Here is a 106,735-nt window from a genome sequence, read left to right as displayed (position 1 = left end):
GAGCCCGCCGGCGTGGTCGAGATCGAGGTGGGTGAGGACGATGTCGCGGACGTCGGCCGGATCGAAGCCCAGCGCACGGATGCGGCTCAGCGCGGTTTCGCTTTCGTCGGTCATCGGGTTCGACGTCCGCAAGAAGCGCGGGCCGAGCCAACGTGCGGCATCGGTGACGGTGGGCGAACCCATTCCGGTCTCGATGAGGGTCAATCCGGTGCCGGTTTCGACCAGCATGCAGTGGCACACAAGGGTGGCGCGGCGCAGTAGGCCGGGCTTTCCGTCGACGAGCTTTCCGCCGATCGGACGCATGGTGCCGCAGTTGAAGTGGTGTACGCGCATTAGGCGAACTCCCGTTCGACAGTGGTGTGCAGGTGGGCGGCGACGGCTTGCAGCGGCGCGGTGTCCCGTCGGGTGCGTGCGAGCAGCAACGCGCCTTCGATCGCGGAAAGCACAATGGTCGCCAGGGAATCAGCGCGATCCTCGGCGAGGCCGCGCTCGGTGAAGTAAGCGGAAATACCGCGCAGCCAGCCTTCGTAACCCTGGTCGCAAGCGGCGCGGATTGGCTCGCTGTCGGCGGCTTCCAGTGCGACTGTCGCGATTGGACAGCCGCAGCGAAAGTCTGATTCGGACAGTGAGGCGGCCAGGGCGGCCACGATGAGGTCGATGGCGGTAGCCGGATCCGGTGCGGCAGCGGTGATTTCGCGGAACTGCCCGGCCAATCGCTCCCCGGAAAGCTGTACCGCCTCGGCAGCCAGCTGTTCCTTGCCGCCGGGGAAGTGGAAGTACAGCGAACCCTTCGGGGCCCGGCTTTCGGACACGAGCTGCGTCATCCCGGTGGCGTGGTAGCCCTGGGTGCGAAACAGCTCAGCCGCCGATTCGAGCATCCGGCGGCGCGTGTCGGTGCGGTTGACCATGCGCCCACCGTAGCTCAAACTATGACGACCGGTCTAGTTAGTTTCGAGCTCGGTTAGTTTCGAGCGCTGCCCGCCTGGCGCGGCCGATCGGTAACCTCAGCGCCATGGCGAACCCCACCGGAGAGCAGTTCGAGATCACCCGCGGCAACGCGCGCGCAGTCATCACCGAGATCGGTGCCGGCCTGCGCGCGTTCGAGATCAGCGGAGTGCCGTACGTCGAGACGTTCGCCGAGGACGAGAAGCCGCCGAAGGGGCTCGGGCAGGTGCTGCTGCCGTGGCCGAACCGGACCAAGGGCGGCAAGTGGGAGTTCGAGGGCGAAGAGCAGCAGCTGGAGATCACCGAGGAAGCGCGCGGCAACGCCATCCACGGCCTGACCCGGCACCTGGAATGGGAACTGCTGGAGCACGCCGAAACGTCGATCACGCTCGCTATCGACGTCGAGGTGCAGCCCGGTTGGCCGGTCCCGCTGCGCGCGACGATCACCTACGACCTGCAGCCGCGCGAGCTCGTCATCACGCACGAGATCCGCAACGAGGGGGAGAAGCCGATCGGCGTCGGCCTCGGGACCCACCCGTACTTCCGGATCGGCGACGCGCCCACCGACGAGCTGACCCTCACGCTGCCCGCCACGCGCGTCCGGCCGTACGAGGGCGATCAGCAGATGCCGTACGCGGATGAGCAAGACGTCGAGGGCACCGAATACGACTTCCGCCAGGGTCGCGTGCTGGAGAGCGTCGACCTGGATACCGCGTTCGGCGGGCTGGAGCTGGCGGCTGACGGCACCCACCACCACGTGCTGTCTCACGGCGACCGCCAGCTGGTGGTCTGGACCGGCCCGGACTTCCGCTGGGTGCAGGTGTTCACGCCAGACGACCTGACCGGCCGCGGCCGCGCGGTGGCGATCGAGCCGATGACCTGTCCGGCGGACGCGCTCAACACCCGCACCGACCTGATCGAACTGGAACCGGCCACGTCGTGGACGGGCAGCTGGGGGATCCGGGTCCCGTGAAACTCGAGCTGCTGACCGACGCCGATGCGGGCGAACTCCTGACCCTGCAGCAGGCGGCGTACGTCACCGAGGCGCGGGCGCACCAGAACTTCGACCTGCCGCCGTTGCTGGACACCCTCGACCACGTGCGCGCGGCCATCGCCGACCCGTCGATCACGGTCTGGGGTTTCCGCGACGGCGGCAGGCTGGTGGCGAGCGTGCGGATGCGAGTGGACGGTCGCGTCGGCGAGGTCGGCAGGCTCGTGGTGGCACCGGATCGGCAAGGCGAGGGACTCGGTACCGCGCTACTGGCGGCCGCGGAGGAGGCGACCCCGGCGGAGGTGACGGTGTTCCGGCTGTTCACCGGCGAGCGTTCGGCCGGGCCGCTCTATTTGTACCGAAAGCTCGGTTACCGCGAGACGCATCGCTCGCCGGAAGCGGACTATCAGTTGGTGCACCTGGAAAAACCCCGGATGCGCGAACCCGGGTGAGTTCGTTAGCGTGTCAAACTATGGCTTACAAGGCGATTGTCGGGGGCTATGTGGTCCCGGTCGGCGCCGCTCCGATCGAGGGCGGCACTGTGCTCATCGAAGACGGCCGGATCACCCAAGTCGGAGCTGAGGCCGACGTCGAGGTGCCGGAGGACGCGGAGCTGGTGGACGCGTCCGGCAGCTGGGTCCTGCCGGGATTCATCGACGCGCACGCGCACCTCGGCGTCCACGAGGACGGCGAAGGCTGGGCGGGCAACGACACCAACGAAATGACCGACCCGAACGGCGCGCGCTTCCGTGCGGTCGACGGGATCGACCCGTACGAACCGGGTTTCGACGACGCGCTGGCCGGCGGCGTCACGAGCGTGGTGATCAAGCCGGGGTCGGGCAACCCGATCGGCGGGCAGACCATCGGCGTCAAGACGTGGGGCCGGTCCATTCTGGACATGACGTTCGCCGAGCAGGTGAGCGTGAAGAGCGCGCTGGGCGAGAACCCGAAACGGGTGTACGGCGAGAAAAAGGTCACGCCGTCCACGAGGCTCGGCGTGGCCGCGATCCTGCGCGAGGCGTTCACGAAGGCGCGCAACTACCAGGCGAAGCGCGACCACACGCTGGCCGAGGGCAAGCCGTTCGAAACGGACCTGACGAACGAAACGCTGGCGAAGGTCCTGGACGGCGAGCTGTACTGGGACCAGCACGTGCACCGCGCCGACGACATGGTGACCGCGATCCGGCTCGCCGACGAATTCGGCTACAAACTGGTGATCAACCACGGCACCGAAGGCCACCTGATCGCGGACCTGCTGGCCGAACGCGACGTCCCGGTGATCCTCGGCCCGCTGTTCACCACGAAGTCCAAGGTGGAACTGCGCAACCGCACGCTGCGCTCGGCGGGGATCCTCGCGCGGGCCGGGGTGAAGATCGCGATCACCACGGACCACCCGGTGATCCCGATCAATTTCCTGGTGTACCAAGCCGCTTTGGCGGTGAAGGACGGCCTGGACCCGGAGACCGCTTTGAAGGCCCTGACGCTGCACCCGGCGCAGATGCTCGGCCTGGACGACCGGATCGGCACCTTGACGCCCGGTTTGGACGCGGACGTGGTCGTGTGGTCGGGCGACCCGCTGGACGTGATGAACCGCGCGATGCGCGTGTTCGTGCGGGGCCAGGAGGTCTATCACTTCGACGAGGCGACCGGCGAGGGCGTGTCGAAGGATCGGCGGTACCGGGAAACTCGCTGATGCCTTGGTTGAGGCGGCCCGGGCGGCCGCCTCAATCGAGCAGCGCGGCGAGGTCGATTTCCGCGGGGAATGGCTCTGTGGTGCGGAATTTCCCGGTGACGGCGGGGGCGTCCTGGTAGCCGAGGTCTCCGGCTTGGTGGCAGGCGACGAGGGAGATCGGGTCGTCGAGGTCGAGGATCCAGTAGAACGGGATTCCGGCGTCGGAGTACTCCCTGTGCTTCGTGACGTAGTCGGTGCGCTTCGAATCCGGCGTCGCGACCTCGACCACCAGGACGAGATCTTCGGCCCGCAGGATGTCTTCTTCGGGAGTCCGGGCGATCACGTCGGCCGTGGTGACCAGGAGATCGGGGCATCGGGAGAAACCCGGTGCCCCGTCCGGCGCGAGACCGAGATCGATATCGACGCGCGGCACCAAGCAGAACTCGTCCGAAAGCTGATCGTGCAGTTGAAAGGCAAGCTCGTACGTCGCGCGGTTGTGGCATGCGCCCGGTGACGGTGAGAAGACCAGACGGCCTTCGACGAGTTCGGTAAAACCCGGCTCGACCTCGCCGAGCGCGAGGTAGTCCTTGATCGAGAGCAGTTGCCGCGGCAGTGTCCTGGTGTCCATGCCGCTCACGGTAAGCGAGGGGTACGACACTTTCCGCCAACACAGTCCGCCAAGAACGCCCGCAACCCCCGCGCCACCCGACCGGTGACCGCCGCGAAATCCTCCGACAGCCAAGCCCCGTCCCCCTGCGCGAGCAGTTCGAAAACCTGCGCGTTCGACCCCGCCTCAGGCACCCCGTTCGACTCCATCGCCGCGCGATGCTCCTCGGTCGAGATCTGCCGGTACTCCACCGGGCGGCCGGTCACCGAAGCCCATTCCCGAGCCACATCCGCGAACGTGACCAACTCCGGTCCAGTCAGCAGATACGTCCGCCCGGCATGCGCCGCCGGATCAGTCGCGATCGCCGCAGCCGCCGCGGCGACGTCGCGGGCGTCGATCATCCCGATCCGGCCGTCGCCCGCGGAGCTCGAAAAGCCGCCGGTCGCAGCGATCTCCGGCGCGAGAGCCAGCAGATTCTGCATGAAGAAGTTCGGTGCGAGCAGCGTGTACGCCATCCCCGACGCCTTGAGGTGCGCGTCGATCCGCGCGTGCTCCCGCCGCCGCGCGACGGGTGAATCGGCGACAGCCTTGTGGTTGGTGACCCGCACGACGTATCGCACCCCGTTCGCGACCGCGCGATCGAGCAACGTGATCTGCGAAGCCACCGCAGGCCCGATCAACAACACAGTGTCGACCCCGCGCAGGGCCGCGTCGAGGGTGTCCGGGCGGTCGAAGTCTCCGACCACCTCGTCGGCACCGCCCGACGGGGTGCGGACGAGCGTCCGGGCCTCTCCGAGCAGCCGAACCGCCTCACTGCCGATTTTGCCAGTAGCACCAGTCACCAAGATCATGCGAAAGAGACTGCTCGCCACCGGTATCGTTTGTGAAGAAGGCACCTCGACGATCTATAGGTACCCAATGGATACCAAGTATGCGAAAGACTGCCCCTCGCGCACGGTGATGGACGTGCTGGCCAACAAGTGGACGCTCTACGCCCTCGGCCTGCTCCGCCAGCACGAACGCCCGCTGCGGTTCACCGAGCTGCGCCGCGGCGTCGAGGGAGTGACACAGAAATCGCTCACCCAGGTGCTGCGCAACCTCGAACGCGACGGGCTGGTCAGCCGCACGATCTACCCGACGATTCCACCGCGCGTGGAGTACGCGCTCACCGACCTCGGCAGGGACGTCGGCGCGTTGACCGGCGCGATCGCCGACTGGTCGAAAGCCAACGCGGGCCGCGTCCAAGCGGCCCGCGCGGCTTACGACGGCAGAAAAGACTAGGCGTTCTTCAGCGAACGCGCGATCACCATCCGCTGAATCTGGTTCGTCCCCTCGAAGATCTGCGGCACCTTCGCCTCCCGCATGTACCGCTCCACCGGGAAGTCCTTCGTGTACCCGGCACCGCCGAGCACCTGGACGGCGTCCGTCGTCACCTTCATCGCGCCGTCCGTCGCCACCAGCTTCGCGATCGACGACTGCCGCTGGAAGTCCAGGCCGCGGTCGCGTCGACGGGCGGCGTCCAGGTAGGTCGCACGAGCCGATTCGACCGTTGCCGCCATGTCCGCCAGCAGGAACTCCAAGCCCTGGAAGTCCGCGATCGGGCGTCCGAACTGCGTGCGCCCCTTCGCGTACTCCACGGCCTCGTCCAGCGCCGCCTGCGCCAGGCCCACCGCGCACGCGGCGATCCCGAGCCGACCCGAACTGAGCGACGACAAGGCGATCTTCAGGCCCGCGCCCTCGCCGCCAATAAGACGGTCAGCGGGGATCCGGGCGTCCTCGAACAGCATCTGCGCGGTGGGCGAGCCGGTGAGGCCCATCTTCCGTTCGCGTGGAGCTGCCGAGAGGCCGGGGGTCGACGAGTCGACCAGGAGACACGAGATGCCGTGTCCGCCGTCGTCGCTCGTGCGGACCATCGTCGTGTAGAAGTCCGCGACTCCGGCGTGGGTGATCCACGCTTTCGTGCCATTGACGACGTACTCGTCCTCGGAAAGCCGCGCGCGGGTGGACAGCGCGGCCGCGTCCGAGCCGGCCTGTGTTTCCGACAGGGCGTACGCGCCGAGCAGCGAGCCGCCCAGCATGTCCGGCAGCCAGCGGTCCTGCTGTTCTTCCGTGCCGTAATGCGCGAGCGCGTAGCAGGACATCGTGTGCACCGACAGCCCGACGCCGACGCTCATCCACGCGCCGGCGATCTCCTCCAGCGCCTGCAGGTAGACCTCGTACGGCTGCTCAGCCCCGCCCCAGCGCTCCGAGTACGGCAGGCCCAGCAGGCCGGACTTGCCCATCAGCGTGAACAGATCGCGCGGGAACTTCTCGGCCTCCTCGTCGGCCGAAGCGCGCGGTTTCAGCTCGTCACGGGCGATTTCCGTGACGAGCGCGAGCAGGTCTTCGGACTCCGGCGTCGGCAGCAGACGGTCGACCGGCATGGCTTCCTCCCAGAACGCGGCGGTACTGAAAACAGTACTAACGGCTGATTGAGAGTACCGTATGCGGAGCGGGACTGTCCCTGATCGGTAGGAGATAGTGACGTGATGTCCACCCCTGAAGCCCGTCGCCGTCCCACCGCGCGGCAGCAAGCCCTGCTGCGCGAGCTCGAGGCGTTGTTCCTGGCGGAGGGCTTCGCCGGCTTCACGCTCGACGATCTGGCCGCCCGGCTCCGCTGCTCGAAGTCGACGCTGTACGCGCTCGCGCCGAGCAAGGAGCAGCTCGCGGTCAAGGTCGTCGCGCACTTCTTCCGCGACGCCGCCGAACGCCTCGAGAAGCGGATCGCGGGCATCGACGACGCGCGCGAGCTGATCGGCGAGTACCTCTCCGGCGTCTCCGAGCACCTCAACCGGGCGTCGCCGGAGTTCATGGCCGACATCGCCGCGTTCGCGCCCGCCCGCGACACCTATCAGCTCAACAGCCGCGCCGCCGCGCGCCGGATCCGCGCGTTCATCGACAAGGGCGTCGCCGACGGAGTGTTCCGCGACGTGCACGCGCGGCTCGTGGCCGAAATGACCGGACTGATCATCGAGGGCATTCAGACCGGCGTACTCGGCCGCCGCACCGACGTGTCCGACGCGGAAGCGTTCACCGCGCTCGGCGAACTTCTGCTCGGCGGACTCGACAAGAACTGATTTGTCCGCATCGGGACAGGAATTGTCAGCATGAGTTCCTCTACACTCGCCGCTTGTGATCGTGGTGGGTGGAGAGGCGCTGGTCGACCTCGTTCCGGGTGAACCGCTGGATTCCACTGTGGACGGTGGGCTGCGCGCGCTGCTGCCGAGACTCGGCGGCGGACCGTACAACGTCGCGCTGGCCGCGGCCCGGCTCGGCGTGCCCGCGTCGTTCCTGTCCCGGGTTTCCACTGACCGGTTCGGCGTCGCGTTGGTGGATCGCCTTTCCGCGTCGAACGTCGACACTTCGTTGCTGCAGCGCGGCAACGAGCCGACGACGCTCGCCGTCGTCGCGCTCGACGAACGCGGCGCCGCGCAATACACGTTCTACGTCGAGGGAACCGCCGATCGGCTGGTCTCCGATCCTGGTGCGCTGCCGGAAGAAACCACCGCGCTGTCGCTCGGAACGCTCGGCATGGTGCTGGAACCCGGCGCCAGCGCCTACGAACAAATTCTGCGCCGGGAATCCGCGCGTGGGACGCTGACCGCGCTCGACCCGAACATCCGGGAGGCGCTCATCGCCGACCCGGCGGCTTATCGCGCGCGCTTCGCGTCGTGGCTGCCCGACGTCCGCCTGCTGAAAATCTCCGACGACGACGCCGCGTGGCTCACCGACGGAGCCGATCCGGTGGCCGCGGCGAAATCGTGGGTGGAGTCCGGTGTGGACGCCGTCGTGCTCACCCGGGGCGCGGACGGCTTGTCTGTGATCACTTCGGCTGGTGAGCTGGCCCACGTCGCGTCCCGCAAGGTCGCGGTGGCGGACACGATCGGCGCCGGCGACACCGTGCAAGGCGCGTTGCTGGCCTGGCTGCACCAGCGCACCGTGCGCGACCTGGCCGCACTCGACGCCGGCGCGTGGAACGAAGCGCTTGCTTATGCGGCGAAAGCGGCCTCGATCACGGTTTCCCGCAGCGGAGCGGAGCCGCCGACCGCGGCGGATATGGCGGCCACCGTGTGAACCTGGTCCCAATGGGGCCTTTTGGGGCAACGCAGCGAGTGCGGACTGACCCACCCTTCGACTAGCGTAGTGGTGAATTCATACCCAGCGGGTCGGTGTGCAGCGAGGCGCGTGTTTCCTCGCGTGAACACGTGGCTACTGCGGAACCCGCAGACGCCGCCGTCCCGTGCCCAACGTGAGAGGGACCTGCATGTCCGACGCGACGAATGCGGGGCAGTCCGGCGGCGAAACCGCGACGCTGCGCCTGCCGAACGGCGAGCACGAGTTCAAGGTCGTCAATCCGGTCGAGGGCGCGCCGGGTATCGAGCTGGGAAAGCTGCTGGCGCAGACCGGGTACATCACTTACGACCCCGGGTTCGTCAACACCGGCGCCGCGTCGTCGGCCATCACCTACATCGACGGTGATGCGGGCATCCTGCGCTACCGCGGCTACCCGATCGAGCAGCTGGCGGAGAAGTCCACCTTCATCGAGGTGTCCTACCTGCTCATCTACGGCGAGCTGCCGACCGAGGCCCAGCTGGCCGACTTCACCGAGAAGATCCAGCGGCACACCCTGCTGCACGAGGACCTCAAGGCGTTCTTCTCCGGCTTCCCGCGCGACGCGCACCCGATGCCGGTGCTGTCCAGCGCCGTGTCCGCGCTGTCGACCTTCTACCAGGACTCGCTGAACCCGTTCGACGAGCCCAACGTCGAGCTGTCCACCATCCGCCTGCTGGCGAAGGTGCCGACGCTCGCGGCGTACGCGTACAAGAAGTCCGTCGGCCAGCCGCTGCTGTACCCGGACAACTCGCTGGGCCTGGTCGAGAACTTCCTGCGGATGACCTTCGGCTTCCCGGCCGAGCCGTACGAGGTCGACCCGGACGTCGCGAAGGCGCTCGACCTGCTGTTCATCCTGCACGCCGACCACGAGCAGAACTGCTCGACCTCGACCGTGCGGCTCGTCGGCTCGTCCGAGGCGAACCTGTTCGCCAGCATCTCGGCGGGCATCAACGCGCTGTTCGGCCCGCTGCACGGCGGCGCGAACGCGGCGGTGCTGGAGATGCTCGAGGGCATCCGCGACGACGGCGGCGATGTCGCGACGTTCGTCAACCGCGTGAAGAACAAAGAAAAAGGTGTCAAGCTCATGGGCTTCGGGCACCGGGTCTACAAGAACTACGACCCGCGCGCGAAGATCATCAAGAACACCGCGGACGAGATCCTCGGCAAGCTCAAGGGCGGCGACCAGCTGCTCGACATCGCCAAGAAGCTCGAGGAAACCGCGCTTTCCGACGACTACTTCGTCGAGCGCAAGCTGTACCCGAACGTGGACTTCTACACCGGTCTGATCTACCGCGCGCTCGGGTTCCCGACGAAGTTCTTCACCGTGCTGTTCGCGCTCGGCCGGCTCCCCGGCTGGATCGCGCACTGGCGCGAGATGATCAACGACCCGCAGACGAAGATCGGCCGCCCGCGCCAGATCTACACCGGCTACGAGTCCCGGGACTACACCCCGATGTCGGAGCGCTGAGTCCCTGCTTGGTGAAACGCCCCGCCGTGCCTTCGCGCGGCGGGGCGTTTATCGTTGTGCGGCATGACGATGGAAGCGCCGGTCGTGCTGTGGTTCCGCCGGGATCTGCGATTGGCCGACCATGCCGCGCTCTTTGAGGCGGCCAAGCACAGCAAACACATCCTGGCGCTGTACGTGCTGGACGACCGGCTGCTCAAACCCGCCGGTTCGCCGCGGGTCGCGTTTCTGCTGAATTCCTTGCGGGAGCTGGACAAAGCGTTGTCCGGCCGATTGCTGGTGCGGTACGGCGATCCGGTGGCCGAGGTGGTCGCCGCCGCACGGGAGATCCGGGCGGCCGCGGTGCACGTCTCTGCGGATACCGCACCATATGGGCGTGAGCGCGACGAAGCTGTGGCTGCCGCGTTGGCAGAGCATCGGATTCAGTGGGTTGAGACGGGCTCTCCGTACGCCGTGACGCCAGGGCGGGTCACGAAGCCGGACGGTACCCCGTATCGGGTCTTCACTCCGTTCTATCGCGCTTGGGCACAGCACGGCTGGCCTCGTCCAGCGGACACCAACGTGTCTATTGTGGACTGGGTTAAGCCTTCTTCTTCGGCCTCGTTGCCGGAAGCTCCTGAGGTGGGCTGCTCGCTGCCGCCAGCCGGCGAGGAAGCCGCGCTGTCCGTGTGGCGTGACTTCCTCTCTGACGGTCTCGCTGATTATGCAGCTGAACGCGATCGGCCGGATCATGCTGGCACCACAAGGCTTTCTCCCTATCTGCGCTGGGGTGCGATTCATCCGCGGACGATGCTGGCCGACCTGGCGGGGAAGCGGTCCGAGGGAGCGCAGGCGTTGCGGTCCGAGCTGTGCTGGCGCGAGTTTCACGCTGACGTCCTGTGGAACCGGCCGGAAACCGCGCGGCAGAACTACGACCGCCGGTTTGACGGAATGCGTTACGACACCGGAAAAACCGCGCAGGAGATGTTCGCGCAGTGGCGCGAGGGGCGGACCGGTTACCCGATCGTCGACGCCGGAATGCGGCAGTTGCTGGCCGAGGGCTGGATGCACAACCGGGTCCGGATGATCGTGGCGAGTTTCCTGGTGAAAGACCTGCATTTGCCGTGGTGGTGGGGCGCGCGGCACTTCATGCGGCATCTGGTGGACGGCGATCTGGCGTCGAATCAGCTGAACTGGCAATGGGTCGCCGGCTCCGGGACTGATGCCGCGCCGTACTTCCGGATCTTCAACCCGACCACGCAGGGGCAGAAGTTCGACCCGGCGGGCGATTACGTGCGCCAGTATGTGCCGGAATTGCGTGGGGTGGAAGGGAAAGCGGTGCATGTGCTGAAGGAGCGTCCGGAGGGGTACCCGGAGCCGATCGTCGACCACGCGGAGGAACGGCAGGTCGCGTTGCAGCGGTACGGGGCGATCACGGGGTCTTAGGGTGGTGCGCCCGTTCGTGGCTTTCGGCGAGCGATAGGCCGCGTTGCCGTACCTCGATGATGGACCAGAATCGGGGGCACTTCAAGGGATCGCTGGCCGGGCACTGCCGCCCGTGTTCGAGTGCTTCGCGGGCTATCTCGATGCGGCGCTGTTGCTCGGTCAGTTCGGCGAGTTTGGCGTCGATCATTCCCTGGCGACCGGTTTGTTCGCCGGTCAGGAAACGGCCGATTTCGGACAGCGTGAAGCCGATTTCTTGAAAGAAGAGGAGCACGCCGACGTCTTTGACCGCGGACTCGGCGTAGCGCCGTCGGCCCGCTTCCCGTTCCGCCGGACGGACGAGACCGAGTTGGTCGTAGTAGCGGAGCGCACTCGTCGGCACGCCGGTGCGCTCGGCGAGTTCGCCAATGGACAACGTTGCAGTCATTTGACTTCAAGCGTACTCGAAGTGGTTCGCTCGCCCCATGAACGTTATGGAACGGGCACTGCGATGGTGGGGCCCGCGGGGCGGGATCGCGCAGTTTCACCGGCCAACCGGGGTTCCGGGACACATTGCCGGGTTGATCATGGGATGGCGTTCGTCGAACGTGACCCGCAATCGGTGGGCCGTGCGGGTGCTCGATATCCAGCCGTCCGAACGAGTCCTCGAACTCGGCTGCGGGCCGGGCGTGGCCGTCGCGGCGCTGGCTGACCGGGCGGCGCTCGTGGTCGGCGTCGACCACTCGTCGGTGGTGATTCGCCAAGCACAGCACCGAAATCGGGCAGCCATCCGGGCCGGGCGAGTGCGGCTGGTGTGCTCGTCGGTCGAGAATCTTTCGCTCGATGGGCCATTCGACGCCGCGCTGGCTGTCAACACGGTGGGCATGTGGCCGGAACCGGTTGCCCGGCTGCGGGAGCTCACCCGGTTGCTGCGGCCTGGCGGCCGCGTTGCCCTGGTATCTCAACCACGGCAGCCTGGTGTCACTTCGGCTGCGGTGGTCAAGGAGTTGACCGGATTGCTTACGGAGGCTGGCTTTTCCCGGCCCCGCACCGAAATACTCGACTTGGATCCGCCAGTCGTGTGTGTCCTGGCGTTCTCCGGCGATGACTGACTGACCTCACAGTACGGTGCGCACATACCGGCGTGCCTCGGGGATCGAGGTGAACAGGTACCGTGCCCTAACGACGTAACGCGTCCACCAGGCGCACCCGGCTGCCGACCCGCAGCACGCCATTCCGGTAGACCCGCGCACCCGCCCAGGTGACCACTGCGATCAGCGCGACTGTCAGCACCAGCGACAAAGCCACTTCCCAAGGTTCCACGGCACCCAGCGCGATCCGTGCGGGCATCAGGATCGGCGACAGCAACGGAATCAGCGAAACAACCCGCGTAGCCGTCCCATGCGGTGCTTGCGTCAGCAGGTTGATCCCCGCGACGAACCCGATCACCAGCGCGATATTCACCGGCCCGACGACCGCCTGCGTGTCCTCCTGTCGCGACACCAGCGCGCCAGCCGCGCCGTACAGCATGGCGTACAGGAGGAACCCCAGCAGGTACCAGACGAGACCCCAGCCCAGTGTCCCCAAAGCGACACTCGAGATCGAGAAGACGCCCGACACGCCACCGGCTACCAAACCCGCCACGGCGAGGATCGCGAGCTGCGCCAATCCGACCAGGCCGAGCCCGATGACCTTGCCCAGCAGCAAGTGCACCGGCCGGACAGTGGCGAGCAGGATCTCCACCACGCGGCTGGATTTCTCCTCGACCACGCCCTGTGCGACGAACATCCCGTACGTCATGATGCTGATATACAACAGAATCGCGACCACAATCCCGGTCACCAGCTTTGTCCCGGCTTGCGGATCTACCGGTTCGAGAGCTTGTACGTCGGCGTGGGTGGCGGATACTGCCTGGTGGACAGCGGCGGGGTCGAGATTCGCGGAGTACAGTTGAGCGTCCAAAACCTGTTGCTGCGCGATGTTATCCAGCACGGTCCGCAGCTGCGTGTCTAAAGTGGACTTAACGATCACGCGAGGCCGGGAAGCGCTGCCGGACACGAATGCGTCGACATCGCCGTCGCGGACCTGGGTCAGTCCGTCCGATTCGGACTGTACGAGGACGATCTTGAGATGCCGATCGTTGTTCTCCAGCTGCGTGGCGATGCCCTGCGCTTGCCCGGCCAGCGCGACGCGCGTCGTCTCCCGGTCTCCGGCGAGGAAAGCCTGCAGGGCGACGTACCCCAGCAGCAGCAACAGCATCACCGCGGTGCTGACCACAAAGGACCGGGTGCGCAGCCGTGCGTTGATCTCCCGTTTGGCCACCAGGCGCACGGCGCGGGTGGCGCGGATCCGGCTCATCGAGGTGCTCCCGGGGTGGCGACCGAATCGCGGAACAGGTCGGCGAGCGTACGGCGGCGGTGGCTGAATTCCGTCACCGGGCCAGTGGCCAAGGCAGCGGCGAGTACGGCCTGGTCGTCGGCGCCCGGCGACAGTTCCAGGACTGTTGTGGGGCCGTGGTCTTCGAGCACCCGCGCGCCGGGAACCGTTGCTGCCCAACCGGGATTCGCGCTGGGGGCGGTGACGACCAGGCGGCGTGCGGCGTCGCGGGTCAGCTCGTCGACGGTGCCGACGGCGACCATCCGTCCGTCGCGGATGATGCCGACTCGGTCGCACAGCCGTTCCACGAGGTCGAGCTGGTGGCTGGAAAACACCACCGGCACGCCCGTCGCCGCCTTCTCGCGCAGGACGCCGCTCAGCACGTCCACCGCGAGCGGGTCGAGGCCGGAGAACGGTTCGTCGAGCACCAGCAACGCCGGATCGTGCACGAGCGCGGCGGCGAGTTGGACGCGTTGCTGGTTGCCGAGGCTGAGTTTCTGGATGTCGTCCTTGCGCCTCGGCCCGAGGCCGAGCCGTGCGATCCACAATTCGGCGGCGCGATGTGCGTCGTTGGTGCTGAGGCCGTGCAGTTCGGCGAGGTAAACCAGCTGGTCGACGACCCGCATTTTCGGGTACAGCCCGCGTTCCTCGGGCAGGTACCCGATCTGCGCGCGCGTGTCGTGCGTGACCGGCTGCCCGGCGAATCGCACCTCGCCGGAGTCCGCGGCCAGCACGCCCAGCGCGATCCGCATCGTGGTGGTCTTGCCCGCCCCGTTGCTGCCGACGAATCCGAACAGTTCGCCCGGCGCCGCGGTGAAACTCACGCCGTCGAGCGCGGTTTTCGTGCCGAACCGCTTGCTGATCCGGTCGATCTCCAGCGTCACGCGTCCCCCTCCAGCGGCGCACGGCTGAACACGGCCTCCACCGGAAGCTCGAACACCGCGCAAATGCGCAACGCCAGGTCGAGGCTCGGGTAATGATCCCCGCGCTCCAGCGCCCCGATCGTCTGCGGATTGACCTCGACCGCCTCGGCGAGCTCCGCGCGGCTCATCCCGCGCTCCGCGCGCAGCACCGGCAGCCGGTTGTGGATCGGCAGCTCCTTGCCACGCCGCACCGGGCTCATGGACCGCACTGTTGCAAAAACCCAACGAAGCGTCAAGCTGCCTTGCCGGGAGTTGCCCGCCCCAATGCGACATTGGGCGCATGCGACGCACCCAATGTGGCGATCGGTGCATCTGACGCACCCAATGCCGCATTGGGGCGGTCGTTGATCAGGCCGCGCGATGGCGGATTACGGATGGACGAGGTCGGCGTGCCGCGGCTTCGTGCGCGGCACGAAGCTCCGCCGCTACCTGGCCTGGCTCGGTACGCAACCTGATCGGAAGCGTCTGGAGAACGACGATGCCCGCTGCTGCGTAGCGAGCGTTCCGCTGGAGTGTGGCTGAGTAGCCGTCCCACTTCTCGTGCCAGGCTCGTGAGTCGATCTCCCAGGCTAAAGCGACATCGTCCCACCATGCATCGGGTCTGGCCACGAACTCGCCCGTGCCTGTAGTGACTACGACGTTCCACTCGGCTTCAGGCAGACCTGTTGTTTTCCAGACTTCCCAAGCATCGGCCTCCGCGACAGACTGCGTACCGGCCAGAAGCGCGGTCAGTGCACGGCGCGGCAGCGCAGACCCACGCTGGCTTCCGCGGCTTAGTTCGCGAGTCAGCTGTTCCAAAGTGCAACGCCGTCGTTGGACAGACTCGGCCAAGAGCGCCCGGACCGCATCGAAATCGCGGATTCGCCTTACTGCGTCCAGTACCGCGCGGTAGGCGGGTGCTACCGGAATCCCGTTCCTGACGACAGGCTGGGGAAGCCGAGTCGTGCGTTCCACGAGCGTGAAGCCCACGCTGCTTACTCCCCGTCGGTCCGGAACCAGTAGGTGAATCTGGTCGGGTTCCGGGACCTGGCTGAGCCCGTGCAGTCGCGCCGCCCAAAGACCGGTCACCATCGAGTCAGGGCCGCCTCGCAACAACGCTGCTTCGATCTGCTGTGCCGGATCTGGCTCGCATGGGAGAAGCAGCACGACGCCAGGCAAGAGCCGTCGCCACGGGCCGCCGGGAAGGCAGCGGCGGTAAATGCTGCTCCTGGACATGCCCAGTTCTTCGAGTTCGGCGGTTCTGACAACCTTCCCGGCGGCTTCGTGCAGCACCGGGTGCCGCTCCCAGTTTCCTTTACGCATCTGTCCAGGTTGTGCGGTCACTGAGAAATACGCGAGTAAAACGTGCGCGAGCGGTCCCGTCGTGCGCGGATCAGGCGATAACCACCCGTTCGTGGTGCCGTCCCCAATGTGGCATTGGGTGCGTGCGACGTCCCCAATGTGGCGTTCGGTGCATCTGACGCACCCAATGCCACATTGGGGCTGCGCGGGCCGGGCCGGGCCGGGGCAAGTTTCAGGACAGTCCGGCCAGCGTTTTCTCCACCAGTTCGGCCACCCGGTCCCGGGCGGCTTCGGCGTCGGCGGGCACCAGGGCCAGCCGGGTGCGGCGTTCGAGGACGTCTTCGGCAGTCGTCGCGCCCTCGTGCCGGACCGCCCACACCACCTCGGCCGCGGTGATTTCCGTCGCCGCGCACAGCGGGGCCGCGAATTCCGGTTCCAGTTCGCCGAGCGCCGCCACGCGTGGTGCTTCGGTGCCGTACTTGGCCACCAATCGCGCCGGAGCGTCCACAAGAGACAGTCGGGAGCGTGGTGCGGCACCGATCAGCGGCAGCTTCGCCGTACGCGAAGGGCCAGCGGGCAATCCGGCGTGCGTCAACGCGGCGTCGACGGCGTCCTCGGCCATCCGCCGGTACGTCGTCAGCTTTCCGCCGACCACAGTCAGTACGCCATCGGAACCGGTGACCACGGCGTGTTTCCGAGACAGATCGGCACTGCGTCCAGCGGAACCGGAGACCAGCGGTCGCAATCCGGCGTAGGAGCCGATCACGTCCGCGGCGGTCAACGGGCGGTCCAGGACCGAAGAAGCGGTCGAAAGCAGGAAGTCCACATCGGACTCGGGTACCGCAGGGACATCGGGTACGTCACCGGAGATTGGCTCGTCGGTGAGTCCTAAGTAGACCCGGCCGTCGAGCTGCGGCAGCAGGAACACGAACCGGTTGGTCTCGCCGGGAACCGGAATGTTGACCGACGTGGCTCCGACCCGCACGGAGTCCGGCGCGAGCACCAGATGGGATCCGCGCGAAGGACGCAGCTGGACAGAGTCAGTCAGCGTGTCCGCCCAGACACCAGTCGCGTTGATGACCTGACGCGCGCGAAGGGTGTACGAAGAAGTCCCGTCACTCACCTGAGCTTCGTTGCCAGACAAGGAAACCGCCGACAACCGCGGGAGAATCCGAGCCCCGAGCAAGGCTGCGGTACGGGCGATGCTGACCACCAAACGCGCATCGTCAACCAAAGCACCGTCGTACGCCAGCAGCGCGCCACGGAGCCCAGCAGGAGCGAGCCCGGGGGATAAGGCCAGCGCCTCGGCGGCGGGAATCCGGCGCGGTCCAGGCAACACCGACGACGGCGTCCGCGCGGCCCGGCGCAACCCGTCACCAGCCCGCAGGCCAGTGGCGATCAGCGCCTGCTGTGCGGCGGAAGTGCCGGGGTAGAGCGGGAAAAGCTGCGGCATCGCACGCGTGAGGTGCGGCGCGGTGCGGGTCATGAGAATCCCGCGCTCCACCGCGCTCTCATGTGCGAGTCCGAGTTCGCCCTTGGCCAGGTACCGCAGTCCGCCGTGCACGAGCTTGCTCGACCAGCGCGACGTGCCGAACGCGAGATCGTGCGCCTCCACCAACGCGACGGAAAGCCCCCGCGCGGCCGCGTCGAGCGCGATGCCCGCGCCGGTGACCCCGCCGCCGACCACGAGCACGTCGACCTGTTCGCCGTCGACCAGCCGGGACAGTTCGCGTTCGCGGCGGCGCGCGTTGAGGGATCCGGTGCTCATGGTTTCAACCCCGCTTCGACCAGGTGCCGGAATTCGGCGAGCAGCGCGGCCTCGTCGACATCCGCGGTCGCCGGGCGCAGCGAGAACGCGAACGACTGCACGACCAGCAGCACCGAGCGTGCCTGCGCGGCCACCTCGGCGGTGCGCACCGAACCGTCTCGGTGCCCCTCCTCCAGCAGGCTTCGGAGCACGTGTTCGGCGAAGTGCTGCGTCGCACCGAGCCGTTCCACGATGTACGGCAGCACCAGTTCGGCATCGACGTCCAGCAACGTCCGGAACAGCGGATCAGCCGACAGCGCGCCGACGCTGGCCGCGGCCAGGTGCACGATGCGGTCGCGCGCGTGCGCCGCGTGGTCGCCGGACTCGCTCACCCTCTGCAGCAGACCGCTGAACTCGCGCGTCATCAGCGCGGCGAGGACACTGCGCACATCGGGGAACCGCCGGTACACCGTCATGCGGCTGACCTGCGCGGTTCGGGCGATCTCGGCGAGCGTCGTGCGCCGGACGCCGACCGCGAGCACGCACTGGCGCGCGGCGTCGAGGAGCTCGTCGTCGGCGACGCGAGCCGAGGTCGGGCGGCTGCGAGCGTCCGCGAGCGCGGAGGGGGCCGCTCCCGGGCGGGAGTGACGTTTGACGTCCATGTGTCACACTGTAGTCGTGAGCGATCTCATCAACCACCGCATCCGGCGTTCGTGGACCGAAGAGGGCGCGGCCTCGGCCGGTCTGCCCGATCGCGCGGTCCGGTGGCTTGGCCAGCGTATCGGCCAGGTCGGCCTGGATCGAGGCGGGAAAACCGGCGCGGCCAGCCCGGTCTCCGAGTCCGCGCTGACTGTGCCCGTCCGTACCGAATTCGAGGAACTTCTCGGCGCGGACCACGTGCTTCTCGATCCTCCGGAGCGGCTCGGCCGCGCCGGTGGTCTGTCCTATCTGGACCTCCTGCACGCCCGGGCGGGCGACGAGGTGCCGGTGCCGGACGCGGTGCTGCTGCCCGCGGACCCGGACCAGGTGCAGGCCGTGCTGGACATCTGCGTGCGGCACGACATCGGCGTGGTCCCGTTCGGCGGTGGCACGTCGGTGGTCGGCGGGGTCGCGGCGCTGCGCGGCGACAAGACCGCGGTGATCGTGCTGGACCTGGTGCGGCTCGACGAGCTGGTGTCGGTGGACCCGATTTCGCGGATCGCGGTGCTGCAGGCCGGCGTGCGCGGTCCGGAGGCGGAACGGCTGCTCGCGGCGCACGGGTACACGCTCGGTCACGTGCCGCAGTCGTTCGAGCGCGCCACCATCGGCGGGTTCGCGGCCACGCGTTCGGCCGGGCAGGCGTCGTCCGGTTACGGCCGGTTCGAGGACATGGTCGCCGGGGTCCGGCTGGCCACGCCCAAGGGCGAGTGGCGGCTGGGCGTCGCGCCGGCGTCCGCGGCCGGGCCGGATCTGCGGCAGCTCGCGGTCGGCAGCGAAGGCACCCTCGGCGTGATCACCGAGGTCGCGCTGCGCGTCCGGCCGTTGCCGGAGCAGCGGCATTACGAGGGCTGGATCGTCGACGGCTGGGAGGCCGGTGCGGCGGCGGTGCGGAAGCTCGCGCAGGACCACGGTCTGGCCGACGTCACCCGGCTGTCTGATGTGGACGAGACGAATGTGTCGTTCTCGCTCAACGCCGGGTTGAAGACGACTGCGTTGAAGGCTTATCTCAAGGCGCGCGGGGTAAAGAACCCGTGCCTGCTGATCGTCGGCTGGGAAGGCGACGTGGTCCGGCGCAGGCGGACGTCGGCGATGCTGCGTTGTTCAGGCGCATTGCGGATCGGCAAGGTGCTCGGCGAATCCTGGCGGCACGGCCGGTTCAACGGACCGCGGCAGCGCGACGCGTTGCTGGATCTGGGCGTGTGCGTGGAAACCCTGGAGACCGCGGCTTATTGGTCTAATTTGGACGAACTGCACGACGCCGTACGCGCGGCTTTGGTGGCCTCGCTGGGCCGCGCGATCGTGATGTGCCACGTTTCGCACGCCTACGAAACCGGTGCGTCGCTGTACTTCACGGTGCTGACTTCGCGGGACGACACCGATCCCGTCGGACAGTGGCAGCGCGCGAAAGCGGCGGCGTGCGAGGCGATCACCGGCATCGGGACGATCAGCCATCACCACGCGGTCGGCGTCGACCACGCGCCGTACCTGGAGTCGGAGATCGGCCGGATCGGGCTGGACGTGCTGCGCGCGGCCAAGTCCGCGGTGGACCCGACCGGGATCCTGAACCCCGGAAAACTGCTCGGCTGAACGCGCCCGCGCGGGCAGACTGGCGCGGGTGAGCGATGCAGTGGGTTCCTTTCCGCAATACGAAGTGTTCGCCGACGAATTCCTCGACCACGCGCAAAACGGGTTCTACAACGCGCACTACGACCGCCCGGCCTGCCTGGAATTACTGGGCGACGTCGCCGGGCAGCACGTCCTCGACGCCGCGTGCGGCCCCGGCCTCTACGCCGAAGAACTGACCGCACGCGGCGCGCGGGTGACCGGGTTCGACCTCAGCCCGCGAATGGTCGAACTGAGCCGCGAGCGAGTACCGGCGGGCGAGTTCCGCGTCCAGGACCTAGCCGAACCGCTGTCCTGGCTGCCGGACGAATCGGTGGATCAGGTGCTGTTCGCCCTCGCGCTGGAGTACGTGGACGACCGGGTCGGCGCGCTGCGCGAGTTCCGCCGGGTGCTGCGGCCCGGCGGGGCGCTGGTGTTGTCGCGGCAGCATCCGACCGGCGATTGGCTCCGGCACGGCGGCAGCTACTTCGACGTCCGGGTGATCGAGGAGGTCTGGAGCCGCGGCTGGAAGGTGCGGTACTGGCTCGCCCCGCTGGAACGCACCTGCGAAGAGTTGCGCGAGGCCGGGTTCCTGATCGAGCAGCTGCGCGAGGGACGCCCTCCTGAGGCCTCAGCTGCCGTTGATCCCGAACGCCACGCGCGGTTGGCCCAGGAACCGCTGGGCTTCCTGACCGTGCGCGCGATTCCGGACCCGCGGGTCAGTTGAAGGCCTGCTCCGGCGGCAGGACGGTGCAGGCGAGGCCGTGCCCTGCCGCCGGTTCACCGATGAGCGACGCCGCGTCCGCCTGGGCCACGTCCGCGACGCGGACCGGGGAACCGTTGACCAGCAACGGAAACCGGACCGGTGCGGCCCCGACGTACGCGTGCACTCCGGAAAGCAGCACGCCGTCCAGCCGGATGTCGGCGTTGTCCAGCATCGCCAGGTCGTACCGATTCCCGCGACCCTCGCAGACATCCAGCACAGCCAACTGTTCCGGCGTCGCGAACCAGACGAAGTGGTCCTCCGTCACGCCCGGCAGCGCGGTGAGCGTCGCCGGACGCTGGCCGTCGCGTTCGCGCAGCCCGGCGGCCCACACCGCGGCGAGCCCGGTGCACTGGACACGAGCCGCGACGACCGGTCCGGCCAGGCCGAGTTCGGTGCGCAGCCAGGTGATCTTCGACGGGCACGCGTTCGACCCGTACGCGAGCACCGGCGTGCGCGAACGCCACCCCGACGGCGCGGTGTCCAAGGCATGGCCCGCGCCGTCGAGGTGGACGTACGAGCAGTCCGGCCGCGTGCCCGGGTACGGGTCGGCCGGATAGTCCGCGTCGGCGAAGAGAATCAGAACTCCACCACGCTGCGCAGCACGTCGCCGTGGTGCATTCGCTCGAAAGCCTGCTCCACGCCGTCGACGCCGATCCGCTCCGTGACGAACTTGTCCAGCGGCAGCCTGCCCTGCAGGTACAGGTCCACGAGCATCGGGAAGTCCCGCGACGGCAGGCAATCGCCGTACCACGACGACTTCAGCGAACCGCCGCGCGAGAAGAAGTCGATCAGCGGCAGGTCGTTCAGCTTCATTTCCGGCGTCGGCACGCCGACGAGCACGACGGTGCCGGCGAGGTCGCGTCCGTAGAACGCTTGCCGCCAGGTCTCCGGACGGCCGACCGCGTCGATCACGACGTCCGGGCCGAACGAGTTCGTCGCGTCCTGCATCGCGGCGACCACGTCGTCCTCGCTCAAGCCGCGGCTGTTGACCGTGTGCGTGGCCCCGAAGTCCTTGGCCCACTGGAGTTTCCGGTCGTCGGTGTCGATCGCGACGATCGTGGTCGCCCCGGCCAGCTGCGCACCCGCGATGGCCGCGTCGCCGACGCCGCCGCAGCCGATCACCGCGACCGAATCGCCGCGTCCGACCGCACCGGTGTTGATCGCCGCGCCCAGCCCGGCCATCACGCCACAGCCCAGCAACCCGGCGACGGCGGGTTCCGCGCGCTCGTCGACCTTGGTGCACTGTCCACTGTGGACGAGCGTCTTCTCCAGGAAAGCCCCGACGCCCAGCGCGGGCGACAACTTCGTGCCGTCGGTGAGCGTCATCGGCTGCTCGGCGTTGAAAGTCGAGAAGCAGTACCAGGGCTTGCCGCGCTTGCATGCCCGGCAGGTGCCGCAGACCGCGCGCCAGTTGAGGATCACGTAGTCGCCGGGCGCGAGATCGGTGACGCCCGCGCCGACCTTGTCCACCCGACCCGCGGCTTCGTGCCCGAGCAGGAACGGGAACTCGTCGTTGATCCCGCCCTCGCGATAGTGCAGGTCGGTGTGGCAGACCCCGCACGCCTGCACCGACACGACGGCCTCGCCCGGTCCGGGATCAGGCACCACCACCGTCTCGAGCGTGACCGGCTCACCCTTGGCCCGCGACACGACTCCCTGGACCTCGTACGGCATATGCACAACCCTTCGACGGCGTTTCAGGGGCAGCTAATCACGGATCATGCGCATGTCGCCATAGCCCGGATCGGTCGCTACTCGCCGGTCGCCCCGTCCGCCAGCTCGCGCACCACATCCAGCTGCCCCACATGCCGCGCGTACTCCTGCAGCACATGAAACAGAATCCAGCTCAACGCGGGCGGCTGCGCCGGAGGCGTGAAGCGGCCGGTGCCGCGGGCGATGTCCTCAAGCCGCGCGCCGGACACGATCGCACGAGAGGACTCGCACTCTTCCCGGAAGAGCGCCCGAACCGACTCCGCCGATTCGTCCGCGCCGACCGTCCACTTCCTGGTCTCGGGGTCCTCGTCGCCCCAGACCGGATCCACGTCCTCGCCAAGGAATCCCCAGCGCAGCCACCGCCGTTCCACGAACGCGAGGTGCTTGAGCAGCTCGAGCGGGGTCCAGCCCGACGGGAGCCTGCTGGTGCGCAGCTCGGCCTCGGCCAAGCCGTCCAGCTTGCGCAGCAGCGTGTCGCGGTAGTAGTCGAGGTAAGCGAGCAGCAGCTCGCGGGGATCCGACAGGCTGTCCGGGGGTTCGGTCACGAACGGCACTGTAGTGCCGTGGCGGCAGGGCGAACCAGCCAATAATTACGGCGTGATCAGGTAAACCACGCCGCCCGGCCCGCCGGCCACCGCGCCGCTCTCGGTGTGCCGCTTCGTGCGCTGCCAGATCTTCTCGAACTGGTCCCGCTTGTACACCGTGCGCACGCGGCCGTCGGAGCTGGACGCCGGGTCGTTCGCGATCACATCGCCCGCCTGGGTGAAACCGACGACGACCATCAGGTGCCCGGCCGTGCCGTAGCCCGCGCCGTCGAGTTCGCTGGCCAGGAACGACTGCGAGGTGATCACCGGGATGCCGCGCGCGATGTAGCCCTCGAGTTCGTTGAGGTCGTGCAGCCGCGTGATGTGCCCGCGCAACCCGAGCGAAGCGGCGTACGCGGTGTTGAACGGCCAGTTGCCGGTGCCGTCGTAGGCGTAGTCGAAGGTGTTGCGCGCGGCGTAGACGACCGAACGGTCCTGGTAGTCCGCCGGGATCCAGTCCATCTGCTGCGCGGACGGCTTGCGGCCCCAGTATTCGGCGACCATCTCGGTCGACGTCGGGCTGCACCAGGCTTCGCCGCCACCGCCGTACTGCGGGAACTGTCCTTTGTGGATGTTCTGGGCGAACGGCGGCACCTTCAGCTCGATCCCGCGCGCCCGGCCGGGTTTGGTGGTCTGGACGTCGAACCGGTCCGGCACGTTCGAGGTCATCGCGCCGAGCGAGGACAGCGTCGGCGTAGTCGGCGAACCCTGCTCGCGGTAGAGCGTCACGCGCAGCTGGTACGAGCGCAGCGTGACGCCCGCCTTCGTGGCGAGCGTGTCGACGTCGACCGAGGCGTTGGCGTCGCTCTGCCCGTCCACGCTGGTGCGGTGGATGTCGGCGTCCCCGCTGGCCCAGCGGCCCATGGTGTACCAAGTGGTTTCGGCTCCAGCCGAAGTCCGGCCGCGCGCCTGCACCTCCAGCCACGTCTTCGCCGGGGTGCGCGCGTTCCACGACGCGATCAGCTGCGTCGCGTCGAAGCCCTGCCGGTACTTCGGCGACGTCCAGGTGCCGTAGTCGTAGGTGCGCGTGGTGCCGAGCCCCGGTTCGGTGTGCGCGACGCTGCCCGCCGGATGCGTGATCCGCAGGCCGCCGTAGCCGAAGCCGAGCCCGTCGAGCCGGCCCGCGAAGAACGAGCCGGACGACCATTCGTGGTAGTCGATGGCCTCGTCGTTCCGCGCGTGCTGCGGTTCAGCAGCGGCCTGTGTCGCGCCAGCCGTGAGCATGACGATGGACAGTAACGTGCACAATCCGCGAACCCGCATTCCGGCTCCGTCCCCAGACCCCAGTGGTAGCCAAAGATTTTCGCCTTCCGGAGCGGGTAAGTAAAGAGCCGCCGCTACAACACTGCTTGCGTCTGGGTGATTTTCGCGGCCAGCTTGCCGTCGTCGTCATGGATTTCGGTCTCGACGACCACGACCCGGCGCCCGGCGTGCAGTGGTCTGGACGACGCGGTGGCGTACCCCGAACGGACGCCGCGCAGGAAGTTGGTCTTCGATTCCAGCGTCGTCGTGCCCTGCGCGCCCTCGGGAAGATTGAGGAACGCGCAGACGGCGCCGGTCGAATCGGCCAGCGCCATCAGGGCGCCGCCGTGCAGCACGCCGCCGAGCGTGCACAGCGATTCGTCCCACGCGATCCGGCTGCGGACCAGGTCCGGGCCGTGCTCCAGCACCTCGATGCCGAGCCGCTCGCTGAACGGCATCGTTTTGTGGAACAGCTGCGTGCCTTCGACGTCGGTCATGTCGAGCAGTCAACCGCAGCCGGGCGCATGGCGTCGATTACCTCGCGGGTAATCAGCTGAGCGGGTTAGTCAGCAGCAGCTCGGTGTTGCGATCGCCCGCCTCGCCGACGTGGCTGAGGTTCGCGTGGATGTCGTTGTAGGAGAACTCGCGGTACATCGAGGCGAGCGCGTCGGGCGTGCGGGCGGAGTAATCCACGGCGTACGGGGCGTCGGCCTCGATGAGCGTGGTGAACACCGACAGCGTGCCGTCGTGGTTGTCCGCCAGTTCGATCACGCGGGCGTGCTGCGGGAAGTCGATGTGGCTGGCGGTGTTGATCTCCCAGAAGCTCTGCGCCGGGGTTTTGCCGACGTGCGGGGTGATCTTGTTGAGGTGCGTGTGCCCGTTGACCCACGCCACGACGTTCGGGAAGCGCTGCAGCATCGCGACGAACGTGTCGCCGTTGAGCCGCGGGTCCAGCAGATGGCGCGCGTCGGGCAGGAGATTGCCCATGGTGCCGCTGGTGTGGTGGCTGAAGAGGACGAACAGCTCGTCGGTGACGGAGTGCGTGATCTTGCGGCCGAAGAAGTCGTAATACGTCGAGCTGTTCCGCTTGAGCGTCGACTCCACCCAGTTGAACTGCGCGAGCCCGATCGACCCGTCCGCGAACCCGCCCTGCGTAGTGGTGTCGAGGCTGATGCCGGTAACCCCAGGCGCGATCCGGAACGTGTAGTAGACGTTGCGCCCGTCGGAGTTGGCATCGGTGAAGCCGTGCCCGACCGGCCCCGGTCCGGTGTTCTTCGCGGCGAGATGCGCCTTGACGAACTCCGAAGTACTGAACGGCCGCCGCCGCGGATCCGGCGTCACCTCGCGAACGGTGCCGCCGCCGAACAGCTCGCCAAGCGGCACACTCTGGCCCTGTTGGATGGCGGTGCCGAGCTTGCGCGCGCTGCTCTCGTCCTTGCCGATGACCTTGTATTTGCCGGTGTACCAGGCCTCGATGCCCGGAATGCCCTCCGGCAGCGTGCCGACGACGCTGTCGTCGTGATTGCCGAACGTGCAGTACCACGGCAGGTTCAACCCAGGCGCGGTGAACGACGAGATCCCGGCTTCGAGCAGTCCGGGGATCTGCGGAAAGCCCTTCTTGGTGTAGTCGTCGGCGAGCCGGGTGCCCGGGTTCCAGAACTCCGGGTTGCCGGACGCTTGAACACCCTCGTAGCGATTCGGGTCGCCGGAGTTGGGCGTGATCGCGCCGCCGTTGAGCGTCGTGAGGAACCAGTCGAGTTCGAGCAGTTCGTGGTTGTCGGTGTTGTCGCCGGTGGTCATCACGAAGTCGAACTGCCGCCCGGTGAACGGCCCCGCGCGCAAGCTGTTGACCCGCTTGACGAGCGCACTGGTCGCGACCGTGCCGAGCGTTTCCTGCGGCCGATGCGCGGATCCGATGAAGGGATGCAGATACTCGAACCGGGCAGGCGATTCGGTGTCGGTGATGTGCAGGTCAGTGAACTGCACGAACGCCCCGAGCGCGGTCCGCCGGTCGTCGCGCCCGGCCTTGGCCTCGACGAGATCCGCCCGCACCGCGACCGGCCAGCCAGGTCCGGCGGAAAGCCGCGAGTACCCAGTCGGCGCACCGGAAGCGGCCTGTTCCAGCGTCGTGCCGCCGGTCCGCACAGCCCGCTGGCTGGTCCGCCGCAACGCCCGGTCCAATGCGTTGGCCGTCGGAGTGCAGAGCAGCAATCCCACGCCCGCCGCTCCCGCGGTGGTGAACGCCCGCCTGGTCAGTTCCGCCATGTTCCCGCTCCCCGCCTCTCGCCCGTGCTGCAGCACGCTTCCGGATGTCCATGACCGGCCGGTGAACGAGACCAGAGCAGAACGCGAAGGTCTCTCACATTTGCCGTGACAATGCGGGAGACTTTGTCACACGGGGGAGAGGGGTGCTACCGCCGAACGGAGGGGGCGGCTTCGCGGGCCAGCGCGATCCGGGCCGGAGCACGCTGGCCCGCTGCAGGCTCGCGAAAACCGGTCAGTCGATGCCTTCGACGATGCGGAAGTCGCGCTCGACGCCGTCGGAGAGGGCCGCCAGCGCCTCCTGGTAAGCCTCGCTCTCGTAGGCGGCGACGGCCTTTTCGAAGCTGTCGAACTCGATCAGGATGGCGCGCTCGGTGATTCCGGATTCGCGAGCGTCGACCCGGCCGTCACGGGACAGGAGCCGCCCGCCTCCGGCTCGGACCGCCGGACCGGCCAGCTCGTTGTAGGCGGCCAGCTTCTCGGGGTCGGAAATGACGCGGTAGATGCTGGCCCAGTAGCCCTTGGCCATGGAAGCCTCCAGATGCATAGATCATTTATATAAATAGTCTATGCTTCACGGATGAGCCGTCAAGACGACGACACTCAGGGCGCTTCCGCGGCGATCGGGTCGGTCCTCTACGGGCTGGCCACCAGGGCGGCGAGACGCCTTCCGCGCGGGATCAGCATGACCTCCGCCGCCACCCTGGCGACTCTGGCCAGGTGCGGCCCGCGACGCATCACCGAACTGGCCGCGATCGAGGGCGTCACCCAGCCCGCGATGACCGCTCTGGTCCGGTCGATGGAGGAATCCGGTCTGGTCGAGCGGAAGGGCGACGCGGCCGACAAGCGGGTCACACTGGTGTGGCTGACCGAAGCCGGCGCGTCGTACGTACGGGAGCGGCACCAGGCGGGCATCGACGCGTTCGCGCGGCTGATCGGCGAACTCGCCGCCGACGAGGTCGGGGCTCTCGTGGCGGCGCTTCCAGCGTTGACGCACCTGGCGGAGCTCGAATGCCAGGACCGCGAAGGGCCTCAGCAGTAGAACGCGCAGGTAGCCCCCACCGCGGACAACGACACGAAGAACCAGATCAGGAAAATCACCGCCGGGATCGCGGCCAGGATCCCGCACACCAGCCCGGCGATGCCCATGCCCTGCCCGGTCCACCCGGGCTTGCCCGCCTGCACCATGCCCGCCCAGGAGAGGCCGATCGCGGTAATCGCCGCGACCACGTCGAAGAACGGGACCCAGAAGAAGATCAACGCGACGATCCCGACGACCATCCCGGCCACCGCGAGCCCGCTGGTCTTCAACGGCACGCCACCCGGATACGGAGCCCCATACGGCGCCCCGTACATCGGCGCGCCGTAAGGCACCGGCGGCTGGCCGTAACCCGGCGCGGGCGTGGGCCCGGACGGATACCCGGGTGCCGGGACGGGCCCGGACGGATGTCCCTGCGCCGGGTCCTGGCCGGGGTAGGGCTGCTGCTGATAAGGGTCCGTCATGGGTGCACTCCTGCTACGACTGTGGCGACGGTGAGTCGTCGGCGGCTAACGGCGAAACGTTACGCGCGGTCGCCGGTCGATGTGACGGTTTTCAGCCTTTCAACCCGGATTCGGTGACCCCGCGTACCAGATACCGCTGGAGAAACGCGAAGAGCAGCACGATCGGCACGATGGACAGCACCGCGGCCAGGAACAGCAGGTTCAGCTGCGGGTTCTGCGCGGTGAGCAGCCCGGAGAGCGCGACCTGCACCGTCCACGAGTCCGGCGACTGCGCGATGATCAGCGGCCACAGGAACGCGTTCCAGCTGCCGATCACGGTGATCACCGCGATCGCGGCGAAGAAGCCGCGCGAGTTGGGCACCACGATCTTGCGGAAGACGCCCCAGCGGGACAGGCCGTCGACGCGGCCTGCGTCTTCCAGCTCCTTCGGGAAGTCGAGGAAGTACTGCCGGAACAGGAAAACGCTGAACGCGCTGAACAGGCCCGGGATCACCAGCCCGCGGAAATCCGAGAGCCAGCCGAGCGTCGACACCACCACGAAACTCGGCACGAACGTCACCGACGTCGGGATCATCAGCGTCGCGAGCACCGCGTAGAAAACCGGCTTCGAGTAGCGGTACGGCACCCGCGCCAGCCCGTAGCCGGCGAGCGAGCACACCACCAGCAGGCCGACGGTTTGCAGGACCGCGACGACGACCGAGTTCAGAATGCTGCGCGCGAACGGCACGTCCTGCTGGTCGAACAGCTTGGTGAAATTCTCCCAGTGGATCTGCTTCGGCCACAGCGTCCAGCCCGGCGCGGTGAGCTCCGCGCGCGAGGCGAGACCGTTGCGCAGCAACAGATAGAACGGCAGCAGGAACAGGATCGCGGACACGCCGAGCGCCGTCCAGCGAAGCACCGCGCGGATCATGACGCGCTCCGATCGAACCGGAAAAGCTTGCCCTGCAGCAGAGTGACCACGGCGATCAGCAGCGCCAGGATGATCGCGCCCGCGCTGCCGCGGCCCAGATCCTGGCCGCCGGAGCCGAGGGAGGTGTAGTAGAGGTACACCAGCGGTGGCCGCGCGAACGGCGGATAACCCCGGGAATCGCCCATGATGTTGTAGAACTCGTCGAACGCCTGATACGCGTTGATCAGGTTCAGCAGCAGGACGGCCACTGACGTCGCGCGCAGCTGCGGCAGCGTGATGTGCCGGAACACCTGCCAGCCTGGTTTCGCGCCGTCGAGCCACGCCGCCTCGTACAGATGCTGCGGAATCCGTTGCAGCGCAGCGAGGAACAGGATCATGTAGAAGCCGAGCTGCAGCCACAGCCGGGCGGTCACCAGCACGATCCAGTACAGCGGCGGGTGCACGGTGCCGGTCCACGCCACCGGGTCGATGCCGAAGACGCCGAGCACGGTGTTCGCGAGGCCGTAGCGGACGCCGGAGAACAGCGACGTCTTCCAGATCAGCGACGCCACCACGTACGAACACGCGAACGGCAGGAAGAACACCGAACGGAAGAACGCCTTCGCGAACCGCAGCTGGTTCACGCCGACCGCCAACGCGAGCGACAGCACGAACGTCAGCGGCACGATGAACACGGCGAACACGCTGAACGTGCCGAGGCTCGCGACGAACGGGCCGTCGGAGAGCATGTGCGCGTAGTTGTCCAGGCCGACGAAGACGCTCGGGGTGACCGTGTTGCGCGCGTCGAAGAACGACAGGTACAGGCTCCACCCGATCGGCACGTAGGCGAAGATCGCCAGTCCGAGCAGGAACGGGCCGACAAACCCCCAGAACGCCAGCGTATCCCGGGTTTTCCGGGACAGCTTCATCCGAAAAGGCGTTTCAGCTCGGACTGCGCGACGGTGACCGCGGCCTTCGTCTGCGCCACCGGGTCCGCGCCCTCCTTGGCGATCTTCGCGACCGCGTCCGACAGCGCGGTGTTCGAGGTCTGTGTCCACACTGGACCGCCGATGAGGTGGCTGTTCTCCTTGACGAACTTCACCACGTCCGCGGCCGGACCGGTTTGCAGCGTCTGCGCTTTGTCGATCAGGCTCTGCCGGGCGGGCACGTGGAAGCCGTAGCGGGTGGCGAATTCGAGCTGGCTGTCGGTCTGGTCGATCCACAGCCACTTCACGAACGCCTTGGCCTCGTTGACGTGCGCGCTCTTCGCGTTGACCATCGCGCCGTACGCGCCGACCGGGACCGACGGCTTGCCGCTGTCGTCCAGCTTCGGGAACGGCAGGACGCCGAAGTCGTCGTTCAGCGCGTCGCGGACCTTCGGGATGTTCCACAGCCCGGTCCACTGCATCGCGCAGAGCCCGTCGACGAACGCGCCCGGATCCGACCAGTCGGCGGGAGCGCCGAGCAGCAGGGAACCGTTGGTGTTCAGCGTGTGCAGCTTGCTGAAGGCGGCGGCCGAGCGCGGATCGTCGAAGCCGACCTCGCGGTTGTTGTTCTTCAGGTAGTCGAGCCCGGCCGACCACAGCAGCGGCCCGGTCAGCGTGCCGACACCGCCGTCATTGCCCGCGAACAGGCCCTTCACGCCGTCCTTCGACAGCTTGCTCGCGGCGTCGATCAGCTCGTCGACAGTCTGCGGCGGCTGCACGCCGGCGGCCTGCAGCATGCTCTTGCGGTAGAACAGCACCTGCGTGTCGGTGGCCTGCGGAATGCCGTAGACCTTGCCCTCCACAGTCTGCGCGGCGAGCACGGCGGGGCTGAAGTCGTTCTTGACCGGCCCGATGATGTCGTCCAGCGACACCACCTGGTTCTGCCGGACCCAGTCGATCTTCACCTGCGCCTCGAAGACGTCCGGCACCGGGCTGTTCTGCAGCGCGGTGACGATCTTCGAGTCGTAGTCGCCCGGGTTCCACACCACGTTGACCTTCGCGCCCGGGTAGCTGGCCGCGTAGTTCTTGACGGCTTCCTGCACGCCGTCCTCTCCGTAGGCGTGGTACCACTGCTGCAGCGTGGCCTTCGGGGCCTGCGACGTGGTCGGCGCACCCGCCGACATCGCCGTGGACGGCGGCGGATCCCCCGGCCGCCCGGTATTCGACCCGCACGCCGCCGCGACCGCTCCCACCGCCGCCGTTCCCGCCAACGACAGGAACGCCCTCCTGCTTCGCTGCTGCATCCCCAGTTCTCCTCCGACGTGCTGGGAAGGACTCCTTGCGTGCAACAGATTCCCGCACGAAGTCCTTCCCAGGCCGACAACTCGCCGGAGATTTACCGCTCAGAGGTGTGAGATGTCGAGCTTTCCCTCGGAGTAGGACGCGCGCAGCCGCTTCTTGTCGAACTTGCCGACGCTCGTCTTGGGCACCTCCTCCACGAAGGTCCAGTTCTCCGGCAGCTGCCACTTCGCGACCTTGTCCGACAGGTATTCGCGCAGTTCTTCAGCGGTGGCCTGCTGGCCTTCCTTCACCACGACGGCGACCAGCGGGCGTTCGTCCCACTTCTCGTCCGGGATGCCGACGACTGCCGCCTCGGCTACCGCCGGATGGCCCATCACCGCGTTCTCCAGGTCCACCGACGAGATCCACTCGCCGCCGGACTTGATCACGTCCTTCGCGCGGTCGGTCAGGGTCAGGAAGCCGTCCGGGCTGATCTTGCCGACGTCGCCGGTGCGCAGCCAGCCGTCGTGGAACTTCTCCGGATCGATGTCGCTTCCGCCGTGGTAGGCGCCCGCGATCCACGGACCGGAGACCTCCAGCTCGCCGACCGCCTCGTTGTCCCACGGCAGTTCCTCGCCGTCGTCGCCGATCAGCCGGGCCGCTACGGACGCCGGGAACCGGCCCTGGGTGTAGCGGTAGGCCCAGCGCTCCTCGCCGGTCGCGCTGGCGGGCGGACGCGCGACGCTGCCCAGCGGCGACGTCTCGGTCATGCCCCACGCGTGCAGGATCGGCACGTCGTAGCGCTCCTCGAACGCGTGCATCAGCGACGGCGGCGCGGCCGACCCGCCGACGACCACCTCGCGCACGTGGCTGATGTCCTGCGGGTTCGCGTCCAGGTGCGCGAGCAGGCCCTGCCAGATCGTCGGCACCGCGGCGGCGAAGGTGGGCTTCTCCGCGGCCAGCAGCGCCGCGATCGGGGCCGGCTGCAGGAACCGGTCCGGCATCAGCAGCGAGGCGCCGACCATCATCGCCGCGTACGGCAGGCCCCACGACATCGCGTGGAACATCGGCACGATCGCCAGCGCGAGGTCTTCCTGGGCGAGCCGCATGCTGTCGGTCATGCAGACCTGCATCGAGTGCAGCCAGATCGACCGGTGCGAGTAGACGACGCCCTTCGGGTCGCCGGTGGTGCCGGACGTGTAACACATCGCGGCCGCGGCCCGCTCGTCGATCTCCGGCCAGTCGAACTCGTCGGACTGCCCGGCCAGCAGCTCGTCGTAGGAGTGCACGGTGACGCCCTCGGGCGCGGTGAGCGCGGACGCGTCTCCGTTGGCCACGATGACGTGCTTGACCGTCTTCATTCCCGGCAGGTTGCTCGCCAGCAGCGGGACGAGCGTGCCGTCGACGATGACGACGTGATCCTCGGCGTGGTTCGCGACGAAAACCAGCTGTTCGGGGAACAGCCGGATGTTCAGCGTGTGCAGCACCGCGCCCATGGCGGGCACTGCCAGGTATGCGGCGAGGTGCTCGGCGTTGTTCCACATGAACGTGCCGACCCGCTGGTCGCCGGTGACGCCGAGACCGCGCAGCGCGTTCGCCAGCCGGGCGGCGTGCTTGCCGAGCTCCGCGTACGTCTCCCGGCGGGCTTCTGAACCGGTCCAGGTGACGACTTCGCTCTTCGCGTGCACCTTCGTGCCGTGGCGCAGCAGCTTCGCGAGCGACAGCTGTCCGTCCTGCATCGTGCTCAACATGGGTGACTCCCGTGGTGCTGGTTCGCCGGTGAACTGGGGGTGCGCCCGACTCTAATGCGCATCCGCCGGATCAGGCACGAACAAGTTCGGTAACGGCTTGTCGGGCCTCTCCCGCCATCGGGTGGCGGCCCCGGCCGTTCATGATCCACTTCTGTCGCGCTTTCTGTTGCGGGACAAGAAAATGCGTTGTGTTAACTGCGTTGAAATACACTCCCGTTCGGGTGAGGTAATGGGGGTGGAAATGAGCCCTTCGGGGCCGTTTTCACAGGTCGCGAGGGGTCCCCTCGCGCAGGTCCGCCGTGCCCGTCGACGGGTGATAAGTGCGTGTCGGTTGCGCGTACTGCGGGCACGTGGCGTTTACTGGGGCCGTGGTAAGTGACGGCTGGCCAGCGCTTGCAGCTGCAAGCATCGGCTGAGACCGTCGGCCGCGAAAGCGGAGACCTGAGAGGAAAGGACATTACGTTGGCTCTGCCCACGTTGACTCCGGAGCAGCGCGCCGAGGCCCTCGCCAAGGCGGCAGAGGCTCGTAAGGCGCGTTCGGAGCTGCTCGCTTCGATCAAGTCCGGCAAGGAGAGCATCGAGTCGGTGCTCAAGCGGGCCAAGGAGAACAAGACCGTCGGCAAGACGAAGGTCACGCAGCTTCTCAAGGCGGTGCCCGGCCTGGGCGCGGTCAAGGTCGCCGCGCTGCTCGAGCAGGCGGGGATCGACCCCGACCGCCGGGCCGCTGGCCTGGGCGAACGGCAGCGCGAAGCGCTGATCGACGCGCTCAAGTAACGCTGATCCGGCGGCCGCGGGGAAGGTGTGCGCGAAGGTGTTGCACCGGCGACACTTTCCCCGCGGCGCTCCCGGATCCTGAGACGCTGGTGGAGTGACGACCAGTACCGCGCCGGCGACCCCGGCGCAGACCACCGTCCGCTACCAGCGTGGCGACTTCTTGTTCGCGACCGCCCGGCGAGCCCTGCTCGCCCGCGGTGCGCTCGGCACCGTCACCGACGCCGACCCTCGCCGCCTCGCCCGCTCGGCAGCCGCTGAGCTGGAGCGATCCGGCGTGCCGCTCGCCGTCGGGGTGCTGCCGTTCGACACCGGACCCGGCGCTTCGTCGCCGGGGCACCTCGTGCTGCCCCGGACGGTGCACCGCGCCCAGTCCGAGGCCGAGACCCCGGCCGCTCCGCCCGCCGCCGACCTGCCCGCTCCCGCGGCCACCCGGCGGCTTCCGTCCGCGGACGGCCACCGCGAGAACGTGCGGGCAGCCGTCGCCGCCCTGCACGACCGTGATCTGCGCAAAGCCGTGCTCGCCCGTGCGCTCGAGCTGGAATTCGACGCCCCGATCCCGGTCGAGGGGATCGTGCGCAACCTCGCGCGCGGCAACCCGCGTCACTTCACTTACGCCGCCGAACTGCCTGGCGGCCGCACCCTCGTCGGGGCCACGCCTGAGCTGCTGCTTTCCCGGGCGGGCGACTCCGTGTTCACGACCCCGCACGCCGGGTCGATGCCGCGTTCGGCCGACCCGGAGACCGACCGGGCCAACGGCGAAGCCCTCCTCGCGTCCGCGAAGGACCGGGAAGAGCACGACCTGGTGATCGACTACGTCGTCGAGTCGCTGCGGCCGTTCTGCCGGAAGCTCGACGTCCCCGCCGGTCCTGAGCTGGTCTCCACGCCCGCGATCTGGCACCTGCGGACGTCCATCACCGGCGAGCTGGCGGACCGCTCGGTGACCGCGCTCGACCTCGCCGCCGCGATGCACCCGACGCCTGCCGTCTGCGGCACCCCGACCGTCGCCGCGCGCGACCTGGTGCAGGAGCTGGAGCCGTTCGACCGCGGGTACTACGCGGGCGCGGTCGGCTGGGTCGACGCGGCGGGCGACGGCGAGTGGGCTGTCGCGATCCGCTGCGCTGAGGTGGCCGAGAAGTCGATGCGGCTCTACGCGGGCGGCGGCATCGTGCCCGCGTCGGATCCGGACACCGAGTACCAGGAGACGATCGCGAAGTTCCGCACGCTGCTCGGCGCGATGGGGCTGGACGACAGCGCGTCGTGAGTGCCGGTCACGGTTCTAACCGGGATAAACGCTCACGACCTCACGGCAGCCAGTGCTCCTCGGTGACGCTCAGGCTGTCCGCGGTCAACGCCGCCACCGCGGCCCGATGCCCGTCGGCCGCCTTGAGGTCGGCGAGCCGGGTCCGCGCCGGGTCGAGCGCGTCGTCGCCGGAGGCCACCAGTTCGGCGGGCGCGTCGTAGCGGGAGAACGTGATGCTCTGCAGCGGGATCTTCAGCCCCTTGCCGGTGGCCTTCATCACCGCTTCCTTGCGCGTCCAGTAGATGAAGAACGCCGCCGAACGCTCCTCGTCCGACAGGCCCGCGACGGCTTCCCGCTCGGCCGGGCTCAGCGCGTACTCCACGAGCGAGGCGTCTGCCTTGCGGCTGGCGGTTTCGACGTCGAGGCCGACTGGCACCCCGTCAGTGACCGCGAGGCCGATCAGGTTGCCCGAATGCGAGATCGACAGCACGAGATCCGAACCCGGCACACGCGGACGGCCGTGCGGTTTGCCGCAGTCGTCGCAGGTCGCGTCGAAGCGCACGGACTCCGCCGCGCCGCCGAGGCGTTCCGCGACGAGCGTCTTCGCGAGCACGCGGCCGGTCAGGAAGCGGCGCTGGTCGATTTCGAGCCGGTACGCGTCGTAGCGGCCGCGCTCCAGTTCGTCCAGCAGCTTCAGGTAGCGGTCCTCCGCGGGCAGCGGTTCGGACCAGCGCACCACGATTTCGGTCACCGGCAATACCCTCCCTCGTCCGCCTCCGATCTTGCCCGGATGCGCCGAGGTTTGTCATGCCCCTACCGGCGAACGCGGCGAAGGCCCCCTCGGAGTCCGAGAGGGCCTTCGCGGCGGGATGATCGAGTGCTACGACTTCTCTTTGTTGCGCATCGCGATGGGGACCCCGGCTAGGTCCTCCTCGTTGCACAGCAGCTTCACGTCGTAGTAGGGCGAACCCTGTCGCTCGTCGTAGTCTAGGTGGATCGCGAGGACGTCGAGCGGTTCTCCCAGCCACTCCTGCGCTTGGCGCAGCCATACTGCACAGCGCTCGAGCGCGCTGGGCAGGTCGTCGTCACGAAACTCGACTGGCCGATACGGGACGTCCTGGACCTGATCGCGCGGGTTTGCGGGTGCGGGCAGGCCAGGCGAGAGACCCGAGTCGTCCAGTTCGAGTTGGATCGTTTGCTCAGTCACCCTTCGAGCGTCCCCCACGTTCGCCGTCTGAGCAAGGCGTATGGCGCTAAAAGCCCTCTTGGACAGGCAAGTCCCACACCTGGGCGACCACTTCGAGGCATTGCCGGAGGTCGCGGGCACGCACCGCGACCGGATGCCCGAGCACCCGCAATGCCAGTTCCGCGTAGTGCGTGGCCAGGTCTTCGAGCTTCAGCGGGCCTTTCGGCGAATACCACCGGGCCACTCCGCTGCACATTTCCAGCAATGCGAGCCGGGTCACGGCCGGTTGTGCGGTGTGGAACACGTTTGCCGCGGTGCCGTCTTCGATCGCGTTCGCCCAGTACTGCTCGTATTCGTCCCGCAGCGCGACGACTCGGGCACGCGCCGGAGCCGACAGCGCGTCGACTTCGTTGTCCACCACCCGGGTTTCGCCGGGCTGGGCGGCGTGCGCGAGGACGTGCAGTGCGACCAGCGTGCGCATCCGGACCACCGGATCGTCACTGCCCGCGGTGGCCTTCGCGACCGCGTCGATCAGGCGGCGCAGCGAGGTCGTCATGATCTCGACAAGAAGATCTTCCTTGGTGCCCATGTAGTGATAGAGCGTCGCCGAAGAAAGTTCGGCTTCCTGGGCCAGATCCCGAATGCCTGTGCCGTGGAAACCCTTGGTGGCGAACAGTTTCACGGCCGCTGCCCGTACTCGCTCGGCGCTGCTCACTGCCACTCCCCGGTGCTGCGGTCCCAGGATCCGGCGCGGAGGTCGGCGACCTTGCGCAGCTCGCCCTTCGCGACGCGTTCCGACGGCGTGCGCGGCAGGTCGTCCGCGAACGTCCAGAACCTCGGCACCTTGAAGTACGCCAGTTGCTGCGCGCAGAACTCCGACAGCTCCTCGGGCGACGGACGATCCTCGCCGCACACGACGTACGCCTTCACTTCCTCCCCGCGCAGCTCGTCCGGCACCGCGAGCACGGCCGCGAGCTGCACTTTCGGATGTTGCAGCAGCGCGCGCTCGACCTCGTCGGCGGAGATGTTCTCGCCGCTGCGGCGGATCATGTCCTTGGTGCGGCCGAGGTAGTAGACGCGGCCCTCGGCGTCCATCCGCGCGAGGTCGCCGGTGTGGAACCAGCCGCCGGCGAAGGCGCGCGCGGTCGCTTCGGGATCCTCGTGGTAGCCGTGCATCAGCCCGATGCCGCGGATCAGCAGCTCGCCGGTTTCCCCGCGCGGCAACGGTTTCCCGTTCTCGTCGGCGATCATCGCCTCGCGGTCGCGGGTCGGCCGCCCGATGCAGCCGGTGCCGACCGCGGCGTCGTGATCGGCCTCGGAGACCCGGATGTCGCCGCCGGTCTCGGTCATTCCGAACGCCTCGTACCACGGCACGCCCCAGCGCTGCTCCAGCTGCGCGTGCAGGTCGGGCGGGATCGCCGACGCGCTGATCGCGCGGACGCGGTGGTTCCGGTCGTCCGGATGCGGCGGCTGGCGCAGCAGCAGCGTCGGCATCAGGCCGAGGCAGTAGAACCAGGTGACCTCGTGCTCGCGGACCTTCGCCCAGAACGTGGAGGGGTGGAAGCGGTCCAGCACGACGAGCGTCGCTCCGGCGGCCAGCGCGAGTGCGACGTTCCACTGTGGATCAATGTAGTGGAACGGTTGCGCGGTAAGCAGAACGTCGTCTTCGCTGACGGCGGGGAAGCCGGTGGCGAGGCCGATCGCGAGTGTGGTCCAGTACCGGTGCGGCAGCACGCAGCCCTTCGGCGCGCCGGTGGTGCCGGACGTGTACTGGATGTTCACCGGCTGTTCGGCGACCACCGATTCGGGTTCATAACGCGTTTCCGACTGGAGCGCGTCCGGGGTGAGGACGCGTTCCACGGCCGTTTCCGGCGCGATTTTCTCCAGCAGTTCCACGAACTCTTCGGCGGCTACCGCGAGCCGCGCGCCGGAGTGGCGCAGGACGTGCGCGCCGTCGAATTCGCGGTAGTTGATGTTCACCGGGACCAGAACGGCGCCGAGTTTGGCGAGCGCGAGCCACATGAGCGGGAATTCCGGCTCATTGCGGAGCATCACCGCGACGCGATCGCCTGCCTTGATGCCGTGGTCTTGGAGTGCTTTCGCGAGGCGTCCGCTGCGGTCGTCGACCTCGGCGAAGGTGAACCGGGTATCGGTGCTGTCGAAGATCCACGCGGTGCGCTCCGGCCAGAGCTGCGCGGCGCGCGTGACCAGCGCGACCAGGGTGTCGACGTTCTGCAGCGGCGTCACACCCGGCTCCGGAACGCTTCGGTCGACTCGCGGACGGCGGCCGAGTGCTCGGTGATCAGGGCGTGGGTGACCTCGAGCTCCAGCGCGGAGTCGAAGGCGTGGTCGATCCCGGCGTCCAGCGCCCGCTTCGCCATCGTGGCGGCCTCCGGCGGGTGATGCGCGATCTTCTCCGCCCAGCCGAGCGCCAGCGGCATCAGCTCGTCCGCCGGTACGGCGGCGTTGACAAGGCCGAGGTCGTGCGCGCGACGGCCGTCGAACCGGTCGCCGAGCAGCAGCAGTTCCTTGGCCTTGACCGGTCCGACCAGCAGCGGGAGCAGCCTCGACGCGGCACCGGTGACGCTCAGGCCCAGCGACACCTCGGGGAACGCGAACACGGCGTCCTCGGCGGCCAGGATCAAGTCGCAACCCAGCGCGAACTCCGCGCCCGCGCCGATCGCGTACCCGTGCACGGCGGCGATCACCGGCTGACGCAGCGCGCGCAGTCGTCGCGTGACGTCTTGGAGTCGCTCCAGTCTCGTCCGGGAGTCACCCTCCGGGGTGGGTTCCTTCAGGTCGTGCCCGGCGCAGAAGGCGCGGCCGTTGCCGGAGAGCAGGACGACGCGGGCGTCACTGTGCGCGACTTCCTCCAGCGCGGTCAGGAAGTCGTCCACCAGCACGGGCGCGACGGCGTTGAGCCGCTCGGGCCGGTTCAGCCGGATCTGCGCGATGCCGCCCTCGACGGCCAGGTCAACGGTGCTCATGGGAGGGAGCCTAGACGTTCGATCGATCGATCGATAGTGTCGAAGGCATGCAGGTTGACGCGGTGTACGAGAACGCCAGGCTGGTCACCGGCGACACCGCGCTGGCGGTGCTGCACGGCCGGATCGTGGCGCTGGGCGACGACGCGCGCGAGCTGTCCGCCCGTCGCCGGGTGGATCTCGGCGGGGGCTTCGTCGCGCCCGGGTTCCACGACGCGCACAACCACATGGCGTGGTTCGGCATGGGCCTGGACGACGTGCCGCTGAGCGACTGCCGCAGCGTCGACGAGGTGTATGCCGCCGTGGCGCGGCGCGCGGCCGAGCTGCCCGCCGGGAGCTGGGTCGTCGGCAGCGGCTACGACCAGAACAAACTAGCCGGTGGCGAACACCCCGACCGGCATGGTCTTGATCGAGCCGCCCCCGGCATGCTCGTGCGGCTCAAGCACACGTCCGGCCACATGACCCTGGTCAACTCCGCCGTGCTGGACCAGCTGGACCTCGCGAACGTCCCCGTCGGCGGCGACGTGGTGCATTCGTCCGACGGCTCGCCGACCGGGTTGTTGCGCGAGCAGGCGCAGTTGCTGCTGCGTCCGCTGACGTACCCGACGCCGCTCGAATCGGTGGTCCGCGGCCTCGACCGGGCGAGCCAGCAGTACCTGTCCGAGGGCATCACGAGCGTCCAGGAAGCCGGAATCGGCGGCGGCCTGGTCGGCGAGACACCGGCCGAGCTGGCCGCGTACCAGCTCGCGCGCGAACGCGGCGTCCTGCGAGTGCGGAGCACGGTGATGGTCGCCGCGAGCGTCCTGCACGACCTGCCCGACGGCGCCGGCTTCGGCCTGGACCTGGGCCTGCGCACCGGCCTAGGCGACGAGTGGCTGCGCATCGGCCCGATGAAGCTCTTCGCCGACGGCTCGCTGATCGGCCGCACCTGCGCGATGCACGAACCGTTCGACGGCGAACCGGACAACCGCGGCTACTTCCAGGTGCCCGAGGACGAGCTCACGCGCACCATCCGCCAAGCCCACGACGCCGGCTGGCAAATCGCGACCCACGCCATCGGCGACCGAGCTGTCACGGTGGTGTTGGACGCCTACGAAGCCGCCCTCGCCGCCACCCCGCGCGCCGACCACCGGCACCGCATCGAACACTGCGCCGTGCTCCCGCCAGCGGAGCTGACCCGCCTGGCCTCGCTGGGCCTGATCGCGTCCCCGCAAGGCCGGTTCGTGAACGAACTGGGCGACGGCATGCGCGCAGCCCTAGGCGAATCGCGGGTGGCGTGGTGCTACCGCCTCCGCAGCGTCCTCGATGCCGGCTGCGTGCTGCCCGCCAGCTCAGACCGCCCCGTCGTCGACGGCGCCCCGCTGCTGGGCCTCGCCGACATGGTCCACCGCCGGACCTCCACCGGCGAACCGTTCTCGGTGGAGGAAGCGCTGGCCCCGGCGGAGGCCCTGCGCGCCTACACGTACGGCTCGGCCTATGCGACCTTCGCGGAGAGCTACCTCGGCACGCTTGAGCCGGGGAAACTCGCGGATTTCGTGGTGTTGTCCGCGGATCCACTGTCCACTGTGGAGGACGCAAGGGTGCTCGGCACCGCGGTGGGCGGCGAGCTTCTTTACGAGGCCTCGTGATGCTGTTTCACTTGCCTGCGAACGCCATCGCCTCCCGGGCTATCGCGCTCCACTCCAGCGGAGCCTCCGGATCCATCGAAAACCACTCCTTCATCGGGTTGCCTTTGTTCGCGTCGAACCGCACGCCGTGGCCGCTGTCCACCAGTTCGTCCACCCGGGGCTTCGGCAGCTTCACCACGAGGCGGCCGCGGACGAACATCGCGAAAATCCGTCCGTGCACCTTGAGCGCGTGCGAGCCGAAGCCGCGGCCGACCCGGGGCGGCGTGACGCCCGGGCAGCGCTGCAGCTCGTCGACCAGGTCTTCGAACCGCTCTTCTGTCATTTCCGCACGGTAACCGAGACCACCGACAAAACCGCCAGAACCAGAAAGGGGCGCCCGATGCCCGTACGCGACGCTGTCTTCGAGGACGTCGAGGAGATCTGCAGCCTTATCGAGGAACACGCGGTCTACGAGGACAAGCACGACCTCAAACTCGACCGCGCCGAGATGAGCGGTCACCTGTTCGGGCCGGAGCCGAAGGCGTGGGTGCTGATCTGCACTCCGCCGGGACGGCCGGACCTGGTGGCCGGGTTCGCCTTCTGCAGCTGGAATTTCTCCACTTGGGAGGGTCGCCCGGGGATCTGGCTCGACGATCTGTTCATCCGTCCGGAGCACCGCAGGCACGGGCTGGGCCGGGAGCTGCTCGACGCCCTCCGCGCCCGCACGACGGGGCGGGTCGAGTGGGACATGCAGGCGGGCAACGCCAAGGCGGAGGCGTTCTACGCGCAGCTCGGCGCGGAGCCGGTGCCGGGGTGGGTTCGTTACCGCTGGCGGCCGTGACTCCGCGTCGGCGCGGCTAGCCCGCTGGCGGCCGTGACCGAACAACGAGGTCCTTGAGCGGGGCGGCGGCTGCGGTACGGTCCTGGCCGGGCTGCCCAGACGGGGTGACCGCGCCGGACCGGCGCGACAGACCAGACCGGCGGCCTCTGGCGGCCCTGACCGGCAGACCACACCAGACCGGGCCCCGTATCGTATGCGGCATGGGAGATGGTTCCGTCCGGAGGTCGTCGTCGGTCGAGGACTACGTGCGGGTGATCTACGGGCTGGTCGAACGGGGCGAGGCGGTCACCAACGCGTCGCTGGCCGGGCGGCTTGAGGTGAGCCCGTCGTCGGCGTCGGGCATGGTCACGAAGCTTTCGCAGCTCGGCCTGGTCGCGCACGTGCCCTACCGCGGCATCGAGCTGACCTCCGAGGGGCGCCAGCTCGCCCGGTCGGTGCTGCGCAGGCACCGGCTGATCGAGACGTACCTGGTCTCCGAACTCGGCTTCACCTGGGACGAGGTCCACGCCGAGGCCGACGCGCTGGAGCACGCCGTCTCCGATCGGCTCGTCGAGCGCATCGCGGCCAAACTCGGCAACCCCGTTCGCGATCCGCACGGCGATCCGATTCCGGCTCCGGACGGCAGCGTCGAGGAACTCCCGATGCGCATTCTGGACGACCTGCCGCCCGGTGCGGTCGGCGAGATCGTCCGGGTGTGGGACACCGATCCGGACCTGCTGCGCTACCTCACCGAGCACGCGATCGGCCTCGGCGAGCGCATCGAGGTGGTCGAGCGGCAGCCGTTCGGCGGGCCGATGGTGGTGAAGGTCGGGCAGCCGCCGGACGCCGCCACGCACGCTATCGGCAAGGAGATCGCGCAGGCGTTGTCGGTGACCCTGCGCTGACACACCGTGCGCCCTGGAGCGTACGCGCGAGTGTCGCTGTCGAGCGGATGTGCCGTGAAGGGCCTAAGCCGACGATAAGCGGCATGACTACTGCCAAACCCTTCCGCTTCGGGATCGTCACCGGGTATGCACCGGATCTGCCGTCCTGGACCGCGCAGGCTCGCCGGATCGAGGACCTCGGCTTCGACGTCATGTTCGCGACCGATCCGGTCGGCGGGCTCGATCCGTTGACGCTCGTTCCGGCCGCCGCCGCGGTCACCAGCAAGCTCACCCTCGGCACCTTCGTGCTCGCCGATCCGTTCCGTGCCGCGCGGAACCTCGCGTGGCAGGCCGATTCACTGCATCAGGCGACCGGCGGCCGCTTCCTGCTGGGGCTGGGCGTCGGCCATCCCGGCGCGGGGAAGCACGCGGAAACGCTCGGGCGTGAGTTCGGTTCGCCGGGCGAACGCGTCGCCCGGTTGGCGGACACCATCGAGGTGCTTTCGCAGCGCCCCGACCGCCCGCCGCTATTGCTCGCGGGTTCCGGGCCCAAAATGCTCGCGCTCGCCGCGCGCACCGCCGACGTCGTGACGTTTTCCTGGGGACCGCGCACGACCGAGGAACAGGCTGACTCCATTGTGGACACTTTTCGCTCGTTCGCGGGAGGCCGGGATGTCGAATTGGCGGTGAACCTGAGCGCGATCGGGGACAAGCCTTCGCCGTGGCTCGCCCGCTACACCGGGGTTGACGTACCGCAACTGGTCGAGGAGAAAGCTGTCACCGTGCTGCCGGAAAACCCCGACGCCGCTGGGGAAATGCTTCTCCGCTGGCGAGAGCGGTGGGGGATTTCCTGTGTCACGGTCAATTCCGGCTATGCGGAACCGTTCGCCGCGATTGTCCAGGCATTCTCCGCACAAGGGTGACAGCTCTTCCGATCATGCGTTGTCCGGCCTACGCTCCGAGGTTTCCCAGCGACGTGGTTCGGAGCGTGTGCGATGACCGGTCAGCGAACACCGACGATCGACCGGGGGAGTACAACAGGGCGGGATCTCGGGCAATTGCTCGAAACCGGCCCGTTCGCCGAAGCGCTGCGCGCGGCCATCCGGGCCCGCGGGCTCGGACTCGAACGCATCAGATATCGGCTGCGGGGAAGGGGAACCACGGTCAGTCTCGCGACATTGAGCCATTGGCAATCCGGACGCTGCCGCCCGGAACGCCCGGAATCGTTGCGGGCATTGCGAAATCTCGAGCAGATCCTCGGCGTCCCGGACGGGTCGCTGCGCAGGCTGCTCGGCCCGCCGCGTCCGCGCGGCCAGTTCCATCAGCCGGGCCAGCAGCTCTCCTGAGCGCGCCCGGCCGCGGCGGACGGCGAGTGCGCCGGCGTATCCCGACGCCTACGCGCCGTCGTCCGCCGCGTTCGCCCGGACTGCGGTGCACGGCGGAGCGCCGGACCGCGCGCTTACCAGCCAGGAGAACCCCAATGTGGCGTTGGGTGCGTGGGGTGCACCCAATGTGGCGTTCGGTGCGTGGGATGCACCCAATGCCGCATTGGGGGCGCGCAAGCCCGGTGAGCTGAAGCCAGCGGCCCGTCAGGCGGCTTCTACGATCAGGCCTATGCGTGCGGTCGTGATCGAAGAGTTCGGCGTGCTTCCGGAAGTGCGGGAAGTACCGGATCCGGTGACCCCGGACGGCGGGGTCGTCATCGCCGTCGAAGCGACCGGGGTGTGCCGCAGCGACTGGCACACCTGGCAGGGCCACGACGAGGCCGTCCGGTTGCCGCACGTGGCCGGGCACGAACTCGCCGGGCGGATCGTTGAGATCGGCAAGGGAATCAAGGGCTGGGCGAAGGGCGACCGGGTGACGGTCCCGTTCGTGTGCGCGTGCGGCGTTTGCGCGCAGTGTGCCAAGGGCGACCAGCAGATCTGCGACGACGAGTTCCAGCCCGGCGCGACCCACTGGGGTTCGTTCGCCGAGCTGGTCGCCATCGAGCATGCCCAGCCGAACCTGGTCGCGTTGCCGGACTCGATGTCGTCGGCGGAAGCTGCTGCGCTCGGTTGCCGCTTCGGGACGGCTTTCCGCGCAGTGTTGCGCCAGGGCGGCGTACGCGCGGGGCAGTGGGTGTCTGTGTACGGCTGCGGCGGCGTCGGCATCTCCGCGGTTCTCCTGGCAGCCGCTGCGGGCGCGAAGGTAGTGGCGGTGGACGTCTCGCCGCAGGCGCGCGCGTTGGCGGAGCGTTCTGGTGCCGTGCTGAGTGTCGATGCCAGCGCGTTCGACGGGCCGGAGGCGTTGGCCGCGTACGTCCGCGAGCGCACCGAAGGCGGTACGCACGTGTCACTGGACTGTCTGGGCTCCCCGGTCACCTGTGCGGCTTCGGTGGGCAGCTTGCGCAAGCGCGGACGGCACGTCCAGGCCGGGCTGATGCCGCCCAGCCAGGGGGTGCCGCCGATTCCGATGCATCGGGTGGTCGGCGGAGAGCTGGAGATTGTCGGGATCCACGGGCTGCAGGCCTATGAGTACCCCGAGTTGCTCGGCGTGGTGGAGCGGTCCGGGATTGATCTGGACGGGTTGATCGGCACGCGGATCGGGCTCGACGGAGTGCCAGGCGCGCTCGCTGCGATGAGTAATCCGGTGCCTGCCCGGGCCGGGGTGACTGTCGTCGAGTTCGGGTGACGAATGGTGACCGGCGAACACCCTGGGTGGCGAGTCCGAGTTGTAGCTGACGAAAACCTGGCGGGTCCCCCGGCGGTGTGCAATTCTCCGAAGCTTGGCGGCAAGTGGCGAGGGGAACCCGCCGCAGGAGCGCCCGGCAGGGTGACTCCTGCGGCCACCGGCCACGGAGCGGCGTGATGGAGCTGCTGCCGCGTCCCCGCCGGGAAATCGCACCGGGAGCGGTGCACGTCCCGGATTGGCTTTCCGGGCAAGAACAACGCGACCTCGTCACGGCCTGTCGCGGCTGGCGCGGTTACCGCTCGACCCGGCTGCCCAGCGGCGGGGTGATGTCGGTGCGCACGGTCTGTCTCGGCTGGCAGTGGCTGCCGTACCGCTACGACCGGCTGCGCGAGGACGGTTCGCCGGTGGAGCCGTTCCCGGACTGGCTGGCCGACCTCGGCCGCCGCGCGCTCGCCGACGCCTACGACCGGCCCGCCGACGATTACCAGCCCGACGTCGCGCTCGTGAACTACTACGACGCGACCGCGAAAATGGGCATGCACCAGGACAAAGACGAGCGTTCGACGGAGCCGGTGGTCTCGCTCAGCCTCGGCGACACCTGCGTATTCCGCTTCGGCAACACCGAGCACCGGAACCGGCCGTACACCGATGTCGAACTGCGCTCAGGCGACCTGTTCGTCTTCGGCGGCCCGGCGCGGCTGGCGTTCCACGGGGTGCCGAAAACCTTGCCCGGCACGGCGGATCCGGATCTTGGCCTGACCGGGCGGCTCAACCTGACGCTGCGGGTGTCGGGGATGTGAACCGGACCCGCTGGCCCGGCCGGAGTTGGGCGGCGAGGTCTAGGTCGTTCTCGTCCACCACAGCAGCGACGGGGTAACCACCGGTCACCGGATGGTCGGCGAGGAACAGGATCGGCACTCCGGACGGCGGTACCTGGAGTGCGCCGGGGACGGCGGCTTCCGGGGCCAGTTCGCCGACGCGGGCGCGGGTGAGCGCGGGGCCGTCCAGGCGGACGCCGACGCGGTCGAGGTCGTTGGTCACGGTGTAGGCACCAGTGAGCAAAGTGGACAGTGCGGACGCGGTGAACCAGTCCAGTCGCGGGCCGGGTTCCAGGCGCAGTACGGGTTCTTCCACCAGCCGGGGCAACGGGGCGAGGTCGACACAAGGGTCGCCCTGCACTGCCGAACCGATCGGCAGCGACATTCCCGCCGCGAGGACGGGCGGGCCGAGTTTGCCCAGCGTGTCGGTGGCTCGCGCGCCGAGCACCGGCGGTACGTCCAGGCCGCCGCGTACCGCGAGGTAGCTGCGCAGGCCGAGCGAAGGGACGCCGAGTTCGAGTTCGTCGCCAGGGCGCAGGACGATCGGCGCACCGACGGCAGCGGCCCGCCCACCAGCGCGGATCGGTACCTGAGCGCCGGTGACCGCGACGGTGGTGTGTTCGGAGACCCGCACCCGCAGGCCGCCTAGGGTGACTTCCAGCGCCGCATGCGTTTCGGGGTTGCCGACGAGCCGGTTCGCCAGCTTCAGCGAGCCCCGGTCAGCCGCGCCGGAGCGGCCGACGCCGACTGCCGCGTAGCCAGGCCGTCCGAGGTCTTGCACGGTCGCGAACGGGCCCGGCGCGAGGATCTCGATTTTGCCGGTCACCGAATCTCCTCGAACCGCACGACAGTGCCTGGGACCAGCAGATTCGGTTGCTGACGGTCGACGTTCCACACCTGCGCGTCGCTGTGGCCGAGCAGGTGCCAGCCGCCGGGCGACGGATGCGGGTAGATCGCGCTGTACTCACCGGCGATCGCCACCGCACCCGCGGGCACGCGCGTGCGCGGCGTGCTCCGGCGCGGCAGGTGCAACGCTGGGTCGAGGCCGGTCAGGTAGGCGAAACCGGGAGCGAAACCGCAGAAAGCCGCGACGTAGGTGCCCGCCGAATGCCGTTGCACGACTTCGGAAACGGACAGCCCGGTGGCTTCGGCGACGTCCGCCAGGTCAGCGCCGTCGTAGCGCACCGGCAGGGTGACAGCCTCCGTCGCGCGCGCAGAGACATCCACTGTGGACAGTGAAGCGAGCGAACGAGACAGGGCAACGGAATCGGTGCGGGCAGGGTCGAAACGGACCAGCAGGGTGCGTGCGGCGGGGACAAGCTCGACGACGCCCTCGGGTTCGGCGGCTTCGCAGGCCGCCTGGAACCCGAGTACGTCGTCGACCTCCACCAGCAACGCGGAACGGCCGTAGCGCAATACAGTGTTCAAACCGGTCACACGAACGACCTCAACACCACGCCGGATTCGGTGAGCAGTTCGCGAATCCGGCGAGCCAACTCAACCGCACCGGGCGTATCCCCGTGCACGCAAAGGGAATCCGCCCGCAGCATGAGCTTGCCGCCGTCAACGTCGACGACCTCGCCGGTGGTCGCCATGGTGAGCGCCCTCGCGGCGACTTCGTCAGTGTCGTGCAGTACCGCGCCTGGAAGCTTGCGCGACACCAGACGTCCTTCAGGCGTGTACGCGCGGTCGGCGAACGCTTCTGCGTACGCAGGCACGCCCGCTGCTTGAGCCGCGCGCAGCATTTCGGAGTCCGGAGGACACAGCAGCGCCAGGTCGGTGTGATAGCGCCGTACGCCTTCGACAAGCGCTGCTGCTTGCTCCGGATCGACAGCTGCCGTGTTGTACAGCGCGCCGTGCGCCTTCACGTAACGCACGCAGCTGTGCGCCGCGCGCGCGAAGGCGTCGAGAGCGCCGATTTGGTACAGCACTTCGTCCGCGAGGTCTTCCGGCGCGATGTCGAGCGCTCGACGGCCGAAGCCGGCCAGGTCGCGGTAGCCGACGTGCGCGCCGATGGTGACGCCGCGTTCGGCCGCGCGTTCGCACACGCGGCGCATCACGCTCGCGTCGCCCGCGTGAAAGCCGCACGCGATGTTCGCGCTGGTCACGATGTCGAGCATGGCTTCGTCGTCGCCCATGGTCCAGGCGCCGAAGCCTTCGCCGAGGTCGCTGTTGAGGTCCATGTCATCCCACCTGGTAGTCGCGATCGGGCCGGTCGGTCAAGAACATGTACCCGGGGGCGTGCGTGATGGCGAACGGCGGCCGGGACGCCATCAGCGCCGCCTGCGGGGTGACGCCGCAAGCCCAGAACACCGGCACGTCACCGGGCGCGGCGTCGACCGGATCGCCGAAATCCGGCCGCGCGAGGTCGGAGATGCCCAGCTCAGCGGGGTCGCCGACGTGGACCGGGGCACCGTGCACCGCGGGCATCGCGGCGGTGATCGCCGCGGCGTCCTCGACCTGGGTTTCCGGAATCTGGCGCATCGACACCACCATCGGGCCGCTCAGCCGCCCGGCCGGTTCGCACTGCCGGTTCGTCACGTACATCGAGACGTTGCGGCCCTGCTCCGCGTGCCGCAGCGGAATGCCCGCGGCGCGCAGCAGTGTCTCGAAGCTGAAGCTGCACCCGATGGAGAACGCGACCATGTCGCTGCGCCACACCCCGGTGGCGTCGGCGATTTCGCTGGTCAGCGCGCCGTTGTGCCACACACGGTAACGCGGCAGGTCGGTGCGCAGGTCCGCGCCGGGCGCGAGCCGGGTGGTCGGGTCGCCGGGTTCGCTGACGTCGAGCACCGGGCACGGCCGCGGGTTGCGGGCGCAGAACTCGCGGACGTCGTCGGCCCAGTCCGCCGGTACGGCGATCAGGTTGGTCTGTGCGAAACCGTCGGCCCAGCCGGTGGTCGGGCGTTCGGTGCCGGTGCGAAAGAGCGCACGGGCTTCGGCCGGAGTGAGCGTCGACGGATCGTAGGAAGTGGTCATCCCTCCACCAGCTCCTTGCCTCGCGTTTCCGGCAGCCCGAGCAGCGCTACCGCGGCGATCGCGTAACCGACCGCGCCGAGCACGATCGCGCCGCCCGCACCGAGAAAGCCCACCACAGCAGGGAAAGCAGCACCGACCGCGCGGCCGAAGTTGTAGGTGAAGCCCTGCCCGGTGGCGCGCAGCTCAGTCGGGTACAGCTCGGCGAGGTACGCGCCGAAGCCGCTGAAGATCGCCGAAGTCGAGAAGCCGAGCGGGAAACTGATCAGCAGCATCAGGCCGTTCGCGCCGTAAGGCAGCTGCACGAACAGCACGATCAGCAGCGCGGAAACGACGGAGAACAGCAGGAACGTCTTCTTCCGGCCGAGCAGGTCGGTGAGGTAGCCGCCGCAGACGTAGCCGATGAACGCGCCCGGGATCAGCAGCGCGAAGTAGCCGCCGGTGTTGACCACGGACAGGCCGCGGCTGCTCTGCAGGTACTTCGGCATCCAGGTGAACAGCGTGTAGTAACCGCCCTGGACGCCGGTCGCGAGGAGCGCGGCGAACACCGTGGTACGCAAGAGATTCGGCTTGAAAATCCCGGCGAGCGAGCCTTTGACCTTGGCCGAAACCCGCCGTGCGGCTGCCTCAGGCGCATCCTCCACACTGCGTCGGACCCACAGCACGAGCAGCGCCGGAATGACGCCGACCCAGAACAGCACGCGCCACGCGATGTCCTGGTCGAGGACGCTGAACAGCACCGTGTAGACGATGACCAGCAGGCCCCAGCCGACCGCCCACGCGCTCTGCACGAACGCGACCGTGCGGCCGCGGTACTTGGCCGAGCAGTACTCGGCGACCAGCGCGGCGCCGACCGCCCACTCGCCGCCGAACCCGAGCCCCTGCAGGCCGCGGAAGATCAGCAGCGTTTCGAAGTTGGGCGCGAATCCGCACAGCACCGTGAAGATCGTGTACATCGCGATGGTCAGCTGCAGCGTGCGGACGCGGCCGATGCGGTCGGCGAGCACGCCGGCCCCGACGCCGCCGATCGCGGACACGACCAGCGTGACGGTGCTGAGCAGGCCCGCTTCGCCGGACGTGATGCCGAAGTAGGCGGTGATCGCGGCCAGGCCGAAGGGCAGGGTCTGGTAGTCGAACGAATCGAGGCCGTAGCCGCCGAAGGCGCCGAGGAAGGCGCGGCGGCCCTTGTGGCCGAGCGAGCGATACCAGCCGAACGGGCGGGCCGCGTTCGCGGTGCCGTCGGCGACGTTGACGTTCATAGGGCACCTCACAAGGGGGACGAACTCATGGTGGCACGAGTCACATGGCCGCTACCGTACGGATCGTTCAACAATTCCACAAGTCCCTCATTTTATTGTTCACCGCCCGCTGGCTACGCTGGGCGACGTGGTCACCGACGGAGAGCCCATGGGCCTGGAAGCGGATCGCGGCCTGCTCGGCCGGACGAGCACCGCGGAGCGGGTCGCCGGCGTGCTGCGCACGCGTGTTTCCGAGGGGTACTTCCTGCCCGGAGTACGGCTTTCGGAGCAGGACATCGGCAGCGCGCTCGGGGTCTCGCGCAACACGCTCCGTGAGGCATTCCGGTTGCTGACCCACGAACGGCTTCTGGTGCACGAGCTGAACCGCGGGGTGTTCGTGCGGGTGCCGAGCGTCGAAGACGTGCGCGACATCTACCGGGTCCGCAAGCTCATCGAGTGCGCGGCGGTTCGCGACGTGACCGAGAAGCCGGCGGCGTACGAGAAGATCGCCAGCACGGTCGCGGACGGCGATCGCGCGGCGAAGCAGGCGCAGTGGCAGGACCTGGGCACTGCGAACATCCGTTTCCACGCGGAACTGGTGGCGCTCGCCGGCAGCGAGCGCATTGTCGAGCTGATGCAGGCGCTCACCGCGGAGCTGCGGCTGGTGTTCCACGTGATGGCCGACCCGCGCCGCTTCCATGAGCGGTATCTGCCGCGGAACCACGAAATCCTGGACGTGCTCGCGACCGGCGACGGGATCCGTACGGCGGAGATGCTCGCCGGCTACCTCGACGACGCGGAAGCGCAGTTGGTCGAGGCCTATGCGGAGCTCGCCGGAACCCGCTGAGCCGTTCGGCCGAAACCGGCCGGTTTGCCCGGGAAGGCAGCGAGAATGGCCGTTCGGCCCCTCCTGCCAGCCGGGAGGCGCCACGGCGTGCGCGGGCTGGCTACCGTCGGCAGTGGGCCGCGCGAGAGCGCCGCCCCGGGCGTTGGGACCCCCAGCCGACGCGCGGAGGACGGCCCACGGCCGGGCGGTCGATCTTGGTTCCCGCCCGGCCCGCGCGGTTTCCGCGGCGGACCGTGGCCACCGGGGGGAGGTCACGGCCCGCCGTCCTTATTCGTCCACAGTGGACGGCTACTGGTTCACCGACCATTTCTGGTTGACGTTCCCGGTGCACGTCCACAGCTGCAGTTTCGTGCCGTTGGCCGAACTGACCCCCGCCGCGTCGAGGCATTTGTTCGCATGCGGGTTGACGATGTCGTGCGCCGCGGTCACGACCCACTGCTGCGCGTTGCTGTTGTTGCAGTCGTACATCTGGACCGGAGTGCCGTCGTCGGTGCCGGAGTACTTGACGTCCATGCACTTGCCGAGCGCGCGAATGGTCCCGTCGCCGCCGATGGTCCAGTTCTGCGCGGCGTTTCCGTTGCAGTCGGTGATCTGCAGCTGGGTGAAGTTCGCCGGATTGGCCCAGGGCACGTCGACGCACTTGCCGCCGATGCCGATGATCCGGCCGCTGGACCCGCCGTCGCTGCTGGTGTTCACGTGCACGTAGTCGACGACCAGCTGCTGCGGGAATTGCGTGTTCCCGTCCGGGTCTCCTGGCCAGTCGCCGCCGACGGCGAGGTTCAGGATCAGGTAGAAGGGATGGTCGAAGACCCAGCGGTTGCCGTTCAGATCGGCCGGGGTGCGGGTCTGGTAGGCGTTGCCGTCGACCGACCAGACGATCTTGTTCGGCGACCAGTCGACCGCGTAGGTGTGGAAATCGTCGGCGAAGACAGGGCCGTTGTACGCCGCGCCGATGCCGCCCGCGCCGGAGTAGCCGGGGCCGTGAATGGTGCCGTGCACGGTGTTCGGTTCGCGGCCGATGTTCTCCATGACGTCGATTTCGCCGTCGTTCGGCCAGTTTCCGCCGCCGAGCATCCAGAACGCGGGCCACATGCCTTGGCCGCGCGGGATCTTCATCCGGGTTTCGACGTGCCCGTATGCCTGGCTGAATTTGCCGGCGGTGTTGAGCCGGGCGGAGGTGTACTGGCAGGTGCCGTACCAGCAGGTGTGGCCGGAGTTTTCGCGTTTGGCGGTGATGACCAGGTGGCCTTGGCCGTCGAGGGCGCCGTTGGCCGCACCGGCGGTGTACCACTGGCGTTCGTGGTTGTTTCCGTTGTTGTCGCCGGTTTCGTAGGTCCATTTCGACGCGTCGGCGGCGGCGCCGGCGGGGCCGTTGAAATCGTCGGTGAAGCTTTCGGCGGCGGCCGCGGTGGGAGGGGCGAGCACCGCCGGGGCGGTCTGCAGGCCGAGCGCCAGGAGTGCGGCTGCGGCCAAGGCGGTGGGGACGCGTCTGAGGAATCTGGGCATGCGTGGTCACCTCGGTTTCGGGGAGGAACCTTGAGCGAGGGAGTGCTTTGTTGTGGCGGGCAACAAAGTAGGAAGAGTATGCCTGGTCTGGACCTCTGCGGCAATGGTCAACGTACGTGAGGGCCACCCTGAGGGAATCTGATTCCCTCAGGGTTCCCCTCACGTACTCGCGGCAGCGGCCCGCGGGGTCACCTGACCGAGGGTAAGGCTGCCCCTACCGCGCTGACGCCAGTCGGCACCATGGTTCGCCCGGGGTACCCGTCCTACGTTCGGAAGTGCCAGCCGAGAACGGACGAGAAGAGAGAGGCCGACATGACGGCGGGGACGGATCTTCGACCACCGCGGGCCACGCCCGCAGCGGAGCGAACGGTACGGGTCGAGCCGGGAAAGCACTGGTGGCGGAGACCGTGGGTGGGGCCGCTGGGGCTGGTGGTGGTCGCGTTCCTGGCTTATTCGCTGCCGCCGTATCTGGCGTTCGACCCGGCGCAATCGAGGGTCCCGTCGACGTTCCCCGCGCACTACTTGTTCCTGGTGGGGCACGTGGTGTTCGGGTCGATCGCGATGGTGTCCGCGCTGCTGCAGATCTGGCCGTTGATCCGGCGGAAGTACCCGGTGCTGCACCGCTACTCCGGCCGCGCGTACGTGTTCGCGGGAGTGCTGCCGTCCGGGTTGCTGGCGCTGACGATCGGCGCGGCGACCCCGTTCGGGCCGGTGACGCGGGCCAGCGACGTGCTGCTCGCGGTGCTGTGGCTCGGTACGACGTGGGCGGGCTACCGCGCCGCTCGCGAACGCCGCTTCGGCGATCACCGGCGCTGGATGATCCGCAGCTTCGCGTTGACGATGTCGATCATTCTCAACCGGCTGATCGGCCCGATCGCGGCGATTTTCCTGGAACCGCAGATCGCCACGACGTTCGGCGGCAGCGAGATCGCGTTCGGGCAGTCGATCGCGGCGCTCGGGGCGTGGGTGAGCTGGACGGTCGCGCTGATCGCGGCGCAGCTGTGGCTCGACCGGAAACCGAAGCGCCGCGCGAGTGTTTAGCCCTCGCTGAATAGTTTGATGTCCGCGCCGCCTGCTTGTTAGAACACCAGCAGGCGGCGCGGATGCATTCGGTGCGAGGGGTACACCGAATGACAGCTCATCCGCGCCGCTGCAAAGACCGCGCGATGATCGTCCGCTGGATCTCCGACGCGCCTTCGTAAATACGCGGCGCTCGGACCTCTCGATACAAATGCTCCAGCAAATGCCCTCGCCGCAACGCTCGTGCGCCGTGCAATTGCACCGCTTGATCCACGACGTATTGCGCGGTCTCGGTCGCGAACAACTTCGCCATTGCCGCGCGACCGGCCAGGTTCTGCTCGCCCGCGTCGTAAGCCGCCGCGGCGGCGTAGACCAGCAGACGGCCGGCTTCCGTTCGCGTCGCCATTTCGGCCAGCGTGTGCGCGACTGTCTGCTGCTTCACCAACGGGCCGCCGAATGCTTCGCGCGAAGCGGTGTACTCCACGGTGGCGTCGAGGGCGGCTTGCGCCATGCCGACGGCGAAGGCGCCGACGCTCGGGCGGAACAGGTCCAAAGTGCGCATTGCTACGGCGAAACCGCGGTTTTCCTCGCCGAGCAGTTCGTCGCGGTTTACCCGGACGCCGTCGAACACCACGGTGCCAATCGGGTGTGGGCTCACCAGATCCAGGTGTTCGCCGCTGAGCCCGGCGCGGTCGCCAGGGACGACGAAGGCGCTGACGCCGCGTGAACCGGCGTCGGGAGTGGTGCGGGCGAAGACCGTGTAGAAATCGGCTTCTGGGGCGTTCGAGATCCACATTTTCGTGCCGGTGAGCCGCCAGCCGTCACCGTCTGGTTCGGCGGCTAACTGGAGGGCGGCTGCGTCGGAACCGGCGTCCGGTTCGGTCAGCGCGAAAGCGGCGACGGCGTCACCGGCGGCGACAGCGGGGAGCCAGCGCTGGACCTGTTCGTCCAAACCGGACTGGAGTACCGGGTAGCTGCCCAATCCCTGCAATGCCAGCGCGGTCTCGGCTTCGGTGCTTTGCGTGGCGAGGGCTTCCCGCAGCAGGCACAGATCGGTCGCGGCGGCCTGCCGAGTTGGCTGTCCACTTTCGACACCGGGGAACAACCGGGCGAGCAGGCCGTGCGAGCCCATTGCCTTCAGCAGTGGTCGGTTTACCGCGCCTTCGGCACCGGCGGCGGCCAGTTCGACTAGCTGTTCGGCGGCGATCTTCCGGACGGACGCGGCGTAGGCGGTCTGTTCCGGAGTGAATGCGAAAGCGTTCATCGGGCGTCCTCCGGTCGCCAGCGGGCATGGGCGGTTTGGTGGCCGCCGGTGCGGACCAGGTCGAGTCGTGGCTCTGGACCGTCGGTGCGGCCGGTCTGCGGTGGGCGTTTGCCCGCTGCCCACTGTTTCGGCCACGCCACCGGATACTCCTGCGCGGCGGCCGCGTGCAGAGTCCATTGTGGATTGAACAGGTGGGTGCGGCCGAGTGCGCACAGGTCGGCACGGCCCGCGAGGATGAGCGAGTTCACGTCGTCGTAAGAGGAAATCGCGCCGACGGCGATCACTGCGGTGCCGTAGCGACGGCCGACCTCGTTGCGGATCCGGTCGGCATACGGAGTTTGGTAGCTGCGCCCGAACTTCGGCTGTTCTTCGCTGACCACCTGGCCGGTCGACACATCGATCGCGGCCGCGCCGTGTTCGGCGAACGCCTGCGCGATGGCCACGGCTTCGTCGGCGTCGTTGCCGCCCTCGAACCAGTCGGTGGCCGATATCCGGACGGTCAGCGGACGGTCGGCCGGCCACACGGCGCGGACGGCGTCGAAGACCTCCAGAGGGAAGCGCAGCCGGTTTTCCGGGGAACCGCCGTAGGAATCGGTGCGCTGGTTGGTCAGCGGGGACAGGAAGGACGACAGCAGATAGCCGTGCGCACAGTGCAGTTCCAACAGATCGAACCCAGCGCGCGCGGCGGCTTCGGCGGCTGAGACGAACTGGTCCCGGATCTCGCCCAGTTCGGCGACGGTCAGCTCGCGCGGCGTCTGGTTGTTCGGCGAATACGGCAGCGCGGACGGCGCACAGACCTCCCAGTTGCCTTCCGGCAACGGGTCGTCAATGCCTTCCCACATCAGTTTCGTCGAGCCCTTGCGACCGGAGTGCCCCAGCTGCAACCCGATCTTCGCCGGGGTTTCGCGGTGCACGAACTCGACGATCCGCTTCCACGCGGCTTCCTGCTCGGAGGTGTAAAGCCCGGGGCAACCCGGCGTGATCCGGCCTTCGGCGGACACGCAGATCATCTCGGTCATCACCAGTCCGGCTCCGCCGAGCGCCTTGCTTCCCAGGTGCACCAGGTGGAATTCGCCAGGCACGCCGTCGACCGCGGAGTACATGTCCATCGGCGACACGATGATCCGGTTCGGCAATTCCAGCGAGCCGATCCGCACTGGCTGGAACATCGGCGGCGCGACGGAAGTACCGAGCGAATCGGCGAACCACTGATCCAGCGAGGCGGCGAATTCCTTGTCCCGCAGCTTCAGGTTGTCGTAAGTGACGCGACGGCTGCGGGTAAGCAGGTTGAACGCGAACTGCTCCGGTTCCTGATGCGTGTACTGCGCCAGATTCTCGAACCACTCCAGGCTGGCCTGCGCCGCCCGCTGCGTGGAATTGACGACCGGACGACGCTCTTCTTCATACGCAGCAAGGGCTTCCGGAACGCTCGGCTGCTCGTGCAGACACGCGGCGAGCGCGAGTGCGTCCTCCATGGCGAGCTTCGTGCCGGAACCGATCGAGAAATGCGCCGTGTGCGCCGCATCGCCGAGCAGCACGACATTGTCGTGGACCCAGCTTTCGCAGCGGACCGTGCCGAAGGTGGCCCACTTGGAGTTGTTGGCCAGCAACTGATGTCCGTCGAAAATGTCGCCGCACAGTTCGCGGATCAGCTCGATCGACTTCTCGTCGCTCTCGCCCGGGCCGAGTCCGGTGGCGGCGATCGGGCCGAATGCCCGTTGCCACACGTCTTCGTGCATCTCCAGGATGAACGTGCTGCCGTCGCGGCCGTACGGATAACCGTGGACCTGCATGATGCCGTGCGGCGTTTCGAGCACGTAGAACTTGAACGCGTCGAAGACCAGGTCAGTGCCGAGCCAGATGTACCGGCACTGCCGCGTCTCGACGGAAGGCCGGAACGAATCGGCGAACGCCGTGCGCACCGCGGAATTCACGCCGTCCGCGGCGACCACGAGATCGGAAGAAGCTGCCAGCTCGGCGGGATCCGGCGCGACACTGCGGAATCGGACATCAATGCCCATTTCGCGGCACCGCTGCTGCAGGATCGAGAGCAGCCGTTTGCGGCTCATCGCGGCGAATCCGTGCCCGCCCGAAGTGGACACGGATTCGCGGTAGTGCACGTCGATGTCGTCCCAGCGCGCGAAGTCCCGGCGCATCGCCTCGTGTACGGCCGGGTCGGCGTGCTCGATGCCGCCGAGTGTCTCGTCGGAGAAGACGACGCCGAAGCCGAACGTGTCGTCGGGCGCGTTGCGCTCCCAGACCGTGATCTCGTGGTCCGGGCCGAGTTGTTTCGCGAGCACGGCGAAGTAGAGGCCCGCTGGCCCGCCGCCGACTACTGAAATCCGCACGCCGTTCAGGGTATGTCGCGTGAAGTACGGTCGTCAAGAAGACGATAGATGGGTTACGCTCCCCGGCATGGAGCGGATCAATCCCCCCGAGCTGGGCAAGCCGTCGGGGTTCTCGCACGCGGTGGCGGCGCAGGGCCGGTTGGTGTTCCTCGCCGGGCAGACCGCGCTGGACGCGGAGAACCGGATCGTCGGCGACGGCGTGGTCGAGCAGTTCGAGCGCGCACTCGGCAACCTGCTCACCGCGTTGCGCGCGGCGGGCGGCGAACCCGCGGACCTGTGCAGCCTGACCGTCTACATCGTCGACATGGACGACTACAAGGCCAACGCGCGCGAGATCGGCCGCGTGTGGAAGCGGCTGGTGGGCGCGGATTACCCGGCGATGGCGGGTATCGGCGTGAACCGGCTGTGGGACGTCGAGGCGCTGGTGGAAGTGCAGGGCTACGCGGTGGTCAACCGCTGAGCACCTGCTGCAGGTGCGTGCGCGCGGCTTCCTCGAGCCGGTCGTGCAGCGTGAAGAACACCTCCGCGGCGCGGATGCCAGACCAGTCCTCGGGCAGCAATTCCGCGGGCAGGCACGGGTCGAGGTACGGCATCCGCCGCCAGCCGGTGAGTACGCGCAGGTAATCGGCGAACGCCTCGTCCGCGGGTGTCGTGCGGCGGCGCTGCCACCGGCGCAGCGCCGGCTCGTGCTCTTCGAGGAACGCCGTGTACAGCTCGTCCAACTGGTCCAGGTCCCACCACTCGCGCACCTTTTCGCGCGGGTCGCCGAAGGCGAGGTGCTCGGCGCGGAACACGTCGGCGTACTCAGCGAGCCCGAGGCGCTCCAGCGCGCCGACAGTGGCCTCGTACAGATGCGTCGGCGCGATCCAGACGCCTGAGGAAGCGGTGCCGAAACCCAGCCGGGACAGTTGAGTGCGCAGCACATGCCGCTTGTGCCGTTCGGTTTCCGGCACCGAGAACACCGCGAGCAGCCAGCCGTCGGCGAGTTTCGCGCGGTCCCGGCGGAAGATCCGTTCATCGCCTTCGCGGAGCAAATCCAGTGCCGTACCGGACAATTCGTACCCGGCGGATCCGTCGCGGCGCACGGCTTCGAGCACCCCGCGCCGTTTGAGCCGGGAAATCGACGACCGCACCGCGGGCTCGTCGACCCCGACCGCGGCGAGCAGATCGATCAGCGAGGCGACCGAAAGCCATTCGCCGCCGGTCAGATGGTGCACGCCGTAGACCGACACAATGAGGTGCCGGGGCTGGGCCGCGCGCCCGCCGTCGGCGTCGGCTGCTTCCGGTACGGCCGTCACCCGGTCACCATACAGTGCCGATCGCCGCCCGGGTTTCCGCGAGCGGACCGGCTCCGCCTCCTTCCGAGCGGATCGGCAAGAGGCGAGGGGTAGCATTTCCGGCGCGATGGCGTTTGTGAGCAATGCACCTTTGGTGAGCCGGCTGACCCGCCGTGGACGGCTGATGGCGAAGCGCACCTGCGACCGCCGGGGACACGCCTTCGCGTTCGGCCGGTTCCTTTTCCGTACTCCCACCGCGTGGGAGTACGCGGCGGCGGTCGCGGGCGGCAGCGATCCGGCCGCGCAGCGCTGGCTCGGCTGGCTGGCCGACTCCGTGGTGGCCGAACCGATGCGCGGCGAGGCGCTGCGCGTCGTCCCCGGCACCGGACCGGACTGGACCACGCCGGATCCGCATTCGGTGGACGTCGTCGCGATCGATCTCGTGGCCGGCCGCTGCGCCGGGCTCGTGAGCGTGCACGCGGGCGAGGACGGCGGCCCGGAAACCGGCGGCTATCTCGCGCCGGAGTATCGCGGACAGGGGTTCGGCCGCGACCTGTTCGCCGCCGGTCTCGTGCTGGCGCACGAACATCTCGGGCTTTCGCGGGTGCGCGCGGGAGCGGAGGTCGGCAACGTCGCGAGCGGTCGTTCGCTGGAAGCCGCCGGATTGCGCCGGGTGCCGGGGCCGCCGCGGTACACGCTGCCGGACGGGCGGTCTTGCGAGGCCTGGTGGTACCAGCACGACGCGGCTTGGCCGAAGAAATGCGCGGGCCCGCAGGCGCAGTGGCTAGTCGCCTCGTGAGTGGCGATCGCGGTTCTAACCGGGATTGCCACTCACGACGCATACTCCTCGTACGCCTTCAACGTCTTGATCACTAGTGCGCGTTCGCTCGGGCTCAACGGGGACAACGCTTCCTGCCACGCCTTCGCGCCGCGTGCGAGCCACGCGTCGACGGCCGGGCGCTTGTCCTCGTGGATGCTCACAATGGTGCGCCGCCGGTCGTCCGGGTCCTCGGTGCGCTCCAGGACGCCTTGCCGCGAGAGGTCGCCGATCATCAGACTCGCTGTGGTGGGCGCGATTTCGAGCCGTCCGGCGAGTTCGTTGACCGTCATCGGGCCGTCGAACAGCAGATAGGCCAGGAGCGACAGATGCCGCGGCGCGAGCGTGACGTCGTCGAGTTCCGGAGGCGGCGGCGTCCGCTTCGCCCGCCCGACGATGCGGGGCATGAGAAGCAGCAGTTCGCGGACCCCGTCTTCGACGGTCGGGCCGGGCTCGGTGACCATGTCGCGACAGTACCTGCGCGTGTGTTGACAGCCCGATTCGCGCGATCCTAGGTTTGTTGTTACATCATCAACCTGGGAGTCTTCCGATGTCGGACTGGAATCAGCAGATCATCGACGAGTTCCGCGCGAACGCGGGCAAGGTCGGCGGCATGTTCGAGGGCAAGAACATGGTGCTGGTCACGCACACCGGTGCGAAAAGCGGCAAACAGCGGGTGAGCCCGCTGGTGTACACCACCGACGGCGACCGGATCGTGATCGTCGCGTCCAAGGGCGGCGCGGACACCAACCCGGACTGGTACCACAACCTCGTCGCCAACTCGTCCGTCACGGTCGAGATCGGCACCGACAAGTTCCCGGCGACCGCGAAGCTCGTGGAAGACCGCGCCGAGCGCGACCGGCTGTACGCCAAGATGGTCGAGCACGCGGAGGGCTTCGCGGAGTACGAGAAGAAGACCGAGCGCCTGATCCCGGTCTTCGTTCTCGAACGCTGACTCAGCCCAGCGGCTGTCCGTAGACGAAGCTCCGCAGCCGCCCGGTCGACATCGGGTCCAGCGGGGCGAACAGCTTGGCGTGCGCGGCCTGAACGGTCGCCGCGTCGGGCTCGATCATCGACAGCGCGCGCACGGTGTAGCGCGAATCGGCGGTGAAGTCCGGCGCGGTGGAGTGCTGGTAGGCGCCGCCGAGCAGGTCGATGATCAGCACGGTCGGCACGGGTGCGCCCGGGCCGGCGTGGTCGAGCACAGTGCTCAGCACGTCGTCCCGGAGCGTCGGCAGCACCCGGTTGTCGCCGAGGTACGAGTGCGGGTTCGGCGGCTCCGCGGCGATCTTGCCGGAGTCGGTGAACGGCATCGTGGTGAGCGTTTCCTGCAGCGGGCCGAGCGCGCGCAGCGGTGCGACGAGCTCGTCGCCGTCGGTGCCGAGATAGGCCACCCGGATGTGCGCGATGTGCTTGCCCCGCAACGGTTCCGGCACCATCGGCAGGTCCGGGTAGGGCAGCATCGCGACCGAGGTGCCGACGGTGTCCGGCAGGTCGGCGGTCCAGTCGCGCCAGGTGCGCAGGACGTCCGGGATCTTGGCGGTGTCGAAGTACAGGCCGCCGCCGTACAGCGTGGTCACCGGCACCAGGTCGAACTCCAGCGCGGTCACGATCCCGGCGTCGATCGGGCCGGTCGTGCGGCTGCCGTCAGGCCGGACGATCTCGGCGGAGCGGACGCGGTCCGAGGCCAGGCCGAAGTGCCGGCCGAGGAGACCGAAACCGCCGCCGAGGGTGTAGCCGACCACGCCGACGCCGGGGGCCGAACCGCTCAGCGGCGCGAGCCCGTGTTCCGCGGCGGCGGTGATGACGCTGCCCCAGGTGGTTCCGGCTTCGACGCGCGCCACGGCGCGGTCAGGGTCGACGGTCACGCCGGTCATCCGACGCGTCGAGATCAGCACGCCCTCGGCCGGCGCGCGCAGGCCGTGTCCGGTCGCCTGCACGGAAACCGGCAGATCACGCTCGGCCGCGAGCCGGACCGCCGCGGCGACGTCGTCCGCGCTGGTAGCGGCGACGACCAGTTGCGGGGTGGAGCTGATGCCGGTCTGGAATCCGGCGATCTCTTCGCGGTAACCGGTCTGGTCAGGGGTGAACGTCTGCATGCCTTCAGCGTGCTGGCCCTCCGGCGATAAGTCCAAGAGATACTAGTTCCGGCAGCTAGAATGATTGGTTATGGAACTGCATCAGCTGGAGTACTTCGTCGCGGTCGCTGAGGAAGCGAACTTCACCCGTGCGGCGGCGCGGATGCACGTCGCGCAGCCCGGGGTCAGCGCGCAGATCCGGCGGCTGGAGCGCGAGCTGGGGCAGCCGTTGTTCGACCGGTCCGGCCGCACGGTAAGGCTCACCGGCGTCGGAGAGGCCGCGTTATCGCACGCTCGGGCCGCGCTGGCGGCGGTCGCGGCGGTGCGCGAGACGGTCGCGGAGCACGAGGGTCTGGTGCGCGGCCAGGTGGCGATGGGGATGGTGACTTCCCTCGGGCCGGTGGAGCTGCCGGAGTTCCTGGCCGAGTTCGCTGAGCGGTACCCCGGGGTGGAAATCACGCTCAGCGAAGCGAATTCCGACCTGATGGTCGACGCGCTGCGCGAAGGACGGCTGGACGCCGCGGTGATCGGTCTGGCCGACGGCGTGCCCGCTGGGCTGACCACGCAGATCGTGCTCGACGAGGAACTGGTCGCCGTCACCTCGCTGCGGGACGAGTTCGCCGACCGGGCCTCGATCACCCTGGCTGAGCTGGCCGAACGGTCGTTGATCTGCCTGCCGAAGGGCACCGGGATGCGCGGTGTGCTGGATCGCGGATTCGCCGCGGCCGGGCTGCATTCGCGGGTGACGATCGAAGCGAGTGATCCGAACGTGCTGGCCAAGCTCGGGATGCGCGGCCTTGGGGTGGCGTTGGTGCCGTTGTCGCTGGCTCGCTACTACGCCGAGGAGTTGCACACGCTGCGGCTGCGGCCGGAGTTGCGGGGACAGTTGGCGCTGGCATGGCGGTCGGACGGTCCGGCGGGGCCTGCGGCTCGGGCGCTCATCGAGTTTGCCCAGTCGGTGCTTTAGCGGGGCGCAAAGGATACCGACGCCGCCGCGGATTCGCCAAGGAATCCGGGCCGGAATTCCCGAACCGACGACCTGACGCTCCCGAACAGAACGGCCGCAGTGGGCCGTTCAGGTTGTCTTCCCGCGAATTCCCGGGAATTCGTCGTACTGTCGGAATCGGCCGCGAGTGCGGTCGAACTTCCCGAGAAGACGGAGGCATTTCCGTGAAGCTTGTTCGTCTCGTGCGCAAGGCCCTCCCGAGCAAGAGCCTGAAGTCTTACGCCTGGTACGGCTGGATCTGACGGTCTCATCAGGGCGGCACCGGCCGGTTCCAGAATTCCCGGTACCGGCCGGTACCGCTGCTCAAGAGGAGTTGTTCGGTGACTATTCCCGCTGAACGGAACAAAGTGCGGCAGGTGGTATTCGCGCCGCGGATTCAAGAACTGTTCGACCGTTATCGGGGGAAATCCTTCTTTCGGCTGGAACCGGACACGGTCGGCGTCGCCGGGGCGTCGTTGATGGACGCGCTGCTGCGGAGCCGTCCGGCGAATGCCGAGGAGCGGCCGACGTTCAAGCCGGTGCGCGGGCGGGTCGTCACACGGCCGGAATCGTCGGCGCTGATGCGGGCGGTCGGCGCGGACGTGCGGGCCGCGCTCAAGAAACCGCTCGGCGCCGCCAGCCTCGCCGGAACCTGGCCCGCCGTGCCGCACAACTACCTGCGCGACCTGGTGTTCGGCCGCGAACAGCGCCGGTTCCGGGTCCTCGTCGACCGTCGGCTGGAGCTCACGCCGAAGATCACCTGGGCCGCGGTCGCCACCGGTGCCGCGCTGTGGGGACGGCCCGCGCCCGAGGTCGCGCTGTCCGCCTTGGCGCGGATGGTGCTGGAAGCGGACAGCTTCGAGGAGCGCCGCTTCGCGATGTACCTCTACCGGCGCGTGGCGGGGCCGATCTGCTTCACCGTCGCCGCGCTGGTCACGAACGCTTTGTGGCTCAGTTCGCCGCTCGACGACGACGTGCCGACCGAGTACGTGCTCAACGAGGCGCTGCGCCTCCTGCCGCCGTCGTGGAACATCCTGCGCGTGCGTTCGCCGGAGTTCGCCGAGGTGGACGCCCGGATCGGCCCGGGCGACGACGTCCTGCTCCTGCCGCTGCTCAGCCACCGCGACCCCGAACTGTGGGACGCGCCCGACGAGTTCCGGCCGAGCCGCTGGGCCGCGCTGGACCCGGACAACCACCCCGGCTATCTCCCGTTCGGGCACAGCAACGAGCGCTGCTGGGGACGGCATATGGTGCTTCCGCTGGCGGCGCACATTCTCGACCTGGTCCGGCGCGACGGGCTCGTCGTCGATCCGGCGCAAACGCGGGCTCGGGTGCACCTGGACGGATTGCTGGAGGTGGCGGACGTGCGGGTCGTGCGTGCCTGAGGGCTCTTGACAACGTGTCAACGGAGGCGTTCCCCTGGACGGATGCTCCAGGACGGCATGCTCGGCGTCAGCCTGCTCGCGGGCGGCGCGAACGTGATCATGCAGCTGGGCCGGCCCGAGGTCGGGTACGGCGTGCTGGAAAGCCGCGTCGATTCCGGGAATCTCTTCAAACATCCGCTGAAACGCACGCGCACCACCGTCACCTACCTCGCGGTCGCCGTGCTGGGCACGGACGCTGACCGGGCGGCGTACCGGCGAGCGGTGAATTCCGTGCACACGCAGGTGGTTTCGACTGAGGCGAGCCCGGTGCAGTACCGCGCTTTCGACCGGGAACTGCAGCTGTGGGTCGCCGCCTGTCTGTGTCACGGCGTCGAGGACGTGCACCGCGCGTTTCTCGGTCGGTCCGCGCCGGAATCGTGGTACGCCGAGGCCGCGGTGCTGGGCACGACGCTGCAGGTGCGTCCGGAAGACTGGCCGGACGACTTCGCCGCGTATTGGGCGGACGGACTGGCCCAAGTGGACATCGACGATCGGCTCCGCGAGTACCTCACGGCCATCGCGAATCTGGAGTTCCTGCCGCGGCCGTTGTCGTTCCTCTTCGGACGGTTCCACCGCTTCGTGACGACCGGCTTCCTGCCGGAGGTGTTCCGCGAGCAGATGCGGCTGCCGTGGTCGGCCGCGGACCAGCGCCGGTTCGATCGGCTGACGCGCGGGATCGGCCGAATGGTCGAACGGCTTCCGTTGCGGGTGCGGCGGTTCCCCTACGACGCTTGTCTCGCTGACTTCCGGCGGCGGTTGCGGAAGGGAAAACCGCTCGTCTAAGCGGTTGACCGGATTGCGGTGGTCGGCAAGGGTTGGCGTATGGCCAAAGCGGATGAGGTGCGCGAAGGGGTTTCCCTGACCAACCTCGACCAGGAGCTGTTCGTCGACGCTGGGGTGAGCAAGCGCGACCTCGTCGACTATTTCGACGCCGTCTCGGACCGGTTGCTGCCGGTGCTGCGCGACCGTCCGCTGTCGGTGATGCGGGTGCTGCGCGGCCAGGACGCGTTCATGCAGAAGAACCTGCCGAAGTACACGCCGGAGTGGGTGCCGCGGGCGAAACTGTGGGCGGAGAGTTCACAACGGACAGTCACCTACGGCCTGTGCAACGACCGCCGGACCCTGCTGTGGTTCGGCAATCAGCGCGCGGTCGAACTGCATCCCGCGCTGACGCGAGTGGAGCCGGTCGGCCAGACCGATCTGATCATGGACCTCGATCCACCCGACGGCGCGGACTTCAGTGTCGCGGTCGCGGCGGCCCGGCTAGTGCGGCAGGCCTTGGCCGACGTCGGGCTCGCCGGTGCGTTGAAGACCAGCGGATCCAAGGGTGTGCACGTGTTCGTGCCGCTGGTTCCCGGTCTGTCCTTTGAGGACGTCGCGGCGGCGACCCGGGCGGTCGGTGCGCGGGCGGAACGGATCGATCCGGAGTTGGCGACCACGGCGTTCATCCGGGAAGACCGGCACGGCAAGGTGTTTCTCGACTCGACCCGCGCGGGCGGGGCTACGGTGGCGGCCGCTTACAGTCCGCGAATTCGGCCGGGTGCGCCGGTGTCGTTCCCGGTTCGCTGGGCGGACGCGGACAACGTCAAACCGGCGGATTTCACCGTGAAGACCGCGATGGGGCTGCTGGGCAACGCTGATCCGTGGGCGGAGGAATTGCCGGAGCCGCAGGAACTTCCGGCGGATCTCGTGGCCGAGGGGCATACGATCCCGGTCGCCCGGGTCGCGGCGATGCACGAGGGCAAACGCCGGGCCCGGGCGCGACGGGAGTCAGGGGAGAGCGAGTAGGTCCTGGTGGTGCACGGTGACCTCGGTGATCTGCCGATCCTCGGGCACTGCCAGCGTCGGGTCTTGTTCTCGTGCTGCGGCAATGAATCCGCGGTACCAGGTGTCGATGAGTTCGCGGTGTTCCGGCCCGAGCCGCCACGGTGCCGGTCTGGTGTGGACTGTCCAACCGTGACGCTGGAACTCCGCCGCGGTGAAGGCGACGGCTTCCGGGCCTAGCTTTCCGTCACGGCGTTGGTGGTTGTTGAATGCCTCGTTGAGTGCTTCGTCTGCCGTGTCCGCGGGGGTGATTTGAGCTGACCCCGTCACGGACAAGGTGAGCAAAGCTGGACATTGAGCGTCTACACAGGACTTCACCAATCGCTGAATCTCCTCCTTGGTAAGGAGATCCAGCAGCGCGGAAGCCGTCACTAAAGAAGTGCCGCTGATGTCCAGCCGGGTCACGTCTACTTGTTCCGTCTCGACGACGATTCCCGAGGGAAGGCCGCGCGCGGCGATCTCCAGCAACCGCGGGTCCTGGTCGTGCAGGATCCACCGCTGCGGCTTCGGCAGACGACCGCTCAACCAGCGTCCCATCGCTCCGGTGCCGCAGCCGAGATCCCGGATGACCGCCGGACTGGGCGGCAGCAAGGCGACCAGATCGGCCGCCCGGGCCGCGGTGTCGGCGGGCTCCCTGAGTGCCAGCCATTCCGGCGCGTAACCGGAGGAGTCCACTGTGGTCACAACGAACGCTCGTATCCGGCCGAAGCGGCGTGGGATTCGTGCAGGGTCACCGAAATCTGTGCCAGCCCGCGCGCGTTCTCGCCGAGTTCCCCGGCGTGGATCCGGTCCGCGAGTCGGTCGGCGATCACCTTGGCGAGGTATTCCGTCGACGTGTTGATGCCCGCGAAATCGGGTTCGTCGTCGAGGTTCCGGTAGTTCAGGTCGGCGAGCACCGCGCCCAGCTGCTGCGTGGCGAGCCCGATGTCGACGACGATGTTGTCCGAGTCCAATTCGGACCGCCGGAACGTCGCGTCGACCACGAACGTCGCGCCGTGCAAGCGTTGCGCCGGGCCGAAAACCTCGCCGCGGAAACTGTGGGCGACCATGATGTGATCGCGCACGGTGACACTGAACAACGCGTTCTCCTTTACGGGTAGGTGATCCGGTGAGCCAGTCCGCGCAGAGTTCCGTCCGCCAGTCGTGCCGCGACGTCCGGCAGTTCGGCGAAGGCGGATTCGCCGGTGACGAGGACGTCGAACGCCGGGTCCGCGAGCAGCCGCAGCGCCAGCGCCATCCGGTCGCCGTACCCGCGCCGCGCCGAGCGAGCGGGGGAAACGGTGCCGACCTGGCTGCCGCGCACGGTGAGCCGCCGCGAATGGAAGTTCTCGCCGAGCGGCACCGACACCTGACGGTCGCCGTACCAGCTCAGCTCGACCACGGTGCCCTCGTTGCCGAGCAGCTCCAGCGAACGCGCGAGCCCGGCGTCGGTCGCGCTGGCGTGCACCACGAGGTCGAGGTCGCCGGTCGCGGTTTCCGGGGTGGCGTAACGGATGCCGAACGCGCCCGCCACCTCCGCGCGGTCCGGGTCGGGGTCGACGAGCTGGACGTCCACGCCGGGAAACCGGGACAGCAGCCGCGCGACACTGCAGCCGACCATCCCCGCCCCGACCACCGCGATCCGGTCGCCGACCAGCGGTGCCGCGTCCCAGAGGGCGTTGACCGCGGTCTCGACAGTCCCGGCGAGCACCGCCCGCGCCGCGGGAACGTCGTCCGGCACCACCGTGACCGCCGACGCGGGCACGACGTACTCGGTCTGATGCGGGTAGAGGCAGAACACCGTGCGGCCGGTCAGCTCAGGCGGTCCGGAAAGGACCTCGCCGACGTTCAGGTAGCCGTACTTGACCGGCCACGGAAAGTCGCCCTCCTGATACGGCGCGCGCATGATGTCCTGCTGGCTCGCGGGCACGCCGCCGCGCAATACGAGACTTTCCGTACCTCGGCTCAACGCCGAGAATCGCGTTCGGACCAGCACTTCGTCGGCTTGTGGAGCAGCCACCTCCGCCGATCGGACCTCCCCGCCCGCGGCCGAAGTGAACCAGAAAGCCCGCACCGCCCGTGTCAAGGTTGTCCTCCGTTGCTGCCGGATCGAGGCGAAATGGCTGTCTCCACCTGTACACGAACCCCGGCCGAGCTGGGTTCAACTGTCGTCCAGCAGGCCCCCGCGCTGCTGGCGCAACTCGCGCTGCTGACGTTGCTGACCGTCACGACCGGCCTCGGCCTCGCCGGCTGGGCAGTCGGCGTCGCCTACCTCCTCGGCCTGTTGGTGCTGCTCACCCAGGGCGCCTGGCGGATCCGCGTCTACCGGCTGGGCCCGGCAGACCAGGTGACCCTCGCCCGAGCGGCCCTGATCGGCACCGTGACGGCCTTGGTAGCCGACCGCCTGGGCGGGCACCCGCCGCTGGCCTTGATCGTCCCCATCGCAGCCGTTGCCCTGGCCCTGGACGCCCTAGACGGCTACGTCGCCCGCCGCACCGGAACCGTCTCCGCGCTGGGCGCCCGCTTCGACATGGAGGCGGACGCGTTCCTGATCCTGGTGCTGAGCGTCCTGGTCGCCACGACGGTCGGCCCGTGGGTCCTGGCGATCGGCCTGATGCGCTACGCCTTCGTCGGGGCGGCCCGCCTGTGGCCGTGGCTCCGGGCCCCGCTGCGCCCTAGTTGGGCCCGAAAGGCAGTCGCAGCCTTGCAAGGAATCGCTCTGACAGCTGCGGTGGCCGGGCTCGCGCCGGTGGTTTTGGCGGGGATCGCGGTGGCGACGTTGAGCTGGTCCTTTGGGCGAGATGTGTGGTGGCTGTACCGGAACCGTGCCGCCTGAATTCCGCGACCGCGATTCTCCACGGCCGGGGTTTACGTATCAAAACCGTGCTTCCCGCACTGTCGTGGGCTCTTGTTTTCGCGGTACCGCGAAAAGGGCCAGCCGTTCGCCCCGCAGTTCCGCTTGAGCGGACTACCGCAGGTAGAACGACTGGCCCCGGGATGTGGTATCGGCCCCCCTCCGGCTGATCGCCAACCTCCCAATGCCCACCTTAGCGGTGCCCGAATGTCGCCGCTTAACCCGTCCGTGGGTAACTCGTCGGTATTCCTTTTCGGGGTATCTGTCAGTGGGTCAATAGTGTGGGGAATTGCGTTCGAGCTGCGGATCCGTTGTGATTAGCGATCGCAAAAAGAAACCGTACGGGGATCTTGCTGGCCATAGCTCGCCGTCGTGAATGCGGTCAGGGACGGCGAGGGTCGGTGACCTGGTATCCATCCCGCAGCGGTCCTCCTGTCTGGTCCAGCACCGCACGGGCGACCGCGCCGAGCCGTGACGCATCGGGCGCGGCGGTGGCCAGCTGCTCGGCCAGCCGGGGGTCGTGGTCGTGGAGTTCGCGCCACAGCCATTTGCCGGTGCCCTGCCAGTGCTGTCCGGCCAGCAGGGCCAGTTGCGCGGTCTTGGTCAGCACCCGAGCGGCGATGAAGGCGATCTCGGCCGGGTCGCTGGCTCCGGTCAGGTCGTCGAGCAGGTCGGTGAGGTCGTAACGCTGGGCGTCGAGTTCGCCCGACGTCGCGGCGGCCGGGCCCGCGGCCAGCCGTTGCCGCATCTCGGCCTGCAGCCGGGTGCCGAGGCCGTCGTCGGCCACGAGTGCTCCCTCAGCGATGAGCCGGGGGATCCCTGGCCAGCGGCGGACCAGATTGTCGGCGCAATAGGCGCGCAAGGTTGCTTCGTCGTGCACCAGTGCTTCCACCGGCCAGTTTTCCCAGGTGAACGACTGTCGGCACGGGGCGTCGCGGGGTCCGGTGACCACCACGAGGTCGAGGTCGGACGTCGGCGTGCGCCGGTCGGTCAGCACGCTGCCGCCGACGATCACCACCCGCGCGTCCGCGAACGACCGGCGGGCAAGTTCACCGGCGGCGGCAACCGGTTCGCTTCTCAACCCTTGGCGCTCAACTGCCACGAAACACCCCACCGGTCATTGACCCACGCGAACGGCCCGAAGCCGTAATCATCGAGCGGCATCAGGGTTCCGCCGCCTTCGCCGAGGGCCTCGTAGATCCGCTTGAGTTCGTCGGCCGAATCGACGGTGACGAACAGCGAGGTCGACGGCGTGAAGTCGAAGCCGTGCTGGACGAAGCTGTCGCTGCACCGCACCCGCTGCCCGGCGACGGTGAACTCGGCCATCACGATCGTTCCCTCCGGACCGGGGCCGTCGGCGCCGTAACGCTCCTCGGACAGCACGGAGTCGCCGGGGAACAACGAGGTGTAGAAGGCCATCGCCTCGGCGGCGTCGCGCTTCTGGAACATCAGGAACGGCACCAGGTCGGTCATCGGACTGCCTTTCGCGGGTTGGGGTCAGGTCCGAACGTCGCATTGACAAGAAGTTTTGTCAAGCGCGCAACACGACGCAGGCGAAGCCGAACGAGTGCCGGTAATCCCGGAGCCATTCGTCCCGATGAGTGGCCGCCGCGGCGAGTGCTTCGGCCTGGTCGGGGTCTTCCGGGTGGTCCAGAGCCCATTCGGTGAGGCTGCCGGTCCACGACCATTCGTAGGCGTCGAGTTCGCCGCGCGTGCTGGTGTGGCCGTGGGTCGGCGTCCATCCGGCGGAAATCACCTGGTCGAGGAGTTCGGGCAGGTCGGGCAGGTCGCCGAAGATTTCGACGGCGGCGGGGGTTGGCTCGGATTCCCAGTAGGCGTCGCCGAGCAGAGCGCGGCCGCCGGGGCGGACGTGGGTTCGCAAGGTGGCGAGGGTGTCCGTCAATCCGTCGAAGGCGTGGGTGGAGCCGATGCACAGGACGGTGTCGAATTCGGCGGTGGCGGGGAATTCGGCGGCGGGCTGCTGGTGGAGGGTCAAGCGGTCGGCGACGCCTTGAGCAGCGGCGGCCTCTCGGGCGCGCGAGAGGGCGAGTTCCGAGGTGTCGACGCCGACCGCGCGGAGTTTCGGGTACGCGGCGAGAGCGCGGATCAGCCATTCGGCACCGCCGCAGCCTAGGTCCAAAAGAACCGCGTCCTCGCGCGGGATGCTGCGGTCTAGCAGGCGTTGGACCTCGTCGTCGTTGATCGGGGCCGCGATGGGATGCCGGGTGTGGGCGAGTGCGGAAAGTCGTTCACGGTTCACGCGCGGCAGGCTGACACGCGCGCCCCGAAACGCGCACCTCGTTTACGAGCGGGTGCGCATCGACGCTGATGGGGCGGTGCCGAGGACGCGCGTGGCGACCCAGGCCAGGCCGTCGGCGGTCTCGGCGGGTGTGCCGGATGGCTGCATCACGTGGCTCAGCACGGTGCGGACGACGAGGTCCATGACCACGGTGAGCTGGCCGTCGTCGAGTGGCGGCGCGTAGCTGCGGACGCGGCCGCGCAGGACGGCTTTCGCTTCGGTGAGCAGGGTGCCGGCGCGGGTGGTCAGCAGCGGCAGGAATTCGTTGTCGGTGCCGTGCGTCGCGGAGGCGATGGCGCGCAGGAGGATGTTGTCGTCGGCCAGTTCGAGCACCGCGCGGACGGCGTCGTAGATCGCCTCGACCAGGTCGTCCGGATGCCGGTCGAACGCGGTGCTCACGACGGCGAGGAACCGGCGCAGCTCGTGCGAGATCATCGACTCGGCGAGGGCGGTTTTCGAGCCGATCTCGTTGTAGACGGTCTGCCTGCTCACCCCGACCAGATCGGCCAGCCGCGCCATAGTGACCGCTGACCAGCCGGATTTCGCGGTGAGTTCGATGGCGGCGGTGATGATGGGCTGCCGGTACTGGCCGCCCTCGGGCACCGGAAGCACGCTCATGGCAGTCATCTTATGCGGCCGTTTCCAACGCGAAGGCGACTGCCTCGGACCACGGCGCCCGCGAGGCGATCCGCTTGCGGTACTTCATGATGTCGCGCGGCCGATCGACGGTGAACGCGCCGACGAGCCGGTCGCCGCGCCGGTACAGCGCGGTGAAGCCGTGCTCGGCGGGAACCGCGACGACGACCTCGTCCGCCCGCGGCGTCCCGACGAACTGGATGCGGTGCGAGTACCAGTCGGACCAGAAGTACGGCACGGCGCTGAACACCCGCGCGCTCGCGGGGTCCAGCGCGTGCCGAGCCGCGGCCGCACCCTGCTCGGCCGCGTTCGTCCAGTGCTCCAGGCGCATCAGCTCGCCGTCGAACAACGCGTTCGCCACGTGCGCGACGTCTCCGGCCGCGTAGACGCCGTGCGCGGCGGCGAGGGTGCCGTCGCAGATGACGCCGCCGTCGCGGTCGTGCAGGAGGAGTCCGCTGTCGCGCAGCCAGCCGGTGGCCGGTTCCGCGCCGATGCCCGCGACGACGAGGTCTGCTGGGAGAGTTTCGCCGGTGGACAGCCGCACGCCGGTCACCGCGCCATCTTGCGACGTAAAGCCGGTGACCCTGGTGCCGAGGCGGAGATCAGTGCCCGCCGCGCGATGCAGGTCCGCGCAGACCTCGCCGACTTCGGGGCCGATCGCGCGCACCAGAGGCGTTTCCAGCGTTTCCACAATGGACACTGGTAGACCGCGTTTACGCGCAGCTGAAGCGACTTCCGAACCGATGAAACCGGCACCGATCACGACTGTCCTAGCGTCACTGTCCAATGCGGACCTGATGGCAACCGCGTCGTCCGCGGTGCGCAGCGAGTAAATGCCGGAGATCCCTGCCGTGTCAGGAAGAACTCGGGCGGCTGCTCCGGTGGCGATCACTGCTGCGTCGTACGGGACCGTCGTGTCGCCGGTGTGGATCTCCCGGGCGATCGGGTCGAGTCCGGTCGCGGGAGTGCCCAGCTGAAGTTCGACGCCGAGGTCGCGCAGGTCGTCCGCGCTGAGAAAAGGTTCCACCGCAACGGGTCCGTCCGCCGCGAGGAAAGCCTTCGACAGCGGCGGCCGGTCGTACGGCAGGCGGTCCTCCGCGCCGATGAGCACGATCCGGCCGTCGTATCCGGTCCGCCGCGCCGATTCGACCGCTCGCAATCCCGCCAGCGACGCGCCGACCACCGCGAGCGTCATGACACCAGTTTCAGTGCGAGAACCGGGCAGGCGTCGACCGCCGCGGCGAGGTCGGTCCGGTGCTCCTCGCCGGGGTTGCCGTCGAGCACGACGACCGTGCCCTCGTCGCCCACCTCGAAGAAGTCCGGAGCCATCGCCTCGCACATGCCGAGGCCGTCGCACTTGTTCAAATCCGCTTCGATCCGCATCACACACTCATCCTTCCGGGAGCAACGAAGTCGACCTTTTCCCTTACGCCGCAGTCGGGACAGCACCAACTGTCCGGAATGGACGACCACGGCGTACCGGCCGGGAAGCCTTCGCGCGGGTCGCCGCGCTGCTCGTCGTAGACGTATCCGCAACCGGGGCACATCCCGCCTTCGCTGGCGTCACCGCGCACGTCCTCCGGCACGGCCAGCGTCTTGTGCGCGGAAGAGCCATAGCGGGCAAGGACTTTCTCCCGCTTCGACGGCTGGATGTTCGCCCGGCTGATATCGCCCTCGAAGTGGTTGAGCACCCGCTGGTCCATCACGCGCCGCCACAGCGGCGGGAACAGCGCGAGCACGATCATCCCGGCGTACCCGGTCGGCAGCACCGGAGATTCGGCGAAGTCGCGCAGGGTCTGGTAGCGGCGCGTCGGGTTGGCGTGGTGATCGCTGTGCCGCTGCAGGTGGTACAGCAGGACGTTGGTCGCGATGTTGTTGGAATTCCAGCTGTGGCTGGGATCCACGCGCTCGTAGCGGCGGCGCTCCGGCGGCCCGACCTTCTGCCGCAGCATCCCGTAGTGCTCCATGTAGTTCACGACTTCCAGCAGCGAGAACCCGATCACCGCCTGGATCACCAGGTACGGCAGGATCCCGACGCCGAGCCACGCCACCATCGCCACCCACAGCACCGCGGACATCAGCCACGCGTTGAGCACGTCGTTGCCGATCCGGAACGGATGCTTGTCGCGGCGGGCGTAACGCTTGCGCTCCAGGCCCCACGCGGACTTCAGCGAGCCGAACACCGTGCGCGGCCAGAACCGGTAGAAGCTTTCGCCGACGCGGCTCGACGCCGGGTCCTCCGGAGTCGCGACGCGCACGTGATGCCCGCGGTTGTGCTCGATGTAGAAGTGCCCGTAAAAGCTTTGCGCCAGCGCGATTTTCGACAGCCAGCGCTCGTGGCTTTCCTTCTTGTGGCCCAGTTCGTGCGCGGTGTTGATGCCGATCCCGCCGATGCAGCCGATCGAGATCGCCAGGCCGATCTTGTCCACAACGGACAGCTCGCCGCGCGCGATCAGCCAGAACGCGAAGCCGAACCCGACGTACTGGATCGGCAGGAACAGGTAGGTGATCCACCGGTAGTAGCGGTCCTGTTCGAGCCGTTCGATCACGTCGTCCGGCGGATTGCTCCGGTCGAGGCCGGCGACCAGGTCGATCGCGGGCACGATCGCCAGGATCACGATCGGCCCGATCCAGAACCAGACGCCCCAGCCGGTCGCGGCGTGCAGGCCGATCGCGAGGAACGCGAGCGACGGCACGACCAGCCCGATCAGCCACAGGTACCGCTTCTTGTCGGTCCAGCGTTCGGTCGACCCCAGCGGCACCGTGCCGGTCATCTCGCTCATCGCGCCCTCCTCCGTTGGCTGGCTTTACATGACGGTAAGACATGTACACCGCGATTGACAAGAGGCATCGAAATGTAAAGTTGCCACGGCTGGGTGAATCCCCGGGTCGGGCATCAGTCGAGGTCAGTCGGGTACGCGGGCGTGCCGCAGCACCTCGACCACCGGGTCCAGTCGCGTGTCGGCGGTGCGCCGGATCAGGAACGTCGTGAGGGTGGCGACCAGATCGTCGATCGGCAGGACCGCGCATTCGTTCGGGTCCAGTGCCAGCGCCGTCGCGGATTCGACCGGCGCGAGGGTGAAGCTTTTGGTGCTGCGCAAGAAGATCAACAGCCCGCTGACGTCGGAGAACTGTGCCTCCGGATCGACGAGCGCACCCTGGGCGGCGAGCTGCTCGGCGCGCCGGGAGCCGAGATCCCAGTGGCGCGGGCCCTGCAGATACTGGAATCCCCGCAGGTCAGCGAGGGTGAGCGAGGTGCGGTCGGGGAACCGCGACGCGTCCACCACGGCACCGAGCGGCTCGCGGTAAAGGACGATGGTGGACAGCCGGTCGTCGGAAGTGCCCAGGTGCGAGACGGCGAGGTCAAGCGAGCTGCTGAGCAGTGCCGACTCCATCCCGAGCGACGGCATCTGCCGCAGCGTGAACCGGTAGGAGCCGTCCAGCGCCCGGATCGATTCGCTGAGCTGGCGGCGGTGCGCGGGGTTGAGCACGTCGGGGATGGCGAGGCGGACGTCGGCGCGCTGGTCGCGGGTGCGCATCCGGGCCGGAATCGCGTCGAAGCCCGAAACGACCGATTCGGCGAGCGGCAGCAGCGCTTCGCCCGCCTCGGACAGTCGCGTGTGGTGGGTGGAGCGGTCGAACAGCGGCTCGCCCAGCTCGCGTTCGAGGTCGCGAATGCGCTGGCTGAGCGGCGGCACGGACATGTTCAACGCCCGCGCCGCACGGGTGAAGTTCAGCTCGCGCGCGACCGCGAGGAAGTACCGCAGGTGGTGGATCTCCACGGTGAGCAGCGTACCCACGGTGTTATCACCGTGGTCATACCGATCTGATGCACTCGGTCATTCCCTTCTGGTGAGCAAGCGCTTAGCGTCAGTGGCGAAGCAAAGATCGTCAACGGGAGGACCGCGAAGATGGATGCCACCGGACCGCTTTCCGGGGTTAAGGTGCTCGACCTGTCGTCCGCGGTGATGGGCCCGTACGCCACGCAGATCCTCGGCGACTTCGGCGCCGACGTGATCCGGGTCGAACCGCTGCGCGACGTCGCCCGGCACTCGCCGGCCAACACCGGCCGCACGCCCGGGATGGCCCCGCTGTACATGCAGGTCAACCAGAACAAACGCAGCATCGAACTCGACCTCAAGGACCCCGCCGGCCGCGAAGACCTCTTCGCCCTGCTCGCCGACGCCGACGTCCTCGTCACCAACATGCGCGCCGCCGCGCTCGACCGGCTCGGCCTCGGCTACGAGCAGCTGCGCGAACGCTTCCCCCGCCTCGTCTACGCCCACGCGCAGGGTTTCGCGCCTGGCTCGTCGCGCGCCAACCGGCCCGCCTACGACGAGGTCATCCAGGCCACGTCCGGCCTGGTCAGCCTGCAGGACCGGGCAGGCGGCACGCTGCAGTTCGTCCCGACCTTCATCGCCGACAAGACCGCCGCGCTGTACCTGCTCAACGGCGTGCTCGCCGCGCTCTTCGACCAGCAGCGCACCGGCAAGGGCCAGCAGGTCGAACTGGCGATGGCCGACGCGATGATCGCGGTCAATCTCGTCGAGCACCTGGCCGGCGACGTCTTCGTCCCGGCCGCGGGCGACGTCGGCAACCCGCTTTCGCTCAGCGACACGCACGCCGCGATGCGCACGGCCGACGGCGGCGCGATCGCCGCGGTGCCCTACACCAACGACGCCGTGCGGACGCTGCTGATCGGCGCCGGCCTCGACGACGCCGCGGCCGATCCGGCTTGGGACTCCCCGGTGATCGACCGGGAGATTTTCACCGCGGGGGTGGAGAAGGTCTTGGCCAACTCCGCCAGCCGCACCACCGCGGAGTGGGAGGAGTACCTGACCGCCCACGACGTTCCGTACGCGGTCGTCGTCGACATCGCCGACCTGCCGACCGACCCGTACGTTCAGGAAGTCGGGCTGATCACCGAGCGGGAACACCCGACCGAGGGCACGATCCGCGTCGTGGAGAGCCCGCTGCATTTCTCGCGGACCCCGGCCGGGTTCCGCAGGCACGCCGAACGCGCCGGAGCGAGCACCGCCGAAGTCGTCGGAGCCGTACGCACCACTGAAGGGGTTTGATCGATGGATCTCGAACTGTCTCAAGAGGACCTCGCGTTCCGCGACGGATTGCGGGAGGTGTTCCTCGGCGCGATTCCGGAGGAAATCCGCAAGCGCAGCGCACTCGGCCTGATCACGCGCGACGACATTGTCACGAGCCAGCGGATCCTGAACGAGCACGGTCTCGCGGTGCCGCACTGGCCGACGCAATGGGGCGGCCAGGACTGGACTCCGACGCAGTCCCACATCTACGCCTCCGAACTGCAGCGCAACGCGGTGCCGCAGCCGCTCGCTTTCAACGCGAGCATGGTCGGCCCGATCATCGCCGAGTTCGGCAGCGAGGAGCAGAAGCAGAAGTTCCTCCCGGCCACCGCGAATCTCGACATCTGGTGGTCGCAGGGCTTCTCGGAGCCGGAGGCCGGTTCGGACCTCGCCGGGCTGCGCACCACCGCTCGTCTTGAGGGCGATCACTACGTCCTCAATGGACAGAAGACCTGGACCACGCTCGGCCAGTACGGCGACTGGATGTTCGTGCTCGCGCGGACCAACCCGGACGCGCCGCGCAAGCAGCAGGGCCTGTCCTTCCTCCTGCTGGACCTCAACACGCCGGGCATCGAGCGCCGTCCGATCAAGCTGGTCGACGGTTCCGCCGAGGTCAACGAGTTCTTCTTCGACAACGTCGTGATCCCGGCGGAGAACCTGGTCGGCGAGGAGAACAAGGGCTGGACGTACGCGAAGTTCCTGCTTGGCAACGAGCGCAACGGCATCGCCCAGGTCGGCACCGGACAGCGGATCTTCGCTGACCTCGCCGCCGCGGCCGCCGATCTGCCCACAGAGGACGGTCCGCTCGCCGACGACGCGGAGTTCCGCGCGGCCATGCACACCGCGAAGACCACGCTGCTCGCGCTCGAAGCAACCCAGATGCGGGTCACCGCCGCGTCGGAAAACGGGCAGCCGAGCCCGGTGTCGTCGCTGCTGAAGATGGAGGGCACGCAGGCCCTGCAGGCGCTCACGAAGCTGCGCATGCGCGCGGCCGGTTCCGACGGCATGCTGCTGGACACCGAATCGCCGGTGAAGGCCGACGAGGCCGCGGTGGTGGCCGCGGCGCAGTACCTGAACCAGCGGAAGCTGTCGATTTTCGGCGGCTCCAACGAAATCCAGCGCGGCGTCATCGCGAAGACGATCCTCGGTCTGTAAAGGGACGGCGACTCATGAACCTCGAATTCAACGAAGACCAGAAGCTGCTGTTCGAGACCGTCGACACGGCGGTCGGCCGCGGCTACCCGGCAGGCGGCCGCGCGGCCGCGACGAGCAGCGAACTCGGCTGGAACGACCAGGTCTGGAACACCCTCGGCGAGCTGGGTCTCGCCGGTCTCCCGATCTCCGGCGACCACGACGGCGCCGACGCCGGCCCGGTCGAGGTCTACGCGACGCTGGAGGCGATGGGCAAGCACGCGGCGGCCGAACCGCTGCTCGACGGCGTGTTCCTGCCGTCGTGGATCATCACCGAACTGGGCACCGACGACCAGGTCAAGGCGCTGCTGCCGGTGCTCGCCGCCGGTGGCACCACGATCGCGGTCGCGCACGCCGAGCCGGGACGTCCGTGGGGCGTCGCGCCGTCGGTGTCAGCGGCCGGTTCCGCGCTTACTGGCGTGAAATCGCCGGTGCGCAACGCTGATCAGGCCGACAAGTTCCTGGTCACCGCGGTCGACGAGAACGGCCGTACCGGGGTGTACCTGGTCGAGGCGACTGCTGAGGGCATCACTCGGGTCGACGGCCGGGCCGCCGACTGGGGTCACACGTCGCAGGTCGAATTCGCTGGTACGCCAGCGGTTCTGCTCGGCACCGCGGACTCCGACGCACCGGCTGCGTTGCGTCGCGCGTTCTCGCGGGCGCGGATCGCGGTCACCGGCGAGGCCATCGGCCTCATGGAGACCGGGCTCGCGATGACCGTCGAATACCTCAAGACCCGCAAGCAGTTCGGTGTTCCGCTGGCGGCGTTCCAGGCGCTCGTGCACCGTGCCGCGGACTTGTACGCGAAGGTCGAGCTGGCTCGTTCGCTGGCGCTGTGGGCCACCGCGACGGTCGAGGCGTACGACAAGGGTGCGTCCACAGTGGACCTCGACGCCGTGGCTGACGACGCGTTCGTGTTCGTGTCCGACGCCGCGACCGCTACCGCCGAGGAGATTGTCCAGCTGCACGGCGGCATCGGGATGACTTACGAATCAGAGGTCGCGCACCACGCGGCGCGCCTCATCGCCATTACGGAGAGTTACGGCGGAGTGAGCGCGGCCCGTCGCCGCGCGCTAGCGTCGGACGCGTTGCTGACGCCGCCGAGTGCGCTGCTCAACAACGCGGACGCGGTCACCGCCTGAGAAAGGAGTGCGCCATGCCGGTCGTCGCGATCGTCGGCGCTGGGGTCATCGGAGTGTCGTGGGCTCGGCTGTTCGCCGAGGCGGGCTGGACGGTGCGAGTCACCGATCCGCGCCCGGACCTGCGGGAAATCGTCGCTCGAGACCTCGCCGGGCTGCCCGCCACGGCAGTCGCGGACCTCGCGGAAGCCGCTGAAGGGGCCGACTTCGTCCAGGAGTCGGGCCCGGAGCGGATCGAGCTGAAGCGGGAAATGTTCGCGACGCTCGCCGCCGCCACGCGCGACGACGTAGTACTGGCGTCCTCCTCCTCGTCGCTGTTGCCCTCGGTGATCGCCGAGGGCAACAGCGCGGCCTCGCGGATCGTGATCGGGCACCCGTTCAACCCGCCCGAACTGATGCCGTTGGTCGAGGTGGTGCCCGGGGTTTCGACCTCTTCGGAGACTGTGGCTAAGGCCGTCGAGGTCTACCAGGGATTGGGCAAGAAGCCGATCACGCTGAAGAAGGAAGTGCCCGGCTTCGTCGGGAACCGGCTGCAGAAGGTTTTCAACGACCAGGCGATGTACCTCGTGCAGCAGGGCGTGATCTCCGCGGCGGATCTGGACGAGCTGGTCAAGGCCTCGCTCGGGCCGCGGTGGGCGACCATCGGGCCGTTCGAGAGCATGCATCTCGGCGGCGGTCCGGACGGAATCCGGCACCTGGTGACCCACGTCGGCTCGCAGATGAAGTTCGAAATCGGCCGCCCGGACCGGGAACACCTCGACGCGGTGATCGACGAGGTCGAACAGACTTACGGCACCGCGGACACTTACTCGGCGCGGGTCGAAGCGCGAGACAGTCGGACTCGCGCGCTGCTGGACGCGCTGGAGAAGGAATGACTCTCACCGAGCATCTCGAAGCCGCGCTCGCCAACCCAGCCACCACTGACGAATACGACCTGCACCAGCCGCTGGCTGATCTGCTCGGCTCGGTCGGCCTGCAAGAATCCGACGCCGGCGGCCGGATCGAATTCACCGGAGCCGACCCGATCCTGCCGGGCGCACTGCGGCTAGCCGGGGCGACGTCCATCGCGCTAGCGGCGAAATCCGTTGCGGTGGCGAAGATCTGGCAACAGCGCGGCGGACGCGGTCAGGACATCTCGATGGACCTGCGGACCGCGCCGCACCGCTTGTGCCCGTTCTACGACAAGAAATGGGAACTGCTCGACGGCTACCCGCAAGGCGACCCGGCGCGCGTCGATCCGGCCTTCGGAACGGATCGCTTCTACTCCACTTCGGACGGACGCTGGGTGCACCCGATCAGCCCGTACCCGAAGCTGCGCAACGACGCGGCCGCACTGCTCGGTGTTCCGGAGCGGGATGCCTTGGTGCAGCAGGCGATCTCGCAGTGGAACTCGTTCGAACTGGAGGACGCCGCCGAGGCTGCGGGCGTCATCATGCCGGTGGTGCGCACGACCGAAGAGCTGATGGCCACCGAGCAGTACCAGTCGGTGCTGTCGACGATGCCGCCGGTGATCGTCGAGCGGATCGGCGACAGCCCGCCGGAACCGTTGCACCCCAACCCTTCTACGCCGCTCGAAGGAATCCGTGCACTGGGCCGGGCACACATCATCGCGGGCGCTGGCTGCGGCCGTGCGCTGGCTTTGCACGGCGCGGACGTGCTGAACGTATGGGATCCGGGCGAATACGAACTGCCGCTGCTTTATGCGACGTCCAATGTGGGCGTTCGCTCCACCCGCCTCGACTTCCGCCGCGCCGCCGACCAGGAGCGAATGCGCTGGCTGCTGACCGGTGCCGACATCTTCTACGCCAACCGCCGCCCGGGATACCTCGCGCGCCATGGCCTCGACGCGGAAACCGCCGCCGAAATCCGTCCCGGAATCATCCACGCCGAAGTGACACTCAACGGCAGCACCGGCCCGTGGTCCGGCCGCGTCGGATTCGACCAGACCGCCGGTTGCCTGTCCGGCGTCATGCTGCTGGAAGGCGAGGGCGGAGTCCCGTCGCTGCCCGGGGTACCGGTGGTGAACGACTACATCACTTCATGGTTCCTGCAGTTGGGAATCCTGCGTGCCCTCATGCTCCGCGCGGAATGGGGCGGTTCTTACCGGGTGCAGGTTTCGTTGACTCGCGTCGCCTTGTGGTTGCTGAGCCTGGGAATCTTCGACAAGGGCTACGCCGCTGAAGTCGCCGGTGTCGCTCCCGGCCACGAATACTTTGACCCCGAGACCTTCACCGCGGACACTCCGCTTGGCCGGTATCGCGGCGTCACCGAACAGATCCGGATGTCGGAAACTCCGGGCTATTACACGAATCCGTTGATCCCGAGGGGATCGCACCGTCCAGAGTGGAGGTGACATGTTCAGCGAGTTGGTAGTGCTGGGCATTCGCACCGGGACGATTTACCGCGTCGGACTTCCCGACGGGCAGGTTACCCCGCTGTACAAAGATGCTGGTGTCTCGCCGGATGGCGTTGTGGTCGCCGACGGGACTGTTTACTGGACCACCATGGGCATGCCTACGCGCGACCCTTCCGTGCCGGGCGAAGCTGGCCTGGACTACTCGGCTCGCAACGGTGGCCTGCACGCGGTGTCTTTCGACGGCACCGGCGCGCGCGATGTGGTCCCGAATGGAACTCTCACTACCGGGAAACAGCTGGCGTACAACGGTTCCCTGTACTGGGGCGACCGGGAGGGTTATCGAATCACCCGGGTGCGTCCGGATGGGACCGGTCTCACGGATCTGATCGTGAACGAGCCGGACGATAGCGGGATGCAGGAATGCGTCGGCGTCACTGTGGATTCGACGCACCTTTACTGGACGCAAAAGGGTCCGGCCAAGGGCGGTGTCGGCCGGATTTTCCGCGCTGGGCTGGAGATTCCCTCGGGGGAGACCGCCCGCGACCGGTCCGATGTGGAGACCCTGTGGGATCACCTGCCGGAACCGATCGACCTGGAAATCCATGGCGGGTACCTGTATTGGACCGACCGTGGCGCGGCTCCGAAGGGGAACACGCTGAACCGCGCCCCGCTTCCCGGGCCGGGGGAGAAGGGCGCTGAGCCGGAGATTTTGGCAAGCGGATTCACTGAGGCGATTGGGCTGGCGGTGGATGACGAAGTCGCTTACGTGTCCGATCTGGGCGGGCGGATCACTGCGGTGCCGTTGGCTGGCGGTGAATCGCGCGTGGTGGTGGAGATGGGTGAGTTGTTGTCGGGTATCGCCGGAACTAATCGCTAGTTTATGGGCTGATTTGCCCTCGAGTTCTGGCTCATGGGGTTCGATGGTGGCCGCTCGTGGATACGGGTCAATTTGGAGCGGATGAGCACGCTGGTCATGACGCTGCGGCAAGATAAAGAGTACTTGACTAACGCGAACAAACGCACTCAAGAACTTCTGCCACTGACATGGAAAGTCTCGTGATCGACTTCGCTGGTAAGGAGTTTCGGGGCCGGTCGGGTAAGGCCTCGACAAGATTGACGAGTTTCCTGCATAGCCACCGAAGGCCTGCCGAAGCTAAAAAAGATTTCCGCGAACATGGAACGCAAGGTGGCGGAAAGTTGGGAGATCCGGTGGTCACGGTGCGCCACAACGCGACCGGTCAGGCCCGGGCACTGGAAGCACGCCTTTCAGTCGGGCTTCCCTGTCGTCGGCTATCAACCATCGGCCTAAAGGCGAGAGGCGTGAACCCGGGGCCGCGCCGCCGAGCTTGCTGCACCTGCGCGAAAGGGGAGCTATCTGGACTGTGATCTGACTTTCCAAAAGATTGTCAGGAGAATTTCCCGGATTTCTGGAAGAAGCGTGCCGGTTGCCCACTGGCGTGTCGGGGGTGTTGAGCAACTTGTTCAGCACAAGCCCGACCTAGTGCAGCAGTGGCTGTACACGGCCCGTGAGGACTTCAAGACCTTGCGCTTGCAGCATCTGGACTTGCCCGGACAGATCACCGAGTCGATGCGCAAAGCCAGGTATTAGACGGATTCTGCTACTTCGTCGGCTGCGGTAGCGATCGTTAACGTTGATGGCAGGCCCGGTACCCCATGCGCGGGGTGATAGTCTTCACGGTTTCGCGTGGTGCCAATTTGGCTCTATGTTAAATTCGTTTCTGCGAGGTGTGCAAGATGATGAACATCTGCGCATCGGGCCGGGTTGAGCACGGAATCATGGATTTCGATTCGCGGGTTCATCCGGTTCCGTCAGGTCTTGGGTGCCGCCGCACGACGACGTGACCGCTGCATGGTCGAGGGTGCTGACGTCGGAGAGAAGCCTGACAGCCTGACCAGAAGCGCGCCCATCGCGGTCAGGTTCGGTTTGGGGCGAAGCCAGGACTGTGGCCGCACGCGCGGGTAGTTCCGCGTATGGGGCTAGCTCGGAAGCCGCATCCCGAACGCTGCGCCCAGCCAGCTTGTCCTTGCGAAAATTGGAGTGAATCAAGTCGGATGTGTTGAGTCCAGCCTGCGAGTGTGCAGATCGCTCGCCGCCGGGTGAGCGAGTACGAAATGCTGCGGAAGTTGCTGTACATCCCGCGGTCGCTCTGTGAAGCGTGCTCAGTGCATGTTCTGTAATTTGGTGCTCTCGGTCAAAGTGTTGGTCGTAATCATACGAGCGTTCATCCTTGTGAAAAATTCCCTCGGGTAACAGTGCGCTGTCACCGCGCGACAGGTTCCATGCAAGTCGCGCTTCGGCGGCAACGTCGGGGCAGACCGGGATTCCAAGGTGCCTTGACGGGGCTCGTTCCGCGCTGCACTGCGCTTGACGAATGGATGGGAGTGGCATGGCACTCGCGGCTGAAACGATCCTGCTCGGTGGTCGCTACCGGCTCGTTGGATCGCCCATCGCAACGGCGGGCGACACTGAACTCTGGGCTGGTGTCGACGAGGAGGAGTGGGCTAAGCCTTACCTGGTCAAGGCATGGCCGTTTCCTGACGCGAAGCCAGATGACGTGCAGCGAGCGCTATGGGACGCAGAGCTTCGGACGCTTTACCGAATCCGCAGCACCCCGGAGTCGGAGCATTCCCTGCTCCAGTTGCATAACGTTGGTATCGATCACGACCAACGCTGCTTCGTGATGATCTTCGAGACGCCGGGACTGGCCTCATTGACATCTGTCCTAACGGGTGACCGCGGGAATCACGCCTGGCTGTCGGGCCGAGTCGATGCCCGTCGCGAGTTGTGGCTGATGCTCGCCCGCATCGCGAACGGACTGGCCCTCTTGCATGAGCAGCAGGTAGTGCACCGTTGTGTGTCTCCCGATTCAATCTTCCTCGATCCGAAGGAGGGGCCGGAGTCCGCCATGCTCGGAGGGTTTGAGTGGAGTGTTCGGCTCGGTCGGCCTTCGGCGGTTCCGGCTGCACAAATCGGTTGGGAGACCGCGCCGGAGATGCTGGATGGAAATGCTGCCTTCGGACCGCACCAGGATTGGTTCGGGTTCGGCATGCTGGCTGCACGATGCATGCTCTCGATTGAGCACCTCAACACCAACAACCCGGATCCGCGCAAGCGATACCAGTTGGTCCTCGATCACCTGGCGAGAGCAAGGAAAAAGTTGACGCCGATCGAGCACGAACTTCTCGCTCGGCTCATCGCCGAGGAACCCGCGACCCGGCCGCGACACCACTCCGAGATCAAGTTAATGCTCCAGGAGGTCATTCGACAGCTCCGCGAGCCTATGATGCACGGCGCGGATTCGGCTCGCCACGTCGTGGTTTTCGACCCGCGCAGTCGGTCGCTCGTCGACGTCTGTCTGGAACGAGGCCTGCGCGAGACACTCAAACTAAATCCTGGTGAGACCTTCGACCCGCAGCGGCCAGAACATCTCGCGGCTCTGCAGAGCTTTCTGTACGCCGACTTCTCCGGCGGCGCGACCATCACGCCGATCCCGGCTCGGTCGAGCTACACGCTTACTGGCAAGTCGATGCACCTGGAAATCACCAGGGCGACCGACCCCGATGGACGCGATGCGGGTTGGACGTACGCCTTCTGCCGGAAGGCGCGCGAGTACATGAGTACAGCGCCGAACAACCAGACTGCCGTCGCGCCTGGTCGAATTGAGTTCCTCAGCACAAAGGACAAGCGGAATTTTGGTAACCAGGTGCTAGGTGCCCCGAGCTGGGACCTCCTCCTGCCGCAGGTCGACACCGCTCGGGCGCGCCGCCGAGAGCAAGAGCGGCTACTGGAGTTTCTCCGGATCACCAACCAGATCGATGTCCTGATCCGCGACGCGGAGCTGTTCCGCTGCGAAATCATCGCGGTGACGGAGGCCGACGGTGTCGTCACTGAGATCCAGGTCCGCGAGGTCGCCAGGAAGCACAGCCCGTTGCGAATGTTCCAGCGGGAAGGTGGGATGGCGGCGTTCCTGTTCCGGGAGCGCAGCAGCGGTCAGCCCGGCAGTAATCGGATCCAACTCTGCGACCCGGACAACGAGAGCATCGACACCCGCCCAGCTGAACCGGAGTGGGAGGTCGCGGATGCGGATGTCCAGAGTCATACCGTCACATTGCGCCCGGTTGGGGCACATCCCAGGTTCCCCAGCGAGGGTGATGTTCAAGTGCTCCGCACGACGGGGCTCGGCGGCCAGGTACTGCTGATAAGGCGGCGCAAGGAGGCGATCGAAAAGCTGGCCAAACACACCTACTTGCTGGAGAGCCTGTCCAGCCCCGGACGGGTTCTGATGGACAGCGGCTCAGCCCCACTGCCGGTACCGCTGACGCCCGACACCGTCGACTCGAGCAAGCTGACGCAGATCGAGAAGATCCTGGCGGTCCGACCGATCTACACGCTGCAAGGCCCGCCGGGGACAGGCAAGACGCACCTGGTCACCTGGCTGCTGCGGGAGATTCTCGAGGAGGATCCGGTCGCCCAGATCCTCATCACGGCCCAAGGACACGCCGCGGTCGACGTGTTGCGTGCCAAGGTCGAGGAGGAGGCATTTAAGGATGTGCCCGCCGACCGGAAGCCCCTCGCCATCAGGCTTCGTCGCACGGTGACGACGAATGGAGCCCAAGAGTCAGGGCACGGGTCCGAGCGTGAGGTGGCCAAAAAGATCTTGCACCAGGCGATCGCTCGACTCGAAGCCACACCACCGGGACCGCTTTCGGCCATACAGGCAGACTGGTTGACGGCGTGCAAGGAGATGCTGACTGATCTGATGACCGAAGACGGCTCAGTGGCTAGGCAATTCCGCGAGTTGGTCAAGCGCAGCGCGAACATCACCTACAGCACTACTGGGGACGGAGACTTGGCGGCGCTTGCCGGCGAGGTTTCCTACGACTGGTCGATCGTCGAGGAGGCCGGGAAGGCTCACGGGTTTGAGCTTGCGTTACCTCTGTTTCTCGGCCATCAGTGGCTGCTCATCGGTGATCCGAAGCAACTTTCCCCATATCGGATCGAGGACTACGAGAAAGCGCTCAGCGATCTTGATGCCACAGTCGCTGCATTTGAAGCGCTAGATCGTCCGGGGCGGCTGCTCGACAGGGAACTTTTGCAGCTGTGGCGGGAGCGGACCCCTGAGCAGCGCTCGGATTTCGGTGAGTATTGCAGAGTTTGGGTGCGCGTGTTCGAACACTTTCACAAACTCTGCGCTTACCACGAACCTGAGAACGGTTTGCTCACCGGCCAGCACCGCATGCATCCGGTTATCGGCGATCTCGTATCGGACGTGTACTACGACGGTCGCCTGGAGCACTACACGCGGGACGCCTCGACCGGGAAGCCGGTCGAGGGCATCAAACACAGACTCAGCGGTCCCGATGGCCTCGGCGCACATGCGGTCTTGTGGCTTGACATTCCTGCTGCGGCCGCCGACACCCGCAGTGCCGAGCATACGGCACCAAAGTACCGGAACTTTGCAGAAGCCTGCGTAATCGGGAACTTTCTCCAGTCGCTGAAGGGGAATGTGGACGCACCGCAGAGCGTCGCCGTTTTATCACCGTATGCGCAGCAAGTCGGCTATCTCAAGGAGAAGCTCGACACCGATGTACTGCGGCAGGCGCTGAGCGAGTCAGGGCTCCGTTTCGCCAAAGATCCGAGAGGCGGGCCGCGCACGGGGCGCGACGGATTCTTTACTGTGGACTCGTTCCAAGGAAATCAGGCTGAAATAATTGTGGTTAGCCTGGTGCGCAACAACGCCAAGCCCAGTGGCAGTGGCCTCGGCTTCCTAGACGAGGCTCGGCGACTAAACGTGCTGTTCTCCCGGGCCGAACGACTGCTGGTGCTTGCGGGGTCGTGGGACTTCTTCCGGTTTCAGGTCGAGCATGTCTCGCGCAACCCGGAGCAGCCATCGCGGACTCAGCACCTCGCGTTTGCGCTTGACCGTCTGCAGACTTGGTTCGCTGATGGCACCGCTCTTCGGATAACTGCGGATCCGGTGCTTCTCGATCCGCTAGGGCGACCGGGGACTGGTGAGGAGACTCGATGATTCATACGCAGCTGCCGCTCAGTATGTACTCAGTTGGCTACGAGCTGGTGCGCGGCAGACCCTACAGCCCGCTTGAAGCGATGTTGTTGCGGACGGTGCTGGAAACTTCGTCGGTAAGCGGCTCCACTTTCGCCGATCTGCGCTCGCTGTTCCAGGTGCACGACAGGCTGCTCACTGAGGCGCTGGTGACTCTGATCCAGGAGGGGTGGGTCGCTATGCGTCAAGTTGGCCAGGAGATGCATTTCATGATTACTGACGAGGGCAAGCGCACAGTGGACTCCGGGCGTCAGCCGGAGTCCGTGCTGGTACGCACGCGGCGCCAGCGCATTGCAATGGAGCGACTGTCCGGGCAGCTCATCCGGGCGTCAGAGCTGATGATGGTCACGCGGGCCATGCTGCGGCGGGCTCGGAACGGCAAGCCGTTCCCAGAAGGACTGCCACCGCGTGTGCAGCGGACCAAGCTAAACGTCGGCGAGGTCGAACGTCTTCTCCCTCGGTCGGATCAGCACCAGGAATGGATTCGCTGGATCGATCCGGCGGTGCGGGTCAGTCAGGACATGCATTACCTGCCGATCCAAGTTGACCTGGACGCTGGCTGCGTGTTTGGGCTGCCACCCCAGTGGCGGGATATGTCAGAGGTAGTGATCCGGCTGATCACCGAGAACGCCAGTGAGTTCGACCTCGGTCCAGCGGTAGGGGAGGCCGTCCGAGCCTTAGCAAGGAAGAACAATATCGGGACAACGCTCAACCGACCTGGGCCGGATGCAGCGAGCTACGAGTATCTGAGCACGGCGATTGCTGATGTCGACGTCGCGGTGTCCGCAAATGAGAAGCGTCACTTGCTCGACGATTTCGCGGCAGTGGCCACGGGTAGCGTCTTCGTCGTCGCCAACGGGTTGGTGGAGTCCTCGGCCAAGACGGTGCAGGAGCTCGTGGTGCTGCTCCTTAAGCGTGGAGTCAACGTGGACCTTTTGTGGTCGAGCGAGGATGACGATGAGGTCATCATCTCAGCATTTCAACGGACGCGGGGCGAAGGAGGCGCAGGCAAGCTCACCTTGCTTGCCAACACAGGCACGGTGACTACCGACCTGGTGCTCGGAACTGCTCAGTCAGGCCCAGTAGCCATTGTCGGGACCAGTGTGTTCGCTCAGGCGGACCGTGGCATCAGTGCTCGGCTCGCCGGATATCGTGCGCTCACTTCGCTCGCGAGGCTAGCCGCTGGCTGGTGGGAGGAGAGCTCAGGTGACGACACGGCAGTTGCGGTGTACCGGTGGAGGCACACCGCAGAGAGGTGGGCGAGCGAGGGCGCGCGCGAGTCGGCTCTGAGCCGTGCAGTAGTCGACTGCGGGCGTGGGAATGAGGCGGAGACAAGCGCCCTGTCGCTGATTGCCGCACATCAGTTGCCCGCCGCGCTGCGAGTGCGTCCTGCCGGTTCCGGCACTCCTGAACAGTGGTTCCTTGACACGGAGGACCGCCTCGTCGTCGCGAATGCTGGCGGGAACTCGGTGCATTTCGTCTTCGCCGGCTCCGTTCGATCGGATGTGCTTAGGCGGTTGCGTAGTGTCTGAGCTAACGCTTCTCCCTGTGGAAAATATCGATGACGTAGCGTGGGCTTATTCTGCTCAGGGATGACTAACGTTGAGGTCGCCGCTGCGGCTGCGACCGATGCGCTTAAAGAAGTCAAGGGTAAGGGGTAAACGATCGAAGAAGGCGTAGGTGCGGCACTAACGTATTGCATGATGAAAGTCTTATCGAGAACGCTCGCGACGGGGGCATCAAGTCGATAAATGGATCGGTGGCTCGCGCCTCGAAATGGACACAGTGCGGAAGTTGCAGGCGCGATAGCATGAGATGCAGTCGAAAGTGGGTCATCATAGGCGGTAAGCGGGTCGCGGAACCTGCATCGAGTGATCGGAAGGTTCCGCGAACGGCTGAAATGGGATCTTTCGCCGTCGACGTTTTCTCCGCTATTGCCTGTGTCATTGTCTTGATCTGAGGCTTAACCGGGTTTTCCGAAGGTAATATTGAAACTGCATGAGCGATATCGAGCGGCCCGGCGACCGGTCAGGCTTACCGCGTCGCCGAAACGTTGACGCAGAATTCCGGCGAGATCGCCATTGTCCGATGAGAAATCCAGGCCGCGATCGTCGAACTGGCTGCTCCCAGGGCGGAACTGCCTGTCGTGTGGAGCAGGCGAGGCTCCGGCCGTCCGCAATGCAGTTCTTCTCCGGCTAGTTTGCACTGGGAAGAAGGTTCAATACTGGTACTTCCTGCCACCTGGCGAGTTTCATCTCATCGCGATCCCGTTCAGAATCATTTCCACCATGTTCAGCAAATGCTCCTGCAAATCAAACGGAGCATCCTCGCTCTCGATCCACGAGCTCAGCGTCCCGAAATAAGACGTAGCCAGCAGCAACCCGGCCTGCGCCGGATCGATGTCCGCGCGGATCTCGCCGGCTTCCTGCGCCCGTGCGACGAACGTGCCGAATTCACGGGCCAGTCGCGGATTGCCGAACACGTTGGTGGAGTGGATCGCCGCGCCCATGCAGGCGATCGTCTCGGCTCGGGAGTCGAGGCTGTTGCGCGCCAGTTCGATCAGGTACCGGCTGAGCACCTCGCGCAGCGGCCGGTCCTCCAGGTTTTCGGCGCGCACCGCGGTCATCGCGCGTTCCCGTCGCCGCAGGCTCCACTCGTCGAGGAACGCGGTCTTGCGCTGGAAGTGGTTGAACACGGTGGCGCGCGCGGTGTCGGCGCGTTCGGCGATGTCCTCCATCGTGGTGTTGTCGTAGCCGCGTTCCACGAACAGCTCCACGGCCGCCTGGAACAGCCGGTCCCGGCGTTCGTGTCGCTGCCTGGTCCGCCGATCGCCCGTCGCTTCTGCCGTCATGTCTCGCAGTCAACCACCATTTCTTCCCGGCGCCTGCTGAACGACGCCCTTGACGGTACTAACGTCGCGGCCTAACTTGGACGCAAGTCCAAATTTATACTCCAGTTCAAGGAGGCGGCGATGCGGCTGGTCACCTACGAATCCGCGGGCCCGGCCCGGCTTGGGGTGCTGCATGGCGACGCCGTGGTGGATCCGGCGCGGGTTTTGCGGGCGGCGAAGGCCGGAACCGGAGTCCCGACCGAGATGGTCGCCTTCTTCGAGGGTGGGGCGGAGGCGCGCGGCAGGGCTGAACAGGCGCTTCAGCTCGCCGACGCAGCGGCCGAAAAAGGCGACTTGTTGATCGACGAGGGGCATCCGGCGGTGCTTCCGCAGGAGGAAGTCCGGCTGCTCGCCCCGGTGCCGAGGCCGCGCCGGATTCGCGACTACCTGACCTACACTCAGCACGCCTCTGGCTCCGGCCTCGCCGTTCCGCCCGCGTTCGAGGCGATGCCGATCTGCTATAAGGGCAACGTCGAGACGGTGATCGGGCCGGAGGAGCCGTTGCTCTGGCCGTCGTACACCGCGCAACTTGACTTCGAGCTCGAGCTCGGCTTCTTCACCTCCGGCGGCGGCAAAAACCTCACCCCGGCTGAGGCCGCCGGACGCATCGCCGGGGTCACGATTTTCAACGACGTCAGCGCACGCGACATCCAGCTGTTCGAGATGAGCCTGACAATCGGTCCGTCCAAAGGGAAAGACTTCTGTGCCGCGATGGGTCCGTGCGTGCTCACCATGGACGAGGTCGACGAATGGGCGGTGCAGATGTCGGCGACGGTCAACGGCGAGGTCTGGGCCACTGGATCCACAAAGGACCGGCAGTTCTCGTTCGCCGAGGTGCTTGCGTGGGCGTCGCTGGACGAGGACATTTACCCCGGGGAGTTCTTCGGGCTCGGCACCGTCGGCGGCGGATGCGGATGGGAATTGGACCGCTGGATCCAGCCGGGCGACGTGGTGGAACTTGCCGCGTCTGGCGTCGGGGTGCTGCGAAACCCGGTGGGGCAACGGCAGATCGCGCCGGAAGGTGCGGGATTGGCTTCATATCAAGGTGCACCCGAGGTGCACGTCCCTAGGAGGTAACCGTGCCCAAAGACATTCCCTACACCAAAGGACATCACCGGCTCACCGAACACTGCTCGTCATGGCTGGTCCCGGACGGAACGTGGGGCTGGAGCAATGCCGGTCTGATCGCCGGGGCCGGAGAATCCCTTCTCGTCGACACCCTCTTCGACGTGCCGATGACCCGGGAAATGCTGACCGGTCTCCAAGAGACCACAGTAGACAGTCCGATCAAGACAGTCGTGAACACGCACGCGAACGGAGACCACTGGTTCGGCAACGAACTGGTCGCGGACGCCTCGATTATCGCCTCCGTTGCCACGGCGGAAGAAATGCGCACAAACGGCCCCGACCTCATGCGCGGCCTGGTGCATCAGGAAGGTCCGCTGGGCCGTTTCGCCCAGCACATCCTCCACCCGTTCGACTTCGACTCGATCACCGCGACCCCGGCGACCCGGACGTTCGCCGAACAGCTGAAGCTCGACATCGGCGGCGTAGCAGTGGAAATCCGCTGCCTCGGCCCCGCGCACACCGAGGGCGACAGCGTCGTGCTGGTCCCCGACGAGGGCGTGCTGTACGCCGGGGACCTGTTGTTCATCGGCGGCACCCCGATCACGTGGGCGGGACCGGTGTCGAACTGGATCGCCGCCTGCGACGCGATGCTGGCGATGGACGCCGAGTTCGTCGTCCCCGGCCACGGCCCGGTCACCGACGCCGACGGCATCCGCTCGGTCCTCGACTACCTGCAATGGGTACAAGCCGAGGCCGCCGACCGCCATCGCCGGGGGATGACCGCGGAGGAGGCGATGCGCGACATCTCGCTGGGCCGGTTCGCGGACCTCGACGAGCACGGCCGGCTCGCGCAGAATGTGCTCGCGGTGTACTACGAACTCGATCCGGAGATGGAGCGGGTGGACACCCGTGAGGTGTTCCGCCGCATCGCCGAGCTGGAAGGGTTCGCGTGAGCCGCTAACCGGCCACGGTCAGGATCCCGAGCGCCAGCAACACAAGCACTTTCACGGTTTCCGTTGCGATGTAGACGAAATGTGCCCGAGATCGCGGCAGCTCCGTACCCTCCGGGGCGGCGAGGACGCGGTCCGTCCGCCGGTTCAACGCCGGACGGACCGCTCCCAGCTGCCCGATCAGCACCACCACAGCCACCGCCGCCAGCACTGTCACGGCGGTCCCGGGCTGCCCGGCCACAACCGTGACCACCACTCCCAACGCGAGCAGAATCTCGGCGATGTTCAAGGCCCGGAACACCAACCGGCCGATGCCGAGGCCGATCGGGATGGTGACCCCCGGTGCGCGGAACTTCAGCGGAGCTTCCAGGAATGAGATGGCGAGCACCATCCCGAACCAGACGAACGTGAAGGCGCCAATCAGAGCAATCGCGTGCACAGCGCGGAAAACCTCGATTCCAGTGTTCGATCCGCCGCTGCCAGGCTACTCCCGCTACCAGGTCACCGGCAGCCGCACCGGGCCGTAGATCGACGCGTCGTGCGGCAGGTCCACCTCGGCGAACGGCACCGCGAGCCGCAGGTCCGGGAAGCGCGCGAACAGCCGGAACAAGGCAGTCCGCATCTCGACCCTGGCCAGCTGCTGCCCGAGGCATTGGTGCACGCCGTGGCCGAAAGCCAGCTGCCCGGCCGCGCGCCGGGTGACGTCCAGCTCGTCCGGGTCCGGGAACTTCTCCGGATTCCGGTTGGCGACCGGCAGCGACATGACGACCGGGTCGCCCGCCTTGATCGTCACGCCGCCGAGTTCGACATCCTCGAGTGCGGTGCGGATCGGGCCGATGTGGATCACGCTGAGGTAGCGCAGCAACTCCTCGACCGTGCCCGCAGTGAGATCCGGGTCGGCCTTGAACCGAGCCAGCTGCTCCGGATTCTCCAGCAGCACCAGCGTTCCGAGCGCGATCATGTTGCGGGTCGTCTCGAATCCGGCGACCAGCAGCATCATGCCGATGTTGGCGAGTTCCTCGTCGGTCAGCTCGCCGCCGCGGACCAAGTCGGACAGCAGGTCGTCGCTCGGCTGCGCCCGTTTCTCCTCGATCTGCCCGGCGATGAACGCGACGACGCCCTGGGTGGCGTCCATCCGCTCGGCGATCGGGACATCCTTGGAGAACATCGTGGTGGTGAACCTGTCGAATTCGGCGCGGCGCTCGTACGGCGCGCCGAGCAGTTCGCAGATCACCAGTGACGGCACCGGCCGCGCAAACGCTTCCACCAGGTCGACCGGACCGTCCGCGGCGGCCATCGCGTCGAGATGATCGTCGACGATCTCGGCGACGCGGTCCTCCAGCTTCCGCATCCGGTGCACGGTGAACGCCCCGGTCAGCAGCTTGCGGTAACGGTGGTGGTCCGGGTCGTCCATCCCGCTGAACACCCCCGGATCCGCCGGTTTCGGCGGCGGCAGCGGGCCGAAGTCGAGCGGGATCTTCGCCAGCTCCACTCGCGCGGACATCCGCTTGTCCGAGAGGACTGCCCGCACCTCCTGGTATCCGGTGACGAGCCAGCCCTCGGTGCCGTCCGGATACGTCAGCGGCTCGACCGGAGCCTGCGTGCGCTGGGCCGGCACCGGATCGAACGGACACGCGCCCCTTTCGAGCGGGAGTCCTGCCTGACGGGTCATCGTCGCTCCTTCCCTTCTGAATAGTTCAGAAGGTACACAGCTTTCACAAAGTTGTGAAGAGATTGTCTGATCTGAACGCCGAGCGGGCGGGGATTCACCGGCTTGGCCTATTTCTAGCGTTGCTAGACAACCGAGCGGCAGCAGTGCTAGCGTTGCCTCAACAGCTAGCAACGCTAGATTCAGTCGACCGCAAGGAGAACTCTCAAAATGGCCAAGCTGCAGAGCCTTGACCCGCGCACGCCGTTGTTCGCTCAGTTCAAGCAGAAGACCGGACCGATCGTCCTCGCCAACACCTTCGTCGTCCCGGAGGGGAGGACCGAAGAGTTCCTGGCCGTCTTCAAGAAGCAGGCCGAGTACATGAAGGCCCAGCCCGGATTCGTCTCGCTGCAGATGCACCGGGGAACGGCGGGCAGCCGGCTGCTGATGAACGTCGCGGTCTGGGAGTCGACCGAGGCGCTCGCCGCCGCGTTCGGCAATCCGGAGTTCCAGCGACTGGCGGCGGAGACTTCCGACGAGGTCGAGTCGTACCCGCACATCTTCGAGAAGATCGACGTCTGAGCCCTCAGGTCTCCGCGGCGTCGAGTGCCGGAACGAGCGGTTCGAGCATGCGCCGCAACAGATCCGGCAGCGACCCGGACACCACGACCAGACCGTTGCCTGCTGGCTGCGTCCACTGCTCCAACGCGACCCGCACCGCCGCTGCGACGGACGCGGCCAGCACGCGCGCGGTCTGCGGGTCGCCGACGCGGGTCTCGATCACTTCCCGCAGCGGGTTCTCCAGCGCGGCCGGAGCGTCGAGAAAAGCCGTGCGCAGCCCGGGATTCGTGGTGATCAGCAGCAGTGCGTCGCGACCCTGCTCGCCGGGGTCGGTGTACTGCTCAGCGATCGCGTCGACGATCGCCTCCGCCAGCCGGGTCTCCGGCAGGCGCTCGGTGACGGCGGCGGCGATCCGGCTTTCGCGATCCGCGGTGACCGCGGCGACGATCGCTTCCTCGCGGCTGGAGAAGTAGTTGTTGTAGGTCCGCGGCGAGACCCCGGCCGCCTCGGCGATGTCGTCGACGCGGACGTTCGCCGGCCCGTGTTCGAGCGCCAGCCGCAGCGCTGCTTCGCGCAGTGCGACGCGGGTGGCCTCCTTCTTCCGTTCGCGCAATCCGGTCACGTACCCAGTCTCGCAGTCTTTGTGCGTCTACGCAAACTTGCGTGCACGCAAGTTGCGTGCGTAGAGTGGCGGCGTCCCCGAACGAGAGGAAACCGCCATGCGCGGCAAGGGAATGACGTACGAGACCGGGTTCGTCCGCAATGGACGGTCGTCGCGGGAGAGCTTCGAACCGGAGGTGGTGAAACGCGAGCTGGCGATCATCCGCGACGACCTGCACTGCACCGCGGTGCATCTCGTCGGTGGCGATCCGGAGCGGCTGGAGCAGGCCGCGCGGTGGGCGGCCGACCTGGGACTGGAGGTCTGGTTCTCGCCGTATCCGCTGGAGCAGACCCACGAAGAGATGCTCGACCTCTTCGCCGACTGCGCGACCAGGGCGGAACGGCTGCGCGCCACCGGGGCGGACGTCGTGTTCGTGACCGGCGTCGAATTGAGCGTGATGAACCACGGCTTCCTGCCCGGCGAGGACGTCGCGGAACGGGTCAGTCTGCTGCTCGACGAACCCGAGGGCCGCGCCGAGCGGCTGGCCGCGGTGGGCAAGCGGCTCGACCCGTTCCTCGACACCGCCGTCAAGCTCGTGCGGGAGCGGTTCCACGGCCCGGTCACCTACGCGTGCATCCAGTTCGAGCAGGTGGACTGGAGCCGGTTCGACTTCGTCACGGTGGAACTCATCCGCTCCGCCGAGGTCGCGCCCATCTTCCGGGACGGCGTGCGAACCCTGGTGGCGCAAGGGAAACCGGTCGCGATCACCGGATTCGGGACGGCGACCTGGCGCGGCTCCGGCGACGTCGCGCCGCGGAGCATGGAAATCGTCGAGTACGACAAGGAAACCGGCGATCCGCTCCGCATCGACGGCGAGTACGAGCGCGACGAAACCGGGCAGGCGGCGTATCTGCGCGAGCTGCTGGAAATCTTCGACGAGGAGGGAGTGGACAGTGCGTTCGTGTTCCTGTTCGCGCTCTACAACTACCCCGGCGATCTTGACCTCGCCAGCTTCGGCCTGGTGAAGGTCCTGGAAGGCCGCTCGGGCACGGCGTACCCGGGCCTGAACTGGGAACCGAAGGAGGCGTTCACCGCGGTCGCGAAGCATTACGCAAAACCTTGACTCAGCGGGGTCCGGGCGGGTGAGATCCGGACATGTCGACGAAGACGAGCGCACTGGGCAACCGGGTCATGGCCAAGGCGGCGGTGCGGATCATGCCGCTGCTGATGCTGCTGTACTTCGTCAACTACCTGGACCGGGTCAACATCGGGTTCGCCGGTCCGAACGGGATGAACAAAGAACTCGGCCTCACCGCGACCGCCTTCGGGCTCGCGTCGGGGATCTTCTTCATCGGCTACCTCATCCTCGAGGTGCCGAGCAATCTCGCGCTGCACCGGTTCGGCGCGCGCCGCTGGATCGCGCGGATCATGATCACCTGGGGCGCGGTGGCCGTCGCGATGGCGTTCGTGCCGAACACCACGACGCTGGTGGTGCTGCGGTTCGTGCTTGGTGTCGCCGAAGCGGGGTTCTTTCCCGGCATCATTTTGTATCTGACGTACTGGTTCCCGGCGGCGCAGCGGGCGAAGGCGGTCGCGCTGTTCATGTGCGCGGTGCCGGTGTCGAGCGCGATCGGCTCGACCGTCTCCAGCCTGTTGATCAGCGGCGGCCACGGCATCTTCGGCCTGTCCGGCTGGCGGTTCATGTTCCTGGTCGAGGGCGTTCCGGCGATCCTGCTCGCGGTCGTCACGTGGTTCTGCCTGAGCGACCGGCCGGAAACCGCGAAATGGCTTTCGGCGGAGGAACGCGACTGGCTCACCACCGAACTCGACGGCGAACGCCGCGCCACCGAAGCCGAACACCACTGGCCGCTGCGGAAAGCGCTCACCCACCCGCGGATCCTCGGGCTGGCGTTCGTGTACTTCGCGGTCGTCTACGGCCTGTACGCGCTGGGCTTCTTCCTGCCGACGATCATCGCCGGGTTCGGCGAGGAGTTCGGCACGAAACTGACCGTGCTGCAGGCGGGTTTGGTGAACGCGATCCCGTATGTCGCAGGTGCGCTGGTGATGGTCCCGTGGGCGCGCCACGGCGACCGCGCCGGGGAACGGACATGGCACGTCGCGCTGCCGATGCTCGTCGGCGGCGCGGCGATCCCGGTCGCGCTGTATCTCGGAAACCCTTACGCCACCATGACCGCGGTGACCATCTGCGCGATGGGCGTGTGTGCGGCGCTGCCGACGTTCTGGGCGCTGCCGTCGAACTTCCTGTCCGGCGCGGCGGCTGCCGGCGGGATCGCGCTGATCAACGCACTGGGCAACCTGAGCGGGTTCGTCGCGCCGTACGTGACGGGCTGGCTGCGCGATCTAACGGGTACGCAGCGGACCGGTTTGTGGGTCGTCGGCGCGTGCATGGTGGCCGGGGCCGTGCTGGCGGTGGCGTTGGGGGCGAAGCCGCGCGCGTCTCGCCGGTGATCAGGAGGCGCGGCGGACCCGGTCGGTCAGCACTCGTACTTCGGTCTCGAACAACGCGTCGGCGTCGAGGCCCATCGCGGTGAAGCCGCCGCCGATTTCCAGGCTGACGAAGCCGTGCAGCCGCGACCACAACGCGACGGCCAGTTGGTGGTTCTCGCTGTTGGCGCGCCGCTCGTCGAGCACTTCCTCGTTCTCGTACGCGGTCGGCTTTTCCGCGGTGGCGGAATCGAGGTGGTGCAACACCCCGAGCAGTACGCCCATCAGCGACCGGGCGGCTTCGGCGAGCGGCTTGGCGTGCGCGTCGTATCCGGGGAACGGCGCTTTGAACAGCAACTCGTACCGGTGCGGTTCTTCCCGCGCCCAGGCCCGGTATGCGGCGGCCAGCAGCCGGACCTGCGCTTCCGCGTCGAGTGCGTCGGTGTCGAGGGCTTTCGCCATCGCCTCGCGGAGATCGTGGTACGCGTCGATGACCAGGACGGTCAGCAGTTCGTCGCGGCTGGAGAAGTAGCGGTACAGCGCCGGCCCGGAGACGCCCAGCTGCTTGGCGATGGCGTTGATGGAGATCGCCTGCGCGCCCCCGGCCGCGAGCTGGTCGAGCGCGACGACCTTGACCTCCTCGCGCACCTGCTCGCGGAACCGTTCGCGCATCGGCTTGCGGGTGCCTGCTGCGGGCATCCCCACCTCCTTGACGACGCCCGACGGTAACATGGCCGATCGTTCGGAAGACCTTCTAACTGTCGGTCCTGGTCGCGAAGGCTTGCTCGACGTCCTCGCGTTCGACGGCGGGACCAGGCACTTCCCTCGGCCCTTCGGTCGCGATGCCGTTGAGGAAGTGCGCGATCTGCCGTCTCGCCAGGTGGGTCCAGTCGAGGACAGAGGCTTTCGGCTGGGTGAGCAGGGTGCTGAACGCGATCAGGTCGGTGGCGTTGACCTGGCCGCGGATGCTGCCGTCTTCGCGGCCGGTCGCGAGGAAGAAACCGAGCCGTCGGTAAATCGACTTTCGCGCCGCTACGGCCTCCGGCGTGCCGAGCGGCGGCCCGCCGTGCAGCGGGAGCACGAGCTGGTCGGCGAGGTCCACGGTGCCTTCGAGATAGCGGGCGACCGCGTCGAGGCCAGTGCTGTCTTCGCCGTTTTCGATCTGGTCGAGCAGGCTGTTGAGCAGGCCGTACGCGCGGTGCTCCAGTGCTTGCAGCAACGCGTCGCGGTCGGGGTAGCTGCGGTAGAGCGTGCCGATCCCGAGACCGGCCTCGGCGGCGATGGTGGCCAGCGGAACGTGCCGGCCTTCGCGGAGCACCGCCGCGGCAGCCGAGGCGAGCAGCCGTTCGCGGTTGGCCTCGGCGTCCTTGCGGACCTTGCGCGGGCGGGACATCGGGTCTCCTTGCGGGGCCTGGACACTGCTCGCCAGTTTAGGCCAATGCCGGGAAGCGGACGGAATGTTCCGGATTTCCGCAGGGGTAGATTCCATTGCCTCGCAGGGAAAATCCGGTTGACCCGGCTGGCAAAGTGGAGTCACGTGAGTGATGACGCGAACCACCTCCTCCGTGCCGCCAGCCTGGCCACCCCGATGGCATTGCGCGTCGCGGTAACGCTGGGCCTGCCCGATCGGCTGCGCGCCCCCGGCACTGTCGACGACGTCGCCGCCGAGTTGGACTTGTCGCCGATCGCGCTCGACGTCCTGCTCGGCCACCTGGTCACGCTCGGGGTGGTCGAACGCACCGACGATGGCTACCTGACCACCTCTTATGGCGAGAATTTATGTGCTGACAAGGAAAACGGCGTCGCCAACCTCCTGCACCTCGACCGCGCCGCCGGCCGCGCCGAACTCGCTTTCGTCGAACTGGCACACAGCGTCCGTACCGGCGAGGCCGCTTACTCCCGCCGGTACGGCAAGGATTTCTGGACCGATCTCTCCGAACAACCGCACCTGCGGCAATCCTTCGACCGGCAGATGACCAACCGATTCCGCACCGAGATCCCGCAAGTAGTCGCCGGAATCGACTGGTCCGCATTCGACACGGTAGTCGACGTCGGCGGCGGTCGAGGAGATTTGCTCGCCGCGATTCTCGAAGCCCATCCGAAACTGCGCGCCCAGCTGATCGACCTCGAACCCACCGCGAGCGAGACCCGCGCCGCCTTCGCCGCACGCGGCTTCGCCAACCGCGTCGAGGTTCTGGGCGGCAGCTTCTTCGACCCGCTCCCGGCTGGAGCAGATGTCTATGTGCTGGTGGACATCCTGCACAACTGGGACGACGACAACGCCTGCCTCGTCCTGAAGCGGTGCGCGGAAGCGGCGGGCCCGTCCGGTCGGATTCTGGCGATCGAAGCGGTCAGCGGAATTCACGCGCGCACCGAAATGGACCTGGTCATGCTGGTCCATTTCGGCGGTCGCGAACGGCGCGTGGAAGAATTCCGCACCCTCGCCGATTCCGCTGGCTTAGTGCTGGAATCAGCGGCCCCGTTGACCGACCAGCGAGGCTTGCTGACATTCCGCGTCGCTTAATTCGGCGACCGGCCAAGCAGCCCGACCAGCCGATCCAACGGCGGCGCGTCCTCCGCGACCGGCACCGGCGGCGCGAACGGGCTCCGCTTCGGTGGAAGGTCGGCGAGCCGAGCCGCACTGAACGCGATTTCCCGCTCCACCAAGGCGTCCTCGAACTTCGGCTCCTGTCCGGTGGCGCGAGCGAGGTCCCAGCCGTGCACGAGTTCCTCGACGATCCGCAGATGCACCGCGGCGATCCCCGGAACCGTCCCGGCTGGGACCTCGAAAACCTGCTCCAACACCCCCGGCTGCCGGAATGCCGAAAGCAGCCCGGCCACCGCGTCCCGATAGGCCGCCACCGGATCGTCGCCGAGAGCGTCGGAAGTGCGCGGGTCCAGCGAGCCGCCCGCCTCGCCGCGCAGGACGGCCGTGAACAGCCGGTGCCCGAGGACCAGATGGTTCACCAGTTCGCGGACGGTCCATTCCGGGCACGGCGTCGGCGCGTCCCAGCGAGACACGCCAGCGACCAGTTCGCTGGCGGAATCGAGGACGGCGGCCAGATCGTCGACAGGGTTCATCGTTTCGCCTTTCGCAGGGGTCGCCAGTAGAGACACCGCCCGCCCCGGAAACGGAACGGTGGCAGGATGCGAAGGGTGGGCCAGGACATTCTCGATCGCGCACGCGCCGGAGACGCGCACGCCTTCCGCGAGCTGATCGAGCCCTATCGGCACGAGCTGCAGGTGCACTGTTACCGCCTCCTCGGCTCGCTCACCGACGCCGAAGACCTGCTGCAAGAGACGCTCCTCGCCGCCTGGCGCGGCCTGGACGGGTATGCCGGCCGAGCCTCGATGCGCGCCTGGCTGTACCGCATCGCCACCAACCGCTGCCTCAACGCCCTCCGCGACGCCGGCCGCCGCGTCCCGGCCGAACCGTCGCCGCCGTTCACCCCGACAGAACCCACCCGCCGCACCGAGGTGACGTGGCTGCAGCCCGCACCAGACCCCGCCGCGCACTACAGCGCCAAGGAAACCTTCGAGCTGGCGTTCGTCGCGGCCCTGCAGAAACTCCCGCCGCGCCAGGCCGCCGTCCTCGTGCTCCGGGACGTGCTCGACTACTCGACCGCCGAGGTCGCGGAGATGCTGGAGACCAGCCCGAACGCGGTCAAAGGCGCTCTGCAACGCGCACGGGCCCAGCTGCGCCAAACCGTCGAACCCGCCCCGCCGGCACCACGGGAACGGGAGATCGCGCAACGCTTCGCGGACGCCTTCAGCGAGGGTGACGTCGAAGGCGTAGTCGCGCTCCTGACCGACGACGGCTGGCTCGCCACGCCGCCCGCGCCGCACGAGTACGTCGGCCGGGAAGCCGTCGCCGCGTTCCTCACCAGGTTCGGCGAATGGCGCGGCACCCGAGAGTTCTGTTTGCTTCCGACGCGCGCCAACACCCATCCAGCCTTCGCCTGCTACCTCACGGAACCCGGTGGAACCGTCGGGCGTCCCGCCGGAATCCTCGTCCTGGCACCGTGGGGCGACCGAATCCGCACCGTCACCTGGTTCCTCGAACCCGGATTGTTCCCCCGCTTCGGCCTGCCCGAGGAGGTGTCGGCGTGCTGACCACCCTCGCGATCCAGAATTACCGCTCGCTGCGCGACCTGGTGCTGCCGTTGTCGCAGCTCACCGTGATCGTCGGCGCGAACGGCACCGGAAAATCCAGCCTGTACCGCGCGCTGCGGCTGCTCGCCGACGCCGGCCGCAACGGCGCAGTCGCCGCCCTCGCCGGTGAAGGCGGCCTTCCGTCGACGCTGTGGGCCGGTCCGGAGACGATCAGCCGATCCGTGCGCGAAGGCCGGACGTCGATACAACCGTTGCAGCGCACCAAACCGATCGGCCTGCGCCTGGGCTACTCCGGCGACGAATTCGGCTACGCCCTGGACTTCGGCCTCCCCGTCCCGGCCGAGACAGCCTTCAACCTGGACCCGGAGTACAAACGCGAATGCGTCTGGCACGGCCCAGTCCTGCGCCCGTCGGCGTTGCTGGCCGACCGCTCCGGCACGAGAGTCCGCATCCGAGACGAGGCCGGTAAGTGGGCCGAAAGCGGCCACTCGATCGCCCTCACCGACAGCATGCTGAGCGAATTCGCCGACCCGCGGGTGTGCCCGGAACTCCTGATCGTGCGCGACCGAGTCCGCGCGTGGCGCTTCTACGACCACTTCCGCACCGACGCCGACGCCCCCGCCAGGCAAAGCCGCATCGGCACCCGCACCTGGGCCCTGGACCACGACGGCGGCGACCTGGCTGCGGCCTTGCGCACCATCCAAGAATCCCTAGACGCCGACGCCCTGGCTACTGCGATCGACGACGCCTTCCCCGGCTCGTCCGTCGAAGTAGTCGCCACCGACGGCAGATTCGACCTCCGCTTCCACCAACACGGCCTGCTCCGCCCGCTGAGCGCCGCCGAACTCTCCGACGGAACCCTGCGTTACCTGCTGTGGGCCGCGGCTTTGCTGAGCCCGCGCCCGCCGGAGCTGCTGGTGCTGAACGAGCCGGAGACCAGCCTGCACCCGGACTTGTTGCCCGCGTTGGCCGCGTTGATCACCGCTGCGGCGAAGAAGACGCAGCTGCTGGTGGTGTCGCATTCTCAGCTGCTGGTGCGGTTTCTCGAGGATGCTTCGGTACTGGAACTGGAGAAGGAATTCGGCGCGACGGTGGTGGCCGGGCAGGGGCGGCTCGACCAACCGGCTTGGCATTGGCCGAAACGGTGAAACCTGGCAGGATGGCCGGTATGAAGATCAGAAAGGGTCATGCCGCGTAGGCCCCCGGCAGGGCTGCGTGTCCGCGAGCCGGAATACGTCCAGCCCGCCCCGCCCCACGCGCGAGTTCCGCGGGTTTCCGCGTCGGCACTGCGAGCAATCGCGCATTACGAACGCGTCGATCTCTATCCCGGCGGGATCGCCGAAGCGCTCGCCGCATGGAGCCGCTTCGTCCATGCTCCCTACCGGCAGCTGGACCGGCACACGGAGCACGGCGACGATTACGGTCCGTCGGACGATCCGGAAGTGGCGCGGATCCGGTTGGGCTGGGCATTGAAGCGGTTGCCGCGCAAGGCCTCCCGCGAGTTGTACGCGCGGGTCCGGCCGCTTGACGAGCTATACCTGGCCCGGTCGATTCCCTCGCCGGACGTCGCGCACCTTCGGGGGCTGCTCTAACGTTTCGCCCGCTGCCCTTCCGCCAACTGCTCGGTAATCGCCTCCGCGCCAAGACGCCGCTGCACTGCCGCCGCCACCCCGGGCGCGATCCCGCCGAGCAACGCCGTCAGCCGCAACCCGAATGGAGCCACGTCGATCTCCGCGAGGTTGCGTTCGGTCGCCCGCACGGTCGCCCGCGCGACGTCGTCCGGCGTCCGCGTGCCGACGCCGAACGGCAAGGTCGCCCCCGAGTCCGCGAACATGCCCGCATCGCTGATATAGCCGGGAAAAACCGACGACACGCCAACGTTGAACGGCCGCAAGTCCTCACGGAGCGCAAGAGCAAACCCACGCAAACCGAACTTCGTAGCGTTGTACAGCGAAGCCTGCCCAGACGCAGTCTTCCCAGAAAGCGACGAGATGAAGACCAGGTGCCCACGCCGCCGCGCCATCATCTGCTCGGCGACCAGCTTCGCCATCACGACTGGTGCCCGCAGGTTGACCTCAAACGCGCGATCGACCTCCTCGAGCGAGTAATCAGTCAGCAACCCCGTCGCGGGGAGAGCCGCATTGGCCACGACGATGTCGATTTCCCCTGCAGCGGCAAGAAGTTCCTCGACCGCACCCCGATCGGTGAGGTCGGCCGGAACCGCGCGCCCGCCCACCTCAGCGGCCAGCGGTTCGAGCAACTCGACCCGACGGCCGGTGAGCACCAGGTCGGCACCGCGCGCGGCCAACGTACGGGCGAGCGTCTGGCCGATCCCGCCGGTCGCTCCGGTCAGCAAGGTCTTCGCGCCCGGTAATTCCACAGTGGACAATTTCGCCATGCCCGCAGTGTCGCGCGAGCGGAACCGCCGGGTATTGCACAAATGTTCAGGCGAACGCGATGCGATCCGCCGCGAACCCGGCATCGGCGGCTAGCCGGCCAGGCGTCACTCCGGCGAACGCCACGACATCCCGGTGCAGATGCGACTGGTCGGTATACCCGCACTCGGCCGCGACATCGGCCGCACTGGACCCGGTCGCCAAGCGTCGCGCGGCGTGATCGAAGCGCACCAGCTTCGCCGCTCGCTTAGGCGGCAAGCCGACCTGAGCCCGGAACCGGTCCCACAACCGCCGTCTGCTCCACCCGCATTCGGCCGCCAGCGATTCGACCCGCACGAGGCCGCGGCTCCGCACGATCCGCCGCCAAGCCCAGGAAACCTCCGGATCCGTCGCCGGAACCGCCGAGAGCCGACGGGCGAAAGCAGCCGCCACCAGCGCGAACCGGGCGTCCCACGAACCGGCTTCGCTCAGCTGGTCCCGAAGCCGGTCGGCGTCCCGGCCCCACAACTCGGTCAACCCCACCGCCCGGTCCAGCTCTGCGGGTCCGGCACCCAGTCCAGCAGCGGCCAACGGCGGCAACCGGACTTCGACGCATTCGAGGCTTTCCCCGCGCAGCCGAACCCCGCGCGGCGCGAGCCCGGCGACGAAGCTGCCGTGCTGCGCGCCGTCGTCCACGAGGAGTTTGCCGTCGCCGAACTCCAGCACCACCGTGATCGCCGGATGCGGCACCACTCGAAGATCGACCGACCCGCCGGCCCGGTGGCGGAATCCGCCCAGGGAGAACGGACCCGCGCGACCGGGCCGCGCGACCTTCCAGACGCCGCTCTCCACTACCGCAGTGTAAGAGTCAGCGAGGCCGCACGGGTCGTCGCGCGCGAGTCGTCTTCGCCGAAGCCCGGACCGGCCGATACGGCTCCGGCACCGGCAGCCGCAGGATCCGGCCGATCTTGCCCGGCCCCAGGTGGTTCAGGTCGGCCACCGCGGCGGGCTCGTGCCGCGCGCAGCTGGCGAGCACGCCGAACAGGAACATCGTCACGATCAGCGACGTCCCGCCGTACGACACCAGCGGCAGCGTCACCCCGGTCACCGGCAGCGCGTTCACGACGTACCCGATGTTGACCGCCGCCTGCGCCACCAGCAGCACGGTGATCGTCGCGGCGACGATGCGGATCCACGGGTCGAGGTTGCGCGTCGCGATCCGCAGGCCGACCAGCGCGAGCCCGCCGAACAGCAGCAGCACCACCGCGCAGCCGAGGAACCCGAGTTCTTCGCCGATCAGCGCGAAAATGAAGTCGTTCTGCACGTTCGGCAGGTACTTCCACTTCGACGCGCCCTGTCCGAGCCCGACGCCGAACAGCCCGCCCTCGGCGAGCGCGTACTGCGCCTGCACCGCCTGGTATCCGGCGCCGGAGGTGTCCGCGTCGGGGGAGAGGAACGACAGCACGCGCGCGAGCCGGTAGTCCGCGACCAGCGCGAGCACCACGAACCCGCCGACGCCGCCGGCCAGCAGCGCGGCGAACAACCGCCCCGGCGCGCCGGAGAACCACAGCAGCGACAGCAGCACGATGCCGAGCGAGATCGTTCCGCTGAGGTTCGGCTGCGCCATCACCAGGGCGAACATCAGCAGCGCGACCGGAACCAACGGCACCAGCAGGTGCCGCCAGTGATGCAGCAGCCGGGCCTTCACCACGAGAATGTGCGCGCCCCACAAGGTCAACGCGACCTTCGCGAGCTCGACCGGTTGCAGCGTCAGCGGACCGAGCGCGAACCACCGCTGCGCGCCGTTCACCTTCGCGCCGAGCGGGGTGAGCACCAGCGCGAGCATCGCCAGCGTGACGAGCATCAGCATCGGCGAGAGAGACCTGATCCGCCGCAACGGAATCCGCAGCCCGGCCCACAGCGCGACCAGGCCGATGAGGACGAAAATGACGTGCTTCTGGAAGGTGCTGTACACCCCGCCCGGCTGCGCGGACGACGCCGACAGCACCATGATGACGCCGAGCAGCGTGAGCAGGCCGCACAGCGCGAGCACGAGGTGGAACGACGCCAGCGGCCGGGACAGCCAGCCGACGATCGCGACCGGAACCCGGCTTCGTCTGTTCCGTGTCGTAGCCACCCGAGCACCGCCGTCCGCCGATTTTTCGGCGCGGGAAAGAACGCGCCGGACCGATTATGCCTGCTCTGTCCTGAAAGGACATTGAGGCGCGCGGAGTGTCCGCGGTCTCGTTCGCGGTGCTGAAGCTATTTCACGAGTTATTTGACGCACGGGATTCCGCCTCCGCTCAACGCCGGCGGGGGAGCAGGGGTGGTGTTTCCGTGCGCCAGCGGGGTCACGTACGCGGCCGGGCTCGGCACCGGGGTGCCGCTCAGCAGTTGCGCGACCAGTGACTGGATTTGCGCGGTATTGACGAAGTTGACGTCTTCCCCGGACGGGCTCTTGCCGAAATGGTCGACCGGAAGGGTCACGAAACTGACATTCCCGCCGGTCAGGCTGGACGCTTGTTTCGCGAGCGCGAGCAGGTCCAGCGAACTGTCGACCGCGGTGTTCTGCTTCGCGACATCCAGAATTCCCTGGAGTTTCGCCGGATTCGTGAAGGTCCCGCCCTGTTTGAGCTGATACGCGAGCGAGGAGATGAACGCCTGCTGCCTGCGTTCGCGGTCGAGGTCGGTGAAATTGAGCGACGGATGCACGTAGTCGCGGCGCTGCCGGACGAACTCGACGGCCTGCTCGGCGCTGATCTCCTGCTGGCCGGCGTGGAAGTTCGCGCCCGAGTAGCTGTCCTGGGTGTCCTCGTTGAGGCACACCGTGATCGGCTGGACGACCTGGGCGATCTCGAAGAACGCGACCAGGGTGACCTCGACGAAATGGTCGATCGGGACGTCGCCGAGGAATTTCCGGACGGTGTCGATTTCCGCCCGGCGGCCCGCGTCCCGCGCCTGCTGCTCGCGCTGGGATTTGTCGGTGACGTTCTGCTGGACGAGTTGCTTGGCCTTTTCGTCGAACGCCAGCCCGTAAGCCTGTTTGATCTTGCCCTTGCACACGTTGTCCGGGCAGCCCG

General features: G+C 67.8%; 112 protein-coding genes (1 of these 112 running past the window's edge). 49 read left to right on the top strand and 63 right to left on the bottom strand.

All coding sequences use genetic code 11. The features are described 5' to 3' along the window. Both ACWDNU_RS02240 and ACWDNU_RS02235 read right to left on the bottom strand, forming a co-directional pair. A partial coding sequence (locus ACWDNU_RS02240; protein WP_449667378.1) for an MBL fold metallo-hydrolase occupies positions 1–333 on the bottom strand: 333 nt, incomplete at its 3' end. Further along, on the bottom strand, positions 333–908 hold the full coding sequence (locus tag ACWDNU_RS02235; protein ID WP_449667377.1) for a TetR/AcrR family transcriptional regulator: 576 nt from the start codon (positions 906–908) through the stop codon (positions 333–335). The genes ACWDNU_RS02235 and ACWDNU_RS02240, both read right to left, overlap by 1 nt. 104 nt (positions 909–1,012) lie before the next feature. On the opposite strand from ACWDNU_RS02235, the gene ACWDNU_RS02230 reads away from it, so the two are divergent. The 3 genes from ACWDNU_RS02230 to ACWDNU_RS02220 are packed head-to-tail and all read left to right on the top strand — an operon-like array spanning position 1,013 to position 3,629. Then, on the top strand, positions 1,013–1,918 hold the full coding sequence (locus tag ACWDNU_RS02230; RefSeq protein ID WP_449667376.1) for an aldose 1-epimerase family protein: 906 nt from the start codon (positions 1,013–1,015) through the stop codon (positions 1,916–1,918). Beyond that, positions 1,885–2,388 carry a GNAT family N-acetyltransferase gene (locus ACWDNU_RS02225; RefSeq protein WP_449667375.1) on the top strand — a complete coding sequence of 168 codons (504 nt, stop codon included), beginning with the start codon at positions 1,885–1,887 and terminating at the stop codon, positions 2,386–2,388. Before ACWDNU_RS02230 ends, ACWDNU_RS02225 begins: the two co-directional genes overlap by 34 nt. Positions 2,389–2,408: 20 nt before the next feature. Next, positions 2,409–3,629, top strand: a complete 1,221-nt coding sequence (locus ACWDNU_RS02220; protein WP_449667374.1) for an amidohydrolase — start codon at positions 2,409–2,411, stop codon at positions 3,627–3,629. A gap of 31 nt (positions 3,630–3,660) precedes the next feature. On the opposite strand, the gene ACWDNU_RS02215 is transcribed toward ACWDNU_RS02220, so the two are convergent. Both ACWDNU_RS02215 and ACWDNU_RS02210 read right to left on the bottom strand, forming a co-directional pair. Next, positions 3,661–4,236 carry a Uma2 family endonuclease gene (locus ACWDNU_RS02215; protein ID WP_449667373.1) on the bottom strand — a complete coding sequence of 192 codons (576 nt, stop codon included), beginning with the start codon at positions 4,234–4,236 and terminating at the stop codon, positions 3,661–3,663. 5 nt (positions 4,237–4,241) lie between these two features. Beyond that, positions 4,242–5,066 (bottom strand): NmrA family NAD(P)-binding protein, encoded by an 825-nt coding sequence (locus tag ACWDNU_RS02210; protein ID WP_449667372.1) that lies wholly within the window; start codon positions 5,064–5,066, stop codon positions 4,242–4,244. 67 nt (positions 5,067–5,133) lie between these two features. Between ACWDNU_RS02210 and ACWDNU_RS02205 the strand changes: the two genes are divergently transcribed. Beyond that, the gene (locus ACWDNU_RS02205) at positions 5,134–5,496 is read left to right on the top strand and encodes a winged helix-turn-helix transcriptional regulator (RefSeq protein WP_370933847.1); all 363 of its coding nucleotides are present in this window, start codon (positions 5,134–5,136) and stop codon (positions 5,494–5,496) included. Here the strand turns inward: ACWDNU_RS02205 and ACWDNU_RS02200 are convergent. Next, positions 5,493–6,638: an acyl-CoA dehydrogenase family protein gene (locus ACWDNU_RS02200; protein WP_370933848.1), complete on the bottom strand. Its 1,146-nt coding sequence runs from the start codon at positions 6,636–6,638 to the stop codon at positions 5,493–5,495. The two genes, ACWDNU_RS02205 and ACWDNU_RS02200, sit on opposite strands and share 4 nt — an antisense overlap. A gap of 105 nt (positions 6,639–6,743) precedes the next feature. On the opposite strand from ACWDNU_RS02200, the gene ACWDNU_RS02195 reads away from it, so the two are divergent. The 4 genes from ACWDNU_RS02195 (at position 6,744) to ACWDNU_RS02180 (ending at position 11,257) form a co-directional block, all read left to right on the top strand. Continuing rightward, entirely contained in the window at positions 6,744–7,331 is a 588-nt protein-coding gene (locus ACWDNU_RS02195; RefSeq protein WP_037369544.1) for a TetR/AcrR family transcriptional regulator, read from the top strand. A 55-nt stretch (positions 7,332–7,386) separates the two neighbouring features. Then, positions 7,387–8,328, top strand: a complete 942-nt coding sequence (locus ACWDNU_RS02190) for a carbohydrate kinase family protein (RefSeq protein WP_449667371.1) — start codon at positions 7,387–7,389, stop codon at positions 8,326–8,328. 190 nt (positions 8,329–8,518) lie between these two features. Continuing rightward, complete coding sequence (locus tag ACWDNU_RS02185; protein WP_370933850.1) at positions 8,519–9,835, top strand: citrate synthase; 1,317 nt, start codon at positions 8,519–8,521, stop codon at positions 9,833–9,835. Between the two features lie 63 nt (positions 9,836–9,898). After that, positions 9,899–11,257: a cryptochrome/photolyase family protein gene (locus ACWDNU_RS02180; protein WP_449667370.1), complete on the top strand. Its 1,359-nt coding sequence runs from the start codon at positions 9,899–9,901 to the stop codon at positions 11,255–11,257. Here the strand turns inward: ACWDNU_RS02180 and ACWDNU_RS02175 are convergent. Continuing rightward, complete coding sequence (locus ACWDNU_RS02175) at positions 11,244–11,681, bottom strand: MerR family transcriptional regulator (RefSeq protein ID WP_449667369.1); 438 nt, start codon at positions 11,679–11,681, stop codon at positions 11,244–11,246. The genes ACWDNU_RS02180 and ACWDNU_RS02175 overlap by 14 nt on opposite strands. 139 nt (positions 11,682–11,820) lie before the next feature. Between ACWDNU_RS02175 and ACWDNU_RS02170 the strand changes: the two genes are divergently transcribed. Then, the gene (locus tag ACWDNU_RS02170; RefSeq protein ID WP_449667390.1) at positions 11,821–12,345 is read left to right on the top strand and encodes a class I SAM-dependent methyltransferase; all 525 of its coding nucleotides are present in this window, start codon (positions 11,821–11,823) and stop codon (positions 12,343–12,345) included. A gap of 67 nt (positions 12,346–12,412) precedes the next feature. On the opposite strand, the gene ACWDNU_RS02165 is transcribed toward ACWDNU_RS02170, so the two are convergent. The 6 genes from ACWDNU_RS02165 to ACWDNU_RS02140 form a co-directional block, all read right to left on the bottom strand. Next, positions 12,413–13,591: an ABC transporter permease gene (locus tag ACWDNU_RS02165; protein ID WP_449667368.1), complete on the bottom strand. Its 1,179-nt coding sequence runs from the start codon at positions 13,589–13,591 to the stop codon at positions 12,413–12,415. Next, positions 13,588–14,487 carry an ABC transporter ATP-binding protein gene (locus ACWDNU_RS02160; protein ID WP_449667389.1) on the bottom strand — a complete coding sequence of 300 codons (900 nt, stop codon included), beginning with the start codon at positions 14,485–14,487 and terminating at the stop codon, positions 13,588–13,590. The genes ACWDNU_RS02165 and ACWDNU_RS02160 overlap by 4 nt, the downstream gene beginning before the upstream one ends. A 2-nt stretch (positions 14,488–14,489) precedes the next feature. Further along, positions 14,490–14,732, bottom strand: coding sequence for a helix-turn-helix transcriptional regulator (locus ACWDNU_RS02155; protein WP_370933855.1), 243 nt, complete (start codon positions 14,730–14,732; stop codon positions 14,490–14,492). A 148-nt stretch (positions 14,733–14,880) separates the two neighbouring features. Then, positions 14,881–15,834 (bottom strand): hypothetical protein, encoded by a 954-nt coding sequence (locus tag ACWDNU_RS02150; RefSeq protein WP_449667367.1) that lies wholly within the window; start codon positions 15,832–15,834, stop codon positions 14,881–14,883. 211 nt (positions 15,835–16,045) lie between these two features. After that, a complete protein-coding gene (locus ACWDNU_RS02145; RefSeq protein WP_449667366.1) occupies positions 16,046–17,581 on the bottom strand; it encodes a glycerol-3-phosphate dehydrogenase/oxidase in 1,536 nt (511 codons plus the stop codon). Then, positions 17,578–18,222 carry a TetR/AcrR family transcriptional regulator gene (locus ACWDNU_RS02140; protein WP_449667365.1) on the bottom strand — a complete coding sequence of 215 codons (645 nt, stop codon included), beginning with the start codon at positions 18,220–18,222 and terminating at the stop codon, positions 17,578–17,580. The genes ACWDNU_RS02145 and ACWDNU_RS02140 overlap by 4 nt, the downstream gene beginning before the upstream one ends. A gap of 16 nt (positions 18,223–18,238) precedes the next feature. On the opposite strand from ACWDNU_RS02140, the gene ACWDNU_RS02135 reads away from it, so the two are divergent. Both ACWDNU_RS02135 and ACWDNU_RS02130 read left to right on the top strand, forming a co-directional pair. Beyond that, positions 18,239–19,846, top strand: coding sequence for an FAD-binding oxidoreductase (locus tag ACWDNU_RS02135; RefSeq protein ID WP_449667364.1), 1,608 nt, complete (start codon positions 18,239–18,241; stop codon positions 19,844–19,846). 28 nt (positions 19,847–19,874) lie between these two features. After that, positions 19,875–20,588, top strand: coding sequence for a class I SAM-dependent methyltransferase (locus tag ACWDNU_RS02130; RefSeq protein ID WP_449667363.1), 714 nt, complete (start codon positions 19,875–19,877; stop codon positions 20,586–20,588). On the opposite strand, the gene ACWDNU_RS02125 is transcribed toward ACWDNU_RS02130, so the two are convergent. The 7 genes from ACWDNU_RS02125 to ACWDNU_RS02095 all read right to left on the bottom strand — a co-directional run bounded on the left by ACWDNU_RS02125 (position 20,581) and on the right by ACWDNU_RS02095 (position 26,957). Next, the gene (locus ACWDNU_RS02125; protein WP_449667362.1) at positions 20,581–21,111 is read right to left on the bottom strand and encodes a gamma-glutamylcyclotransferase; all 531 of its coding nucleotides are present in this window, start codon (positions 21,109–21,111) and stop codon (positions 20,581–20,583) included. The two genes, ACWDNU_RS02130 and ACWDNU_RS02125, sit on opposite strands and share 8 nt — an antisense overlap. 92 nt (positions 21,112–21,203) lie before the next feature. Continuing rightward, positions 21,204–22,301 (bottom strand): S-(hydroxymethyl)mycothiol dehydrogenase, encoded by a 1,098-nt coding sequence (locus tag ACWDNU_RS02120; protein ID WP_449667361.1) that lies wholly within the window; start codon positions 22,299–22,301, stop codon positions 21,204–21,206. 77 nt (positions 22,302–22,378) lie between these two features. Beyond that, the gene (locus tag ACWDNU_RS02115; protein ID WP_449667360.1) at positions 22,379–22,885 is read right to left on the bottom strand and encodes a DinB family protein; all 507 of its coding nucleotides are present in this window, start codon (positions 22,883–22,885) and stop codon (positions 22,379–22,381) included. A 45-nt stretch (positions 22,886–22,930) separates the two neighbouring features. After that, entirely contained in the window at positions 22,931–24,187 is a 1,257-nt protein-coding gene (locus ACWDNU_RS02110; RefSeq protein ID WP_449667359.1) for a peptidase C39 family protein, read from the bottom strand. A gap of 74 nt (positions 24,188–24,261) precedes the next feature. Beyond that, the gene (locus ACWDNU_RS02105; RefSeq protein ID WP_449667358.1) at positions 24,262–24,663 is read right to left on the bottom strand and encodes a PaaI family thioesterase; all 402 of its coding nucleotides are present in this window, start codon (positions 24,661–24,663) and stop codon (positions 24,262–24,264) included. Positions 24,664–24,715: 52 nt separating this feature from the next. Then, positions 24,716–26,431 carry a TIGR03767 family metallophosphoesterase gene (locus ACWDNU_RS02100; RefSeq protein ID WP_449667357.1) on the bottom strand — a complete coding sequence of 572 codons (1,716 nt, stop codon included), beginning with the start codon at positions 26,429–26,431 and terminating at the stop codon, positions 24,716–24,718. 232 nt (positions 26,432–26,663) lie between these two features. Then, positions 26,664–26,957: a DUF1330 domain-containing protein gene (locus tag ACWDNU_RS02095; protein ID WP_449667388.1), complete on the bottom strand. Its 294-nt coding sequence runs from the start codon at positions 26,955–26,957 to the stop codon at positions 26,664–26,666. Between the two features lie 51 nt (positions 26,958–27,008). Between ACWDNU_RS02095 and ACWDNU_RS02090 the strand changes: the two genes are divergently transcribed. Further along, positions 27,009–27,470 (top strand): MarR family winged helix-turn-helix transcriptional regulator, encoded by a 462-nt coding sequence (locus ACWDNU_RS02090; protein ID WP_449667356.1) that lies wholly within the window; start codon positions 27,009–27,011, stop codon positions 27,468–27,470. Here ACWDNU_RS02090 and ACWDNU_RS02085 read toward each other — a convergent pair. From ACWDNU_RS02085 to ACWDNU_RS02065, 5 genes are all read right to left on the bottom strand, one after another. Continuing rightward, positions 27,461–27,931 carry a DUF4190 domain-containing protein gene (locus tag ACWDNU_RS02085; protein WP_370933867.1) on the bottom strand — a complete coding sequence of 157 codons (471 nt, stop codon included), beginning with the start codon at positions 27,929–27,931 and terminating at the stop codon, positions 27,461–27,463. The two genes, ACWDNU_RS02090 and ACWDNU_RS02085, sit on opposite strands and share 10 nt — an antisense overlap. 91 nt (positions 27,932–28,022) lie before the next feature. After that, positions 28,023–28,841: a carbohydrate ABC transporter permease gene (locus ACWDNU_RS02080; protein WP_370933868.1), complete on the bottom strand. Its 819-nt coding sequence runs from the start codon at positions 28,839–28,841 to the stop codon at positions 28,023–28,025. After that, positions 28,838–29,749, bottom strand: coding sequence for a carbohydrate ABC transporter permease (locus tag ACWDNU_RS02075; protein WP_370933869.1), 912 nt, complete (start codon positions 29,747–29,749; stop codon positions 28,838–28,840). The genes ACWDNU_RS02080 and ACWDNU_RS02075 overlap by 4 nt, the downstream gene beginning before the upstream one ends. After that, positions 29,746–31,050 (bottom strand): ABC transporter substrate-binding protein, encoded by a 1,305-nt coding sequence (locus ACWDNU_RS02070; RefSeq protein WP_449667355.1) that lies wholly within the window; start codon positions 31,048–31,050, stop codon positions 29,746–29,748. The genes ACWDNU_RS02075 and ACWDNU_RS02070 overlap by 4 nt, the downstream gene beginning before the upstream one ends. Before the next feature lie 99 nt (positions 31,051–31,149). Next, positions 31,150–32,778, bottom strand: coding sequence for a long-chain fatty acid--CoA ligase (locus tag ACWDNU_RS02065; RefSeq protein WP_370933871.1), 1,629 nt, complete (start codon positions 32,776–32,778; stop codon positions 31,150–31,152). 462 nt (positions 32,779–33,240) lie between these two features. Between ACWDNU_RS02065 and mihF the strand changes: the two genes are divergently transcribed. Both mihF and ACWDNU_RS02055 read left to right on the top strand, forming a co-directional pair. Continuing rightward, entirely contained in the window at positions 33,241–33,552 is a 312-nt protein-coding gene (gene mihF, locus ACWDNU_RS02060; RefSeq protein ID WP_020664542.1) for an integration host factor, actinobacterial type, read from the top strand. Between the two features lie 94 nt (positions 33,553–33,646). Continuing rightward, positions 33,647–34,813 (top strand): isochorismate synthase, encoded by a 1,167-nt coding sequence (locus ACWDNU_RS02055; RefSeq protein WP_449667354.1) that lies wholly within the window; start codon positions 33,647–33,649, stop codon positions 34,811–34,813. 40 nt (positions 34,814–34,853) lie between these two features. Here ACWDNU_RS02055 and ACWDNU_RS02050 read toward each other — a convergent pair whose 3' ends face one another. From ACWDNU_RS02050 to ACWDNU_RS02030, 5 genes are all read right to left on the bottom strand, one after another. Continuing rightward, on the bottom strand, positions 34,854–35,543 hold the full coding sequence (locus ACWDNU_RS02050; protein WP_449667353.1) for a 4'-phosphopantetheinyl transferase family protein: 690 nt from the start codon (positions 35,541–35,543) through the stop codon (positions 34,854–34,856). A 129-nt stretch (positions 35,544–35,672) separates the two neighbouring features. Next, positions 35,673–35,999 carry a hypothetical protein gene (locus tag ACWDNU_RS02045; protein WP_370933874.1) on the bottom strand — a complete coding sequence of 109 codons (327 nt, stop codon included), beginning with the start codon at positions 35,997–35,999 and terminating at the stop codon, positions 35,673–35,675. A 46-nt stretch (positions 36,000–36,045) separates the two neighbouring features. Then, positions 36,046–36,693, bottom strand: coding sequence for a TetR/AcrR family transcriptional regulator (locus ACWDNU_RS02040; protein ID WP_370933875.1), 648 nt, complete (start codon positions 36,691–36,693; stop codon positions 36,046–36,048). After that, complete coding sequence (locus tag ACWDNU_RS02035; protein ID WP_449667352.1) at positions 36,690–38,225, bottom strand: ATP-dependent acyl-CoA ligase; 1,536 nt, start codon at positions 38,223–38,225, stop codon at positions 36,690–36,692. Before ACWDNU_RS02035 ends, ACWDNU_RS02040 begins: the two co-directional genes overlap by 4 nt. Continuing rightward, entirely contained in the window at positions 38,222–38,965 is a 744-nt protein-coding gene (locus ACWDNU_RS02030; RefSeq protein WP_449667351.1) for an enoyl-CoA hydratase/isomerase family protein, read from the bottom strand. The genes ACWDNU_RS02035 and ACWDNU_RS02030 overlap by 4 nt, the downstream gene beginning before the upstream one ends. A gap of 47 nt (positions 38,966–39,012) precedes the next feature. On the opposite strand from ACWDNU_RS02030, the gene ACWDNU_RS02025 reads away from it, so the two are divergent. Beyond that, a complete protein-coding gene (locus tag ACWDNU_RS02025; RefSeq protein ID WP_449667350.1) occupies positions 39,013–40,590 on the top strand; it encodes an amidohydrolase in 1,578 nt (525 codons plus the stop codon). A 7-nt stretch (positions 40,591–40,597) separates the two neighbouring features. Here ACWDNU_RS02025 and ACWDNU_RS02020 read toward each other — a convergent pair whose 3' ends face one another. Next, the gene (locus tag ACWDNU_RS02020; protein WP_449667349.1) at positions 40,598–40,912 is read right to left on the bottom strand and encodes a hypothetical protein; all 315 of its coding nucleotides are present in this window, start codon (positions 40,910–40,912) and stop codon (positions 40,598–40,600) included. Positions 40,913–40,969: 57 nt separating this feature from the next. Here ACWDNU_RS02020 and ACWDNU_RS02015 point away from each other — a divergent pair, with 57 nt between their 5' ends. The 6 genes from ACWDNU_RS02015 (at position 40,970) to ACWDNU_RS01990 (ending at position 45,743) form a co-directional block, all read left to right on the top strand. Beyond that, positions 40,970–41,410, top strand: a complete 441-nt coding sequence (locus ACWDNU_RS02015; protein ID WP_370933880.1) for a GNAT family N-acetyltransferase — start codon at positions 40,970–40,972, stop codon at positions 41,408–41,410. Between the two features lie 200 nt (positions 41,411–41,610). Further along, positions 41,611–42,294, top strand: a complete 684-nt coding sequence (locus ACWDNU_RS02010) for a metal-dependent transcriptional regulator (RefSeq protein WP_344281110.1) — start codon at positions 41,611–41,613, stop codon at positions 42,292–42,294. Positions 42,295–42,377: 83 nt separating this feature from the next. Next, entirely contained in the window at positions 42,378–43,196 is an 819-nt protein-coding gene (locus ACWDNU_RS02005) for an LLM class flavin-dependent oxidoreductase (RefSeq protein WP_449667348.1), read from the top strand. A 72-nt stretch (positions 43,197–43,268) separates the two neighbouring features. After that, positions 43,269–43,619: a transcriptional regulator gene (locus ACWDNU_RS02000; protein ID WP_116201118.1), complete on the top strand. Its 351-nt coding sequence runs from the start codon at positions 43,269–43,271 to the stop codon at positions 43,617–43,619. 268 nt (positions 43,620–43,887) lie between these two features. Next, positions 43,888–44,943, top strand: coding sequence for an alcohol dehydrogenase catalytic domain-containing protein (locus tag ACWDNU_RS01995; protein ID WP_449667347.1), 1,056 nt, complete (start codon positions 43,888–43,890; stop codon positions 44,941–44,943). Between the two features lie 173 nt (positions 44,944–45,116). Then, a complete protein-coding gene (locus ACWDNU_RS01990) occupies positions 45,117–45,743 on the top strand; it encodes an alpha-ketoglutarate-dependent dioxygenase AlkB family protein (protein WP_449667346.1) in 627 nt (208 codons plus the stop codon). On the opposite strand, the gene ACWDNU_RS01985 is transcribed toward ACWDNU_RS01990, so the two are convergent. Genes ACWDNU_RS01985 through ACWDNU_RS01965 form a run of 5 tightly spaced genes read right to left on the bottom strand, consistent with a single transcriptional unit; the run spans position 45,712 to position 49,996 of the window. Next, a complete protein-coding gene (locus tag ACWDNU_RS01985; protein ID WP_449667345.1) occupies positions 45,712–46,587 on the bottom strand; it encodes a 5-oxoprolinase subunit C family protein in 876 nt (291 codons plus the stop codon). The two genes, ACWDNU_RS01990 and ACWDNU_RS01985, sit on opposite strands and share 32 nt — an antisense overlap. After that, complete coding sequence (locus ACWDNU_RS01980; RefSeq protein WP_449667387.1) at positions 46,584–47,189, bottom strand: 5-oxoprolinase subunit B family protein; 606 nt, start codon at positions 47,187–47,189, stop codon at positions 46,584–46,586. The genes ACWDNU_RS01985 and ACWDNU_RS01980 overlap by 4 nt, the downstream gene beginning before the upstream one ends. 5 nt (positions 47,190–47,194) lie before the next feature. After that, positions 47,195–47,944, bottom strand: a complete 750-nt coding sequence (locus ACWDNU_RS01975) for a LamB/YcsF family protein (RefSeq protein ID WP_449667344.1) — start codon at positions 47,942–47,944, stop codon at positions 47,195–47,197. A 1-nt stretch (position 47,945) separates the two neighbouring features. Then, on the bottom strand, positions 47,946–48,740 hold the full coding sequence (locus ACWDNU_RS01970; protein ID WP_449667343.1) for a putative hydro-lyase: 795 nt from the start codon (positions 48,738–48,740) through the stop codon (positions 47,946–47,948). After that, positions 48,737–49,996 carry an MFS transporter gene (locus ACWDNU_RS01965; RefSeq protein WP_449667342.1) on the bottom strand — a complete coding sequence of 420 codons (1,260 nt, stop codon included), beginning with the start codon at positions 49,994–49,996 and terminating at the stop codon, positions 48,737–48,739. The genes ACWDNU_RS01970 and ACWDNU_RS01965 overlap by 4 nt, the downstream gene beginning before the upstream one ends. A gap of 148 nt (positions 49,997–50,144) precedes the next feature. Between ACWDNU_RS01965 and ACWDNU_RS01960 the strand changes: the two genes are divergently transcribed. Beyond that, positions 50,145–50,822: a GntR family transcriptional regulator gene (locus ACWDNU_RS01960; protein WP_449667386.1), complete on the top strand. Its 678-nt coding sequence runs from the start codon at positions 50,145–50,147 to the stop codon at positions 50,820–50,822. A gap of 288 nt (positions 50,823–51,110) precedes the next feature. On the opposite strand, the gene ACWDNU_RS01955 is transcribed toward ACWDNU_RS01960, so the two are convergent. Continuing rightward, on the bottom strand, positions 51,111–52,328 hold the full coding sequence (locus ACWDNU_RS01955) for a family 16 glycosylhydrolase (protein WP_370933887.1): 1,218 nt from the start codon (positions 52,326–52,328) through the stop codon (positions 51,111–51,113). Between the two features lie 411 nt (positions 52,329–52,739). Between ACWDNU_RS01955 and ACWDNU_RS01950 the strand changes: the two genes are divergently transcribed. Next, complete coding sequence (locus tag ACWDNU_RS01950) at positions 52,740–53,369, top strand: DUF2306 domain-containing protein (protein ID WP_449667341.1); 630 nt, start codon at positions 52,740–52,742, stop codon at positions 53,367–53,369. Positions 53,370–53,466: 97 nt separating this feature from the next. Here the strand turns inward: ACWDNU_RS01950 and ACWDNU_RS01945 are convergent, their stop codons facing one another. Further along, a complete protein-coding gene (locus ACWDNU_RS01945; RefSeq protein ID WP_043830646.1) occupies positions 53,467–54,612 on the bottom strand; it encodes an acyl-CoA dehydrogenase family protein in 1,146 nt (381 codons plus the stop codon). Next, the gene (locus tag ACWDNU_RS01940) at positions 54,609–56,960 is read right to left on the bottom strand and encodes a bifunctional salicylyl-CoA 5-hydroxylase/oxidoreductase (protein ID WP_449667340.1); all 2,352 of its coding nucleotides are present in this window, start codon (positions 56,958–56,960) and stop codon (positions 54,609–54,611) included. The genes ACWDNU_RS01945 and ACWDNU_RS01940 overlap by 4 nt, the downstream gene beginning before the upstream one ends. Positions 56,961–57,027: 67 nt before the next feature. Here ACWDNU_RS01940 and ACWDNU_RS01935 point away from each other — a divergent pair, with 67 nt between their 5' ends. Then, on the top strand, positions 57,028–57,420 hold the full coding sequence (locus ACWDNU_RS01935; RefSeq protein WP_449667339.1) for a RidA family protein: 393 nt from the start codon (positions 57,028–57,030) through the stop codon (positions 57,418–57,420). Here ACWDNU_RS01935 and ACWDNU_RS01930 read toward each other — a convergent pair. After that, positions 57,410–58,258, bottom strand: coding sequence for a PaaX family transcriptional regulator (locus tag ACWDNU_RS01930; RefSeq protein WP_449667338.1), 849 nt, complete (start codon positions 58,256–58,258; stop codon positions 57,410–57,412). The genes ACWDNU_RS01935 and ACWDNU_RS01930 overlap by 11 nt on opposite strands. A gap of 163 nt (positions 58,259–58,421) precedes the next feature. Here ACWDNU_RS01930 and ACWDNU_RS01925 point away from each other — a divergent pair, with 163 nt between their 5' ends. Continuing rightward, entirely contained in the window at positions 58,422–59,036 is a 615-nt protein-coding gene (locus tag ACWDNU_RS01925; RefSeq protein ID WP_449667337.1) for a GNAT family N-acetyltransferase, read from the top strand. Positions 59,037–59,068: 32 nt separating this feature from the next. Here the strand turns inward: ACWDNU_RS01925 and ACWDNU_RS01920 are convergent, their stop codons facing one another. Beyond that, positions 59,069–59,518 (bottom strand): MarR family winged helix-turn-helix transcriptional regulator, encoded by a 450-nt coding sequence (locus ACWDNU_RS01920; protein ID WP_370933894.1) that lies wholly within the window; start codon positions 59,516–59,518, stop codon positions 59,069–59,071. Positions 59,519–59,604: 86 nt separating this feature from the next. Here ACWDNU_RS01920 and ACWDNU_RS01915 point away from each other — a divergent pair, with 86 nt between their 5' ends. Then, positions 59,605–60,009 (top strand): nitroreductase family deazaflavin-dependent oxidoreductase, encoded by a 405-nt coding sequence (locus ACWDNU_RS01915; protein ID WP_449667336.1) that lies wholly within the window; start codon positions 59,605–59,607, stop codon positions 60,007–60,009. Position 60,010: 1 nt separating this feature from the next. Here the strand turns inward: ACWDNU_RS01915 and ACWDNU_RS01910 are convergent, their stop codons facing one another. Next, entirely contained in the window at positions 60,011–61,153 is a 1,143-nt protein-coding gene (locus ACWDNU_RS01910) for an FAD-binding oxidoreductase (RefSeq protein WP_449667335.1), read from the bottom strand. A 70-nt stretch (positions 61,154–61,223) separates the two neighbouring features. On the opposite strand from ACWDNU_RS01910, the gene ACWDNU_RS01905 reads away from it, so the two are divergent. The 5 genes from ACWDNU_RS01905 to ACWDNU_RS01885 all read left to right on the top strand — a co-directional run bounded on the left by ACWDNU_RS01905 (position 61,224) and on the right by ACWDNU_RS01885 (position 65,329). Further along, positions 61,224–62,099 (top strand): LysR family transcriptional regulator, encoded by an 876-nt coding sequence (locus ACWDNU_RS01905; RefSeq protein ID WP_449667334.1) that lies wholly within the window; start codon positions 61,224–61,226, stop codon positions 62,097–62,099. Next, positions 62,030–62,380 (top strand): tryptorubin family RiPP precursor, encoded by a 351-nt coding sequence (locus ACWDNU_RS01900; protein ID WP_449667333.1) that lies wholly within the window; start codon positions 62,030–62,032, stop codon positions 62,378–62,380. The genes ACWDNU_RS01905 and ACWDNU_RS01900 overlap by 70 nt, the downstream gene beginning before the upstream one ends. A 78-nt stretch (positions 62,381–62,458) precedes the next feature. Then, positions 62,459–63,502 (top strand): cytochrome P450, encoded by a 1,044-nt coding sequence (locus ACWDNU_RS01895; protein WP_449667332.1) that lies wholly within the window; start codon positions 62,459–62,461, stop codon positions 63,500–63,502. Positions 63,503–63,544: 42 nt separating this feature from the next. Further along, the gene (locus ACWDNU_RS01890) at positions 63,545–64,324 is read left to right on the top strand and encodes an oxygenase MpaB family protein (protein WP_449667331.1); all 780 of its coding nucleotides are present in this window, start codon (positions 63,545–63,547) and stop codon (positions 64,322–64,324) included. A 39-nt stretch (positions 64,325–64,363) separates the two neighbouring features. After that, entirely contained in the window at positions 64,364–65,329 is a 966-nt protein-coding gene (locus ACWDNU_RS01885; protein WP_449667330.1) for a DNA polymerase domain-containing protein, read from the top strand. Here ACWDNU_RS01885 and ACWDNU_RS01880 read toward each other — a convergent pair. Genes ACWDNU_RS01880 through ACWDNU_RS01870 form a run of 3 tightly spaced genes read right to left on the bottom strand, consistent with a single transcriptional unit; the run spans position 65,312 to position 67,430 of the window. Beyond that, complete coding sequence (locus ACWDNU_RS01880; RefSeq protein WP_449667329.1) at positions 65,312–66,049, bottom strand: class I SAM-dependent methyltransferase; 738 nt, start codon at positions 66,047–66,049, stop codon at positions 65,312–65,314. The genes ACWDNU_RS01885 and ACWDNU_RS01880 overlap by 18 nt on opposite strands. Then, positions 66,046–66,444, bottom strand: coding sequence for a 6-pyruvoyl trahydropterin synthase family protein (locus ACWDNU_RS01875; protein WP_037811036.1), 399 nt, complete (start codon positions 66,442–66,444; stop codon positions 66,046–66,048). Before ACWDNU_RS01875 ends, ACWDNU_RS01880 begins: the two co-directional genes overlap by 4 nt. An 11-nt stretch (positions 66,445–66,455) precedes the next feature. Next, the gene (locus tag ACWDNU_RS01870; protein ID WP_449667328.1) at positions 66,456–67,430 is read right to left on the bottom strand and encodes a zinc-dependent alcohol dehydrogenase; all 975 of its coding nucleotides are present in this window, start codon (positions 67,428–67,430) and stop codon (positions 66,456–66,458) included. Between the two features lie 33 nt (positions 67,431–67,463). Between ACWDNU_RS01870 and ACWDNU_RS01865 the strand changes: the two genes are divergently transcribed. Continuing rightward, positions 67,464–68,180 carry a CDP-alcohol phosphatidyltransferase family protein gene (locus ACWDNU_RS01865; protein ID WP_449667327.1) on the top strand — a complete coding sequence of 239 codons (717 nt, stop codon included), beginning with the start codon at positions 67,464–67,466 and terminating at the stop codon, positions 68,178–68,180. A 400-nt stretch (positions 68,181–68,580) separates the two neighbouring features. Here the strand turns inward: ACWDNU_RS01865 and ACWDNU_RS01860 are convergent, their stop codons facing one another. The 8 genes from ACWDNU_RS01860 to ACWDNU_RS01825 all read right to left on the bottom strand — a co-directional run bounded on the left by ACWDNU_RS01860 (position 68,581) and on the right by ACWDNU_RS01825 (position 74,933). Continuing rightward, the gene (locus ACWDNU_RS01860) at positions 68,581–69,300 is read right to left on the bottom strand and encodes a nucleotidyltransferase domain-containing protein (RefSeq protein WP_449667326.1); all 720 of its coding nucleotides are present in this window, start codon (positions 69,298–69,300) and stop codon (positions 68,581–68,583) included. Next, a complete protein-coding gene (locus ACWDNU_RS01855; RefSeq protein WP_449667325.1) occupies positions 69,276–69,671 on the bottom strand; it encodes a VOC family protein in 396 nt (131 codons plus the stop codon). Before ACWDNU_RS01855 ends, ACWDNU_RS01860 begins: the two co-directional genes overlap by 25 nt. Positions 69,672–69,729: 58 nt before the next feature. After that, entirely contained in the window at positions 69,730–70,458 is a 729-nt protein-coding gene (locus ACWDNU_RS01850) for an SAM-dependent methyltransferase (RefSeq protein WP_449667324.1), read from the bottom strand. A gap of 42 nt (positions 70,459–70,500) precedes the next feature. Next, a complete protein-coding gene (locus ACWDNU_RS01845; RefSeq protein ID WP_370933907.1) occupies positions 70,501–71,124 on the bottom strand; it encodes a TetR/AcrR family transcriptional regulator in 624 nt (207 codons plus the stop codon). 1 nt (position 71,125) lies between these two features. Continuing rightward, positions 71,126–72,328, bottom strand: a complete 1,203-nt coding sequence (locus tag ACWDNU_RS01840; protein ID WP_449667323.1) for an NAD(P)/FAD-dependent oxidoreductase — start codon at positions 72,326–72,328, stop codon at positions 71,126–71,128. Then, positions 72,325–72,516, bottom strand: a complete 192-nt coding sequence (locus tag ACWDNU_RS01835; RefSeq protein WP_067576490.1) for a ferredoxin — start codon at positions 72,514–72,516, stop codon at positions 72,325–72,327. The genes ACWDNU_RS01840 and ACWDNU_RS01835 overlap by 4 nt, the downstream gene beginning before the upstream one ends. Then, on the bottom strand, positions 72,516–73,916 hold the full coding sequence (locus ACWDNU_RS01830) for a fatty acid desaturase (protein ID WP_449667322.1): 1,401 nt from the start codon (positions 73,914–73,916) through the stop codon (positions 72,516–72,518). The genes ACWDNU_RS01835 and ACWDNU_RS01830 overlap by 1 nt, the downstream gene beginning before the upstream one ends. A gap of 123 nt (positions 73,917–74,039) precedes the next feature. Next, on the bottom strand, positions 74,040–74,933 hold the full coding sequence (locus ACWDNU_RS01825; protein WP_449667321.1) for a LysR family transcriptional regulator: 894 nt from the start codon (positions 74,931–74,933) through the stop codon (positions 74,040–74,042). A gap of 111 nt (positions 74,934–75,044) precedes the next feature. On the opposite strand from ACWDNU_RS01825, the gene ACWDNU_RS01820 reads away from it, so the two are divergent. From ACWDNU_RS01820 to ACWDNU_RS01785, 8 genes are all read left to right on the top strand, one after another. After that, positions 75,045–76,211, top strand: coding sequence for a CaiB/BaiF CoA transferase family protein (locus ACWDNU_RS01820; protein ID WP_134729335.1), 1,167 nt, complete (start codon positions 75,045–75,047; stop codon positions 76,209–76,211). Positions 76,212–76,214: 3 nt separating this feature from the next. Further along, complete coding sequence (locus ACWDNU_RS01815; protein ID WP_370933911.1) at positions 76,215–77,387, top strand: acyl-CoA dehydrogenase family protein; 1,173 nt, start codon at positions 76,215–76,217, stop codon at positions 77,385–77,387. A gap of 14 nt (positions 77,388–77,401) precedes the next feature. Next, positions 77,402–78,565, top strand: a complete 1,164-nt coding sequence (locus ACWDNU_RS01810; RefSeq protein ID WP_344280993.1) for an acyl-CoA dehydrogenase family protein — start codon at positions 77,402–77,404, stop codon at positions 78,563–78,565. A 14-nt stretch (positions 78,566–78,579) separates the two neighbouring features. Then, positions 78,580–79,437, top strand: a complete 858-nt coding sequence (locus ACWDNU_RS01805) for a 3-hydroxyacyl-CoA dehydrogenase NAD-binding domain-containing protein (protein ID WP_449667320.1) — start codon at positions 78,580–78,582, stop codon at positions 79,435–79,437. Further along, positions 79,434–80,915, top strand: coding sequence for a CoA transferase (locus ACWDNU_RS01800; protein ID WP_449667319.1), 1,482 nt, complete (start codon positions 79,434–79,436; stop codon positions 80,913–80,915). The genes ACWDNU_RS01805 and ACWDNU_RS01800 overlap by 4 nt, the downstream gene beginning before the upstream one ends. 19 nt (positions 80,916–80,934) lie before the next feature. After that, positions 80,935–81,795 carry a hypothetical protein gene (locus ACWDNU_RS01795; RefSeq protein WP_449667385.1) on the top strand — a complete coding sequence of 287 codons (861 nt, stop codon included), beginning with the start codon at positions 80,935–80,937 and terminating at the stop codon, positions 81,793–81,795. 1,531 nt (positions 81,796–83,326) lie between these two features. After that, positions 83,327–86,968, top strand: coding sequence for an AAA domain-containing protein (locus ACWDNU_RS01790; protein WP_449667318.1), 3,642 nt, complete (start codon positions 83,327–83,329; stop codon positions 86,966–86,968). Next, positions 86,965–88,536 carry a hypothetical protein gene (locus ACWDNU_RS01785; protein ID WP_449667317.1) on the top strand — a complete coding sequence of 524 codons (1,572 nt, stop codon included), beginning with the start codon at positions 86,965–86,967 and terminating at the stop codon, positions 88,534–88,536. Before ACWDNU_RS01790 ends, ACWDNU_RS01785 begins: the two co-directional genes overlap by 4 nt. A 719-nt stretch (positions 88,537–89,255) precedes the next feature. Here the strand turns inward: ACWDNU_RS01785 and ACWDNU_RS01780 are convergent. Further along, a complete protein-coding gene (locus ACWDNU_RS01780; protein WP_449667316.1) occupies positions 89,256–89,855 on the bottom strand; it encodes a TetR/AcrR family transcriptional regulator in 600 nt (199 codons plus the stop codon). 120 nt (positions 89,856–89,975) lie between these two features. On the opposite strand from ACWDNU_RS01780, the gene ACWDNU_RS01775 reads away from it, so the two are divergent. Together ACWDNU_RS01775 and ACWDNU_RS01770 are read left to right on the top strand one after the other, a co-directional pair. Then, positions 89,976–90,971, top strand: coding sequence for a fumarylacetoacetate hydrolase family protein (locus ACWDNU_RS01775; protein WP_449667315.1), 996 nt, complete (start codon positions 89,976–89,978; stop codon positions 90,969–90,971). Positions 90,972–90,973: 2 nt separating this feature from the next. Beyond that, complete coding sequence (locus ACWDNU_RS01770; protein ID WP_449667314.1) at positions 90,974–91,915, top strand: MBL fold metallo-hydrolase; 942 nt, start codon at positions 90,974–90,976, stop codon at positions 91,913–91,915. Positions 91,916–91,919: 4 nt separating this feature from the next. On the opposite strand, the gene ACWDNU_RS01765 is transcribed toward ACWDNU_RS01770, so the two are convergent. Next, positions 91,920–92,303 (bottom strand): hypothetical protein, encoded by a 384-nt coding sequence (locus ACWDNU_RS01765; protein WP_449667384.1) that lies wholly within the window; start codon positions 92,301–92,303, stop codon positions 91,920–91,922. Positions 92,304–92,405: 102 nt separating this feature from the next. Then, positions 92,406–93,584: a cytochrome P450 gene (locus ACWDNU_RS01760; RefSeq protein ID WP_449667313.1), complete on the bottom strand. Its 1,179-nt coding sequence runs from the start codon at positions 93,582–93,584 to the stop codon at positions 92,406–92,408. A 207-nt stretch (positions 93,585–93,791) separates the two neighbouring features. On the opposite strand from ACWDNU_RS01760, the gene ACWDNU_RS01755 reads away from it, so the two are divergent. Beyond that, on the top strand, positions 93,792–94,142 hold the full coding sequence (locus ACWDNU_RS01755) for an antibiotic biosynthesis monooxygenase family protein (protein WP_449667312.1): 351 nt from the start codon (positions 93,792–93,794) through the stop codon (positions 94,140–94,142). Positions 94,143–94,146: 4 nt separating this feature from the next. Here ACWDNU_RS01755 and ACWDNU_RS01750 read toward each other — a convergent pair whose 3' ends face one another. After that, positions 94,147–94,743 carry a TetR/AcrR family transcriptional regulator gene (locus ACWDNU_RS01750; RefSeq protein WP_449667311.1) on the bottom strand — a complete coding sequence of 199 codons (597 nt, stop codon included), beginning with the start codon at positions 94,741–94,743 and terminating at the stop codon, positions 94,147–94,149. A gap of 97 nt (positions 94,744–94,840) precedes the next feature. On the opposite strand from ACWDNU_RS01750, the gene ACWDNU_RS01745 reads away from it, so the two are divergent. Both ACWDNU_RS01745 and ACWDNU_RS01740 read left to right on the top strand, forming a co-directional pair. Beyond that, on the top strand, positions 94,841–95,845 hold the full coding sequence (locus ACWDNU_RS01745) for a hypothetical protein (RefSeq protein ID WP_449667310.1): 1,005 nt from the start codon (positions 94,841–94,843) through the stop codon (positions 95,843–95,845). A gap of 32 nt (positions 95,846–95,877) precedes the next feature. Continuing rightward, positions 95,878–97,191 (top strand): MFS transporter, encoded by a 1,314-nt coding sequence (locus tag ACWDNU_RS01740; RefSeq protein ID WP_449667309.1) that lies wholly within the window; start codon positions 95,878–95,880, stop codon positions 97,189–97,191. Here ACWDNU_RS01740 and ACWDNU_RS01735 read toward each other — a convergent pair whose 3' ends face one another. Both ACWDNU_RS01735 and ACWDNU_RS01730 read right to left on the bottom strand, forming a co-directional pair. After that, positions 97,192–97,866 (bottom strand): TetR/AcrR family transcriptional regulator, encoded by a 675-nt coding sequence (locus tag ACWDNU_RS01735; RefSeq protein WP_370933924.1) that lies wholly within the window; start codon positions 97,864–97,866, stop codon positions 97,192–97,194. Between the two features lie 55 nt (positions 97,867–97,921). Next, positions 97,922–98,560, bottom strand: a complete 639-nt coding sequence (locus ACWDNU_RS01730; protein WP_449667308.1) for a TetR/AcrR family transcriptional regulator — start codon at positions 98,558–98,560, stop codon at positions 97,922–97,924. A 144-nt stretch (positions 98,561–98,704) separates the two neighbouring features. Here ACWDNU_RS01730 and ACWDNU_RS01725 point away from each other — a divergent pair, with 144 nt between their 5' ends. Beyond that, positions 98,705–99,691 (top strand): methyltransferase, encoded by a 987-nt coding sequence (locus ACWDNU_RS01725; protein ID WP_449667307.1) that lies wholly within the window; start codon positions 98,705–98,707, stop codon positions 99,689–99,691. On the opposite strand, the gene ACWDNU_RS01720 is transcribed toward ACWDNU_RS01725, so the two are convergent. Further along, positions 99,688–100,248 carry a TIGR03086 family metal-binding protein gene (locus ACWDNU_RS01720; RefSeq protein WP_449667306.1) on the bottom strand — a complete coding sequence of 187 codons (561 nt, stop codon included), beginning with the start codon at positions 100,246–100,248 and terminating at the stop codon, positions 99,688–99,690. The two genes, ACWDNU_RS01725 and ACWDNU_RS01720, sit on opposite strands and share 4 nt — an antisense overlap. Positions 100,249–100,314: 66 nt before the next feature. Between ACWDNU_RS01720 and ACWDNU_RS01715 the strand changes: the two genes are divergently transcribed. Genes ACWDNU_RS01715 through ACWDNU_RS01705 form a run of 3 tightly spaced genes read left to right on the top strand, consistent with a single transcriptional unit; the run spans position 100,315 to position 102,872 of the window. Beyond that, complete coding sequence (locus ACWDNU_RS01715; RefSeq protein ID WP_449667305.1) at positions 100,315–101,280, top strand: RNA polymerase subunit sigma-70; 966 nt, start codon at positions 100,315–100,317, stop codon at positions 101,278–101,280. Beyond that, complete coding sequence (locus tag ACWDNU_RS01710; RefSeq protein WP_449667304.1) at positions 101,274–102,428, top strand: AAA family ATPase; 1,155 nt, start codon at positions 101,274–101,276, stop codon at positions 102,426–102,428. Before ACWDNU_RS01715 ends, ACWDNU_RS01710 begins: the two co-directional genes overlap by 7 nt. A 39-nt stretch (positions 102,429–102,467) precedes the next feature. Then, on the top strand, positions 102,468–102,872 hold the full coding sequence (locus tag ACWDNU_RS01705; protein ID WP_449667303.1) for a hypothetical protein: 405 nt from the start codon (positions 102,468–102,470) through the stop codon (positions 102,870–102,872). Here ACWDNU_RS01705 and ACWDNU_RS01700 read toward each other — a convergent pair. The 4 genes from ACWDNU_RS01700 to ACWDNU_RS01685 all read right to left on the bottom strand — a co-directional run. Beyond that, complete coding sequence (locus ACWDNU_RS01700) at positions 102,869–103,678, bottom strand: SDR family NAD(P)-dependent oxidoreductase (protein WP_449667302.1); 810 nt, start codon at positions 103,676–103,678, stop codon at positions 102,869–102,871. The two genes, ACWDNU_RS01705 and ACWDNU_RS01700, sit on opposite strands and share 4 nt — an antisense overlap. Before the next feature lie 46 nt (positions 103,679–103,724). Further along, positions 103,725–104,507, bottom strand: a complete 783-nt coding sequence (locus tag ACWDNU_RS01695; RefSeq protein WP_449667301.1) for a helix-turn-helix domain-containing protein — start codon at positions 104,505–104,507, stop codon at positions 103,725–103,727. 16 nt (positions 104,508–104,523) lie between these two features. Then, positions 104,524–105,792 (bottom strand): putative lipid II flippase FtsW, encoded by a 1,269-nt coding sequence (gene ftsW, locus ACWDNU_RS01690; protein ID WP_449667300.1) that lies wholly within the window; start codon positions 105,790–105,792, stop codon positions 104,524–104,526. 137 nt (positions 105,793–105,929) lie between these two features. Then, on the bottom strand, positions 105,930–106,735 hold the 3' portion of the coding sequence (locus tag ACWDNU_RS01685) for an LCP family protein (protein ID WP_449667299.1). 436 nt of this gene lie beyond the right edge of the window; 806 of the gene's 1,242 nt are visible here — the last part of the coding sequence; its start codon lies beyond the right edge, outside the window — the gene reads right to left on this strand; the stop codon is at positions 105,930–105,932.

The organism is Amycolatopsis sp. NPDC003676 (genome assembly GCF_053587275.1).
The sequence above is the reverse complement of the archived record's forward strand: the minus strand, read 5'-3'. Positions and strand labels throughout refer to the sequence as shown.

Excerpts from the sequence above, each read along its gene's own strand:
- ACWDNU_RS01800 (WP_449667319.1), top strand. The coding sequence starts at position 79,434 with ATGACTCTCACCGAGCATCTCGAAGCCGCGCTCGCCAACCCAGCCACC.
- ACWDNU_RS01915 (WP_449667336.1), top strand. The coding sequence starts at position 59,605 with ATGTCGGACTGGAATCAGCAGATCATCGACGAGTTCCGCGCGAACGCG.
- ACWDNU_RS01900 (WP_449667333.1), top strand. The coding sequence starts at position 62,030 with ATGGCGGTCGGACGGTCCGGCGGGGCCTGCGGCTCGGGCGCTCATCGA.
- ACWDNU_RS01745 (WP_449667310.1), top strand. The coding sequence starts at position 94,841 with ATGCGCGGCAAGGGAATGACGTACGAGACCGGGTTCGTCCGCAATGGA.
- ACWDNU_RS01920 (WP_370933894.1), bottom strand. The coding sequence starts at position 59,518 with ATGGTCACCGAGCCCGGCCCGACCGTCGAAGACGGGGTCCGCGAACTG.
- ACWDNU_RS02090 (WP_449667356.1), top strand. The coding sequence starts at position 27,009 with ATGAGCCGTCAAGACGACGACACTCAGGGCGCTTCCGCGGCGATCGGG.
- ACWDNU_RS02120 (WP_449667361.1), bottom strand. The coding sequence starts at position 22,301 with ATGCCGTACGAGGTCCAGGGAGTCGTGTCGCGGGCCAAGGGTGAGCCG.
- ACWDNU_RS02180 (WP_449667370.1), top strand. The coding sequence starts at position 9,899 with ATGACGATGGAAGCGCCGGTCGTGCTGTGGTTCCGCCGGGATCTGCGA.
- ACWDNU_RS01755 (WP_449667312.1), top strand. The coding sequence starts at position 93,792 with ATGGCCAAGCTGCAGAGCCTTGACCCGCGCACGCCGTTGTTCGCTCAG.
- ACWDNU_RS02220 (WP_449667374.1), top strand. The coding sequence starts at position 2,409 with ATGGCTTACAAGGCGATTGTCGGGGGCTATGTGGTCCCGGTCGGCGCC.
- ACWDNU_RS01815 (WP_370933911.1), top strand. The coding sequence starts at position 76,215 with ATGGATCTCGAACTGTCTCAAGAGGACCTCGCGTTCCGCGACGGATTG.
- ACWDNU_RS01970 (WP_449667343.1), bottom strand. The coding sequence starts at position 48,740 with ATGACCACTTCCTACGATCCGTCGACGCTCACTCCGGCCGAAGCCCGT.
- ACWDNU_RS02005 (WP_449667348.1), top strand. The coding sequence starts at position 42,378 with ATGACTACTGCCAAACCCTTCCGCTTCGGGATCGTCACCGGGTATGCA.
- ACWDNU_RS01785 (WP_449667317.1), top strand. The coding sequence starts at position 86,965 with ATGATTCATACGCAGCTGCCGCTCAGTATGTACTCAGTTGGCTACGAG.
- ACWDNU_RS02175 (WP_449667369.1), bottom strand. The coding sequence starts at position 11,681 with ATGACTGCAACGTTGTCCATTGGCGAACTCGCCGAGCGCACCGGCGTG.
- ACWDNU_RS02140 (WP_449667365.1), bottom strand. The coding sequence starts at position 18,222 with ATGGACGTCAAACGTCACTCCCGCCCGGGAGCGGCCCCCTCCGCGCTC.
- ACWDNU_RS01840 (WP_449667323.1), bottom strand. The coding sequence starts at position 72,328 with ATGACGCTCGCGGTGGTCGGCGCGTCGCTGGCGGGATTGCGAGCGGTC.
- ACWDNU_RS01865 (WP_449667327.1), top strand. The coding sequence starts at position 67,464 with ATGGCTGTCTCCACCTGTACACGAACCCCGGCCGAGCTGGGTTCAACT.
- ACWDNU_RS01925 (WP_449667337.1), top strand. The coding sequence starts at position 58,422 with ATGGCGAAGCGCACCTGCGACCGCCGGGGACACGCCTTCGCGTTCGGC.
- ACWDNU_RS01910 (WP_449667335.1), bottom strand. The coding sequence starts at position 61,153 with ATGCAGACGTTCACCCCTGACCAGACCGGTTACCGCGAAGAGATCGCC.
- ACWDNU_RS02215 (WP_449667373.1), bottom strand. The coding sequence starts at position 4,236 with ATGGACACCAGGACACTGCCGCGGCAACTGCTCTCGATCAAGGACTAC.
- ACWDNU_RS02230 (WP_449667376.1), top strand. The coding sequence starts at position 1,013 with ATGGCGAACCCCACCGGAGAGCAGTTCGAGATCACCCGCGGCAACGCG.
- ACWDNU_RS01765 (WP_449667384.1), bottom strand. The coding sequence starts at position 92,303 with ATGGTGCTCGCCATCTCATTCCTGGAAGCTCCGCTGAAGTTCCGCGCA.
- ACWDNU_RS01805 (WP_449667320.1), top strand. The coding sequence starts at position 78,580 with ATGCCGGTCGTCGCGATCGTCGGCGCTGGGGTCATCGGAGTGTCGTGG.
- ACWDNU_RS02205 (WP_370933847.1), top strand. The coding sequence starts at position 5,134 with ATGGATACCAAGTATGCGAAAGACTGCCCCTCGCGCACGGTGATGGAC.
- ACWDNU_RS02105 (WP_449667358.1), bottom strand. The coding sequence starts at position 24,663 with ATGACCGACGTCGAAGGCACGCAGCTGTTCCACAAAACGATGCCGTTC.
- ACWDNU_RS01890 (WP_449667331.1), top strand. The coding sequence starts at position 63,545 with ATGCTCCAGGACGGCATGCTCGGCGTCAGCCTGCTCGCGGGCGGCGCG.
- ACWDNU_RS01945 (WP_043830646.1), bottom strand. The coding sequence starts at position 54,612 with ATGAACGCTTTCGCATTCACTCCGGAACAGACCGCCTACGCCGCGTCC.
- ACWDNU_RS01810 (WP_344280993.1), top strand. The coding sequence starts at position 77,402 with ATGAACCTCGAATTCAACGAAGACCAGAAGCTGCTGTTCGAGACCGTC.
- ACWDNU_RS01955 (WP_370933887.1), bottom strand. The coding sequence starts at position 52,328 with ATGCCCAGATTCCTCAGACGCGTCCCCACCGCCTTGGCCGCAGCCGCA.
- ACWDNU_RS01760 (WP_449667313.1), bottom strand. The coding sequence starts at position 93,584 with ATGACCCGTCAGGCAGGACTCCCGCTCGAAAGGGGCGCGTGTCCGTTC.
- ACWDNU_RS02085 (WP_370933867.1), bottom strand. The coding sequence starts at position 27,931 with ATGACGGACCCTTATCAGCAGCAGCCCTACCCCGGCCAGGACCCGGCG.
- ACWDNU_RS01715 (WP_449667305.1), top strand. The coding sequence starts at position 100,315 with ATGCGAAGGGTGGGCCAGGACATTCTCGATCGCGCACGCGCCGGAGAC.
- ACWDNU_RS01835 (WP_067576490.1), bottom strand. The coding sequence starts at position 72,516 with ATGCGGATCGAAGCGGATTTGAACAAGTGCGACGGCCTCGGCATGTGC.
- ACWDNU_RS01845 (WP_370933907.1), bottom strand. The coding sequence starts at position 71,124 with ATGACTGCCATGAGCGTGCTTCCGGTGCCCGAGGGCGGCCAGTACCGG.
- ACWDNU_RS01935 (WP_449667339.1), top strand. The coding sequence starts at position 57,028 with ATGGAGCGGATCAATCCCCCCGAGCTGGGCAAGCCGTCGGGGTTCTCG.
- ACWDNU_RS02075 (WP_370933869.1), bottom strand. The coding sequence starts at position 29,749 with ATGAAGCTGTCCCGGAAAACCCGGGATACGCTGGCGTTCTGGGGGTTT.
- ACWDNU_RS01740 (WP_449667309.1), top strand. The coding sequence starts at position 95,878 with ATGTCGACGAAGACGAGCGCACTGGGCAACCGGGTCATGGCCAAGGCG.
- ACWDNU_RS01995 (WP_449667347.1), top strand. The coding sequence starts at position 43,888 with ATGCGTGCGGTCGTGATCGAAGAGTTCGGCGTGCTTCCGGAAGTGCGG.
- ACWDNU_RS02110 (WP_449667359.1), bottom strand. The coding sequence starts at position 24,187 with ATGCGGGTTCGCGGATTGTGCACGTTACTGTCCATCGTCATGCTCACG.
- ACWDNU_RS02025 (WP_449667350.1), top strand. The coding sequence starts at position 39,013 with ATGCAGGTTGACGCGGTGTACGAGAACGCCAGGCTGGTCACCGGCGAC.
- ACWDNU_RS02185 (WP_370933850.1), top strand. The coding sequence starts at position 8,519 with ATGTCCGACGCGACGAATGCGGGGCAGTCCGGCGGCGAAACCGCGACG.
- ACWDNU_RS01735 (WP_370933924.1), bottom strand. The coding sequence starts at position 97,866 with ATGCCCGCAGCAGGCACCCGCAAGCCGATGCGCGAACGGTTCCGCGAG.
- ACWDNU_RS02210 (WP_449667372.1), bottom strand. The coding sequence starts at position 5,066 with ATGATCTTGGTGACTGGTGCTACTGGCAAAATCGGCAGTGAGGCGGTT.
- ACWDNU_RS02200 (WP_370933848.1), bottom strand. The coding sequence starts at position 6,638 with ATGCCGGTCGACCGTCTGCTGCCGACGCCGGAGTCCGAAGACCTGCTC.
- ACWDNU_RS02155 (WP_370933855.1), bottom strand. The coding sequence starts at position 14,732 with ATGAGCCCGGTGCGGCGTGGCAAGGAGCTGCCGATCCACAACCGGCTG.
- ACWDNU_RS01965 (WP_449667342.1), bottom strand. The coding sequence starts at position 49,996 with ATGAACGTCAACGTCGCCGACGGCACCGCGAACGCGGCCCGCCCGTTC.
- ACWDNU_RS01705 (WP_449667303.1), top strand. The coding sequence starts at position 102,468 with ATGCCGCGTAGGCCCCCGGCAGGGCTGCGTGTCCGCGAGCCGGAATAC.
- ACWDNU_RS01720 (WP_449667306.1), bottom strand. The coding sequence starts at position 100,248 with ATGAACCCTGTCGACGATCTGGCCGCCGTCCTCGATTCCGCCAGCGAA.
- ACWDNU_RS02020 (WP_449667349.1), bottom strand. The coding sequence starts at position 40,912 with ATGACAGAAGAGCGGTTCGAAGACCTGGTCGACGAGCTGCAGCGCTGC.
- ACWDNU_RS02145 (WP_449667366.1), bottom strand. The coding sequence starts at position 17,581 with ATGAGCACCGGATCCCTCAACGCGCGCCGCCGCGAACGCGAACTGTCC.
- ACWDNU_RS01855 (WP_449667325.1), bottom strand. The coding sequence starts at position 69,671 with ATGACCGACCTGGTGCCGTTCCTGATGTTCCAGAAGCGCGACGCCGCC.
- ACWDNU_RS02015 (WP_370933880.1), top strand. The coding sequence starts at position 40,970 with ATGCCCGTACGCGACGCTGTCTTCGAGGACGTCGAGGAGATCTGCAGC.
- ACWDNU_RS02070 (WP_449667355.1), bottom strand. The coding sequence starts at position 31,050 with ATGCAGCAGCGAAGCAGGAGGGCGTTCCTGTCGTTGGCGGGAACGGCG.
- ACWDNU_RS02170 (WP_449667390.1), top strand. The coding sequence starts at position 11,821 with ATGGGATGGCGTTCGTCGAACGTGACCCGCAATCGGTGGGCCGTGCGG.
- ACWDNU_RS02235 (WP_449667377.1), bottom strand. The coding sequence starts at position 908 with ATGGTCAACCGCACCGACACGCGCCGCCGGATGCTCGAATCGGCGGCT.
- ACWDNU_RS01730 (WP_449667308.1), bottom strand. The coding sequence starts at position 98,560 with ATGTCCCGCCCGCGCAAGGTCCGCAAGGACGCCGAGGCCAACCGCGAA.
- ACWDNU_RS01975 (WP_449667344.1), bottom strand. The coding sequence starts at position 47,944 with ATGGACCTCAACAGCGACCTCGGCGAAGGCTTCGGCGCCTGGACCATG.
- ACWDNU_RS02100 (WP_449667357.1), bottom strand. The coding sequence starts at position 26,431 with ATGGCGGAACTGACCAGGCGGGCGTTCACCACCGCGGGAGCGGCGGGC.
- ACWDNU_RS01885 (WP_449667330.1), top strand. The coding sequence starts at position 64,364 with ATGGCCAAAGCGGATGAGGTGCGCGAAGGGGTTTCCCTGACCAACCTC.
- ACWDNU_RS02095 (WP_449667388.1), bottom strand. The coding sequence starts at position 26,957 with ATGGCCAAGGGCTACTGGGCCAGCATCTACCGCGTCATTTCCGACCCC.
- ACWDNU_RS02065 (WP_370933871.1), bottom strand. The coding sequence starts at position 32,778 with ATGTTGAGCACGATGCAGGACGGACAGCTGTCGCTCGCGAAGCTGCTG.
- ACWDNU_RS01775 (WP_449667315.1), top strand. The coding sequence starts at position 89,976 with ATGCGGCTGGTCACCTACGAATCCGCGGGCCCGGCCCGGCTTGGGGTG.
- ACWDNU_RS02000 (WP_116201118.1), top strand. The coding sequence starts at position 43,269 with ATGACCGGTCAGCGAACACCGACGATCGACCGGGGGAGTACAACAGGG.
- ACWDNU_RS02030 (WP_449667351.1), bottom strand. The coding sequence starts at position 38,965 with ATGAGCACCGTTGACCTGGCCGTCGAGGGCGGCATCGCGCAGATCCGG.
- ACWDNU_RS02010 (WP_344281110.1), top strand. The coding sequence starts at position 41,611 with ATGGGAGATGGTTCCGTCCGGAGGTCGTCGTCGGTCGAGGACTACGTG.
- ACWDNU_RS02195 (WP_037369544.1), top strand. The coding sequence starts at position 6,744 with ATGTCCACCCCTGAAGCCCGTCGCCGTCCCACCGCGCGGCAGCAAGCC.
- ACWDNU_RS01960 (WP_449667386.1), top strand. The coding sequence starts at position 50,145 with ATGGGCCTGGAAGCGGATCGCGGCCTGCTCGGCCGGACGAGCACCGCG.
- ACWDNU_RS01790 (WP_449667318.1), top strand. The coding sequence starts at position 83,327 with ATGGCACTCGCGGCTGAAACGATCCTGCTCGGTGGTCGCTACCGGCTC.
- ACWDNU_RS02080 (WP_370933868.1), bottom strand. The coding sequence starts at position 28,841 with ATGATCCGCGCGGTGCTTCGCTGGACGGCGCTCGGCGTGTCCGCGATC.
- ACWDNU_RS02165 (WP_449667368.1), bottom strand. The coding sequence starts at position 13,591 with ATGAGCCGGATCCGCGCCACCCGCGCCGTGCGCCTGGTGGCCAAACGG.
- ACWDNU_RS02150 (WP_449667367.1), bottom strand. The coding sequence starts at position 15,834 with ATGCGTAAAGGAAACTGGGAGCGGCACCCGGTGCTGCACGAAGCCGCC.
- ACWDNU_RS01700 (WP_449667302.1), bottom strand. The coding sequence starts at position 103,678 with ATGGCGAAATTGTCCACTGTGGAATTACCGGGCGCGAAGACCTTGCTG.
- ACWDNU_RS01830 (WP_449667322.1), bottom strand. The coding sequence starts at position 73,916 with ATGAGCGAGATGACCGGCACGGTGCCGCTGGGGTCGACCGAACGCTGG.
- ACWDNU_RS01820 (WP_134729335.1), top strand. The coding sequence starts at position 75,045 with ATGGATGCCACCGGACCGCTTTCCGGGGTTAAGGTGCTCGACCTGTCG.
- ACWDNU_RS01905 (WP_449667334.1), top strand. The coding sequence starts at position 61,224 with ATGGAACTGCATCAGCTGGAGTACTTCGTCGCGGTCGCTGAGGAAGCG.
- ACWDNU_RS01780 (WP_449667316.1), bottom strand. The coding sequence starts at position 89,855 with ATGACGGCAGAAGCGACGGGCGATCGGCGGACCAGGCAGCGACACGAA.